Source organism: Pseudoalteromonas luteoviolacea, from assembly GCF_021654285.1.
Taxonomy (GTDB): domain Bacteria; phylum Pseudomonadota; class Gammaproteobacteria; order Enterobacterales; family Alteromonadaceae; genus Pseudoalteromonas; species Pseudoalteromonas luteoviolacea_J.
Genome location: NZ_JAKFZS010000022.1, coordinates 1 through 107,563, shown reverse-complemented (window position 1 = coordinate 107,563; position 107,563 = coordinate 1). Strand labels below are relative to the sequence as shown.

Sequence of the window (107,563 nt, the reverse complement as noted above, 5' to 3'; positions counted from 1 at the left end):
CACATCCATGTGCGTCAAACCCGTTGCAGAAATGCGACGGGTTTTTTCGTGCTAAATCGTCTCGAAAGTTGTAGAGGTCATGCACATTGATAAAGAGACGAATTAGCGCAAGGTGAAGGGAGCATCCTTCACAGGTTTTGCCCTTTACTCCTTTTAAATACATACAGTCCCTCATCAGAGGTCAAAACGGCTCATTTCACCTTGCGCAAAAGAAGCGAACTCGCTCCGCTCGCTGTCGTTGCATTTTGCACGATATTCACCTTGCGCAAAAAGAGCGCTCTCACTTCGTTCGTTGTCGCTAACCTTTTGCACTTTACTTGCAGAAAAATAATTTAAGCGGTTTGTCATTATATTGTTGCATTACACCATTGAGCCTTCACGTTTTAATATGGTGTTTTTATCAGAGGTGGAAGGGAGATAAGAAAAGGTGGCCTGTTATACAGCCACCAAAACGCCTTGGATGTGAAAATACGCGGGAGCTGTTACAAACTACGTCCACACCAAACAATGCGCCCAGCTATGCCGTGATGCTCTGCATTTTGGGAGTTGATTTGCCAGCTTGGATAATCAGGGTTATCACTGATCACTTCGATATGATCTGATTTTTGTTGAAGCCTCTTGGCCATCAAGCCATCTTGGGTTTGAATGATATAGACACCAGTCTTACTTGGTTGTTGTTGGCTTAAATCAACCAGTACCATATCGCCATGCTCTAAGGTCGGTCGCATACTATCACCACGTACAGAAACAAAAGCCAAGCGGTCGCTATGAACTCCTAGCTGTGATTGTAACCAACGTTTATTCAGCGCAAATTGCTCTGTGATGTCTTCTTGGCCATTAATGGCACCAAAGCCCGCACTGGCTTCTACGTCCAATTTAGGTACCACGAGTAGATCATCTTGATTATGTTGAGTAGGCGCATCAGTAGCTTGTTCACCGGTAAGTAACCAATTTAAATCCACGGAGAATAAACTGTATAAGTGTTCAAGGTATGCCATTGATGGGCGACCCAGCCCTTGGCAAATACGATAAATATGTGAGGGAGATTTACCAGTTAATTCGGCAAACTGACGTTTATTACCGCCAGAAAATTGCTCAACTAGGGTCACAAAACGGCGAGAAAATGCGGTACTCATGAACTTACTCTCAGTAGCAAAATAGTCAAAGAGTGAAGAGTACGCGTGCCACTTGTCGGTGTACAGTAAAATAATACGGGTAGCTAATATTTCAGCTTGTGATATGAAAAACCAAAAAAGTATATTAGTGCAGAAAAGGCGATATATAGTCGCCTTTTTCTCTTATTCGTAATTATTCAAACTTATCTTGGCAAGGCTGAGAACCAGGGCAAGTCCAAGTGCCTAAATAACCACCCGCAATGTGTGGAGTTTGCTTTGCATCGATAGGACGCTGGATCGAAAGAGATTTGACAGATTTTTTTGATAGCTTTAAACGCATGATGAAATTCCTGTTTTTATTTTTGGTGCTCAATTTAGCTTTCAAAGTATTTTTACATATTATTCTGCTAAATGGAGGGGATTGTTATGTGCTTCAATGCACAAATAGTAACCTACATTACCTTTCTAATAATGTAAATAATTTTTAACCATGTCGTAACTATTTGGATGTTCTTTCAATTCTCATTGGCAATCGAGCTGAGTTGAGTACAATTACATTTTGTTTCTTATCTTATCGATGTCGCTATGCAATTTGATTTTTCCCCCATTCAGCAAGTTTTTTCACAACTAACAGAACTCCCCAATGAGGCTGTACGCCTTTTTCACGGCAGAGGCCGCTGCTATCCATCGTTAGAACAGCTCTCTATTGATTTCTTGTCAGGTCAAATTATGTGCACTGTATTTAAGGAGCAGGGTGATGCTTGGATGGAAGGTCTTCGTGACTGCTTAAACACTTTGATCCATAGTGATGTTGCTCAAAAGCAACTTACATGTGTCTTCATCCAGCATAGGTACCGTGTAGATAACGCTGTAGAGATATTATTTGGTCGCCTTGATGAGCAAGTGGTAGTCACAGAAAACGGCTTAAAGTTTGAGTTATCACTTGGTAAAAAACAAAATACGGGATTGTTTTTTGATATGCGTAATGGCCGCGATTGGGTGAAGAAGCAAAGCGAAAACAAAAAAGTGCTTAATTTATTTGCCTACACTTGTGGCTTTTCAGTGGCTGCAGTGGCTGGCGGGGCCAAGCAGGTGGTTAACTTGGATATGGCAAAAGCGGCGCTGAATCAAGGCAGGCGTAATCATCAACTCAATGATCATGCATTAGACAATGTTTCTTTCTTAGGACATGACTTATTTAAATCTTGGGGTAAATTGCGCAAGTTTGGTCCGTATGATCTGGTGATCATTGACCCTCCGACATTTCAAAAGGGCAGTTTTGCACTGACGAAAGATTATCAGCGCATATTACGTAAACTTCCCGAGTTACTTTACCCTGGTGCAACAGTGCTTGCTTGTGTGAATGATCCTACAGTGCAAAGCCAGTTCTTAATTGATGAAATGCACAGGGAAGCGCCTTCGATGACGTTTATAGAGCGTCTTGAGAATCCGGCGGTATTTGAAGACATTGACCCGCAAGGCGGATTAAAGTGTTTAGTTTTTAGTAATGAACACGCTGTTTTATAGTAGCGTATTGATTAATCGAGAAAGACCTATTTTAGCAGCTACACTTAAATGATGATTGTGTAATTAGTTAGGCGTCTGTGCGAATATATTGCTTGATAAGTCTTGTTGCGCTGATAGCCAGTTGGCATGTATCGGCGGCTCAGCGCTCAGTGGATAAAATCAATTCAGTATGTGAAACCAACGCTAAAGTGGGAGTGGTTGCTGGCTGGCCTCCATTGACTAGCGTCACCGAAGAAGGTGTGGCGCAAGGCCTAGATATAGATATTGCTAAATTAGTATTCGAACGTGCAGGTATGTGTGTTGAGTTCGTTCGTTTGCCATCAGCTGCTCGCAGCTTTGCACAGTTAACAAAGGGCGTTGTCGATGTTGTGTTGATGGTCAGTTATACCTTTAAGCGTAAACAGTGGGGCTACTTTACCCAGCCTTATCGCACAGAAAGAATGCGGCTATTTTCCCTAAAACCGCCAGAGTCAGTATATTCTTTAATGGCTCTGCTCAGTTCAGAGGCAACAATTGGTTTGAGCATTGGCTCTTATTATGGGGAAGAGATTAAGTCTCTTGCCAATCAAGAACGATTTGGCAATCAATTTATTGGTATTTCAACCATTCAACGGCGCATTGAGTTGCTGGCTAAGCAGCGTGTTGATTTTATTATTGAAGATGAAATCGTTGGTAACTATCTTAGCCAAAAATGGAGTGATAAACCGATCTATATTTGGGACTATTCAGTCCATGATAATGAAGTGCACTTTTTATTGCGTAAAGATAAGTTCTCATCTTCACAACGCGTTCGTATTGATCAAGCGATTGATGAATTACATCTGCAAATATCACAATTGGTATCCCGTTACCGCCAACTCGGGCAAGCTAAATAATGTTATCCATAGTGCCACGCTTTCTGTGTACTTACGTAAATTGCACCGCAGCTTCTGGAAAGGCAATACACTTCCCTGATCTATGCTTGTTATATTATTCTTAATTCCTTTCATACCGTTTCTACTTCATAGCTTAGACCCGTGAAACATTACAATCTTTCAAGTTGTGAGTTGCAATCGGGTGTGGGTGATTTTTGTACAGTTTGTTACTCTGAAAGCGGGCGGGTTTAATATTGGATAACAGCCAGCCAGAGCTCGCCATCAAACGCTGGCTAACAACATGGAAATAAAGGTATGAAAACACTCAATTTAGCAGTCATGGCCGCATTAGGCCTCATCTGTGTGCCAACGATGGCACTGGACTGCAGTCAATTAAGCAAGTGGCAGTCAACAAAAGTGTATACAGGCGGTATGGAGGTACAGCATTTAGCTGCCAAATATACCGCAAAGTGGTGGACACAAAATCAAGACCCTGCGATGTATTCTGAGCCACAAAACGTATGGCGCAAGGAAGGGATCTGCGACCCTATTGGTGCGCCATTGCCTATTGTGAAGCTTGATGCACCATTGGATCAAAGCCGCCATATAATTGCTTCTCCAGTTGTCATTAACGCGACAGCGAGTCACCCAATGAATGTGCCAATCAAACATGTGGACTTCAAAGTCGATGATGTGGTCATTGCGACGGACAACACAGCACCTTATGAAGCAACATGGACAGCGACAGGCTTGGGCGAGCATGTGATCCAAGCTGAAGTTGTTGATGATGAAAATGGGCGGGCAAGCTCAGGCAAGCGTATTATTACGGTTGTCGCGGACGATGTTATTGTGCCTCCCAGTGGTTTTAAGATTGTAGGTTACTTTCCTAGCTGGCAAGGCCAAGTTGCCGATATTCAATTTGATAAGCTGACGCATATTAATTACTCCTTCTTACTGCCCAATGCTGATGGCTCATTACAACCACTTGAAAATCTTGCGAAGATGAAACAGCTAGTGAGTGCCGCGCAATCATCTGGCGTAAAAGTAGGGATTGCGGTAGGCGGTTGGAACGGCGGGGATGACAGTGCGTTTGAGACTTTTGCCAGCAGTGCACAAGGCCGTGCTACATTTATTCGCAATCTAATGGCTTTTGTTGAATTGCATCAGTTAGATGGCGTTGATATGGATTGGGAATATCCAGACCCTGGTAGCTCAGCCAATAATTATGCGCTGTTGATGAAAGAACTCAGTGTTGAGCTCAAAGCAAAAGGGAAGTTTTTAACCGCTGCAGTCGTTGCTTTAGGCTACACTGGGGGTGGTGTTTTGGAGTCGGTATTCCAAGATGTTGATTTCTTGAACTTGATGGCTTACGACGCAAATAATGCGGATCATGCGAGCTTTCAGTATGCATTGGACTCGATAGCATATTGGCAAGGCCGCGGGTTAAGTAAAGAGAAAACCGTTTTGGGTGTGCCTTTTTATTCTCGCCCGACATGGCAAGCTTACCGTACGCTTGTAGCACAAGATGCTGCCAATGCTTGTCGTGATACTGATGGCACCTCATATTACAATGGCATTCCAACAATACGTGCAAAAACTCAGTTAGCGCTTGATAGCGCAGGTGGCATCATGAATTGGGAGCTATCCCATGATACAAATGGGCCTGATTCTTTATTGACCGCTAAGTGGGAGGTTGCACAGGGCATTGCGCCAAGTTATCAGTGCGATGGCAGTGGTGGTCCGGATAAGCCAGCACAATGCGCGGATATTCAGGTCGATCCTAATCAATACGTTGTACACCCTGATTTTCCGAATGGCGACCATGCAGCTGCTGGTCAGCGTATTCGTCACCAAAGCAGCGTGTATGAAGCGAACTGGTGGACGCGCTCAGTACCTGGAAGTGACGGCAGTTGGCAGTTTGTCTGTCAGTATTGATGGCAACCTGAGAAGGTAATACGAAAAAAGCCGTGCACCCAGACGCACGGCTTTGATTGTCATGATAAATTTTTGCTTATTTAGTGCAAGTCGGATCCTTGCCGATTAGTTTCCAAGCGCCATAAAGACCTGATTCACTTGGGATATCGCCACGAGTCCAATACCTTGCTTCATATTCTGAACCTCGGTATGTGACGCGATCTGGTCTGACATACACGGTATTTGCATCCCATGTACCATTGCACACGTTGGAACCATCTGTTGCCGGAGCAAAAACACGCGCAACATAGGTGGTTGTGCTGCCGTCCACTTTAAAAGTTAACGTGGTTTGTGCAAGGCCTGGTGTTGCTGCGCTAAATTCAACGCTTACCTTACAATTTTGGTTTTGGGTGAGTGTACTTGCAGAGCACGTATCTACTGTAGTTACCAAGTTGCTCGTGACACCTAATGCAGCAACATTAAGCTGGTTAAAGGTAAATGTCGGGCTACCAGTATTGGTGATGGTAAAGGTATGCCTTACCGTATCACCAACAACAAAATCAGCCAGTGTCGTTTGCTCTTGATAGCCAACCTGTACCGGAACCGTCCCATTTTTGATTGACTCTATCCATTGGTCGTATACTGCCACATCCGCATACACACCATAGTTTTCTGGACGAGCACATCCTACACCCCAGCTTACTATGCCTAGTTGAACTGTTTGACCACCAGATTGAATTACAATTGGTCCGCCGCTGTCGCCGTTACATGAGTCTTTTTGACCCTGTGGGTAGCCTGCGCAGAATTCAGTGGCGCCAACGTTACTGTAATGACCGCCAGTTTGACGACATATCGCGTCAGAAACCAATGGAACATCTACTTCATATAAATTGGTTGGACGTGTACCGCCTTCTTGCAAGCGACCAAGTCCGGCTACAGTAAGTAAATCACCTTCACGTGCGTAATAATCTATAGAAGATTGTGCAAGTGTGACACTCGCGCCCTGTGTTGGCACTCGAGTTAGCTTTAATACAGCAATATCGTTGTGTAGTGTTGAATTATTATAGTTAGGGTGCATATGCACTTGCTCAACTGCAATGCGATCACCGTCATTGCCGCCAAGGATAAAGCCGGCGACCTTAACATTTAGTTCGCTCGCCGTTCTGTTACGCACACAGTGCGCAGCCGTTAGTACATAACCGTCACCGATGTAACTACCACCACAAAAAGCCGTGGTACCATTTGATCTGAGTATTTGTGTGTAAAACGGCCACTCAGTGGTATCCGCTGGGATACCGCCAACAATGTTGGGCTGAATATCATCGAGTGCTAGTGCGGGTAAACTGGCCACAATACCTGTGGCCAGCAGTGTGTGTCGCATTACACCTTTGATGAAGTGTGTTGTTCCTTTCATGTTGTACCTATGTTGTTCACTTGTTAGACAAATTTAAGATACAACTAAATGTTGCGATATGTATAAAAAATGTGATTGAAATGATTTCAATGGGTAACGTGTTATTTTTTATAAGCGTATGTCTTTAAAGTGATAAATTTCTATCTTTGATGAAATGTTTATATTTAATGTAAATATTAGTTTACTTTTTAAACATGCCTTAATTTGCAAAGTGATGACCAGAGTGCAGAGTCAGTAAGTATGAACATGAAGGCAACTTGCCTGATGTTACCTTTTATCGCTTCTTCCAAGTATGTCCTTTTTAGATAAGTTATAGTCATAAAAGACTTTTTGCAATGCGATATGCTTTTTCCTAGGAGGTGCCTTATGTCACACGTTGTGGGCTTTTTTATTTACGATGAATTTCAAACTGTTGATTTAGCGGGTCCACTAGATGCTTTTTCGACCGTGAATGATCTACTATCAAAAGAAGTATATAAGTTGGTCACGCTCGCGAATGACATTAGGCCAATTCGTGCTGAAAGTGGTTTGAAGACGTTAGCCGATGACACGATCACAAATTGTCAGACGCTTGATGTGTTGGTGATCATTGGCGGACGAGGATGCCAAAGTGTCATCAATGATCACGCCGTGATGGCACAGTTACGTAGACTGGCACAAAGCGCCAAGCGCATTGTGAGCATCTGTACAGGCGCATTTATTGTTGCAGCGCTTTGGCCCCAGCGTGCACTCACGTTGGCAACCCATTGGGATTTTTCGCAGCGGCTTGAGGCGCAATTTCCATGTGTGCAAGTGGTGTCCGATAAACTCTTTGTTCAAAGTGATGAAGTGTATTCTTCGGGCGGGCTTACAGCGGGTATTGATCTGGCTTTGAGCCTAATTGCAAAGGATCATGGCGCAGCGATGGCGCAACGCGTTGCACAATATATGGTGATGTATGTAAGGCGCAGCGGCGATCAACGACAGTATTCTAGTTTATTGAATGCGCAACAGACCTTGTCACAGCGCTTTCAAAGTGCCATCGAATTTGTACAAGACAATATCGATAAGCCGTTATCTGTTGAGATATTGGCTGAGCAAGTTGCGTTGAGCCCACGACATTTCCAGCGGGTTTTTACAGAGAAAATGGGGATATCCCCAATGCGCTTTGTACAAAGTCTAAGGTTGGAAAAAGCCAAGGGGTTATTGTGCACATCTGAGCTCTCGATAGCCCACATCAGCGTGTTGACAGGATTTGGCTCACCTCCGTTATTAACTCGAAAATTCACCCAAGCGTATGGCGTAACGCCGACCCAATATCGCGAAAATTTTACTGCAGAGGTTAACGAATGAAAAAAATAATCCTAGCATGGTTAATGTGTTTGTATTGTATAAAAGGGTCTGCCCACTCGACTGATGAAAATGCATTTCATGTCGGTGTCTTGTTATTTGAAGGTGCACAGGCCATTGATTTTGTGGGGCCCATAGAGGTGTTCGGTCAAGCAGGGTTTAGACTGACGACAGTAAGTAAGACGGGTAATGAAATCACCACAGCAATGGGGTTAAAGGTGACACCCGCGCAAAGTTTTGCAAACAACACAATGTTTGACGCGGTGCTTATTCCTGGCGGTAATATCAATGGTGCTTTGATCAATGATGAACAAGTACAAAATTGGATTAAGGCACAAAGCCGCGAGGCAGATTATGTGATGTCTGTGTGCAATGGCGCGTTCATTTTGGCCAATACAGGATTGCTGAATGGTCTTTATGCGACGACCATTGAAAAAGCGTTCGACAGTTTTGCACAGCAGTACCCTTTGGTAAAGTTGGCAACAGATCAAAAACTCACTGATAACGGTAAATTGCTCACTACGGCGGGGTTATCTTCTGGTATTGATGGAGCACTATCCTTGGTAGCAAAAGTGAATGGCATGCGTTCTGCGCGTAGTGTGGCGGCAAAAATTGAGTATGATTGGACGCCAAATGGGGGTTACATTCGCGGAAAAATGGCGGACCGCATACTGCCTGAGTTTAATGACTTACCAGAAAGTATCACTTTGGCGTCTCGTACTTTCCATTATGGCGATGAGCAAAATTGGTATAAAGGTTACACATTTGATTTAAAAAATACTCAATCTTCAGCGTTGTTCTCATGGCTCAACCAGCAAATGACCAATGCAGGATGGCAAGCGGCCAGCACAGAAGATACTCGCGCTTGGTCAAAGCAAGTAGGTGAAGCACAGTGGCTACTGCATATGAGCGTAAAACATCAAACAGGGTCACTGTACACGGCACAATTGACGCTCAATCGCCAAATTTAGTTTATCGAAGGCGTCGCGCCTTGTTGCATAAAGCAGCTATCTAATATGGATTCGGTTAAATGATTCACCGCTAAAATGAGCTCGCCGTAACGGTGAGTGTGTTGCCAAATCTCAGCACGCAGTGCATTGATATCAGCACTGCGTGATTGGTTTTGGCAGTACGTTAACACTTGCAGGCCAAGTTGAATGCTTTTTTGGTGTTGTGCCAGCATAGGCTGCAGTGCTGCCAAAGTACTTGATTGCGCAAATGTGGTCTTGAGTTTGGGGATATCCGCTAACCAACTTTGATACGCATTTTGCAGTGTTAAATAACGCGTTGGCGTGTCGTTTGTTTGCAAGTGCAGGTGCCACTGACGCAAATACAGGCTCTCTGCGGGGAGAAAATCAACTAAGGCAGCTAAGGGGGCGAGCTGGTGGTAGAGGTTTTGCTGATATTTGACATGATGGCGGGTGTAATACTGAGCTTGCTCGACCAGTTGGCTAAAGCGTTTGAGTGCGTCAACATCGCCTTGAACACTCAGTGCTGCAAGTCCCTGCTGGTGTTGAGCTTGATGTTTGAGGCCAATACGTTGAACAGCAAACTGGTCCAGTGTTTTTAAGCGCTGATACATCTGTTGCTCATCTTGTAAGCTTTGGGGTGACCAGAGTCGTTCAGCGATTGCATAGAGTCTTGGCCAAATTCTGAGATCAAGATTATAGGGCATAACCAACTCAGTCCATATGGTTGCCTCACCACCGAGTATGCGCTTGGCCGCCTCTGCATTAGACATGGTTGCAAATTGTGTAGGGTTTAGCTTAGGCACGTCAGATAGTGTGCTGATATCATGCTCATAGGGAGTATTTCCTATCAATATTTGGCTTTGTTCAGGTTGGTTTTTGACAAAACTAAAGCGCACAGGGCCCATCCAAGTATCAATGTCAAAACGAGTGACATTGGCGAGTGTTTCCAGTTGCTCTATTGCAATTAATTGACGGCCGTTGATGGCCACATAGCCAATTTGGTTGTTATTGTTATTCGCCGCTAACGCAAAGTGACCAGTGACTGGCGAGCCCTTGAGCCGAGTGATGGTAAATTGCCATGCCTGCCATTGTGCATCGTGATCGATGGCATCTTGTGTGATGGGTTTTTGTGGCATCGGATCATTGCGGTAGTGATAGCTGGTGTACTGAGGTTGGTCGATGTAAAAACCCGCAGACAGGACGCCTTTATGTCCTGCATTGGTTAATTGGGTTAGGGAGTCAAACCCGCGCCAAGATTGGATAACCACGGCATTGTTAAGCGCTGGTTGAAAGATCTCATCCCAGCCCATCAGCACTTTGTTGTGGGCGCTCAGTAGTGATTGCACTTTGAGGTTGAAGTGGTTGTGTAATGCAACGGCTGAATTGAGTCCCTGTGCTTGCATATACGCCAAAACCGCTTCGCTTTCTAGCCAATGATCAGGTTCCACTTCATCACCCCCGATATGTACGTAGGGATCAGGAAAAATAGCAGCAAGTTCCTCGATGATATGTTTAATGAATACGTTCGTATTGGGGTTACTGGGATCGAGTAAGGGTTTAAAAACACCCCAACCGCGCTCCATAGTATAGGGACCTGGCTTGGCCATGAATTCTGGGTAAGCCACAGCCAATGCAGAGGCGTGTCCGGGTAAATCAATCTCAGGAATTACACGGACCCCACGGACGCTGGCATAGGCAACTATCTCAGCCATTTCAGCTTGGGTGTAGTACTGATCATCGGAGGCGAGTTGTTGTAGTTTTGGGTAATTAACACTGGCAAAACGCCAGCCTTGATCATCGGTGAGGTGCCAATGCAAAACGTTGAGTTTGGCAGATACCATGCCGTCAATCTGGCGCTTAATATCATCGAGCGGGATAAAATGTCGAGCACTGTCGATCATTAATCCTCGCCATGCAAATCGAGGCGTATCATCAATGATCATCGCGGGGATCTGACTTGGAAACTGATAGGCTAATTGCCTGAGTGTTTGCAACGCATAGTTGATCCCCCAATATTGAGAAGCATGGATCTTGATGCCTTTGGGGGTGACGGCTAATTGATAACTTTCGTTTTGATTTATACTCGGGTGCAGTGCTGAAGTGCCCGTGATTTCAAAAATGATATCAGCTCGGCCCATCTTTTGCGTGAAGCGTATGTTACTGAAGGTATCTCTGAGTTGTCGCTTCAGATATTGGTTGCGTTGTTTTGATAAGTTTGGCAGGTATACACGCAATGGCATGCTGGCGTTAAATGTTCCTTCTTCTAATGTGATACTGTGCGGGTAGGGCATCAGATGCAAATTAGACTTGGCTGCCCAAGCAGGTAAGTGAAAAAAGCCAATGATGAGCAGTACAAAACGCAGCATATCTATTCCTTGCTTGGTTATCAGAACACCAGCGTGGTGGTTTTTTATCCATTTAAGTTACCAAAATCTGACAGAAAAGCACACTGTACTTTGGTGACTAGGCCTTTGTGTATTGTTTGGGTGGCACACCCAGTACTTTTTTAAATGCGGTATTAAATGCGCTGCTAGACTCAAACCCTAACTGCTGAGCAATGGCTTGTTGAGATTGTCCAGCGTTCAGCATTTCTACTGCGCGCAGTGCCCTGAGTTTTTGCTTCCATTGGCTAAATCCCATATCAAAGCTTTTGTGAAATAAGCGATTTAATGTGCGACTTGATGCGCCGACAGTTTGCCCCCATTGCTCCAACGTGAGTGGACTGCCTGGATTGGCGTAGAGCTCAGATACAATTGGGTGTAAGCGTGAGTCTTGGGCTCTGGGAATAAAAAAGTCGCTGGTGGGGGCCTGCTCTAGGCGATCGATAAAGACTTCGACAAAGCGCAGGGTTTTATCATCTAAAGTGTAATCATCAGACCAAGTACAGATCTCCAAAATCATGGCTTTTAATAACGGGTCGACAACCAAAGATTTAGCCTGACTACCCAGTACGCATTGATACTTTTGATCTATGTACACACTGCGAAAATGTCCGCCATAACGACAATAGGTTTCGTGTGCGACATTTGGTGGGATCCACAGTGCTTGCTGGGGTGGGATCACAAAGCTGCCTTGCGGTGTGAAAATGGTCATGACGCCGTCACTGATATAAGTGAGCTGCCCCCAATTATGGCTATGCTCTTCAACATGTTCCCACTCCGGCATGGTCGTGGCACGGGGAAATACCGGTCTGCCTAGCTGTGTGCGTTTAAAGCGAGACTGTACTTTTAGCCATGGCTGATTTGTCTGTTTTGATAAATTCTCTGTCATATTTTTGGATTTTGGCCAGCATTAATTGAGCATATACTAGACAGGCGTTTCACTCAATGTGCTTAGGATAGTAAATGGAAAAACAAGTATTTGGGCGGTTTACCCCCTCACCAATGAGCTTTTTAGTGTTAGCTACCATTGTTATGGCAATGGCATTTTCTGGTTGGACTGCCATGTTAAATAACTTTGCGGTGGAGGCGGCAGACTTCACTGGCGCAAACATGGGAATGTTGCAATCTTTACGAGAAATTCCCGGCTTTCTTGCCTTTACCGCGGTGTTTATCTTGTTGGTGTTAAAAGAGCAAACCTTTGCTTTGGTAAGCCTGTGTGTGTTGTCTATTGGGGTGGCTATCACCGGATTATTTCCGACTATCTATGGCTTATATGCCACCACAGTGCTGATGTCGATTGGCTTTCATTATTTCGAAACACTCAATCAATCATTGAGCTTGCAATGGTTTAAAAAAGATGAAGCTGCTGAGAAGTTAGGCAAGCTTTTATCTATTAAATCAATGGCTGCGCTGGGAACATTTGCGGTGATCTGGGTTGGTTTTACTTGGTTGCAAAGTGACTATGTATGGATGTACTTACTCATTGGTGGGGCAGGCCTTGCCGTGACGATATTTATGGCGATGACGCATCGACAGTTTGTGGCAGCGTCACCACAGAATAAAAAGCTTATATTGCGCAAAGAATACAGCCTGTATTATTTGCTGGTATTTTTCTCCGGCGCACGTCGACAAATTTTTATGGTGTTTGCAGGCTTTTTGATGGTCGAGAAGTTTGGCTATGACGTCGCAGAAATTACCGCGTTATATATGCTTAACCACGTCATTAATATCTTTTTGGCGCCAAAAATAGGCAGTTGGATAGGGCGCATTGGCGAGCAAAAAGCACTGACGGTTGAGTACATAGGTTTGATCCTAGTCTTTGTCGGGTATGCGCTGGTGGAGTCGGCACAGTTAGCGGCAGCGTTATATGTGGTAGACCATATTTTCTTTGCGATGGCCATTGCATTAAAGACGTATTTTCAGAAGATTGCGCGACCTGAAGACATTGCCGCAACGGCTGGGGTGAGCTTTACCATCAACCATATTGCCGCTGTAGTGATCCCTGCTAGCTTTGGTGTGGTGTGGTTATACGATCAATCATTGGTGTTTTATTTCGGTGCTGCACTGGCTGCATGTTCTTTGTTATTGAGTCAGTTTATCACCCCGCACTTACGTAAATTAAATGCCGCTGAAGCAGCTTCAAACAGTGCATGATTCAGGGTGTACAATGAGTACTGGCATGAGATGAAAAAAGAGCAGGAAGTCCTGCTCTTTTTGCACTTTAAAGGGCTTTAAAGCGAATTGCAGTGCCGCCGCTGGTGGCCAGTTGCAGTGTTAAACTGTCTTTGACGGTGACGATTTGCTTTTTGATGTCCAGTGCGTATGGGTTATCTTGCCAATTGGCACCTTTACCATCTTGATAAATGTGCGCTTCGTACCGAGTATCTGCTGCTAAAAAGTCGAGCTTCACATCAACTTTTCGTGCATGTTCATCTGTGATAGCACCCAAATACCAATCTTTACCTGTGTACTTGCCGCGAGCACGTTCTTGACGAGCAAATACCACGTAGTCTCCCACTTCACCGGCCAATGCGATACTCTGTTCCCAGTCCGTTGGTACATCCTTGATAAATTGAAATGCATCCGGTTTTGCGAGGTAATTTTCTGGTAAATCAGCCGCCATTTGCACAGGGCTGTATAACACTACGTATTGGGCAAGTTGTTTTGCAAGTGTGGTTTGCGGGCGGTTTGTTTTATCACCTAGGCCGTTAAAGCCCATGTCAAAAATACCTGGTGTAAAGTCCATTGGGCCCGACAGCATGCGTGTGAATGCCAGCATGGGAATGTGCTCTGGTGGGTTAGGTGGCGTACCCCATGCATTAAATTCTTGGCCGCGCGCGCCTTCGCGGGTCATCCAGTTTGGATAAGTACGACGCAACCCTGTGTCCTTGATGGGCTCATGGGTGTTAATGCTGAGCTTGTATTTTGCAGCAAGCTTGATGTTGTCTAGGTATTCATTGACCATAAACTGACCATCATGCCATTCAAACCGAGCATGGCCGCGCTCGTCGATACGTTTGATATTACCACCATCAGCGACGTAACCTGTTTTGATTTGGCTGACATTATTTTTTGCGTATAACGTAAATGCTGCATCCATTTGGTTGCGGTAGTTACTGACGTTGCCAGAAGTTTCGTGGTGACCAATGAGTTTTGCGCCAACTTTATCGGCATGGGCCTTGATAGCCTTAAAGTCAAAATCAGGATACGGCTGCGTGAAGCTAAATACATCACCATTATAGAACCAATCTCCGTCCCATCCGGTGTTCCAACCTTCAACTAACACACCATCAAAGCCATGCTCTGCGGCAAAGCTTAAATATTCCTTGGTGCGCTCTGTGGTGGCGCCATGTTTGTCGCCGCTGCCCCAAGTGTGTTTGCCGATATGCATGCCCCACCAAATCCCTGTATATTTACCCGGCTCAACCCAAGACACGTCACCGAGTTTGTTAGGCTCATTTAGGTTTAAGATTAGGTGCGAGTTCAATAAATCTTTGGCTTGTTCACCAACTTGAATGGTGCGCCATGGGGAATTAAAGCGGCCGTTGGTTTTCACCGCGATGCCATCAGACCATGGTGTTAAATCGCTAATGAAAGTACCCGGTCTGCGCTGATTCAGTGTCATACCGGCATAATCTACCAGTGCGGCTTCATGAATACTTAAGTGTATGCCGTGTTTGTTTTTAAATGTGAATGGCGTGTGCACATGGGCAGCATCATGCAGTGGCGTGGTATTGTAAGTGTATTCATAGCGGTTCCAGCCTCGCGCAGGGATCCACCATGCGGTGCTGTCGCCACTATCCGTAATGCTGAACTCAGTCAGTTCGCGGGTAATATATCTGGCTTCATCTTGATTGACTTCGTAACGAAACCCAAGGCCGTCATCAAAGACACGAATACGTACTCGATATTGCACCGCTTTGCTGTCTTTATCTGCAAAAGTAACCAGTAGTTCATTGTGGTGATCGACAATGTTTCTCGCTTCACCCCAAGGTTGCTGCCAAGTTTCATGATGCGATGTACGCTCAGCACTGCTGATATACAAGTTATTTCGCATTGATGGCGCCCTGGCAAAGTCAAACCCCAAAGTAGAAGGGTTGATCACTGTTTGACCTTTAAAGGCAACTTGATATCTTGGTTGAGTGTGGTCATCACTGATAGTAAAGGTAAGCTGTTGGTCAGGGGATGAGATGTTAAAGTTGGCAGCATACACAGTAGGTGAGAGTGTGAATAAACTGACCGTCAGGCCAACTGCTGAGCAAAATGAACTTGAATAGCGCATGTTTTTTTCCATATGGCAACGAGTGACTGTTAGCTTACGGGCTTAGTTTCAAGCTCTAAATGGTTTGCATACGTATTCAAAATTAAAATGCGATGAATGCATAATTTACGTCGTCCGGTCTATACTCAAATGAAAAACAAAGCCGGATAAGGATTGTGCTAGATGCATTTGACGCAGCAGGTAAATAGAGTAAATAAAAAGCGAGCAAGGTGGCTATATGGGCTCATGCTGAGTACTTGCTTGGTATCATCGTGGGTGTTGGCAAAGCCTATCACCGTGCAGGTGAAAGACGCTAAGGGAGAAGCGGTTAAAGATGCGGTGGTGTGGTTTGAAAGCAAGCAACTACCGATGTCTACCAATAAACTTCAACAAGCCTACAAAATGGGTCAAAAAGAGCGCGCTTTTACTCCACATATTTTGGTGGTGCCCAAAGGGGCTGAGGTATCTTTTCCCAACTACGACTCGATTTTGCATCACGTTTACTCGTTTTCTCCCGCACAACCGTTTGAATTTAAGCTGTATCGTGACAGCCCGCAATCTCTCAACTTTGGTAATACCGGCGTTGTTGAGCTGGGCTGTAATATTCATGATTGGATGTTGGGCTATATTCTGGTGGTAGACTCCAGCTATTTTGCGCTCACCAATGGACAGGGAGAAGCCACTATCGAGCTTCCAGATACTCCAATTGATAGTTTAACTATGCAAGTCTGGCATGAAGGGTTTGCCAATTTAGATAAACCTGAGAGCAAGACAATAACAGTATTACCTACTTCTAATTCTTTGATCTATCAACTTGACCAGTCGTTGTTTAAGCCCAAAGAAGACTTCTCAGATGAGTTTGATGATTATGAATAAAGTCACTTTAGATATGCTAGCTGCACCGTCAATGTGTTTACTGCTAGCCGGACTTATGAGTGTCCCGATACACACTTATGCTGCGCAGCATAAAGGGCAAATTCAAGCCAGTTGGCAATCAAGTAGTGCCTATCCGTCTTGGTATGCGTGGGGGGCATCGGTTAACCGCTTTGGGCAAGGGGATGATGGCGTCAATATTAGCAGAGCCCTACTCCAGTCTCGCTTTGAGTTGGGTGATAGTTGGGCTGCGCACAGCAGTGTGCAGTATGTGCCCGATCCTGAGGCAAAAGTTGGGTTTACGGAATTATTTGCAGAATACAAACCTGTGGTAGAGGGGGCCTATCAACCGCAAGTGCGTGTAGGTGGGTTTTACCCGAAAATGTCATTGGAGAATCCGGACATTGGCTGGTCTTCGCCATACAATTATGGTTACTCTGCGATCAATGCATGGCTTGGCGAAGAGCTTAGAGTGATAGGTGTCGAGGCCAGTATCAAGCGTAGCGGCAAGCGGTTAGCAAAACCGAGTTTACACAATTGGCAATGGGTTGCGGGGCTTTATAAGGGTAACGATCCCCTGGGTGCTGTGTTGGCATGGCGCGGGTTTGCACCACATGATAGGCAATCTGTTTTTAATGAAGTGCTGGCACTGCGTCCAACAGCGGGCTTTATGACACCGCAATTGAGCAAGCAAGCATGGCAAATAGAGCCATTCACTGAGATTGATGGCCGTTTTGGATATTATGTTGGGGCACATTGGAGCTATCAAAACCGGCATGACTTGCGGGCATATTGGTATGACAATAATGGTGATCCAGAAGTGCTTAATTATAAAACGGGCCAATATGCTTGGGATACCAAATTTTGGAGCTTAGCGTATAAGTACAAGATCACTAAGCAAACCCATGTGATTGCTCAAGCAATGGCGGGGAATACGGCGATGGGGTTTTCTCGCGGCGTAGATAATGACTTTGACAGTCAATTTATACTGCTGACACATCGCTGGCAGGCATTTAGGATCAGTGGTCGTATTGAGCAATTTAGAGTCCAAGACATGGACCACTGGGCGTTCGACCCTAACGAAAGTGACGGCGGGGCTGTGACAACGACAGCTAAGTGGCGTTATTCAAAGAGCTGGCGCTTTGGGGTTGAGTTTCAATACTTAGAGACAAAAGTGGCCAATCGTGCCGATGATAATTTGCCTACTCGTCAGCTAGAACACTTATGGCGACTCAGCGGGGAGTATCGCTTTTAATTTGCGGCTGAGGGGACAGCCGCTTTTTGACTGGTTAGTTACATAGCCTATTGAGACCATTGAGGGCCGCAACGCGATAGGCCTCTGCCATAGTTGGATAATTGAAGGTTGTATTGACAAAATACTCGACGTTATTGCCTTCGCCTTTTTGCTCCATAATGGCTTGACCGATGTGCACAATTTCAGAAGCACGTTCGCCAAAGCAGTGGATCCCCAAAATCTCTTTGGTCTTGCTATGGAATAGTATTTTCAAACTACCTACTTCAGTGCTGGCGATTTGTGCTCGTGCAAGGTGTTTAAACTGTGCTCTGCCGACTTCATAAGGGATTTTCGCTGCAGTCAGTTCTTGCTCTGTTTTACCAACGGAACTCATTTCTGGGATAGTATAAATCCCAGTTGGAATATCGGTGATCAAGCGCTCATCACATTGACCGTTTGCAATGGCATTGGCGGCAATACGCCCTTGGTCAAACGCCGCACTCGCAAGGCTTGGGTAACCGATGACATCGCCGACAGCATAAATATTGTCTACTTGCGTTTGATAGTACTCGTTAACACGCAATTGTCCGCGACTATCCGCTTTGAGACCAACAGTGCCTAGGTTCAAACTATCAGTATTACCTGTTCGACCATTGGCCCATAAAATACAATCGGCTTTTACTTTTTTACCAGACTGGAGGTGCAAAATGACGCCTTTGTCACTGGTTTCTACTTTGGCAAACTCTTCGTTGTGGCGGATCACGATGCCACTGTTCCAAAAGTGATAACTTAGTGCGTCTGAGATTTCATCATCCATAAAAGAGAGCAATCTATCTCGTGTATTGATCAAGTCAACTTTCGCGCCAAGACCTTTAAAAATGGATGCGTATTCACAGCCGATCACCCCAGCACCGTACACGATGACGCGTTGAGGATTGTGCTCAAGGCCAAGAATGGTATCACTGTCGTAGACGCGTGGATGATCAAAGTCGATTTCAGGCGGACGGTAAGGTCTAGAACCTGTGGCAATGACAATGGTTTTCGCTGTGAGCACATCTTGAGAACCATCAAGGTGCGTTACGCGCACGGTATTGGCATCAACAAAGCTGGCTTCACCTTGGTAAAGATGAATGCGATTGCGATCATAAAAGCTTGAACGCAGTGAGGACTGCTTGCCAATCACATCACTGGCATGATTTAAAATATCTTGAAACGTCAAGCGTTTTGGGCGCTCAGTAAAGCGATATAAAGGATTGGCTTTGTATTCGATAAGGCGACTGACTGAGTGTCTGAGTGCTTTGGAAGGAATAGTCCCCCAGTGAACGCAGCCACCGCCCACAGATGTTTGCTTTTCTATGACTGCGACTTTGCGCTGGCTTTTTGATAAGTTCATTGCAGCGCCTTCACCACCTGGACCTGTGCCGATGATTATGGCGTCATATTGATAAGATTGTGAGGGTTGCTCGCTGGGTGTGTCTTTGGATTTAGTCACGGCCTCGCCTTACTTGCTAATTGGGGAGGCCGATAAGGGGGCGGGTTAGCTCGCTGCGCCTTTTAACAGCCTCGAGTTTAATGCCAACCATGCTTGTTTTTGTGAGTGCCACGCTTGCTCTAATTCAGAGTATTGTTTGTGTAGCGCGGATTGTTCACACTGTTCTAAAACGGCATGTTTTTTAGCTTCGAGTAATTGCCTTTGAATTGCACAAAAGTTCTGTAACTTTTTCAAAAGCAAATCATATTCTTGTTGTAACAATGTAAGCTTATCTTGTGCTAAAGGCAATTTTGCAAGGGTAACTTTCGTTTTATTCAACAAGGTTTCCGCTTTGGCTTTTTCAATACGCTCCACCGGTGTACGCTTTAACTTACTGGCAAGGCCAAAGAATGACAGAGCACGGATCATCCATTTCGTTGGGTCGTAATGATACCAGCGGATCCCATTACGGTAGTCACTTGCAAAAATATGGTGGAAGTTGTGATAGCCTTCACCATAAGTTAGTAACGCCAAGAAGCCATTGTCACGGGCTGTATTTTTCTCTGTGTAAGGGCGGCTGCCCCAAATATGTGCCAGTGAGTTGATGAAAAATGTAAAGTGTTGCGATAGCACTAAACGTAGTACACCGGCTAATAGCAACATGCCAAATACATCGCCCAGTGCCAGTCCAAGCAGTAATGGGATACCAATATTAGTCAGTAGTACGAGTTTTAAATAATGTTTGTGCTGCCACATTACGATTTTGTTACGTTGCAAGTCGCGCGCATTGTTGTAATCACCATAGCTTTCCCCTTGGTAATCACGCAGCATCCAGCCAATATGGCTGTACCAGAACCCACGGGTAGCGGCATAAGGGTCTTTGACAGGGTCATCTACTTGGCCATGGTGTACGCGGTGATCACTACTCCAATGAAGAATACTATTTTGCAAAGCAAAGGCTCCGCCCAGCGCAAAAAATACTTGGATCACAGGATGTGTTTCATAGGCCTTGTGTGCCCAAAGGCGGTGGTAACCTGCGGTAATAGACATGCCAGCGTAAAACATGCAGGCAATGAATGCTAGCCAATGGGTGAGGGTATAACCATATTCAAACCCGTACCAAGGCACCAAGGTCACGGCAGCTAAAAAAGACAGACTAAAGAAGATGACATTAGTCCAAATAATCGGCGGTTTTTTCATTTTTTAAAATCTCAGCGTACACTTGTACGCTAAAATAGTATTTCATTCTTGCGCCGTCAAGTATTAGACTGCGCAATTAGCAGATTGGGGTAAATAAATTAGGGGTCATTCATGTCAGGTGTGCGCGCACAACAAAAACAAAAAACTCGACAAGCACTGATAGAAGCAGCGTTTAATCAGCTCAGTGCTGAGCATAGTTTTTCTAATTTGAGTCTACGTGAAGTGGCCCGTGAAGCGGGGATTGCGCCAACTTCGTTTTATCGTCATTTCAAAGATATGAATGAGTTGGGCTTGACGCTGGTGGATGAAGCTGGCCTCACTTTAAGGCAATTAATGCGACAAGCAAGGCGGCGTATTGCCAGTGGTGGCAGTGTAATTGATACCTCTGTGCAAACTTTTATGGAATTTATTGAGACGTCAAGTAACCAATTTCGATTACTCTTAAGAGAACGTTCCGGTACTTCCCCTGCATTTCGTGCAGCTGTCGCCAGAGAAATAAAACATTTTATCTTAGAGTTAGCTCATTATCTTGAGTCAGAAACCAAAGTGGACCCTCATCATGCTTACATGCAGGCAGAAGCCATGGTGACCTTAGTATTTAGCTCTGGTGCGGAAGCACTTGATCAAGACCAGCAGCAGCGAGCAGAGTTGACTGCGCGTTTAATATGGCAACTTAGGTATATAGCAAAAGGTGCTGCGGGTTATCAAAAAAACAGTATCTAGTGCCATTCTTTAAAGCAACGGTATAATCGCAGTGTGCCCAATGGTTTTATGACAAATTAGTGGGCCGATGCTTTATTGCTAATTTGACCTCTAATTAGGTTCTTAAGTTACCAACCTATTTTGACAGATAGTTAAACTAATACACTTCATTCACGATTAATACCGATCCTATTCTTACAATCCTTATTGCTGCAATATTGAGTTTTTTAATTGTTTATAATGTCTAATCATTGTTTCTTCATAGGGTACGTATTTTTGTTGTATTTTTTACCCAATAATAGCCATTAAAGTATATTTATTGTTAATTTTATTTTTATTAATTTTTAATGTCTGTGTGTTTTTACTAATTTTTGATGCAATTACTCTATACAATTGTAAATAGCTGTAGTATAAAATATGATCAAAACAACTTGAATAATGTTACATAGTTAACATTCTGCTCACTACAATTAAAAGGATAGATTGTATGAAACGTGTAGGTGTTTTGCTTGGCTTATCGACTGTCTTGTTACCAGTATGTGGTGCATTGGCGTCAGTAGAGTCAACGTCACTCTATAATAAGCAGCATCTTTGGCATGAAATTGAACAAGCTGTATCAACTCAAGGTCAGGTCGAGCATATTGCGAGTCAGCAACAAAAAGAAACCACCATTGAATATCGCTCTGTCAAGACAGTGGGTACCAAGACAGTTTATGAACACTATCAAGCGTTTTATGCAGATTTGCCGATTTTAGATAGTAACTTGGTAATTGCACGCAATCTTGATGGGTCTATCCGCCAAACGATGGGTAAATTGATCCGTGGTGATGTATCCGGAACCATTTCCCTTTATCACAACATGACGCAAGTTGCTTTGCAGCAAGCTATTGGGCAACTAGATTTGATGCGAAAGGCGACGAAGTTAGAGATCCAAAAAGCTTTTAAGCTGCAAGATCAGCAGTTACTGCCTGTTATCAAGGTGGAAGCTCAGTTTAAAGATCGCAGTGAAACAGTGTTACTCAATGCACAAAATCTTGTCGTCATATCTCAGCAAGATAATACTTTATATGCGTTTAAACCCAGCTCTCTAGTCGACAATGGCTATCAAGCAGGCGGCGGTATTGGCGGTAGTTATAAGCTAGGCGCAATCTGTTATTCCCCTAGCCCAAATAGCATGCAAAATTGTACGGGTTATCAGTTCGATAGTTCCTCTCCGGTCGGGCAGGAATTGTTATTTTCAGATTTAGATCCCAACGCAATTTTTGCGGAGTTTAATGGTTACCCTTACATCATCAGAAAAGAGCAAAATAACTGTGTCTTAGATAATCCTTATGTGACGACTTATGACGCAAAAGTGTCAGAAGTCGAACCTGTTTCATATGCTTGTTTGCAAAATAATGAAAACTTTAATAAAGCAGACATCGATTCTACCTATAGCACTTATTACAGCTACAGTGCTGCAAACGAAGCGCATTTTAACGGCGGCTTAGTGATGCAGTATTTCCATAAAAATCTCAAACAGCTTTTTCCTGCGCAAACGAAAGATTGCGCAGCAGATGGGTATTGCATTAAACCATTATTACAAAAAGTAAATAAGCATACGATTTTGGGCTCAAATTACGCGTCTTGGGATGGCACTTACGCGAATTATGGCCCTGGAAACGGTGGCTATGAGTTTTATTCTCTGACAGGGCTGGGTATTGTTGCCCATGAAGCTGCTCATGCTATAACACAATGGAATGCTGATCTGGGTAATAATGACATTGACCGCGCAATCAATGAGGGGCTATCAGATATTAGTGCCATCGCTGCGCTTGATTATTTCCAACATACTTCAAGCGGCGCATATACTCAGTCTCAACCATTCGCAGATTTATTTTTTGAATTGCCAGGCCAGTATACAAATAACCGAAAGTGGTGGTATGGCTGGGATGTGATGGCAATAGATGCACCGGCACGTTATTTTGAATTGCCTTCATGGGATGGGCGCAGCATCGATCACTGGAAAGATTTTACTAGCACAAAAACCGGCCATGATAATGGCGGTGTGTTAAGAAAAGCTTTCTATGAGCTTGTTAAAACTCATGGCTGGACAATTCAACAAGCCTATCAGTTATTTTTGCGCGCGAATGTGAGCCAGTGCTTATTCTCAGGGATGTCGATGAATGAGTTCGGTTTTTGTCTTTTAGATCAAGCTGATCATGTGAGTGTTGGCAACAAGACTGCGGCAGTTATTGGTGCGAATATTTCCGATAGTTTGGCTGGGGTAGGTATTTCGACAGGGATTGGCTTGTCAACGCTAGATGCGGATACTTGGTTGAATTATAACACCGCCAACTATGATTTAAGTCGTTTAGACAGCAAATCAATTGACGTCATTGAGGTAAACTGGGGCGATGGTCAAGCAGAAGTCTGGCGCCGTAGCGATAATACTGCGATTGCGCCATTTTTGAAGCGTAAAAAAGTCCTATCAGAAGACCAGCTCATTCGCTTTTCACTGGATGTGACAACGTGGGATGGGATGTCACGCAGTGCGTTTAATCATTTTTATACTCGTCCTGCACAGACTTGTGCGCCGTATACGAATGCCAATATACAGCACAGTACTTCAATGTCATTTGGTGGGCACACTATCAATAATTTACCGGCAGGATATACCGCACAATTTGACGCACCACGTGCACTGGCAAAAGATCGCGAGTATACGATGAATTTCTCGAAGGATTTAAGCGGCAAGCTCATCTCAATATTTTTTGATTACAACAAAAATGGATTGATTGAAAGTGAAGAGGAAGTGATCCGTAATCAAAAAATTACTGGGAGCTCGACATCGTTTAAAATCAATCAAAAGGCCACTGCTGGCCTCGGTGTTATGCGCGTTGCAATCACAACCAGTGAGTACGACTATTATATTTGGGATGGATGTGGTGTCGTTGACAACGGGCAAGTACTGGATGTGATGCTAGATATAGATTCTAAAGCACTGCCGCTGGTTGCTGATTTTGATATCCAAATTTTGGATAATAATCGAGTTAAGTTCATCAACAAATCTCAAGGAAACTCGGATAAGCAAATTCAGTATTTGTGGAGTTTTGGATTTGATAACAAAACCAGTACATCAAAAGAGCCAGGTACAATTACATACCCAACAGAAGGTGGCACCTATACCTTATCTTTGGACGTTCGTTATGCTGATGGTAGTGAATCAGATACTCAGGTGCAGCAAATAACTTTATCTGAAGTAAACACATGCCCTGCAAAAATTAGTCATAGTGATAATGCTGGTGTGTTTTATATCGATGAAATTAAGTTATTTAGATACTCGACAGAGCTGGCTACTTTGGATGATGCCCAAGGTTATAACTCACAAGGATACAGTCAGTTCATAGCTGCCAACTTTGAAGCGAAGCGCAATTCGAATTTAAGTGTTGAAATAGCGACCAACTTGATCCCGCGCACAACCGCAGAACGATTATTAGATAACAGCGATCGCGGCGTACGTTTGACTGTTTGGCTTGATGAAAACAGAGATGGTAAGTTTGAAGAATCAGAAGCCAGCCTAGACTCTGATCCTAACTTTAATTACTGGCTAGATAACAGTCAGTGCCGTTCCATGTCTGGGCAAGAATACTGCCGTATTAAAGCGACTAAATCCCTGTCGCTACCCTATGTCTCTTGGCTGACAAGGTCAAGAAACTTCTACGTACGTGCGAAACTAGAAGAGTACCCCAAGCACGACTATAAGCTGGACTCATGTAACGTGTTCGATTATGGCGAAATACATGATTTCCGTATCAAAGTGAAATATTAATTAATAACCGCTCGCAGTCATGTAGGCAAAGGTTCCTTTGCCTACGAGCTACCTAGTATCACCAATCAAAAAGGAAACTTTATGAAACTTGTTAGCCTAGCAGTGATTGCTGCTTTGGGAGGCGCATCATTTGTTGTTGATGCAGCACCTGTATCAGTTGAAAACCATAACATTCAAACACTTGTTCAACCTGATGTATCTTTGGGTGTTTATGATCAGGCATCCCAGCGTTTGGCACAGCATGGTATTAATGCAAAAAACCGCCCGCACTTATTTAAGATACTGCAAGCTACGCAGCTGAAGAATGCGCAGCAAAATGAAATGGGCATTGCTGCCGTGTCTGGCTTAGCGAACCCTGTGAATACAGAGTGTACAACAGAAAAAGTGTGCTCTTTTTTCACTGACATGGGTTTTAGAACGGCTGTAGATTCAAATAATAACGACTATGTCATTATTTCAGCGATTAACAGTGAGACGGCACCAACGACTTATACGTTTTTAGATCTGTCATTAGTAAATGAACATGGTGAACCCATTACGATTCCGCGTTTTATTGAGTACTTTGACGATAAAGGCGAAACAAAAAAACGCATGGATATTACTTCTGTTGGCAGAGTGAACGATATAATCGCTAAGCTGATAGCAGCTGAAAAAATTTATGCAAATGCCTATGCAATTGTGACCTACATTAATGCTAGCGGTGTAGAAGTGGCGGAAACAAAGCAAATGTCTGCGGAGTACTCTAAAGACACACTGCTTGCCGATTTAGGTTATGTGAGAACTTCAGTCAGTGGCCAAGGTGATGAAATGTCTATTGGTGGTTATGGCTCTGATGCTGAAATGAATATCTTACCTGCAAGTGATTACAGCAAAATTGGGGCAAAGCTACTGGAAAAAGACGTAACAGCCCCGGTCGATCTTAAAGAAATCAATGAGACTGATCCGACGAAAAACCGCATTAAAGTGTGCTTAAACCGTCGTTATAATGACTGTGATATTGATGCTTACTACGATCCAGGTACGCCTAATGATCAAATCAAAGCGGTAGTACCTTTTACAGGGTTTAGAGATGTGATGGGTCGTGTTACCAAGATTTATCGTCCTGATTGGTCTACAAAAAATGTAACTTTTGATGGCAATGGTAATCCATCTTATACGATTGACCCTAAAGGCGAGAGACCGGTAGAGCTTTATCATGGCACAGAGATCTTTATTCAAACCAAAGAACTTGGTGGTGCGACAGCACTAGGTGGCGGTTATCAGGGCTCAAGTCATCTATTTTCTGATCATATCAACTTAAAGTACTTCACTAAGAAAATAGGTCCAAGAACGTTCGATATGACTCGTATTTCGTGGAATATTCCTAGATCTAAAGGTATTTTCGGCGATGCGCGACTTTATGGTCGTTATGAAGACGCACACTGGATCATGAATCTGTCAATTGAAACAGAAGAGACGCGCGGTAACAGCAAACTGAAAAGAAGATACTCGTATGTCGTTGGTAGTGCAGATATGCCAGATGATCAATCTTGGAAAGATATCGAGCATCCACCGCTACAAATGGTATTTAGTTGTCTAGCAAAAGGCTCGATGATCAAACTTGCCAATGGTAAAGAGCTGCCAATTGAGCAGTTGCGTGTTGGTGATACTGTGTTGGGTGCGAGTCAATATGCGCCAAACGTTCATTTACCTCTTGAAATCAAAGATGTTTCTATCGGCTCTGAAAGTCAGCCAATGATTAAGTTAATCACTGAATCTGGTAAAGAACTCTTGTTGACTGAATCTCACCCTGTTGTCACGCAATCAGGTGTATCTTCTTGGGCAAATAAAGTGCAAGTGGGCGACCGCATTCGCACGGCATCTGGACTTGAGTTGATCACGAATGTTGAAGAGCAGAAGTACAACGATCATGTTTATAACCTGAAGTTGGCAAGAACAGCTGATGATCCTAATCATAACCCTGGCGAAACTTTCTCTATGTTTGCAAATGGACTGCAAGTGGGTGATTTAGCAATGCAAACAGACAATGAGTTTGAAGAGGTTGTTGAAACAGAGCAAGAGATCCTTAAACGCATTCCTGAAGCATGGCATAAAGATTACCTAAATAGCCTCAATAAGTAGGATACAAACTAGCAGAGGTCGACTTCGGCCTCTTCACGGAGTGAAAACAAATGAAAAAACATAATTTCATTAGCCTTGCGCTGGTTTTATCTGCAGTTCCAGCCACGGCTCAAGTATCAGATTCCCCACAGACACTAAGTGAATTAAAAGCTTTATCAAATGAGACAAAGAGCATTGATTTAGTACCGCTTGGGACCGCCTATCAAAGCAAAGGGGATGTTTTATTAGGGCTTCAATCTGTGCAGGGCACAGCCGTTGAACACTTGGGTAATACCAATATCGATTTTCGAGTTGGTGTAGATTTGAGTTATGAGCAAGCACTGAAGCTGATTGATGGCAAAGTAGATGCTGGCTTTAAGTTTCCTGCTGTGCGTGTTGATGCTGGGGCAAACTATGCCAAAGATATCAGTGCGGATAGATACACAGGTACCTACAGCGTGTATTCATCAGTGAAGCCCAAGTCGCGTATTTTGATGCCAACAGGTGAAGATGGGTATCAACCAACACAGGCAGCAAAAGAATTGGCGCAAGCATATCCTGGCAATAAGGCTGCCAATTTAGGAGATGGCTTTGTTCAAGGGTTTGCTTACGGTTCAAATGTGGTTATCAATATGAAAATTGAATACCGCAATGAAGAAGATAAGCGAAAAATTGGTGGCTATCTGAGTGTTGATTGGATAGGTACAGTTAAAGTCGATGGTAAATTACAAAAGATTGATGAAGAAAAGCGTCAGTCGGTAAAAATTTCGATCAGTGGTTATCAAAGTGGCGGCGATCCTAACCGTCTGTTAAATATTATTCCCAATGGCATCATGCGCTGTACTTTGCTCAATCCAGAGCCTTGTTTTAATTTATTTGAAGCTGCAGTCAATTATTTGAAGACAGATTACATCAATCAGTTTGATACGTTGGATGATTACAACATCACTGAGAGCTATATCACTAAGTACCTAGATTCAGGAGCAGGCTTACAGCAATTGATCCCTGATGCAGGTTACACTCCAGTGAACTATTTGACTAAGTTAGTGATTAAAGAGCTGACTTCACGTTGGATAGAAGAGCGTTTGACTTATCGCCGAGCGAAAAATTTACAGCGTTATTATGCAGCACAATTTTCACCTGAGCAGTTAAATCAACTTCAGCAAATAGAAACTTCAAGTCGTGCAAATGCCAACTTGTTTGCTGATATGGTTGATTATTGTGAGCGCAATCCTGAAGGCAACTATTGCATCGATTACGAGTCTGGCAACCTTGCCTACTACCGTGATTACAGTGCGATCAGCGACGTATTAAAGTAAGGACACCATTATGAAAAAGCTAACTATGAGAACATATGTTTCTTCACTCGCGCTTGCTTCATCACTACTTTCTGGTGCTGCTTTTGCGCAGACACCGGCTGATGAGCTGATCCAAAATGCCAAATACAGCGAGCTGGGCGATATGCTCACTACCACACAGGCGCAAGGGCGCTATGCATGGCTGAAAAAATGCTATGACGGCTTGTTGGTCGAGATGTGGGAGCAGATGTTTGATACCAGAGACATTATTCCAAAAGAACAAAAGTTACAGCAGCTTAAAGAGCTATGGCTATCGCAAGCCAAAGTCGCAGCTGGACAAGCACAGTACGTGACTTTTGCGAATGAAGACTTTACCAACCCATATGAATGGACTGCAGGAACAAGTGAAAATCAAGCGTGTACTTTAATGCCGCCTGAGTATCAACCCGTTGCTCTAAAAACCGCTGTTTTGAAACACCAGTACTGTGAAAATACCAGCTTTGGTAGTGAATGGGAGTGGATTGAAGGCGTGACAGTGGAAGAGTTTGAGCATGCCTCAGGCTCACATAAACACACTATGGTGTCAGGTAAAGTAGTGACTTTCCCTGCGAACCGTGCGGTGAAAGTCAGTGTCACACCGGGCAGTATTATACCTGAGTATCCATCCTATGTGGCACTGCGCGTTTGGGTTGATTGGAACCATAATGGCGTGTTTGATGCCAATGAAATGATGCACTCATCTGCGTCAGATGGTGTTTTCCAGTTTGTATTTAATGTGCCAAAAGATGTCCCGGACGGGGTAACCATGATGCGTGTTGCACTTGATGCAGGTGGTGGTTCTGATAATGCATGTCGACGCATTCAGTATGGCGAAGTTGAAGACTATCTGATCACAGTTCGTTAAGGAAAGATGATATGAAACCTATTTATTTATCAGTTATTGCGATGGCATTAACTGGGCAAAGCGTCGCAGCACAGACATCCGCTTCAGATGTTTCAAGCTCAAACTTATCAGGCTCTGTGATCTCAGGACTAATTAACGATCATGTTGCGATTGGTACGGCGTATGACAGTCAAAAGAAGCGTTTTCTCAATGTGCAGCCGGTATCTGGGGTGGTTGATGAAACCTTTGGTAACACAGAACTTAAGTTTAAAACCGGTATAGATATGAGCTACGATGACATGCTCAATACGCTAAACGGCAGCGTGGATGTTGATGTCAATTTTCCTGTTGTGCGCGTATCTGCGGGTGCCTCTTTAGCAAAAGAAATGGCGTCTAGCACGTATTCCAGTTCGTATACTTTCAGTGCGGCAAGCACACCTAAAAAGCGTTTGTTCTTGCCTAAAAATCAAAATCAGGGCTTTGTGTTGTCACAAGTGGGTAATGACATTGCGAACAATCACCAGACCAAACTTCAGACCTTGGTGGGCGATGAGTTTGTCACTGGCGTTGAATACGGCGCCAATGTATTGGTGAATTTAAAAATCGATTACGGTAGTAACAAAGATAAGTCTGACATTGGCGGTTATTTAGATGTCGATTTATATGGTGGCGTATTTAATGTTGGCGGACAGCTGAGATATTTGAAGGATGAAACTAAATCTTCGGTAAAAATCACCGTGCGTGCAGTACAGCAAGGGGGGGATCCGAAACAATTGTTGAGCATTATTCCAAACAATATCATTACCTGTTCTTTGGATAATCCAAAGCCATGTTTTGATATGTTTTATGAAGCGGTTAAATATGCAAAAACTGGCTTCAATTCACAGTTGAACAGCTTGAGCGATTATAACGTTGTGCGTTATTACACCACGCGCTATGAGAACTCATCACTGGCACTGCGCGGCTTAGTCCCTGAGTACCAAATTGTGCGAAATGCGACTAAGTGGTTGACGACTGAGCTTGAGGATGACTTTAAGCAAGCGATTTTGGATGAGCAACGCGCTGACAAACTACTCAATAGTTATTATGCGTATTTACCGGAAACGCAGCGTATTGCCGTTGAGCGCATTAAGAATTTAGCTTACGACAATGCGTGGTTTTTCTTCAATGCAGCACAGTTTTGCCGCGATAACCCGTTTGGGTATGCGTGTGAAAACAAAGTGCAAGAAATGAAGAATGCCTGTGTACAGCGCGGTAAAGCTTGCCCTGCAAGTTATAACGTAACGGACTTACAGCTGCCAAGTACTGATCAGCAAGACTGGAAACAGTGTGAGTTAGCCAGACAAGAAGCTGTCAGGGCTGGTGTGGTCACTGAAGAAGAAAGTGCACGTTTTCGTAATTTACGTTGGGCACCTACCTTTATTGAAGCCACAGCACCTGCGCGCGGGATTTTAAACTGGCGTTTATGTGAAGGTGCACTTAGCACTTATGGCAATGCCTTTGCCCAATAATCTGAAGAAAGCCGTATAGCCTTTTGGCCTATACGGCTTGTTTCAAGGAGCGGATATGAAAATCTACTTGGCAGCCATTGCCACGTTGTTGTCTTGTGTTGCTCACGGCAAGGTGTATTACAGTGAAAAAGTAAAAACAACAGACTTGGGCAAGACCTTCAATCTCAATACGCACACAGTTGGGCAACCCTGTTTGCAGGGAGATGTTCAATACCATTCAAATTTATCGGGCAGTCTAAACTATTTTCAAAGGGTGGATGAAACTCTGATCCGGCGACGCACTTTTGGTGAAGTACACGGCGGGATCAATCTATTTATTATTGCGGGCAGTGTGTCCACTTCAATGACACATCGCAATGCAACAGACAGTTTATCTTTGACATCACAGTTACACCTGAAATTTGATGAAGGCTATAGCACACTTGAAGATCGTGGACTGATCAATGGCATTAATATTGGCGATTGCGGGCATAGTTTTGTTTATCAAGTGAATTATGGACGTGATTTGTTCGTCAATACGCGCCTTCACTTCAAGACGGTAGAAGACTACAAACGGTTTGTGATCAAGATAAAAATTAGGCTGTTGTTTTTTAAAAAGACCATTACCAAAGTGAAAGAAATTGAGAAGTACGCAGAAAGCGCGGTGTTTAGTGTTGATGTAAATTCGAATGGTCCACTACCAGAGAAGTTGCAAAAACAGCTCAATGAGCGCCCCACTTATTGTCGAGGCAGTAACATTAGCCCTTGTTTAGAGACCTTACACGAGTTGGTGTCGTACAGCTTTGACAATAATGGTTTGGTGAAAGACCTCGCTTCATTGGAAAAAGTACCGCGCAGTTTTGTTGTTAAAGGCTTTCAAGACTCTGGTCACTATGGTGCGCAGGATTGGATTATGGCGAACAATCAGGAAGCTGATGAAGCGACATGGCGAAAAGCGGATAGTCATTATGGTCAGGCTGTTCGTGAATTAGAGCGTGCCAAAGCATTTTTAACCGTGGCGACAGAGGGTGAGTTAGCTCAGGCGCAGCTGCGTTATGATCAGGCTTTAATCAAGCTTACTGATGCACAGGCACTCAAATCACGTTGTTTTGAAAAGCCTTGGTTGTCAGAGTGTGCAAGTTTATAAAATTGTCACTAGTTAACAGGCTTATCAGCATCTATTTCCTTGTTTCATATAGTAAACCCCTCAGATATAAGGGGCTTACTATTGTTCTTTGGTATAAGAGGTAGCAAAGCCCCTTTTGTTGTTAGGTGATTGGGTTAACTGCTAGGCGCTATATTGGTGAATTTAACGTTATTATTCTCTAGGATTGTGTATTCAAAATCAGTGGAGGTAGGTTCTACAGTGTGGCGCGTCAGCACTTTTAAATCGACAATTTGCCCATTTCTTAAATAGCCACATGTTTCAAAGTGCTCATACTGTTCACCGGCAACGACTCTTAATATCGTTTTGCCAGGGCGCACTTGATTGTCAATTGTAAATGTTATTTGACCGTTTGATACGGAAGCATCTCGAGTGAGTATTTCATCGGCACTGAAAGTACCATCATAGTTGCTGTCTAGCAGCACTGAGATAGCTTTTCCGTTTAGTTCCTCACCAACTACGAGGCTGTTGTGTGCATCGCGGTTTACTGTGGCTGCCTCTGCGGATACCGATTGATAGCTGTGGTTCGTCAGGTCAAAAGCTGTCTCATTTAAGCTCACGTTAGAAGACAACAAGATATTTGGTTGATGAATAATGGGGGCACAACTGCCGTAATTTTTACTGAAGTAATGCCTAGCAGCATAAAGTTGGGTATTGTCTTGCTTTGTTATTGTGAGCTCAAACACATTGAGCGCATCAGTCGCAATGGCTTTTTTGTGTGTTAGAAAAGGATGTATGGCTTGTGCACTATCATGTGACCAAGAGTCAGAATGACCATCTCCCCAGCTGATATCGATTTGTGCTATTTCACTGACAGGAATCGCTGTTAGATTGAATGCAATCTCGTCATATTGTGCTACCACGTCTAAATCAAAGGTGGATTTATTGGAATTCTGAGCGGTTAGGCCGACCGACACAAGCACGTTATCGACATCGCTTTGTGCTTGTTCTGCGGTGCGATTGACATTGAAATTTGATGCTTGGGAAATCAAGCAAAATGCGGCATCATCTAGGCTGGCATTGCTTGGAAGACATTCAACATTGGCTTTTATAAAGAGCTTAAAGGCTTCTTCAACAGTCCAGTTTTTTGATTTGACTAGTTCATAATATGCCTTTCTAAAGAGACCCGCGATATTATAGTGAGACTCTCCTGATTGACGCTCGGATAGGTGGTCTAAGCCTTTTCCGTCGGCAGAAGGCAGTGCAAAATATCTGCCTGCAATATCGGCGTTGAACACATCCCAGGCATACCACCACTTTCTGTCTTTTAATGCATTACCATTATCAGATGTTTGATCCAAAAACGCTTGAGATGCAGAGTAGCTGCCACTCATCCCAGATTGAAAGTAGTCAAGTACAGCAATACTGGCTATATCTGAAAATGCTTCATTAAATGCACCTGCTTCTCCATTGCCCTCAAGGCCGCTATTCCAATAGGTTATAGCATGGGCAGATTCATGGGCAATGAGGCTTAAGGTGGTATGGGAATAGGTGGTTGCCCCACCATTGCCTGTGCCATAATTCGTATAGGTGTCGTCCCAAAAAGCTTGTTGAGATCCCAATGAGTCGTTGCTAACACGCTGCATTAACTGCTTAATGCAATAGCCTGATTCACTGCAGTCATTAACCTGTGTGGGGTAGAGCTGTGCGAAAAGTTTATGGTAATACTGCATGACTAAGCCACCATAAAAGTGTGCGTCATTAATGCCTGAGTAGCTGAAGTGATGCCAATAAAAGTCGTCTATTTTAGTTTTATCAAAGTGCTCTGTACCAGTGCTGCAATCGAACGAGAAGGCTGCATTTTTATCGACAGGGTAGTCAATGGTTTTAACATATTGATTTTCATAGAAGCATTCGGTGCCTACTTTTTTCACAATGAAAGGGTAGCCGCCAAACTCCCTGAAGATCAGGGGGATGTTTTGTGTATTGTCGTGAAAAATGAGCTCGGTACTTGGCGTGGAGTCTTGATTAAATTGGTAGCTAAGGCAGTTTGTCATACTGGCAAGACTTGGTGAATAACACACTGCACCGACTTTCTCATTACCACCTATACCACCTGCAGCGACATACTCTGCATTTTCCGGCATCAGATTATCAACTGCGCTCTTCTTTTCGAGCAATTGCAAAGTAGCGGCATTAAAGTGTCGCTCTTCGATTTTATTGCTGTATTTTACTCGCACTAAAAGTGTGGGAATAAGGCTCCCTTTCCAAGCTTTATATACCTTTTTGAAAGTAAAGCTTTCGGGGTTCCCCGTAGCTTTTAATGTCCGCTCAATTCTTACGTAGAAATGTTCATCATCAAGCTGAAAAATTTTATCACTAATAAGTTGGCTTGAATTATTTAAAGAGATGAGCTGACCTAAACCTTGGGTAATTTTTTCGTGATTATTGATGAGAACAAATTTGGCACCGATAATTGGGTAGCCATTAAAGTAAGATTGATAATGTTCATATTTTATTTTCTCGCCTTTTACTTTAATGAGTCGGTGTTCTAAAGCATTGAGTGTGTTGAGTTCTGTTTGCGTGTTTGTATTTTGTATTGTTGAATAAGTTGATGTGAGTATTGCGTTCGAAGTAGACGAATTCCATAGATATGTCTGATTAATTAAAGGCTTGAATTCGACAGCTTGGACGCTTCCAGCTCCAATTAAAGATAAACCGACCATTCCCAAAGTGACAGGGAAACCACCAATGCGCATTTGTATCTCCTTTTACGAATTTAATAAAAAATGCTCTACAGTCATTCTGTAGAGTTTAAAAACATTAAAATCCGCTTCCTTACAGTATTTTTGATTGTATAATAATTGATCTGGCATCATGCTAAATTAAAATTTTTAGAAAGTAAATTAAAGCAATATGAATGATTTCAATTATGGTATTAAGTTGAGGTTATTTGTATGATTTATAGGGTTATTTTTTGTTATTAGGTGGGTGGCTATAAAGTGGGTAAAAATAAACTCACTATACCTAGTTCAATATTATTTTAATTATAAAAAATAATATTTATGACTTTGTTGTTTTAATGCCAGTGGCTTTGTATGTAAATATAGAGTGGCATGATGAAATATAATTAAATTTAGCAATTGGAATAAATTCATGGAATGGAAAATAAGGAAGATACTGGCTGTTGTATGTTGTTTAAGTGCTCAGCATGCTATAGCGGAAGATAGCCTAGGCTATTTTTGGGACTTTGGAGATGGAACAGTTTCACATCTTGCGGAGCCTGAGCATCAATATGACAGGGTCGGAATATACACAGTTAAAAGGGAAGTTTATCAAAATGGCACCTTGGTGATGAACAGTGAAAAGGTGGTTGATTTGGTCACCCCAAAGATTGAAGGTCTGGACATTGTCTTATCTCAATTAATCACTGTAGAAGAGCAAACTAAGCTTGTTGCAAAGCTCACTTCAAGTGAGCCGTTGGACTCCATTAGGTACCAATGGTATTTAAATGGACAGTCACTTGGTGATCCAAAAGACGACTCAGCCTTGGATTATATTTTCGATGACGTTGGCACGCATGAATTGACGTTAAATGTATTGTGGCAGCAGATACTTGTAAAGTCACTTTCTGTTGAGGTTGCGGTAACCTCCAGTGATGATGACGGCTCAGACGGTGGTGACAAAGACCCAGGCGATGGTGACAAAGACCCCGGCGGTGGTGACAAAGACCCAGACGATGGTGACGGCGATGGCGATACACCATCAGATAGTGATAACACCGATAACACTGCCAGTCACCGTGGTGAGCAAAGCAGCGGAGGAGGCAGCTTAGGTATTGTGAGCTTGCTCGGTTTATTATGCTTTGCCTTTCGAAGACGAAAATAAATTAGAAAAGCCGCCTTTTTGGCGGTTTTTTTATACACAATATTTAATCTACCCATAAGCGAAGTTTGTAGGCTCTCTTCATATTTATTTTCATTTCAATGCATTGTTTAACCTGTTTTTCAGGTTTTTTTGGTGGTTTTGTTTTTAAATTCTGATATTTATTCAGTGTTATTGAAAAATTTATGCTTGATCTGTGCTTTTTGGACGTGCTAAAACATAGTTAATACATCAACAGGTACGATTGCTCACAATGAAAAACATCATGTTACTGACAACTTTGCTTAACCTCTTACTGATTAATTTAGATAAGGGCGGGGCTTAGTTGCGTGTATGAGCAACCAGATAGCAAACCCCGCCAACGAGCGGGGTTTTTTATTTTGCGCGAGCGAGGAAATAGGAATGCAGGACAAGGTTTGGATTTTTGATACAACGTTAAGGGATGGCGAGCAAGCACTGAAAGCGAGCTTGACAGAAGAAGATAAGATTCAGTTAGCGCATACCATAAGTCGACTGAATGTCGATGTGATGGAAGTGGGCTTTCCAGTGTCGAGTCCTGCTGACTTCAGAGCTGTTCAGCGTATTGCGCATGAAGTAAAGGGGCCTGTTATCTGTGGCTTGGCTCGTGCAATGCCAAAAGATATTGAAGCCTGTGGATTGGCGTTACAAGGGGCTGAGCGACCTCGCATTCATACCTTTATCGCGACTAGTCCACTGCATTTAGAGCATAAATTACGTAAATCTCTAGACGACGTCATCGATATGGCGGAGCGCTCAATCAGGCAAGCTTTAAAATATACCGATGATGTTGAGTTTTCTTGTGAAGATGCTGGTCGTACGCCATATGCTGACTTATGTAAGGTGGTTGAGCGCGCTATCAAAGCGGGGGCGACGACTATCAATATACCTGACACAGTGGGCTACACCACGCCTGATGAGTTTTCAGCCATTATTCACCATCTGCGTAACAACGTGCCAAATATTGATAAAGCAAGATTGAGTGTGCATTGCCACAATGATCTTGGTTTAGCGGTTTCAAATTCGATTGCCGCCGTGCAAGCAGGCGCGAGACAGATTGAATGTACTATCAACGGCATTGGGGAGCGTGCAGGGAATTGTTCACTGGAAGAAGTGGCGATGATCATGAAAATGCGTGAAGACCATTTAAAAGTACATACAGATATTCGCAGTGAAGAAATTTATCGCGCGTCTCGTCAAGTAGCGACAATTTGCAATATGCCGGTACAGCCAAATAAGGCCATTGTGGGTGAAAACGCGTTTGCGCACAGTTCCGGTATTCACCAAGACGGCGTTTTAAAAGCGCAAAATACCTATGAAATTATGGCACCAGACATGGTCGGCGTGCCGAATAACCAACTAAACATGACCTCTCGTTCTGGCAGACACGTCATCGAACACCGCTTATCAGAGCTGGGTTATCAATCACATGACTACGATATGGACCAGCTTTATACCAGCTTTTTGGAGCTGGCGGATCAGAAAGGCACTGTGTATGACTACGACCTAGAGGCCATGATTTATTTTAATAAACTTGCCGAACAAGATGAGTTTTACCAGTTACAGTTTGTTAATGCATCTTCTAATTCTCAGTCCATTGCCAGTGCGACTGTGGGCATGAGCCTTGGCGGTGAACTCATTCAAGAAGCGGCGACAGGCAATGGCCCAGTCGAAGCTGCATTTTTAGCGATTGAGCGGATCACAGGTCAAGCTGTAGAGATGATTGAATATAACCTAGAGGCGACAGGTCAAGGAGCAAGCTCACTTGGCCAGGTGAACATCATTGCAAAATGTGATGGTCGCCAATATCACGGCGCAGGTCTTGCTGCAGATGTCGTTGAAGCATCAGCGCGAGCCATGATCCGTGTTTACAACTTAATCGATAGGGCGCGAAAAGTGTCTAACCTTAAACAACAAAGGAAAGCAGGATGAGTCAAAAAAGTTATCAAGTCGCAGTCTTGGCAGGCGATGGCATAGGCCCTGAGGTAATGGCTGCTGCCCAGCGTGTGCTTGAACGCGTGAGTGAAGAATTTGCGTTTCAATTAAATTTGGTTCATCAAGCCATTGGCGGCGCTGCAATCGATGAATTTGGTGAGGCATTACCAGCACATACATTGTCCGCATGTGAGCAAGCCGATGCAATCTTGTTTGGCTCTGTAGGGGGACCAAAATGGGCTGATTTACCACCGGAAAAACAGCCGGAGCGTGCATCTTTATTACCACTTAGAAAGCACTTTGGCCTATTTTGTAATCTTAGGCCTGCGCAGCTTTTACCGGCCCTGAGCGCGGCATCGCCACTGCGTGAAGACATCAGTGCACAAGGGTTTGACATTTTATGTGTGCGAGAGCTAACAGGTGGGATCTACTTTGGTGAAAAGGGCCGTCAAGGCAGTGGTGACAGTGAGTTTGCTTTCGATACACAAAAGTACAGCCGTAAAGAAATTGAGCGCATTGCACGTTTTGCTTTTGATGCCGCACGTTTACGTCGTAATCATGTTACATCGGTTGATAAATCAAATGTTTTAGCATCCAGTGTATTGTGGCGAGAGGTCGTGATTGAAGTCAGCCAAGATTATCCTGATGTCACGCTTGAGCATATCTATATCGATAATGCTGCGATGCAGTTGGTGAAGCAACCTAGCCAGTTTGATGTGCTTTTATGTGACAATTTGTTTGGCGATATATTGTCTGATGAATGCGCCATGATAACCGGCTCTATGGGGCTACTACCGTCGGCGAGTTTAAATCAGTCTGGGTTTGGTTTGTATGAACCTGCTGGTGGATCTGCCCCTGATATTGCAGGCAAAGGCATTGCAAATCCAATCGCACAAATCTTAAGTGCCGCTTTAATGTTGCGTTATTCACTGGGTGAAGATGAGGCAGCCAGACGCATTGAAAAAGCCGTCGCAGAAGCCGTTGCACAAGGGGTGGGCACACCAGATATTTATCCACAAGCTGGGTATACCACGCAAGATGTTGCGCAAGCGATAGTTGATCGCATTTAAGATTCGTTTTTAAAGGAAGGATGTAGCAAGTGGCACAGACTTTATACGATAAGATTTGGCAATCCCATGTGGTTGCGCAAATTAATGAACAGACAGATTTACTGTATATCGACAGGCATTTAGTGCATGAGGTGACGTCCCCGCAAGCATTTGCCGGTCTGAGAGAGAAAAACCGTCCAGTACGTTGTCCAGAAAAAACTTTTGCGACTATGGATCACAACGTATCAACCAAAAGCCGTTCGATTGATGCAGCCAGTGAAGTGAGCAAAAATCAACTTCAAGCGCTGGCAAATAATTGTGCTGAATTTGGTGTCGAGCTTTATGATTTGGAATCGATTAATCAGGGGATTGTTCATGTCATGGGGCCTGAACAAGGGATCACATTACCCGGCACAACCATAGTATGTGGTGATAGCCATACGTCGACCCATGGTGCTTTTGGGGCATTAGCACATGGTATCGGTACCTCAGAAGTAGAGCATGTTTTGGCAACGCAAACACTGCAGCAGAAAAAAGCGAAGTCACTCAAAATCCAGATCAATGGTGTACTGCGACCAACCGTCACCGCAAAAGACTTAATTATGGCCGTGATCGGTGAGCTCGGCACTGCTGGTGGCACTGGATATGTCGCAGAGTTTTGCGGCACTGCCATCGAAGCTTTGTCGATGGAGTCACGTATGACGCTTTGCAACATGAGCATAGAGATGGGCGCAAAGGCCGGTCTAATTGCCCCTGATGAGATAACTTATGCCTATTTGCAAGGGCGTCCTTTTGCACCAAAAGATGACGATTTCACTCACGCTGTTGCGTATTGGAAAACGCTGCATTCAGATGAGGGTGCGCAGTTTGATCGCGTGGTTGAAATGGATGCTGAAGACATTCAGCCTCAGGTGACGTGGGGCACGAGCCCCGAGCAAGTGATTGGCATTGATGAGTTGATACCAAATCCGGATGAAGAGCAAGATCTTATCAAAGCTGACTCCATGCGATCAGCACTGCGTTATATGGGGCTCGAAGCTGGGCAGAGGTTATCTGATGCTAAAGTTGACACGGTATTCATTGGCTCTTGTACCAATAGCCGCATTGAAGACTTACGCGCTGCCGCAAAAATAGTTGAAGGTAAGAAAGTCGCTCAAGGTGTAGAAGCGCTGATAGTACCGGGCTCTGGTTTAGTAAAACAACAGGCTGAGCAAGAAGGGCTGGCTGATATTTTCGTGGCTGCGGGCTTTGAATGGCGTGAACCGGGTTGCTCTATGTGCCTGGCCATGAATGACGATAGATTAGGTGCTGGCAAACGCTGTGCATCCACGTCGAATCGTAACTTTGAAGGCCGACAGGGTCGGGGTGGACGAACTCATTTGGTTAGTCCGGCAATGGCGGCTGCGGCGGCAATCGCAGGTCGATTTACAGATATCCGAGGAGCGCAAAGATGAGCAAGTATCATAGTGGGTTAATGGCGCCATTGGATAAAAACAACGTTGATACTGACCAAATTATCCCTAAGCAATTTTTAACGTCAACGAGTCGAGATGGTTTTGATAAAGCACTTTTTTACGATTGGAGATATTTAGACAGTGGCGAGCCTGATCCAGAGTTTGTGCTGAATTTTGAGCGCTATCAAGGTGCTACGGTCTTATTGACTCGGGACAACTTTGGCTGCGGTTCGTCTCGAGAGCATGCGCCTTGGGCACTTAAGCAATATGGCTTTAGTGTGATCTTGGCAGAAAGCTTTGCAGATATTTTCTTCAATAATTGTGGCAACAATCAGATGCTTTGCGTGGCATTGCCTGCTGAGGTGTTAGATGGTTTATTTGCGGTGTGTGAGGCGCATCCGCAAGTGCACATAGAGATTGATCTTGAAAACCAAGTGATCTGTAGCGAGCACTTTGCCGATATTCCTTTTGAGGTCCGTTCGGATATCAAGGCAAGGTTACTCAGTGGTTTAGATTTTATTGGAGAAACAGAGCAGCTTAATCACTATATTGATGCCTTTGAGCAAAAGCTGCAGACTGCAAGGCCGTGGCAATGATTCTCGACTTCTAAACCAACCATCGCATTTTTTTGCCATTATGCCAAAGGCGTTCTAGTCTTTGGCTTTTCATATTTAGGAACATTTCGATGAATAAGTTTACAGCTTCTTTATTAGCTGCTGCGACCGTAATCGCCAGTAGTGCTGCTATCGCTCGCCCTGCGCCACTTGTCTCTATTCCAACTCATGATGCTTTTTTTGATAAAATAAAAGCGCATTGTGGAAAAGCATATGAAGGCAAAGTGACATTAGATAATCAGGGCCCTAGCGCATTTAGCGAAGAGCGGCTGGTTATGCATGTTCGTCGTTGTAACGAACGTGAGTTGCAAGTTCCATTTCATGTTGGTAAAGATGCGTCGCGCACTTGGATCATTACAAAAACAGGCAGCGGTCTGAGTCTTAAACACGACCATCGCCATAAAGATGGTAGTGATGATAAATCGACTATGTATGGTGGCCACACTGTCGATGCCGGTTTTGACAATGTGCAATCATTCCCAGCTGATCAATATTCAAAAGAGCTGTTCATTAAGCATGCTATCCCACAATCAATGGGGAATACATGGCAGATGTTTATTTATGATGACAAGTTTACTTACCGCTTGATACGTCAAGGACGTGAGTTTAGAGTTGACTTCGATTTAACAAAGCCTGTTAAAGCGCCAAAAGCGCCATGGGGATATCAAGACTAATCTTGTTATCATTAACCAGCATCCCATACTTGGATGCTGGTCTTGATTAGGTTATTTTTCTTCCTTTATACACTTAACTTCGACGCGCAGATCGGGCTGATATGGGCGAGGGTAAGTTGGTAAACGGTCAAACTTTTGTACACCTCCATGCAATAATATTTGTGGTTTAGTACCACGACACAATGATTGGCTGTGACGCAATAAAAACACACTTTGTTGCAAAAAATGCGCGTAGGAATCCGATTTTATCTGTAAGTAATAATGGTCATCGTTATACTTAATTTGTTCGTAATGTACTTTGTGATCAAAATCATAGTACTTTTCGGTAGCACCGATTTTATTTGGCGTAAAGTTACAGGCACTGAGCAAGCTAAGTGATATAATTGTGAGCATTTTTACGGCGACATTATTCGTTAAAGTATTGCGAGGCTGCATATTTACAATCAAACCATTGAAAGAGCATTTATTTACTAATTGTATCAAAAGGGGCGACAATTGTTAGAACGTATAAGGCTATTTTTATCTAAATTGGACTCTCAGTCTGAGCATCCTGCGCCAGTCGATTTTGCGACTGCTTTAGGTGCCTTGATGGTTGAAGTGATGAGAGCAGATAATGACATTGCGCCAGATGAGTTAAAAATGATAACTAAATTGTTGCAGCAGCATTGTCAGTTATCAGCTGATAGCAGTGACTTAATTTGCTCTGAGGCGCAGAAATTGGTTGATGAAGCGATAGATTTACATCGATTTGTGAAAGTCGTTAATGATAACACCAGTGAAGAAGCGCGTATTGAAGTGATTGAGCTACTGTGGATGGTCGCATTTGCAGATGGTAAGTTAGACCCACAAGAGGACTATACTGTGCGTAAATTAGCTAGTTTGATGTATGTAGCGCATGGCGACTTTATCGCCGCCAAGCTCAATGTCAAGAATGCTTTGGGTTTACCTGATTAGTGAGCAACAGCACCTGCTTGCAGTTCATTTTGACAAGATTGAATCGCTTCTTTAATCATAAAATTCACTAACGTCGGTGAAATATGGTACATCTTGGCAATTTCTTTCTGCTTTAAGCGTCCGTCGCGGTAAAAACTGACCACGTTTTGATGGCGTTTAGATAGTTTGCCAATGGTGCTGTTTACCTTGTCTGACAGTTGCGCATCAATATACTTTTCTTCAAGATTTGAGCTCTCATCATCAAACTGTTCAGTTTGAATAGACTCTAAATCCACTAAAGACTCTCGAGTTTGTTTTCGGATCATATCAATGGCAATGTTTCTCGCAACTTGATAGCAATAGCTTTTGGTATTTTTGACCTGACAATCTTGGCATTTAGACATACCTGACAAGCGTAAAAATGTATCTTGTAGGGCATCCTCGGCCAGATATGGGCAGCGTAAGATGTTATTCAAATAAGCCAGTAATTTTGCCTCATTCTCAGCAATCACTTTAGACCACTTGTTGCACAGCTGCACTGTATTCACTCCTATTTGTCTTGAAAGTTGATCCGTAATAGATAATGCGAATTATTATCACTATTATGTTATTTTGATCTTCTATTAACAGTCAAGTGTTTTATGCGGCTTTGATAATTAAACGAAAATTAACTGTGAATTAAATTTGGTTCTTTTTGTTTAACTTTAATTGCTTATTTTGCAACAAATAATCTTGTTATTTTCTTTGGTTTTTTGCGGTTTGTATCGTCTTGAGTGCACGGGTTTAAATTTTCGAAGCGTTTAAGAACTTAAGGAAAGTTATGAAGTTAAAATCTACATTAGTACCAATTTTGGCGGCATGTGCCATAACTGGTATTCATTTCGGCGCAGAGGCGAGTACGTCGTCAATGAGTCTGAGCGAAGATGTCAAGATCACGCGTACCGAGCATGGTATTCCGCATATTCAGGCGAAATCTTTATTTGGCTTAGGCTATGGTAATGCGTATGCCCAAGCACAAGATCATGCTTGTATTTTGGCGGATGGTTATGTGCGTGTTAAAGGCGAGCGAGCCAAGTATTTGGGTCCACATAAAAACGGTCAAGATAATTTTTTTGTAAGCCTAGATTTAGGCTATAAAATTATTGACTTACGCGGTCGAGTTGAGCGTGAATATGCCAATCTTTCAGCAGATACACGAGCACTGGCAGAGGGTTTTGCAGCGGGTTATAACCAGTATCTACAAGATGTAAATCTGGGTAAAGCGACATTGGCGCCAGCATGTGATGGTAAAGCGTGGGTGAAGCCGATTGAAGGCGTAGATGTGGTTGCATCGGTATTAGCGTCTGCAGTTCAAAATAGCATTGGCCGTTTATTGGTACAAATTCTTCAAGCAAACCCGGGTACAGGCACAGAGTGGCTGCCAGTGATTGCGAAGCAAGAAAGGGAGGATTCACAGCCTTGGTTAATGGCAAACAACACAAATTATAAGCCAAAGCAACTTACACAGGGCTCAAATGGTTGGGCATTGGGTCATGAAGTGACTGACAATGGCCGCGGTTTATTACTTGCAAATCCGCACTTCCCGTTTAATGGTAACCTGAGATTTTGGGCTAACCATGCCAGTGTAGAAGGTGACTTTAGCACTATGGGTGCGTCAGTGGTGGGTGTACCGGGGATTGTGAATATCGGTTTTAACCAAAACATTGCTTGGACACATACCTACTCAGCTGCACGTCATGAAGTCATCTATCAGCTTGAGCTAAACCCTACAAACCCGCTGCAATATAAATTTGATGGCCAATGGCAAGATATTGAGAAGAAACAGGTTAATGTTGATGTGTTAACGCCTATGGGCGTGATCACCATGAAGAAAGACTACTTCACAACGCCAATTGGGTATGTGCTTGAAGATCAGAAAAACTTCAAGTGGGATGATAAAAATGCCTATGTTGTGCGCGATACCAACTTAAATAATTTGGAAGGTATTGACCACTGGTTGGCAATGAACCGCGCTAATAACCTAGATGAGTTCATCGATACTTTTAAAACGCTAGATGGTTTGGCGTTTAACAATACCCTTGTGGCAGATAATCAAGGTGAAGTGTTTTACATCGATGATTCTAACGTGCCGGATTTACCTGCGATGGGTGAAGAGCTGCTGCGTTCACATCCGGTGATTTCACAAGTGTATAAAAACACGCGTATGGCTGTTTTACCGGGTACTAGCAGTGCATTGGTCTACCAGCAAGAAGTCCCTTATGAACGTGCCCCCAAATTACGCCGTCAAGATTACGTACAAAATGCCAATAATTCATACTGGTTAACGAACCTAAATGAAAAACTGACTGGCTACTCGCCGTTGTATGGCCATACTGATTATAAGCAAACACGTCGTACGCGTTACAACTTAAACTTACTGCGTTTTGCCCGCGGTGCAGATGGTAAATTTGACCGTCATGAATTAGAAAGCATCGTCACAGGTACCAGTGCGTCGTTTGAACTTTACAAACCAACTGTGATGGCTGCATGTGCATTTTATGCAGGTCAAACACTTAAAGTGACTGATACTTTAAGTATGCCTGTCGATCCAGCATGTCGTGCATTTGCAAAATGGGATGGCAAATTTAATGCAAGCTCGGTGTCTGCGCCACTTGCAAAAGAGTTCTTTAGCTTATTGGAAGATGAAGACTTACTAGTGCAATTTAATCCAGCATTTCCTGCTGTGACACCAAGTATTGTCAAAGCTGACAAAGCTACCTTGGTTAAGTTATTGGCTGCAAGTAAGCACCTTGAAAATGCAGGCTTCGCCATTGATGCACCATTGGGTGAGTTGCAGTATTTGCAAAAGGGTGACCGCCGCATCCCTTGGCCAGGCGCGGAGCACAACAGTGGTGGCTTTAATATTTACTCAACAACCAATGCGATGGATCTGACCTCGTTTGCACCACAGTTAGCACCGCCGTTAAAAGAAGTGTTAAACGAAAATTGGACAGTGAGCACTGGCTTGAGTACAGATGGTTATCCAATCAACTATGGCTCTAGTTGGATGATGGTAGTCGGCTTCGATCAGCACGGTCCGCAAGCCCGTGGTCTGTTGACTTACTCACAAAGTAATAATCCGAATTCACCACACTTCTCTGATGCCAGTGAGCACTATGCTGCAGGCAAAGGATTGATTGATTTGCCGTACACAGATGCACAGATCAAGCAAAATAAAGTCAGTGAAATCACTCTTAGCGTGAAAAAAGACTAAAAATCCTAGACTGTCGCGCGTCACAGTGGCGACAGTCTAATTTTTGGAAAAATGTGATGAGCTTTGACAACGAAAATGGCACTTTTAAAGTAATCATTAACCACGAAGAACAATACTCTTTATGGCCGAGTTATAAGACGATACCCGGTGGCTGGCAAGACACAGGTGTTAGTGGCGATAAAGCAACTTGCCTTGAACATATCAAAACCCATTGGACTGATATGCGCCCGTTAAGCTTACGCCAAGCTATGGCGCAATAGGTCAGGCCAATAAGTGAAATTGAGTAAGATAATCAGTGAGTTAGGTAAGCCCACACACTGACATTACAGACTCAACTATCACGTCACATTGCGATCAGGCGGACTCCCGCCATAAAACACTCAATTACTTAAGCGCATTAATCATTCTCTCGACATAGTGTGAGCGGTAAAAGCACCAAACACGATGCGCATTGCTAGTTATATCTCATGGAGTAAATCATGAACGCCATTACCATCATGGATCATTTAGCGCAGCATGTTGCGCAGCAGCCAGACAAAACGGCGCTGGTATGTGTTGATAAAAAAGCACACACACCATGGAGCTATGGAGAGCTGTATGCACAGAGCTTAATGGTGGCCAGCCATTTAAAAAATCATGTTGTGGCAGGCGACAGAGCGCTGATCTTGATGGATACCGGTATTGAGTACGTGACCAGCTTTTTAGCTTGTCAGTATTTAGGTGTGACTGCCATTCCGAGCTTTCCACCAGAGTCGACCAAAGCCCAGCATATTGCGCGTACTGTGGGCATTGCAGAAGATTCAGAAGCGGCACTTGTGCTAACAACAGCACGCTATACTGCCACCGTCGAGGCATTGGTTGAGCAAGTCCATGGCAGTAAAATGCTGGTGATTGACGAGTTTTGTGAGCAAATTGAAGACGTTGAGCGCTACTGTGCTAAAAGTGATGACATTGCATTTTTACAATATACCTCAGGCTCAACGGCCAAACCCAAAGGGGTAATGGTCAGCCATGGCAACTTGATTGCCAATGAAAAAGCCATTGCCGAAGGCATTAAAAGCAGCCCAAATGATACTTCTGTAAGCTGGCTACCACTGTTCCATGATATGGGCTTGATTGGTGGGTTATTACAGCCGATTTACTCGGGCTTTAAATTGATCTTGTGCTCACCGCGTTATTTTATGGAGCGCCCAGCACGCTGGTTGCAGCTGATTTCCGAATATCGCGCAACCATCAGTGGCGGTCCTGATTTTTCTTATCGTCTGTGTATTGAGCGCATTAAAGATAAGCAAATTGCAGATATTGACTTGAGCAGTTTACGGGTGTTTTTCTCCGGCGCAGAACCCATTCGTCACGATACTTTACTGAATTTTGCCGACAAATATGCAGCGCAAGGTTTCGATAGTAACGCGCTTTACCCTTGCTATGGTCTTGCCGAAGGCACTTTATTTGTGACTGGCAGTATTCCTGCACAGGGCGCGGTTATCAAGGCATTTGATAATCAAGCCTTGGCATCGGGTAAAGCAGTGTATCAGCAAGTTGCCGATACCCGTGATACTGAAGAATATGGCCACCAAGTGGGGTGCGGCATATCAGCCAGTGAACACCAAGTGCGCATCACCTGCTCATCCAGTTTTGATGAAGTTGCAGAGGGCGGCATTGGTGAGGTCTGGGCGAGCGGTCCAAGCATTGCACTGGGGTATTGGCGCAATGATAAAGCCACACAAGAGACATTTGTTGAGCACGCTGGCAAACGCTGGCTGCGCACAGGGGATGTTGGTTACATACATGATGGTCAACTTTACATCTCTGGTCGCCAAAAAGATTTGATCATCATGAATGGTCACAATGTTTATCCACAAGATATTGAGCGCGCAATTGAAGGCGCCATCAGCTTTGTGCGTCAAGGCCGTGTCTCAGCATTTCCGGTACCAAGCGAAGAAAGCGGTGAAGGCATAGGTATTGCCATTGAAACTGCCAATGTGTATCGCAATGAGGTGCCAGCGCAACAAAGCGCAAAAATTATCAGAGATTTTATCATTGAGCAATTTGGTCATTGCCCTGAGTTGGTGGTGTTATTAAACCAAGGCGGATTGCCAAAAACTTCCAGCGGTAAATTACAGCGCAGCGCGTGCATGAAATTACTCAATGAGGAAAAGCTGGCGACCTACGGAGTATTTAACCTAACACAATTACAGCAGCTATCTATCAGCCATGGCGGTGAAGATCAGCAAGGCTGGGATACCCTCACACATACCTTGGCTGAGTTATGGCAAGAAGTGCTTCGCTACCCTGTGAACAGCAATGATGCCGATTTTTTTGCTTTAGGTGGCAGCTCAATTAAGGCCGCTTTGCTACTGGCAAAAGTACAAGAGACATGCGAGTGCCAAATTGATCCGACAGCGGTATTTGCTGCGCATAAATTTGCTGATTTTTGTCAGCTAGTACGAGAGAGTATCAATACCAAAGCACATCAAGTGGCGATCCCTGCACTGGCCCAAACCGCTTATCCACTGAGTGCACAGCAACAAAGACAATTGTTCTTATGGCAACTTGAGCCTACGAGTAGCGCATATCATATTGGCGCCAGCCTAACGCTGCATGGGGATGTCATCGACACGCACTTACAAACTGCGCTAAAACAGGTGTTAGAGCAGCAAGGCGCCTTGCGACATGCGTATGTGAAAGATCAAAACGGACAGTGGCTGCAGCGCTTAACCGAGCAGCAGCTGAACTGGCAGTCGCTTGATGTTACTGGGCAGTCTGACGCGGAGATTACAGCATGGATTGAGGCATTTTATCAGCAACCATTTGCGCTGGAAAAAGGCGAAAACTTCAGAGCTGCACTGTTAAAGCGCGCAGAAGGTCGCTTTGAGTTGGTACTAGTGATGCACCATATCGCCAGTGATGCGTGGAGTTTTGACCTTCTCCTTGCGGATATTAGCCGCACTTATCAGTCGCTTGCTGAGGGTAAGACGTTAACTCACGTACCGCAGACGATTAATTATGGTGATTTCGCCGCTTGGCAGCAGCAGTGGCTATCCAGCGCCGATGCGCAAAGTCAGCTAGTGTACTGGCAGCAACTGTTGCAAGACAGTGATGATGAAGAGTTACTGACGCCGCAGCATATCAGGCAACCTAACGGCCCTGCGCCGATGCAAAGTCAAACACTGCAACTGTCTTATCAAGAGGTTGAACAGCTTCAAGCGCTTGCTCATCGCCATGGCGCAAGTTTATTCATGTTATTACTCAGTAGCTTGCAAGTATTTTTCTACCGCTATGCTGGCAAACGCACGCCGCGCATTGGCGTGCCAGTGGCGAATCGCCGCTATTGCGAGTTGCATCCTTTGGTGGGTTTTTTCATCAATACTCTGGTGCAGCGCAATACACTCTCTGCCCAGCAAAGTTTTGTTGAGGTGTTAGCGGCAACCAAAGAGCAGGTGATTGCAGCACAACAAAATCAGGATTTACCGTTTGAAAAATTAGTTGAAGCACTCAACCCAGACCGAAGCCTAGGGCAAAACCCGCTATTTCAAGTGATGTTTAACCACCTTGAACAGGACGTACAGCAGTCGCTTGACTTGCCTGGCGTTGCGGTGGATAAAGTCGCGGCACTGCAATCGCAAGCTCAGTTTGATTTGAGCATAGACTCGCGTTTGTTAAATGATGGTGCCTTATTATTGGAGTTCCAATATAACGCAGCCCTATTTGATACTGAATATATGCAATCGGTGGTGCTTGCCTTCAAAACTGTATTGCGCAATGCGGTGGCAGAGCCGACGACAGCGATAGGCAATTTAGCAACCCATACGCAAAAAACACAGGCGATCGCGCAAGGCCTTGGCGCTGTGGTGACATTACCGGATATACCTTGGTTAGATGCCATCAGTGAGATTACGCAAAAAGCACCTGCGCGTACTGCGGTGATTTATAACGATCAGCACTACAGCTATGAGTGGCTTGAGCAGACTTCAAACCGCCTAGCTCATGGCTTAGTGGCAAAAGGTTTAAGCACAGAATCTGTCGTTGGTGTGATGCAAAGCAGAAAGCCACTGATGCTGGCCAGTACGTTGGCATGTCTTAAAGCGGGGGCCGCTTATTTGCCGCTCGATAAGCAATTCCCTGCGGATAAGTTGCAGCATATGCTCACTGACAGTGGCTGCCAAGCCATACTCAGTGATGACACCGAACTGGCGGTATCATTTGACGGTATGTTATTGTCGCCACAAACCCTTTTGGGTGAGCAGCATCTCAATACGGGTGTGCCAGCAGTAACACGCCATTGTCAGCAAACCGCATACCTCAATTATACTTCTGGCTCGACTGGTAAAGCCAAAGGCGTTGCCATTGAGTTAGGCGCATTGTCTCGTTACATCGAGTCGGCCAAGCAGTTTATCAACTTACAAGCGGATGATGTCGTGCTGCAATTTGCCACAGCGAACTTTGACGCGTTTGTTGAGCAGCTCTTCCCAACCTGGGCCGTGGGCGCTGCGGTATTACTGCGCGGCGATGCCTTGTGGGATGCTGATACCCTTTATCAGCAGGCACAAAAGCATGATGTTGCGGTAATGGATTTAAGCGCTGCGTATTGGCGCAGTATCAGCGCCAGTTGGGCACGCAAAGCACAGCAAGCCGCGCTTGGCTTACCTAAATTAAGACAAGTTCACTCAGGTGGCGAAGCCATGTCTGTGGCGGGTATTCAAGATTGGCAAAATACCGGCTTGTCGCAGGTACGATTACTTAACACCTATGGCCCGACTGAAATCGTCGTCGAAGCCGCAATCCACCCTTGCCAAGATTTTGCTACTCATGGCCAAGAGAGTCAGTCAGTACCGCTGGGTCATGCCTTGGCCGGACGTAAGCTGTATATCCTTGATGATAACTTGGAGATAGTCCCCAATGGTCAAGTGGGTCAGTTGTTTGTTGGCGGTGATATTTTAGCGCGTGGCTATTGGGCACAGCCTGAAATGACGGCGACACGTTTTATTGCGGATCCATTTAGCGATGATGGCGCGCGTATGTATGCCACTGGCGATATGGTCAGCTGGCAAGGTGATGCCTTGATGTACCACGGACGTAACGACCATCAGGTAAAAATTCGTGGTTTTCGTGTTGAGCTAGGTGAAATTGAGCAGCACTTGAGCCAATTACCTGATGTTGACATGGCCGTTGTGGTCACGGAGCAGCAAGCGCATGGGCTGGGTTTAATCGCTTACATTCAAAGTGGTCAATACAGCGATGCAGGATTCGCCGATAAGCTAAAAAGGGCGCTGGGTGAGCGCATGCCCGCATACATGGTGCCTAGCGATATTCTGGTGCTGGAAAAACTGCCGATAAATGCCAGCGGCAAGTTGGAGCGCAAACAGCTTCCTAAAATTGAGCGTGTGGTTAAAGCCGTAGAGCTTGCGCAAAATGATACTGAGCGCGCCATTGCCGAGATCTGGCAAAAACATCTCAAAACTCCAGATATCGATCGACACGCTAACTTCTTTGATGTTGGCGGGCACTCGCTATTACTGATGGCGGTGTATGAAGAGCTGAAACTTCAGTATCCAAATTTACAAATGACAGAGTTGTTTGCGCATCCAAGTATTGCCAGCTTGGCGACATTGCTTGGCGGTGCGCAGTCAAACACAGCCCCTGTTACCCCTAAAAAACCAAGTGGCGCGAAACAAAAACGCGGCATGGGCGCGATTGCCGCGCGTAAAAGAAAAGCAAGAGAATCTTAATCATGTCAGAGAGTAATTATAGCGAATTAGATATTGCCATCGTCGGTATGGCTGGCCGTTTTCCAGATGCCGATAATGTTGATCAACTTTGGCAAAATGTCAGAGATGGCCACTGCGCCGTCAAAACATTTGATGACAATAGCTTAAAGGCGGCGGGCGTCAGTGATGAAGACCTTGCCCATCCAGATTACATTAAATGCGGTATTCCTTTTGCGGGGATGGCGCAATTTGACGCGGCATTTTTTGGCTATACCCCCAAAGAAGCGGCGCAGCTTGACCCGCAGCAACGGGTGTTTTTGCAAACCTGTTGGCATGCCTTAGAACATGCTGGGATTACCACCGACACCAGTAATTTTACCGGTGTATTTGCCGGTTGCGGTGTGACTGCGTATTTATTGCAAAATCTATTGGGTGATTCACAGCAAGATATCACCAGTTTACTGGCGCTGACCAATGGTAACGATAAAGATTCACTGGCAACGCGCATCAGCTATGAGCTGGATTTAACGGGTCCGGCAGTGACCGTACAGACAGCATGCTCTACGTCTTTGGTGGCGGTGCACATGGCGTGTCGTTCACTGCAAAACTATGAGTGCGATTCGGCCCTTGCTGGTGGCGTGTGGTTAAATTTAAATAACGAGCAAGGTTATCATGCGCCAACTGGCGGCAGTTTATCACCTACTGGCCAACTGAGCGCATTTGGTGAGCAAGCGGATGGCATTTTGATTGGCAGCGGCAGCGCTGCTGTGGTGCTGAAGCGTGTGGAAGATGCCATTGACGCAGGCGACCACATACTGGCTGTGATCAAAGGGTCTGCAATCAACAATGATGGCAAAGAGAAGGTCGGTTACACCGCACCAAGTGTCACAGGACAAGCGAGTGCCATTGAAGCGGCACTGGAATTTGCCGATATCGAGCCAAGCTCAGTGGGTTATATTGAAACCCATGGCACGGGCACAACCTTAGGCGACCCGATTGAAATTGCCGCGCTAAGCCGCGCCTACGGGGAGTGTGATAAGCAGCAAATTGCCATCGGTTCGATTAAAGCCAATATTGGCCATCTTGACTCAGCAGCGGGTGTAACAGGCCTGATTAAGGCGGTGCAAGCACTGCGCCACAAAACGCTACCCCCCAGTTTGCACTGTGAGCCACTAAACAGCAAAATCGATTTTGCGAATAGCCCATTTTATGTCAACACCACATTGACCCCATGGGAAAGTAACTCAGTGCGCCGAGCGGCGGTGAGTTCACTGGGGATGGGTGGCACCAATGCCCATGTGATATTAGAAGAATACACAGCAAATGAGGCGCAGCACAGTCACACAGCGCCTTGGCACATTTTACCTGTGTCTGCGAACTCGCAGTCAGCACTGGAAGCCCAGCGCCAAGCGCTGGCTATCAAATTACAGCAAAATCCGGATAATTTAGCACTTATCGCAGCACAATCGCAGCATAACCGTACCGCTCAGGCTGTGCGTCATGCCCTAGTAGTCGACAGCGCAGAGCAGGCGCAGCAACTGCTAGTCCGTGATGTCGCGGGTGATAAAGCGGGCGCTGCGCAAGTGGCGCTGATGTTTTCAGGACAAGGGTCCCAGTATGTGACCATGGCTAAGCCTCTGCTTGAACATATGCCTGAATTTAAAGCCCAGTTTGATGATGTCATCGCTTTATTTGATAGCACCTTGCAAGATGAATTACGCCGCGTATTTACCCCCAACGATGATGAGCTTTTGGCGGCCAACCAGTTGCTAGGTCAAACGCGTGTGACTCAGCCTGCTTTATTTGTCGTCGCCTATGCCATGGCTAAATGCTATCAAGCCCACGGCATACACATCGAGGCCATGCTTGGTCACAGTATTGGCGAATATGTGGCTGCGTGTCTCAGTGACGTGATGAGCTTAGACACCGCTGTGAAATTGGTGACGGCCCGCGGCGAAGCGCTACAAAAAATGGCACCGGGTGCCATGTTATCTGTGATGAGCGATGCACCAAGTCTGCAGCCGTATTTAAATGCACAACTGGATATCGCAGCCTGTAATAGCCCGACCAATACTGTTGTGGCGGGGTCTAAAGAAGCCATTAAGGCGCTGCAAACTGAGCTCAAAGCCGCCGATATCAGCGTCACGCGCTTGCATGTGTCGCACGCTTTCCACAGCCATTTGACTGAGCCTGTGTTGGGTGAATTTGCTGAAGTATTAAATACTGTGCAATTGAATGCACCGCAAATACCATTTGTGTCCAACGTAACAGGGACTTGGATCACGCCAGAGCAAGCGACTTCAACACAGTATTGGCTAGACCATATTCGCCAAGCCGTGAATTTTGTTGATGGCGTGAAAACACTGGCAGCTAAGTGCAATGTGCTTATTGAGGCAGGCCCTGGCGATACGCTACAAAAGCTGGCCAAGCAATCGATTGAAGGTGACATTACAGTACTCAATTCCATTGCCCATGCGCGCAATTTAAAAGCGCCTATTCCACCTTGTGTGAAAACGCTGGCAAAACTGTGGCAATTGGGTGTGGCGATAGATTGGTCTGTGGTGTCATCGAATCCACATGGGTTAGAGATGGCATTTCCGGCATATCAGTTTGATAGCACCGAATATTGGGTTGATGCGACACACAGCACAACACCAGTGACGACACAAGCTGACAGTACAGGTCCTGAATTATTAGCGCCAGTTTGGCAGCAGCAATTGAATACAACTTCTGTGCTTAGCCAGTTCAACAGCGAAAAGGTACTCGTGATTGCGACAGATGCGCCAATATCGTCGCAGTTGACCACTGAACTCAGTACAAAAGGCGCGGAAGTGGTAGTGGCATGGCAGGGGGATGAATTTGTCTCGCTGGAACAAGGTCAATATCGTCTGGATTGCCAAGATGCCAATCAATTAACAGCACTGTATGAGCAGCACGGCTTTACGCGCATTGTGGATTGTCGTTTGCTTGATGAGTCAGGGTGTGGTTATCAGCAGTTATTACCGCTGGCCAAATGGCTATTGAGTCAAGGCACACTGCAGTGGACTGTGGTGGCCAGTGAATTATTCAGCGTGTTAGGTGATGAGCCAATATCGGCGGACAAAGCCACAGCGCTTGGGATAACGCGGGTGATTGGCATGGAGCAAACCGCCATTGATTGCCAGCTGCGAGAAATCACCACCGCACAGCGCGACAGCGCTCAGTCACACATTGCTGCGCAATTGGTTGCAGATATGGCCAATAAAGCAAAAGAAATTGCTTATCGAGGTCGTCAGCGCTTTGTATTAACAGAACAAGTCTTGCCGCAAATAGAGGTTGCGGCGAATACTGCGTCGTCGCCAGTGACCTTTATCACAGGGGGCCTTGGCGGTGTGGGCTTAGTGTTAGCTAAGTTATTGGCTGCACAAGGCCATGCCTTGATGTTGCAAACTCGTGCAGAATTCCCTGACAGCGAGCAGTGGCCTACGTTGCTCAACGATGAGCACACCGACAGCAAGCTGACTGATCAGATCCACGCATTGCAAGCACTTCAAGCTGCGGGTGCGCGTGTCGCTGTGGTCACCGCAGATGTGCTGGATATTGCGAGTCTGAATGTTGCGATCAGTCATGCGGAGCAATCATTGGGCCGTATTACTCAAGTGATCCACGCTGCGGGCTTACCGGGCGGAGGCATGCTGGCTCAAATGACTGCCGAGCAAGCGTCGCACAGCATGGCAGCGAAAACCCGCGGCACAGATAACCTATTAGCTGCGTTTAAATCACATCAGCTAGAGCGGATGATTTTATGCTCATCTTTGGCATCAGTTTTGGGGGCTTTGGGTCAGAGTGATTACTGTGCTGCCAACAGTTACCTTGATGCCGTCGCGATGCAGCCTCAGCCATTTTTAGTACAATCGGTTAATTGGGATGCATGGGCGAATATCGGCATGGCAGCGGGTCACAGTGTCGGTGAAGACTTTGGTATTGATGAGCTGGCGGCCAAAACCTTATTGGATGGTATTAGCCAATCGCAGGCGCCGCAAATTTATGCTGCAAGCCTGTCTTGGCAGGCTCGTGCAGATAAGGTGGCAGAGCTGACTGAAAAGTTAATGCAGGCAAAGTCTCCTGCGCCAAAAGGGCACAAACGTCCAGATCTTGATACTGAGTTTGAAGCCCCAGAAAGTGAGCTTGAACTGCAATTGGCAGCGATTTGGAGTGAGTTTTTAGGCTTTGACGAAATTGGCATTTTCGATAATTTGTTTGAGCTTGGCGGCGACTCGCTGATAGCCATTCAAATGTTGGCAAAGGTTAAGCAGCAGTTTGCCGTTGAGATAGAGCCAGCTACCTTCTTTGAAGATCCAAACTTAGACAATCTCACTTTCTTAATAGAAGAGCAGTTGCTAAGCGAATAGAGGCTGACTTGAAAGCACTGTGACTATTTTTTGGGAGGCCAAATTGGCCTCCCACTTTATTTTTTTCCTCTCCCAACGTCTAGCTGGCATTAAGGGCAAATTTACCGACACATCCAAGCAAAACGCGATGTAATCACCACAACCCAAACAACCTAATAAAGTAACAGCAATGCAGCAAAGATGCCTTGCTTGAGTTGCTGTGTATGGTGGTGAGTGTCATGTGGTAGCAAGCCAAAACCAATTGCAATGTGGTTGAGTACAGGCAAAGCAATACTTTGTTATTTATCTCGACTGACACACAGCAGTGCATAACAATCGATAGCCAGGTGGGATCAGCATGAGCGAGCAAAAGCGCAGAAGAAGACGCGAGCGCGGTGGCGCATTAACTGAAGAACAGCAATTAAAACTCAAAGCCAAATTGGCCGACAGTCAATCTAGAGCCAAGCAAAATCAGTTAGCGGTGCGCGAAGATAGAAGCGCTAAAGTGCCATTGACACCGGCTCAGCAACGACTTTGGACTGCGTGGCAGTTAGATCCAGCAGACAGTGTCTACAACTTAGCGGGCACCTTGTCTTTTCAAGGGCAGTTAAATAAAGCCTGGGTACAGGCAAGCTTTGCGCACTTAGTGGCAAAACACGGCATTTTAAATAGTCGTTTCAGTGAGGAAGCGGGCACCACGGTTCAGCAGCTGCAAGCAGAAAATGCCTTCACTTTCGTTGATGTGCCCAGCCAAGATGATACTGTGCAGCAGGCATTTGAGATTGCCGACCAGCCTTTTGATTTAACCGCAGAGCCTCTGCTACGTGTGGCACTGCTTGAATCTCAGGGGGAGTGCACTTTGCTGGTTGTGATGCACCACATTGTGACTGATGGCACGTCGATGCAGCAGCTATTTAATGAATTTATTCAAGCGTATGCGCTGTTGCAGAGTCAACAAAGTTTACCTGAACTGACGCCGCAAGCCGACTACTTAGATTATGCTTTATGGCTTGCACAGCAAGATCATACCGCGCTGCTAGACAAGCAATTAACAGACTGGCAAGCGGCGCTTGGCGACGATTTTGAGCCCCTGCGCCTACCTGCAAATAGCTTGGCAAGGCAAGGCGGCAACTACCCCATCACGACCCAATCGATGACGCTGCCCAGCAATTTATGGCAGCAAGTACAGGCACTGACCAAACAGCACCAAGTGACGCCGTATTTGGTACTGCTCAGTGCGTTTCAATATTTATTGCATCGCTATAGCGACCAACATGATGTCAAAGTGGGCGTGCCCATTGCCAACCGCCACCATGCGCAAACGCACGGTTTAATCGGCTTTTTCATTAATACCCAAGTGGTGCGCTTGGAAGTGGCACCACAAGACAGCTTTTCAGCGTTACTGGATAAAGCCAAGTCGTTTTCACAGTTCGCACAGGCCAACCAAGATTTACCTTTTGAGCACCTGCTCGATGCCATTAAACCGCCACGCAGCACCGGCAGTCACCCGCTGTTTCAGGTGATGTTTAATTATCTAAAGCGTGACAAAGGTGCGATGGACTCATTGCAAGGGGTAAGGCTCAAAGATACTCAAGCGCTGCGCTTTTCTATGCCTTTTGATTTGCAATTGGATGTGATTGAAGAAGTCAGCGGTGATACCTTACTGCACCTTTACTATGCCAACACCTTATACAGCGAAGCATTTGCCAAACATTGCTTGGATGAACTGGCTGCGCTGCTCAGTGCGGTCTCTTTGCACCCGGCCTCGCCACTACAATATTTAGATTGGTATCCAGCGCACAGACAGCAGAGCTTGGAGTCGTTTTCAAATGGCGAGTCAGCATTTGAATGGCAAGACTCTATTGCCGACATCATCAGTGCGCAAGCTCAAAAAACACCAGAGCAAAGTGCATTGATCTTTGCTGGTGAGCACATGAGTTATGCACAGTTTGAACTGCGCACCAATCAATTGGCGCACTGGTTGATTGCCCAAGGCATAGGCGCAGAAGATCAAATTGGCGTGTATTTTGACCGCAGTTTCGAAATGGTGATTGCGCTTATCGGGGTGATGAAAAGCGGCGCGGCCTACGTACCATTGGACCCCAACTTACCCGCTGATCGCGTTGAATATATTGCGCAAAATAGCACTTTTAAATTGGTGCTGGGAAATCGCGATAATCAGCAATTTAACGTACCGTATTTTACTTGGTCAGCGCTGGTAGAGCGCTTAGAGACGCACCGTGGTGACTATCCAAACGTCACTATTTTACCGCAGCAAGCGGCTTATGTGATTTATACCTCAGGCTCAACGGGTAAACCAAAAGGCGTGGTGAATCACCACCATGCTTTGTACAACCGGATCAGCTGGCAAGACCAAGCCTATCCAATTGGCAATCAAGATCGCGTGTTACAAAAAACGCCATATGGGTTTGATGTTTCTGTGTGGGAGTTCTTCTGGCCTTTGATGCGCGGCGCAACCTTGGTGGTGGCTGAGCCGGAAATTCACAAAGAGCCCCGTGAGCTTGCTGAGCTTATTCAAGCCCAGCAGGTGACTTTGTTGCACTTTGTGCCTTCGATGTTACAAGCCTTTATCAGTGAGCCACTGGCACAAAAATGTACCAGCATTAAGCATATTATTTGTAGCGGTGAAGCGCTGCCTGCGGCTTTGCAAGCCGATACGCTTAAGCTGTTGCCGCAACTGGAAATCCACAACTTGTATGGTCCTACGGAAGCGGCCATTGATGTCAGCTATTACGAATGTGATGGCCGCGCAGACAAAGCGGTGCCAATCGGTAAACCGATCGCCGGATGTGAGCTGTGGGTGTTGGATCAGCAATTGAACCTCAGTCCAATTGGCGCTGTGGGTGAGCTTTACATTGGTGGTGTTGGTCTTGCACGCGGTTATGCAAATCGTCCTGATCTCAGTGCGGAGCGCTTTGTTGCCAATCCATTTGCCCATGACGGTAGCCGTTTATATCGCAGTGGTGACTTGGTGCGTTGGAGTGAGCTGGGTGAACTTGAATATCTGGGTCGAACCGATCATCAGGTGAAGATCCGTGGTTTGCGTATTGAACTGGGTGAAATAGAGACGCAATTGTTCGCCCAAGATGGCGTAAAAGAAGCTGTTGTGGTGGCTGTCAGTGGCCCCAATGGCGGCGCGAGATTGGCAGCCTATGTCAGTGGGTCGTCTTTGGATGAAAGCTGTTTGCAGCAGGGTTTGAGTGATGCTTTGCCCGATTACATGGTGCCTAGCAGCATCATGGTACTGGATGCATTGCCGCTGAGCAGCAATGGTAAAGTGGACCGCAAAGCATTGCCTGAGCCTAAGTTGCAAACTCAGCGTGCCTATCAAGCACCGCAAGGGGAGCGAGAAACATTACTGTGCCAGACTTGGCAGCAGGTACTAGGGCAAAGTCCAATTGGTCGTGATGACAACTTTTTTGCCTTGGGGGGAGATTCGATCCTGAGCTTGCAAATTGTGTCAGCGATGCGCCAGCATGGTTTTGCACTGAGCGCCAAGCAAGTATTTGAAGCACCGACCATTGCCCAGTTAGCCAAAGCGCTGAGTGAGTTGAGCGACGCAGATAAAATCCCGCAAGTGGTGAGCGGCGATGCGCCATTACTGCCGATTCAGCATACGTTTTTTGCCAGACAGCCCAGCCAGATTGATCATTGGAACCAAGCTATTCGTTTAACGCCACCAGCGCCTATTGGCTTGGCACAGTTGAATGACAGTGTACAAATGCTGATCAAGCATCACGATAGCTTGCGTCTGCAATTTCAACAGCAAGGGTCATGGCAACAAGCGTATCGTGAGTACGATGAAGCGAATTACCGCGAAGTGGTTTGGTATCAGCAAACCACAGACAGCGAATTTGATACGTATTTGCTCAATGCCGCTGAGCAGGCACAAGCCAGTTTAAGCATTCAGCGCGCTGACTCGCTGCGGGTTTTATATGTCCACAGTGAAAGCCGACAAGCCTTGATCTTAATTGCCCATCACTTGGTGATTGATGGTGTCTCTTGGCGCATTTTAGTGGATGACTTATTGCAAGGCATTGAACTGGCTACCGCGGGCAAGGCAGCTGCACTTCCACCAAAAAGCCACAGCTATCAATATTGGGCGCAGCAGTTGCAAGCCTACCCAAGTGCTCACGCCAATGAGTTTGCCCTGTGGCAAAACCAGCAGTGTGATGCCCTTGAATTACCTAACTATGTGGCAGAGGGCGATGCGACCATCGCAAGCGCACAAACTTTGCAAATTAAGTTGAGCGAGTCGCATACTCAGGCCTTGTTATCACAGGCATCACGCCCATATCGTACACATATTGATGAACTGCTGTTGGCTGCTTTGAGTGTGGCATTGAAGCAGTGGACAGGCAGCAAAGACGCACAGGTATTCTTAGAAGGGCATGGCCGTGAACCGTGGCAGTCACAATTGGATTTAAGCCGCACAGTGGGTTGGTTCACGTCACTGTATCCGGTGAAGTTAAGTGATGGTGACGATTTGGCACAGACCATTATCAGCACCAAGGAGCGCTTGCGTGCGCTCCCTAATAAAGGTATCGGGTATGGCGCATTTAAATATTATGGCAGCGAAGCACAGCAGCAGGCGCTGCGCACAGAGCGTAAGCCGCAAATTGAATTTAATTATCTAGGTCAGCTAGATGCCAACAGCAATGCGCAGTTAGCCGATTGGCAGATGAATACAGACGGCGTCGGCAGCAGCATTGCTGCACAAAACCCGCTCAGCGCCGACATTGCAATTAATGGCGCTATCCAAAACAGCCAGTTACAGTTGGCCATCAGCTACAGTGGTGCACGGTTATTATCATCGGACATGGCTGAATTTGCGCAGTACTTTGAGCAGGCACTCAGTGAAGTCATTGACCATTGCCTTGAGGCTGAAGTGAGATTGACACCTGCGGATGTGCCATTGCTGAGCCTATCTCAAGATGAGCTAGATGCACTGCCGATTGCCCCGTCGTCGGTGTCGAGCATTTATCCGTTGTCTGCGATGCAGCAAGGCATGATGTTCCACTCCATGATTGAGCAAAGTGCTGCGTATCTGAATCAATTAAGGCTGGACATCAGCGGCTTGGATGTCACGCGTTTTAAGGCAGCATGGCAGCAAGTGGTGGCGCGACATGATGCCTTGCGCACAGGCTTTATCTCTGGGACTCAACAGCCTTTACAGTATGTCATCCACGACCATCAAATCGTATTTGATGAATTGGATTGGCAAGCTGAGCCTGAAAAATCAACCGATAAACTGGCCCGAACAATTTTAGATACAGGTTTTGCGGTGACCGAAGAGGTGGGCTTAATGTCGTTCACCTTGGTACAGCAATCGGCGCAACAGCATCACTTCATTTGGACTTACCATCACATGTTATTGGATGGCTGGAGCAGCACCGCGGTGCTGGCTGAAGTCATGATGGCGTATCAAGGGCAAGCATTGCCGCAGCCCGGTGGTCAGTATCAAGATTATTTGGCATATCTTGCCAAACAAGATGAAGCGGCGGGCGATGCGTATTGGCAAAGCCGACTTGCACAGTTAAACGACGCCTCTTATCTGACTGAACTGCAAAACCGCGATGCCTTGGACAGCCAGTTAGGGTATGCGCAGCACACATTGCAGCTTGATGAACCACAAGCGGCGCAGTTACAAGCCTTTGCACAGCAGCAAGAGATCACGGTTAATACCGTGCTGCAAGGTGCGTGGTCATTGCTACTGAGCCGCATGTTAAATAAATCGGCGGTGTGCTTTGGTGCAACAACCTCAGGTCGACCTGCTGATTTAGTCGGTAGTGACAGCACGGTCGGCTTGTTTATCAATACATTGCCGGTGATAAGTACCCTCGACAATGAGCAGATTGTGGGACAGTGGCTCAAAGCCTGCCAGCAAGGCAGTATGCAAAGCCGTGAATTTGAGCACACGCCTTTGTATCAAATTCAAAAATTGGCGGACGGACAGGTTAGCTTTGCTCAGCAAGGTCTGTTTGACAGCTTACTCATTTTTGAAAACTACCCAATTTCAGAGACATTAGGTGCCAATGAGTTGGACGGAGCAAAGTTCTCTTTGGTTGAGAATCGTGAAGAAACCAACTATCCACTGACGGTATTTGTCGAAACGGCGCAGGGGCTGACCATTAACTTTGCATACCAAGGTTGGCGTTTGAGCACTGAATTTGTGGCGCATCTCGCAAATAACTTGGCGCGTCTACTTGAGGCGCTGCAAACACAAGTTGAACAGCCTCTTGGGCACATTCAGTTGCTCGACGACGCTACGCAAGCACAAGTGAAGCAGCTCGGCATTGGTAAATCACAAACCCTGCCGAGCAGCGATGCATTGGCAATGTTTGAAGCACAGGCAAAGCAAACGCCTCAAGCTATTGCGGTGCAAAATGAGCAAGGTGAGCAGCTCAGCTATGACGCACTGAGTGGTCGCGCAAATCAATTGGCGCAGGCGCTGCTTGCAGCAGGACTGAGCACAGAAATGCCAGTGGCTGTCAGCATGACCCGCGGTATTGAAATGATTGTCGCAATACTGGCGGTGAGTAAAGCGGGTGGCGTGTATGTGCCGATCGCGGTAGAGCTACCTAAAGAGCGCCGCGATTATATTTGTCAGCACAGTGGTGCAAAGTTTGCACTTACCAACTCTAAAGTGTCCTTTACTGAAGATGTGACCTGTTTAAATGTCACAGATCTGCCATTGACATCATATGACGAGGGCAACCTTAATGTGCAGCGCCATCACCATCAATTGGTGTACACCCTTTATACTTCAGGCTCCACAGGTTTGCCAAAAGGCGTGGCGATCAGTCACGGCAACCTAGTTAACTTCTTACTAGGTATGCAGCAGCAATTGGGCTTGGAGAGTGCGCTTAATGCATTGGCATTAACCTCGTTGTCATTCGATATCTCTGGGCTAGAAATTTATCTACCGCTGATAAGTGGTGGTACGGTCACAGTGGCACAAAATGCCTCGACGCTGAGCGCTGCGTTACTGGCCGAGCAAGACTTAATACAAGCTACCCCAGCAGGTTGGCGCAGCTTGCTAGAGCTTGATTTATTAACGCAAGTGCAGGGCAAGCGGGCCCTGTGTGGCGGTGAAGCCCTGCCTGCGGAGTTGGTGGCGGATCTGGCACAAAGTGGCGTTCAACTTTGGAACATGTATGGCCCAACCGAAACCACCATTTGGTCAAGTTGCTACCAAGTGACACAGGCGCCAGTACATTTAGGCGATGCCACCTTAAATACTCAACTGTACGTGTTAGACAACCAATTAAACCTGTGTCCACAGCTGGTGGCTGGTGAGCTTTATATTGCTGGCCTTGGCCTTGCCCGTGGTTATTTATCTCGTCCTGACCTCAGCGCTGAGCGCTTTGTGGCAAACCCGTTTGCGGATGATGGTAGCCGTTTATATCGCACTGGCGATCTGGTGCGCTGGAACCAAGCTGGTCAGCTTGAATATTTAGGCCGTACGGATCATCAGGTGAAGATCCGTGGTTACCGTATTGAATTGGGTGACATTGAGGCGCAGCTGTATCGCTGTGGCGGAGTCAGTGAAGCGGTGGTCGTTGACGACAACAGCACGGGCACAACACAGCTGGTGGGCTATGTGTCTGGTAAAGCACTCGATAGCGAAATGATTAAAACCACCATCGCCCAGTGGCTACCTGATTATATGGTGCCTGCATTGGTGATGACGTTGGATGAAATGCCGCATAACAGCAATGGCAAAATCGATAGAAAAGCATTGCCAGCACCACAGTGGCAAGAAACACAGGCGTACGTTGCCCCGCAGACAGAGACTGAGTCACGCTTAGCCACTATTTGGCAATCAGTATTAGGCGCAGAGCAAGTGGGCCGAGAGGATAACTTCTTTGCCCTAGGTGGAGATTCTATTAAGGCACTGAGTGTGGCGAGCCAAGGTAAGCAATCAGGGCTTCATTTTGAACTCCCTCAGCTACTGAGTACGGGCAATCTTGGCCAATTAGCGGCGCTGATTGATGGCAATGAAGCCAGTGCCAAGCCGGTGCTACAGCGTCAGGCACAGAGGTACGCTGGACTGTCGTTTGCCGAGCTGCGCCAGTGGTTCTTGTGGAAGCTATCACCACAGAGCAGTGCGTATCACATTAAAGGCGGCTTGATGCTGCAAGGGACGCTCAATACAGAGGTACTGCAAAGTGCGTTGGACTTTGTCAGCAATCGACATGATGCACTGCGTACCGTGTATGTCGAAGATAAAGACGCGCAGGTATCGCAATATATCGCACCGATTGGCCAATGTGCCTATCACGAGTTTGATGCCTCCAATGGCGCGGACAGTACTGCATGGCGTGCCGACTTTGTGGCACAGCCATTTGTATTGACCCAAGGCAACCTGTTCAGAGTTGGTCTGATAAAACACAGTGATACTCAGCACGAACTGGTGGTTGTGATGCACCACATTATCTCCGACGCGTGGTCATTACAGATCATTATTGACGATTTTGCTAAGGCATATCGCGATGCGCTCTCGGATAAGGTGCTACCTATCGACACCGCAAGCGTGCGCTATAGTGATTATGCACAGTGGCAGCGGGCTTGGTTAAACGACGAGGTGAAAGCTGAGCAGCTCAGTTATTGGCATAGTGCCATTGGTGATGATTTATCTGCGCTGCGTCTGCCAAGCGATATAGCGACGCAGCAAAGTAGCTATCAAGCGATTACAGAGCAAATTCAGCTCGGTGATGCACTAAAAACAGCCTTGGCTGACTATGCTAGAGCCAACAACACCAGCTTGTTTAATGTCTTGATGACAGCACTGAAGGTGTTGCTCCATCGCTACAGCGGGCAATCAACTATTCGTGTGGGTATGCCGATTGCCAACCGTCATAACGCGGGCACTGAATCTCTGGTTGGCTTCTTTGTGAATACCCAAGTGATCACCACGCATCTTTCAGGGGAGGTGTTATTGAGTGATGCGCTTGAGCAGGTGAAAACACACTTATTGGGCGCACAAGCGCATCAAGATCTCCCATTTGAGCAACTATTAGATAGCCTTGATTTAGACCGTGACCTTGAACAGCCGTTGTTCCAAGTGATGATCAACCATCAACGCGTTGATGGGGAAGCGCTGCTTGCTCTGCCCCAATTAGATGTGAGCCCCGTATCTATTGCTGCCAGCGAAGCCCAGTTTGAATTGGTGCTGAACTGCTATGAAAACAGCGAAGGGCTCACCAATATTGAGTTTGAATTTGCCAAAGAGCGCTTCAGTCCAGCGCGCCGAGCTGAGCTTGCCCAAGCACTGAATGCGGTATTGACTGCGTTAGTTGATACGCAATCACAGTGCATTGCCGATCTTGTGCTGCTCCCAGAAGAACAGCAAGCGCAGTTGCATGCCTTGAGTCAGGGACAAACACATATTGCGGCGAATTTGGTGACGTCGCAATTAAGCGCGATGGCAAAACAATACCCGCACAATACTGCACTGAAATTTGCCGACACGGCATTGAGCTATCAGCAGATCGCAGCGCAAAGTGATCGTTTGGCACATTACCTGTGTGCACAATCTCACCCGGTGGTGGCAGTGCGTTTTGCTCGTGGCATTGACATGGTGGTTGCAGCCTTAGCTGTGTTGAAGTCCGGTGCGACATACGTGCCGATTGACCCAAGTTTGCCTCTTGAACGTCAGCAATACATTGCACAGCAAAGTGGTGCCGATTTATTGTTGAGTGATGATATAGCTAGTGAATTGAAGGGGGTGCCTATCCATACACTGGATGAGTCTAAGCTCAGTGTGTATCCGACAACGGCACTCAGCAACACTATTTTACCCCAGCAAATGGCTTATATGATTTTCACATCGGGCTCGACCGGGTTACCAAAAGGCGTGGCTGTTTCTCATCAGGCGCTGGCAGATCATTGCTATGCCATGCAGCAGTATTATCACTATCAAGAAGGCGATCACGCTTTGCTCTTTGCCTCAATGGGCTTTGATGCGGCGCTGGAACAGCTGTTAATGCCACTGCTAAGTGGCGCGCAATTGAGTGTGGTTGACCCGAAATCTATGGGCCCAGATACACTTGTTGAGTACGTGGAGGCTGAGCAAGTCACCGTGGTGGACTTACCGCCTGCGTATTTGCGTCATGTGCCAAAACTGGACTCAGTGCGCCTTTGTATTGTCGGCGGTGAAGGCTGGCACCAAGGTGACTTTAATTTAGCTCAGCAAAGCTTGCCACAAGCACAGTTTGTTAATGCCTATGGTCCAACCGAAGCCGTGGTCACACCCACGCTGTGGCTGGGTGATGCCAAGTCTTCTGTTGATGGTCGTTACGTCCCCATCGGTAAGCCGGTCGGCAATCGCAACGTCTATGTGTTAGATAGCGACTTGAACTTGTTGCCACAGGGTGCTGTGGGTGAGCTGTATATCGGCGGCAGCTGTTTAGCGGAAGGTTATGTGCAGCAAGCGGATTTAACCGCCGAGCGCTTTGTGGCGAACCCGTTTAGCGACAATGGCACGCGACTTTATCGCACCGGTGATTTAGTGCGCTGGAATGCGCAGGCACAGCTGGAATACTTAGGCCGTGTTGACGATCAGATTAAAATTCGTGGTCATCGTATTGAGCTGGGTGAAATTGAAGCGCAGCTCAGCGCGCTCGATGGCGTGGCACAGGCGGTTGTTTTGGTGCAAAGCCAGCAGGAGCAACCTGTGTTAGTGGCATTTGCAGTCAGTGACAAGCTGACTGGCAGTGCGCTGCAAGTTGCGCTGCGTGAGCACCTACCTGAGTACATGATCCCACAAGCCATTGAGATTGTGACGCAGTTACCGCTCAATCAAAATGGCAAGGTGGATCGTAAACGCTTACCGGTACTCACATTGGTATCAGAACAAGGTGCATGTGTGCCGCCACAAGCGGGCCTTGAGCAGCAGATAGCACAGATTTGGCAATCACTGTTACATGCCCCGCAAGTGAGTCGACACGATAACTTCTTCGCATTGGGCGGGGACTCTATCAGTGCTCTGCGTTTGGTGCCTAGAATTAACCAATTAGGTGATTACGGTATTGAAGTAAAAGACATTTTCAATGCGCCAGATTTGGCGGCTTTAGCCCAGCTGACTGCACAGTCGGAGCAGGGACCAGCGCGCTTAGCACTTGTACTTGTTGAGCGCACAGAGCTAATGCCAGTGTCTGCGGCGCAGCAAAGCTTGTGGCTGACGGACAAAATGAGTGATGCAGCGGATAAAGCTGCGTATAACATCGCTGGGGGCGTATCTCTCAGTGGTGAACTAGACATTCAGGCTCTTGAGCTGGCATTTAACCAGTTACTTGCTCGGCATGAGGTGCTGCGTACTCGCTTTGTGAATGTTGAGGGCGAGCCGCGCAGTGAAGTGCTTGAAAATGTGAACTTTACCATTGCTGTTGAGCAGGTTGAATGTGCGCAAACGGCGATGCAAATGCGCCGTGACTTTGAGCAGCAAGGTTTTGATTTAAGTACCGCACCATTGATGCGCGCCAAAGTGCTGCAACTGGGTGCAGATAGCTATCAATTATTGGTCAGTATGCATCACATCGTCAGTGATGGGTGGTCAATTGCCAACTTGGTGCAAGAGCTTGGCGTGTTTTATGCTGAGCAGCTTGGCGACGGTAGTCTAGTCGAAGCGATGGCGCCGCTAGAGGTGCAATATGCAGATTATGCGCACTGGCAAAATGCCCGTTTAGCCTCCGAAGAGGGGGCTCAAAACCATACATTCTGGCAGCAGCAGCTTGAGGCGGCGCCTCAGATCACCACGTTACCGCTGCATTTCCCGCGTCCTGACAAACCGAGCAGCCAAGGCGAGCAGGTAAGGTTTGATATTCAAGCTGATACAGCGGCGCAATTGCAAGCATTGAGCGAGGCGCATCAGGTTTCCTTATTTGCCTTGTTAAAAGCCAGTTATATGGCATTTTTGAGCCAGCAAACGGGGCAGCAAGACTTAGTAGTAGGCACACCTATGGCAGGTCGAGAAACGCTTTCGCTGGAGCCATTAATTGGCTATTTCATTAAGGTGATGCCACTGCGCGTAAAAGTCAGCGCAGATGAGAGTCTTATCAGTTTGGCAAAGCAGGTTCAGCAGCAATTTTTAGCGGTGCAAGATCACCAGCTGCTGACGCTTGAGCGGATCATGCAATTGGTGGATACACCGCGTCAAGCGGGCACCTCGCCAATCTTCCAGCAGTTGTTTGTGATGCAAAATACACCACAGCCACGCTGGCCGGTTGACGGCATGGAGATCACCGAGCTGCCAAGTGGTGAAGTGAGCAGTAAGTTTGACTCAGGCATCTTCATTGAGCCGAGTGAAACTGGGTTCAGTGGTAATTTGGTATTTAAAACAGATCTCTACCTGAAAGATAAAATGGCGACCTTGGTCACTCAGTGGTTGAGTCTGTTGGATACTTTGGCTGTCCATCCTGAACAAGCTTTACCTAAGCCTAAACGCAGTAGTGGCGCTAAAAAACGCAAGTCTGCCAAGTTTGGTAAATTGAAAAAGTAAGCTGATTTTTTAACGTCACCCTAAAGCCAAGGTCGCCATGTGATCTTGGCTTTTTCATTTTCTGGCCAGCGCTTTGGCGGGTAAAGCCAGATTCTTGCGTGTTTTCCTTAAAAAAAATCCGACCTTGCTCGTCATTAAAAGACATCCCTAGCGTGTGGGTAAACAATGCCCAATGCAAGGTGCTGTGAAACGCACTGTTTATGCCAACGTGAATGGCTGAAAACACCTAGGGTAAGCACATTATTGGTTAATTCATAATGGGCTGTTTGGATGCAACCCTGTGTGCCAAATGGCTCCAACTTTACTGCAAGAGACATTTGGCATGATGCAAAAGCATATTGATGCATATCCGCAGGGCCTTGGCCTGAGTGTTCAACAAAAACAACACCTATCAACACATGAAAACAGTACACCTGCAGTGCACAGTGTATTGGTGCCGATCGCGTCAGATTTAAGCGTGTCAGTGATAAACCAGCGAGCGACAGAGATTGCTCAGCAACAGCTGATTTTGCAGTTTGCATTTGTGCACATCGAGGGGCAAGACGAGATCCATCAGATGCCTGCCGAACCTGCTACATCCGTTTGTGAAACACTAGACAGTGCTGCGGACTTAACGGCGGTGGAACGCGCCAAGCTTATTCCCGTGACTTTAAATGCAGCGCAGGGACACACTATTCAATTAAGTCACTTTGAGGCTCAGCAACAAGCTTATTTATTGGTCCATGCCAATGCGCTGGCCTTAGATATTGCCAGTGTTTATGAATATATTGATGGATTAGTGCATGGCACAGAGTGTGATGATGAGGTGATCCAATACCCGGACTTTTTAGCCTGGGTGACAGAGACAAATTCTGCGCCAGAAGCGGCTCAAGGGGCGGCTTACTGGCAGCAAGTGGGCAGCAAATTACAGCAGCTTGATAAGCACTTTCAATTACCTTATCGCAAAGCGCCTGAGGTCAACGATAGGCAAGCACAGCAAAGTCAGACGTACACTTTGGACTCATCGTTATTGCAGCGCATTGATAACTTGGCCGAGCAACTTGAATTGGACGCTGATGTCATATTGCAGGCAACATGGTGGTTATTGCTCGCTAGGATCAGTCAAAATAAGGGCTTTGTCGCCGGTTGTGGTTACGATGCCAGACAGATCAGCGAAGAGCTTGAAGGTGCACTGGGTGTGTATCAATTGCATTTGCCGCTGGCCATTGAAGTAAACCCCACACACACGCTCAGTGCTTGGTTGACTCACTTCGACTTCCAAAATGAGCAGCATGTTGAATGGGCTGAGTCCTTTGCTGGCCTCGCCGAATATGGCATAAACACTGCGCCGAGTTGCCTGATGCAGGTATGGCATGGAGAGGTGCAGGGTCAGCTGCTGCGCCTAGATGATGGCAGTGAGCTGCATTTAATGTGTGTGCTGCAAGAAGATGAGGCGATACTCACACTGCGTCATGATAGTCGAGCCTACAGTGCGGATGCTGTGCAGGCCCTGCTCGCGCAATATCAACACTTGTTGATGCAATTAGATAACCAGCTTCACACGCCAATTAGTGCACTGTCCATTGCCACTGAGCAAGAGCAACAGCGCCATTTGGGACTCAATCGTCCAGCCACTGATGTGCCTTTGTTATTTGATAAAATCACGCAGTTTGCGCAGCAAAATAGTGTATTGGCACTGACCGATGGGCAGCAAAGCCTTGATTACGCAGCACTAGATAACCGTTTGTTGCGCATCGCTCAGGTACTGAAAAGTAATGGCGTAGTCAGTAATGACATCGTCACTGTGGCTTTGCCACGCAGTTTTGAGCAAGTTTTGGTGATTTTAGCCATTCAACGTTTGGGCGCGGCTTATTGCCCTGTTGATCCGGTGTGGCCCGAAGCACGCCAAGCACAGATCATCTCTGCGGCGGGCGCCTCGTGCCATATTAGTGAGCAAGGCAGTGACCATGCTTTAGGTTTAGCGGCATTACTCAGTGAGGCTGAGCAACTGACGACCGTGGACAGCATTGCTTTACCTAATGCTCAGCAAGCAGCTTATGTGTTGTTTACTTCAGGCTCGACGGGCACCCCCAAAGGCGTGGTGATTGAGCATGGCCAATTGGCCCATTATTGCTTTGGTTCCAGTGAGGCACTTAACTTGGGGGCTGAGCGTTATGGCTTGACCTCCACCGTGGCGGCGGACATTGGTAACACCTGTTTGTTTAACGCTTTTTATAATGGGGGCAGCCTTATCGTCGCGCCTGAGCAAGCGGTGAGAGAAGGACAGGCCTTTGCGCAATTTGTCACAGCGCATCAGGTTGAGGTGGTGAAAATTGTGCCTTCACATCTGCAAGCGTTATTGGAAGCTGAACCCAAAGCACTGCCGCAAAAGTTAATTTTAGGTGGAGAGGCGAGTGCGCCGACTTTACTACAAAAAATTCATCAACTGAGTCCAAGCACGCAAGTTTTTAATCACTATGGTCCAACCGAGGCGACCGTCGGTGTGTTGTCTCACCAATATCATGACTTAACCAGTTTTGCTGGCACTGTTGCCAAGTTGAGTAAGGCGTTTGCAGGTACCTCGATTTACATTCTGAATGAGCAAGGCGCGCTTTGTGCCATGGGTGAGCAAGGTGAGTTACATATTGCGGGCACACAGTTGGCCCGTGGTTATCTTGGTAAAGGGGAACACGAAGGCTTTATCACTGACAGTCAGTGGGCACCGCGCCTTTATCCTACAGGTGACGTTGCCAGATATATGCCTGATGGCAGCATCAGCTTATCTGGCCGTAAGGATGATCAGGTGCAAATTCGCGGCTTCCGTGTTGAGCCCAATGATGTTGCCGCTGCTGTCAGTCGCTGTCTTACTTCGGTAGGCTGTTATGTCACCGCCCATAAAGTGGCTGGTCAAACCGCGTTAGTGGCTTATCTGACAGGATTCAACTATCAAGGCGAGGCAGCTTTGGGCTTACTGACTGGTGATGTGAACCAATATCTTCAAACCAGTTTGCGTGAACAGCTGCCTGAAGCCATGGTACCACAGTTTTTTGTGGCGCTTGAACAGTTGCCACTGCTGGCGAATGGCAAGGTTGATCGCAGCCAGCTGCCAGACGTTGCAAAATTACAAACCCACCACTACGTTGCGCCCAACTCGCAATTAGAAACATGGTTAGCGGATGCGCTGGCAAACATTCTTGAGGTTGACAAAGTCAGTTGTGATGCAAGTTTCTTTGACCTTGGTGGTCATTCACTGGCGGCCATTAAACTGGTGACGCGCATCAAGCAGCAGCTGCTGATGGATGTTGAACCGACCTTGGTGTTTGATAATGCCACCATAGTGAAATTTGCAGCGGCGTTAAGCGCACAACATAGCAATCCGCAAAAATTAGAAAAAATCGCCATGACGCAATTAAAGCTGGCAACGTTATCGCCCGAGCAGCGCAAAGCGCTGCAGCAAAAACTCGGCTTGGGCAGCTAGTACACGTAATCCATTCAACTTTGTATATGGGAGTCGATGACTCCCTTTTCCTTTTTTCGAGATACACATGAACAACGACGATATTCTTGATGTGCTTGCAGATGAACTGGACCTTGAATTACTTGGTGAGCTGCTTGCTGAGCAACCAGAGGCTGATAACCAGATCCCAAAACACCCAGACACGTTTGGCAACCTGTCTTTTCAACAGCAAAGGCTGTGGTTACAACAGCAACTAACCCCAGAGTCGATTTCATACAATGTCCCCCGTGCCTTTTATATTGAGACGGCTTTGGACATCGACAAACTACAAGCAGCGCTGAACGCTTTGGTAAATGCCCATCAGGCGCTGGCAACACGCTTTAGCAATGACAGTACTCCAAGGCAGTACTTGGTTGAAGAGGCACAGGTGCCCTTGTCGATATTGACGTTAGATACATCGTTGCAAGCGTGGACTGCGGTTGATGTGTTGAGTTCGAATGTCGTAACTAATTGGTTTGCACAGCCGTTTGATTTAAGTTGTGCGCCGTTAATGCGCGCCGCTTGGATGGCGTACGGAAAAGGCGGGATTTTACTGTTAGATAACCATCATATTGCCAGTGATGGATGGTCCTTGAATTTAATTTTACGAGATTTAGTGCGGGCCTATTTTGGTGAACCTCTCTCACCAACTGGGTTGCGATATTTAGATTACGCCCAGTGGCAGCGCGATGCTCTTGAGTCTGAAATGGGACAGCAAGCGTGTTCATATTGGCAAGACTATGTGAACTTTGAGCCGCAACATCTTGCACTCCCCAAAGCTGAACAAGCGGGCGATGAGCGCTATGCCGTGGTAGCAAAAGCGCCGTTATCTGCCGAGCAAACCCGTGCACTAAGACAGCTTTCTCAGCAATATAACCTGACGGTTTCGTCGTTAACTATGGCGCTGTATCAGATAGTGCTGTCGCGCTTTAGCGACGCACAGCAATTTTTATTGGGTGTGCCAACGGCTGCCAGAAATCATCCGGATATTAGCGAAATTGTTGGCTTTTTTGTCAATACGCAGCTGTATAAGAATGAGGCATTGCCCGAGCGTACCTTGGTGGAGGTTGCCCGCGCGGTACAGCAGCATACCCTGACTGTGATTGAGCATCAGCTGATCCCATATGAATGGCTGGCTAGGGAGCTTGGCTGGCAGCAAATGGGTGAGCAAAGTCATTTCCAAGCCATGTACAACTTTTCAGAGTACAAACCCAGTAGTGATGGCCCAATGCCGCTGCCACTGACGCCCATTGTGGTCGACAAGTTTGAAGCCAAGTTTCCGCTCTCATTAGAAGTGATTGAGCAAGCAGATAGCTTATTGATCCAATTTGAGGGCGATCCAAAATACTATGACATGCCTGTGTTGGAACGTTTGTTGGCATCCTTTAGCGCATTTGCCTCCAAGCTGACCAGCTTGCCAGATACGGCACTTGGGAATGTGGTCGCAGAAGCGATGCCAGTAAAAGCTGAACCCGTTGCGCCAGCCGCGGATTACTTGTCTTTATTGGCGCAGAACTTTGCCACACATCAGAACCACATTGCCGTATCTGATCTGCAAGGCACTTCATTGACATATGCCGAGCTTGATACACGCAGTGCGCAATTGGCTAATTACCTATTAGCTGAGGGCTTGCAAAGCGAGCAAAAAGTCGCGCTGATGTATGAACGTGATGTGGATATGCTGGTGGCTATGTTGGCAGTATTGCGTGCTGGTGGCGCTTATGTGCCTGTAGACCCCAAGTTACCGCAATCACGCATTGACTACATTCTCTCGCACAGTGGTGCGCAGTTGGTGCTGCACAACCTCGCTACATCAGTGGCAACAGAGGTTGAACAGTTCAATACAGCGACTTTATCTTTGCAAGGTTATGATGATACGGCCCCGACTATCACAATTCATCCTGCGCAATTGGCGTATGTGATTTATACCTCGGGCTCGACCGGTAAGCCAAAAGGGGTGGCCATTAGCCATCAAAACCTCAGTAACTTTTTAGCGGCTATGCAGGAAAAGTTTGCTTTGCAGCGTGAAGATACGGTGTTGGCATTGACGTCCTTGTCGTTTGATATTTCAGGCCTTGAGTTACATTTGCCGCTATATGTGGGGGCGAAGGTATGCATTGCTCAGCAGCAAAATCAGCTCAGTACCGCCATCTTGGCGGAGGTCTCTGTGATCCAGGCAACGCCGGCGGGATGGCGTGCCTTACTGGCGCAAAACTTAATTGAAAAACCCGTACTGGGCCTGTGTGGGGGGGAGGCACTCCCCGCAGAGCTGGCAGTCGAGCTACTCGATAAGCAAGTGACCCTTTGGAACATGTATGGACCGACAGAAACCACCATTTGGTCTTCTTGCCAGCAGGTTGTGACACCCCAAATTCACCTTGGTGAAACTGTGCGCGCTAATCAATTTTATGTTTTGGACAACGCTTTAAACCCAGTGCCAGGTGGTGTTGCTGGTGAGTTATATATTGCGGGTGATGGCCTCGCTCGTGGCTATTTAAATCGCCCTGAACTCAGTGCCGAGCGTTTCATTGCTAACCCGTTTTGCCACGCGGGTAGCCGTTTATATCGCACCGGAGACTTAGTGAAATACAACCACGCAGGCCAGTTAGAATACTTGGGGCGCACCGATCATCAGGTGAAAATCCGTGGTTTTAGAATTGAGCTAGGTGAAATTGAAGCGCACTTTTATCAACAGCCAGCTGTGACTGAAGCTGTGGTAATCGCGGAAGAGTTACCAACCGGCACGCGTTTGGTGGCCTATGTGGCAGGGCATGGACTTGAAAGCAGTACACTACAAGCACAACTAGCAGCGCAATTGCCACATTACATGGTGCCAAGTGTGATCATGGTATTGGATAAGTTGCCACTGAATAACTCAGGCAAAATCGATAGACATGCTTTGCCAAAAGCACAAGATGGCCAAAGTGAAGGCTATGTTGAGCCTGTGAATGAGCAAGAGCAGCAATTGGTCGAGATTTGGCAAACCGTCCTTAAGACCTCACCGATTGGCCGTGAAGATGACTTCTTTACCTTGGGCGGCGACTCCATTAGCGCCCTGCAATTGGCAAGTCGCATCAGTGAGACACTCGAGTGCAACTGCACAGTAAAAGATGTGTTTGATGCGCCCAATGTCGCCGCTTTAGCCACGTTATTAAATAAAGCAGATAAGGCTCAGCTGCCTCAACTGGTCAAAGTTGAAGCTCAGCCGAGTTATGAATTGGCACCGGCGCAGCTGAGCTTGTGGTTATCGGATCAACTGGTCAAAGCGCAAGATAAGCACGCGTTTAATATTTCAGGTGCGGTCACACTCCGTGGCGCGCTGGATGTTGACCTGCTACAGCAAGCGTTTGACTTAGTGATTGCGCGCCATGCCTCGTTGCGCATGCGCTTTGTTGAGCACTTGGGTGAAGCCAGTATGCAAGTCAGTGAGCAGCTTGATTTTAAACTGGTGGTGGAGGTACTGACGGATTTAAATGAAGGCGAGCGCACAGCGCAAAGCCAGCAATTGCAGCGCGACTTTGAAAATCAGCCATTTGATTTGACAAAAGCGCCGCTGCTGCGCGCCATGCTCATTCAGCTTGGAGAAAGCGAGTATCAATTGTCGGTCAATACGCATCATATTATTTCCGATGGCTGGTCGATGAGCGTATTGATTGGTGATTTGGCTACGGCATATCAGGCACTTGCGAGTCAGCAGCCACCAAGCTGGTCGCCATTACAGTTTGACTATGTGGATTATGCCAACTGGCAGCAAACGCTACTCAGTGATGAGTCCGGGGACGCGCTGAGAGCTTATTGGCGCGACCATTTAGCTGCAGCACCAGCAAACAGTGCATTGCCAAATCACTACCCGCGCCCTGCGCAACTGAGTAATGAAGGGGGGTTAGTGGTTGGCGCATTTGACGCAGATCAAACCAAGCGCTTAAAAGCCTTTGCCCGTGAGCAGCAAATATCACTCAATGCCTTGCTTTTATCTGGTTATTTCTTGTTCTTACATGCCATCAACGATAAGCCAGATGTGGTGGTTGGCAGTGACTTTGCCGGACGTGATAACCCAGCGCTGGAAGCCTTGATTGGCTTTTTTGTACGGGTATTACCACAGCGAAGTCAGCTTGATGAAGATTCTTTAATTATTGATTTTATTAAACAAACGCAAGATTTATCACTGCAAGTGATGGCCCATCAAGCGCTGGGTTTGGAGTCATTGACTGAATTAGTGGACGCCCCAAGGGTGAACAATATTCAACCATTAGTACAGCAGTTATTTGTCATGCAAAACACTCCACAGCAGCAGTGGATGATGGATGACATTCGTCTTGAACCTGCCGATAGCCTCAGTGCGATTAGCAGTAAATTTGACAGTGCGCTTTTCGTCATTGAGGCGGATGAGTTGCAATGCCAGTGGGTGTTTAGAAAACAACTTTATAACCCAGAGAGCATGCAGCAATGGTTGGGGCGTTGGCAGCAATGCGTATTGCAACTCATGGAGATGAGCGAACAGCCTGTTCGCAATGTAATTTCGCCAATGATTCAGGAATTTAAAACTATGCAAAAAGCCGCCCGCGGAAATTCATTTTCAGGATTAAAGAAAGGTCTAAAAAAACGTGCTAAGGCACCAGCTGCGCCGATAAAAACGTATTTTTTACCAGATACTGAGCAATTTCCTATTCTCGTAGAGCCGACGTCCCCTGATCTTGACCCAATTAACTGGGCAAGCAATAACCGAGATGTGATTGACGGTTATTTAAAGCAGTACGGCGGGATTATTTTCAGAAACTTTGCGCTGCAATCGCCGCAAGAGTTTGAGTCATTTGCCGATGCGATCCAGCCGGGGTTATACGGCCAGTATGGCGACTTGCCGAAAAAAGAAGGCGGCAAAAAAACCTATAAGTCGACGCCTTACCCTGAGCGCCAAATGATTTTGTATCACAATGAGAGTTCTCACTTAGATAAGTGGCCGCGCAAGCAATGGTTCTTCTGTGAGTTGCCGTCTGTGGTTGGCGGCGCGACGCCGATTGTAGATTGTCGCCGTATGCTCAAAGAATTACCGCAAGAGCTGGTAGAAAAAATTAAAGCCAAAGAGCTGCTTTACGTGCGTAACTTTATTCCAAATCTGGATGTTGCTTGGCAGGACTTTTACAAAACTGACGATAAAGCAGAAGTAGAAGCACGTTTGACTGCCAGTAATACCGAGTTCCGTTGGCTAGACAATGGCGGCTTGCAAACGCGCACTAAAACCCATGGCGTGATCAAGCACCATCTAACAGGTGAAGCGTCTTTCTTTAACCAGGTACAGCTGCATCACGAGTCTTGTTTAGAAGAGAGCGTGCGCAAAGACTTAATAGAAATGGTTGGTCATGAGTATTTACCACGCAATGTGTTTTTTGGTGATGGGACGCCGATCAGCTATGAAGAAATGGCCCAGATCGGGGAAGCGTATGAGCGCTGTGCGGTAAGATTTGCTTGGCAAAAAGGCGACGTGGTAATGCTTGATAACATGTTAGCAGCCCATGCCCGTGACCCTTACGAAGAACCAAGAAAAATCGTTGTTGCGATGGGCGATATGGTATCTCAACAACAATTGGCTGACGCCAACACAGCGCAAGCAGAGCAGGAGTGCCTAGCATGATCACAGAGTATATCGAAGAGTATCAACAAGGTGTTGTACTGACAGCAAACCAGCAACGCTTTATGACTGAAGGTGAAAATACGTCAGCACTGGTACAGTTATTGGTGCCTTGCTCAACCAGTTTGCAAGAGATCCAGCGCTATGCGGATGAGCTGGTGCAATCGCATTTAAGTTTGGCTTCAAATTATCAGCAAGTTGAGGGTTTTAAAGGCCTTCGTGCTGTGCCAAGTCTTGATGCCAAAATACAAGTGGATAACATTGAGTGGACACAGGTTGGTGTGCCAAGTTTGGCACAGCTGGCGGTGATTTCTCCCGTTGAGATCGCACCTCATACAGGCTGCAATCTTCATCTAACTCGCATCAATACGCCAGAGCAAAGCTATTTGGCGCTGCGCGGTTTTGCTGGTGCGTTGGACTTATCATCACTGGAACTCATCGCTGCTATCATAGCTGGCCAACCGGATGATGAAGAAGCGCTGCAGTTTCCTGATTTTGTTGCCTGGCAGCAAGAGATGTTACATGACGAAGATGGTCTAGCAGGCCAAGTGTACTGGCAAAACTATTTAACAGGGGATATCCCAGCACCATTGCAGTTGCCATACAATATGGGCACGGTCAGTGAAGGTGAGCGCAGCTACACGCAAGTTCAAAATGAGATTGATGCTGCGCTGTGGCAAGGTGTTGCACAGTTTGCACAGACATTGGAAACTTCAGCACAGAATATTGCGCAATATGCATGGTGGTGGTTGATGGCACGTTTGGCAACGACGCCGCGCTTTTTGACCGCATTGCATTATGATCCTCGCCTTGAAGACGAAGCGTTTGAAGGCGCACTGGGCCGATATGCGAAAAGCTTGCCGCTTATCGTTGAATATCAGCCAGAGCAGAGCTTGCACAGCTGGTTAGGTGTGCTAAACGAGCAGTGTGAAAATCATCGTCAGGTAGCGCAGAGTATTTCTTTGGCGCAGCTCAATACTGCACTCAATACGACAGATGCCGTACTGCCGCTGCACAGCGCGCAGCCTGATTGGCAGGTGAGTCAGCATCACGCACTGAACTTAGCGGTATCTCAGCAGGGCACGTTGACATTAAATTACTGCCAAAATAGTTTTTCTGCAGCTGCTGTGAGTAGTTTGCTAGCGCAATTGACCCAGGTATTGCACGTTATTCATTCTGCCGAGGTGCATACTGAATCTTCTGAGATCAGCCTATTAAGTGATGGTCATAAATCACAGCTTTTGGCCATCAATGGTGTGCAATTGGCAACGCCTGCTGAAACAGTGATCGCACGTGTCGCGGGCTTTGCCAGCACAGATGCTGACTCCGTAGCACTCACTGATGCAGACAGCACACTCACTTATGGCCAGTTATGGCAACAAGTTGAGCGCACAGCGAAAGGGTTAAAGGCCAGACAGCCTGACTCAACGCAGCCAACATTGCTCTTGTTGCCAAGAAGCACTGATTTAATTGTGGCGATGTTTGCCAGTATGCGGGCAGGATTTGGCTTTGTGCCATTAGACCCAAGCTGGCCGCAGGCACGTATCGACAAGGTCGTTGCCCAGTTTGATAATGCCACCCTGATAGCGGAGTCAGCGCAAACAGGCGTGACAGTGCAGGCATTGCAAGCAGACCGTGATGTTGTGTTGCCAACACTTGCGTCACTTGAAACCAGCTTGGCGTACAGTATTTTTACGTCTGGCTCGACGGGCACACCAAAGGGCGTGCGTATCGGCCAGCAACAGCTGAGTGCCTATTGCGCGGCATCCTGTGAAGCACTTGGTTTGTCAGAGCAAAATAACTTTGCACTGACAGCGACCGTGGCAGCAGATCTGGGGTATACCTGTTTATTTAATGCGTTATATCTTGGCAAGCGGTTGTGTATTGCCAGTGAAAAGCAAAGTATGGACAGCACGGAGTTTGGGACGTTTTTATCTGAGTATCAGATTGATTGCATTAAAATCGTGCCTTCTCACCTACAAGCGCTGTGCGACTTAAAAGCACTGCCTTATTTCCCGCAAAAAATTGTACTTGGCGGTGAAGCCTGTCCAAACACCTTCTTGCGCTCACTGCAGCAATGGGCACCGCACAGCGAAATTTACAATCACTATGGGCCAAGTGAAGCGACCATAGGGGTGATGTGTCATCGCTATGTGGCCGGCGACGGTGGTGTGGCTAAGCTCAGCCAGGTGTTTGCAGGCACGCATACGTATGTGCTTAACCAAGCTGGGCAGCTGTGCAGTTATGGTGAAGTGGGCGAGCTATTTATCGCGGGTGCGCAGTTGAGCGACGGGTATTTGGGTCAGCCAGAACATCCCGCTTTTACCGAGCACAGTGAATTGGCTCAACGCGTTTATGCCACGGGCGATCTCGCCCGCTACATGCCAGACAACTCAGTGATGATCTTAGGGCGTAAAGATGACCAAGTGAAAGTACGTGGCTTTAGGATTGAGCTAGGTGAAGTGGCTGCCTGTATTGAGCAGCTAGAGGGCATTGATCACGCGCTAGTGGTGGCAGACAAAGTAGAGGGAGAAGTGCGTTTAAATGCCTATTTGATTGCCAATCAGTATGAAGATGGGGCACTAGACAGCGACGCGACGCACGCACTTAAAAGTGCATTGTCACACAGTTTACCTGAGGCGATGATCCCTTCTGCCTTTATGGTGGTGGCACAGTGGCCGAGGTTAGGTAATGGTAAGGTTGATCGCAAAGCGCTGCCTTCATTTGCGAGCCAGACACTGGCCTATGAAGCGCCGCAAGGGGAGTTAGAAGAAAAACTCGCTGTGGTGTTTGCAGAAGTATTGGAGCTAGATAAAGTCAGCCGTAGCGCGTCATTTTTCCAATTAGGTGGCCACTCCATTGCGGCCATTAAGTTGGTTAAGCGCTGGGCCGATAGAGAAGCGTCAGATCTGCACTTTGATTTAGGTGTGTTATTCCAAGCACCGAGCGTTGCTAAATTGGCCGATGTGCTCAGCACAGAGGCAACTGAGCAGATCGCACCATTGAATAGCCATAAAGCAGGAAATCGTCAGGTTATCTGTTTCCACGATGGCTTAGGGTTATCCCTGAGTTATCGTACATTGGCAGAGCATTTGAATGATCAGGTCAACTTATTTGCCTTTGAGCCAAATAGTGCCGATCTTGCTGTGGATGATTTTGATGCGTTGGCGCAAAGCTACGCGGACAAACTCATCGCGCAATTTACTGGGCAACATATTGAGCTGTTAGGTTGGTCTATGGGCGGCTTATTGGCAGCAAAAGTGGCCACCTTGTTGGAGGCAGCAGGACAGCATGTCACACAATTGTACTTGGCAGATTCTTGGATCCCAATCGCGCAAACACGCAATGTCTCTCAGTTAGATGCAATCAGCGAATTTTTAACGCTGGTGGTGGATAATGGCGGCGAGGTGTGGACGCAACGCATAGACGGTTACTTTGCGCCTCTACTTGCTGAAAACGAGCTGGACAGCGGCACGTTAAGCGCACATTTACAGGCATTTTGGCAATCTGCTGTTGACGCGTTACCGCTGCCTTATAATGCGATCACCGCACAGCAATTGGCGGATACTTTTACCAAGAGTGAGCGCTTGAAAGCACTGCGCGCGCTAAAATGCACCTTACCAAGCTTGCCTGAAAGATTGCCAACGCATGTCTTGTGGTCAAAAGAGCGTTTGGCCAGTGACATTGATGTGTACAGTGCAAAATTGACGAGCAATGGCGCGTCAATGGTGGTTGAACAGCTAGACGTTGGACACCAAGAAGTGGTGCGTCATCCGCGGTTATTGAATGCGGTTGCGACTCAAATGAGCTAACGCTAGCCACCTACAAACAGGCTGATTGATAGGAGCGTTTGGGTAACAAACGCCCCTTTTCATGTTTTTTGTCTTATTTTTCTAAATTTTTAGCACTGCTTCTCGTCCTGCCAAATGGTGTGGTTTTGGCTGTCAAAAACTGACTTTAAATGGACAGCCTGAAATAAACAGGAGGGAGTTTATGGATAAAAAAACGCTAACCCGGCTAACCAAACAGCATTCCGTTTTAGGGGCAATCAGCGCCTGTATTCTCACTATTGTTTTTATCTGTGGTAGTTTACTTTTTTTCCGAGGGCAATTGCTAAACTGGCAGTTTGCATGGCATCAAGATCAACATGTTGAGCGTGATATGTCATGGCAAAGCGCAGTCACTGATCTGATGACACAAATCCCTGATTTTGCACAGCAGCGCATTACTTTAACAACCGACCCTCAGCACCTTCACTTGTTTCAAATTTACGTTGGTCATGATGACCGTCTGCTTTATAACAACCAAACGCAACAACTGTTTGGTCAAGACAGCGCACAACAGCAAGCTGCGGCAGACTTTTTGTATTTTTGGCATATCAATTTTATGACGCATATCGGCACAGATATCATAGCGTTAGCCTGTATTTTCTTGATTATGGTCACTATCAGCGGCATTTGGATCCGCTGGCGAGATTTGGTGAAAAAATTCCATCAATATCGCGCTAAGGGCAAATCTCGTGATGTGTTTAAAGACAGTCATGTGTTGTTGGGCTTGGGTGTGTTGTTGTTTATGTTGATGTATGGCTGGAGCAGCGCTTATTTTAATGTTGGCTATGAGATAAATGCGCCGATATACCATAAATATGCCGAGAAAAGCGGCGAAAGTTATTGGGATGAATTGGGCTTTCCTCGTAAACCGGACAACTATGACATGGACGCTAAGCTTAGCGCAGCGCGCCTTAATCAAGTGATCACTGATTATCAACAGGCATATCCAGATATGCGGATTGCGCGATTTGATATCTACCCAGGGCCTTGGATACGTTTGCGCGTGAGTGGCGAGTCTGATCGCAGTTTTGAGTTTGTCACCGCCTTTTATGATGTGCACGGTAACTTGCTGTATGAGCCACAGCGAACGCCTGTGAATGATGTTTATAACATCATGATCCAGCTACATGAAGGGCATTTACTCGGTAAGTCTTCCCACTTGTTGTATTTCATCCTGTCTTTGATGGCGATTGCCGCCATGTTAATTGGAAATTTGTATTGGTTGGCGATTAGAGAGCCTAAGCGTGCTGGACAAGTCTTATTTCGCTTGCAGCGCGCATGCTTAGAAGCGGGCACCTGCGGCGCATTATTTGCAATTGCATTGCTGTTGGTTTGCACTCGATTATTTAGCCAAGGCGAGCCATTAACTGCGCTGACAAATCAGTTGATTGTGATTGTCAGCTTGCTCGGCTGTGGTTTATTGACGTGTTACTTTAAGCTGGCAAAAGAGTCTGCCCATATGGTACTGCAGATAGCGGGTGTGTTGTTTTTAATTCTGCCTTGTATCGATGTGATACGCCTGCTGTTAGGGCATGAGATTTATAGCTTTGTTAGTAAAGATTTACTCACCGCAAATATTGCCTTTATTGCCTTATCTGGTTTGAGCTTTGGCTTAGCAACGATTGTGGTGCGAGTCACAGACAAAGTGAAAAAACGCACAATAGACTTGGAGCCTGCTAATGATCGCCTTGCTTAGTTTTTTGTTAATTGGGTTTGTGTTATTTGCCTGCTCTAAGTATTGGCCTTATCGCAAACTTGCCAGAGTAGTAAAGGTTTCTGAGTCTATGACACCATCGCACATGTTGGCAGTCAGCGTATTGGTACTGAGTGTTTTTTATTACTTTCAACTCGGATTTATCGCGGCATTATTTTTGGTGTTGTTTGCGCTGGGCATTGGTTTACCAATGGTAGTGATGATGGGCTATCATCGTGGAACAACGCCAATACTGATATTACTTATCTTAGCGGCTGTAGGTGGAGTACTGTGATGCGGGTATTAAACGTTGCGGTTCTATTGGGGTTATGTGTTGGTTGGCTGCTGGTACGAGGCAGTATTTGGCTAAGTTTAGATTTGTTTGGCTGGGATTTTCATACCGTGATCACCGTCACGGAATTGCTGAGCATTATTGTGATTGCAGGTGTCGCTTTTCATTTTTCGATGCAAGCAAATTACAGGGCTATCTGTTTGCTTGCGGCCAAGTACTTAACGCCTATGGTTGGGCTGTTTATTTTGTTATTTGGCATAAACTTAATTCACTAAATTCTGATAAATATCAGCAATATAAATATAATCATAAATATTTTTTAACTGTAAATAGTTGATATTTATGCACTTATTGTTTAAACCTTATTTTTGTCAGAATAAATGACACAAACTCGCTAAATTTTTTTTGTATGGCTTCGTCTGCCCATGAGTAAATCAGCATTTTTATCTCGACTAGGATAAGGGAGTCAAACGGCGTATGAAGCAATATTCTATGATTGCAAAAGCGGTGTGTATTGGGCTACTAGCAAGTAGTTCTTCAGTAGTATTAGCAGACGATGCTAAATTAGATATGGAACGAATTGAGGTGGTTGGCAAACACCACCGCGATGTAGGGGCAACTGGACTGCCACTTGCAATCGGCGATACGCCGCAGTCAATCTCTGTGATTGACCGTGAGTTCATGGACTTCCATGATATTAACTCAATCGGTGATGCCCTCACTCACAGCGCTGGTGTGTACTCTGAAACGTCACTAGACAGCCGTGAGCGTTTTGTCTTCGCACGTGGTTTTGAAATGAACCGTTTCTTAATCGATGGTATGGGTACCGCAGCACGTGCTAACCAAGCAACGATGTTAGACACGAGTGTCTTTGAGACGGTGGAAGTTATCCGTGGCTCAACAGGTATGCTACAAGAAATTGGTCAGCCCTCAGGTACTGTGAACTTAGTGCAAAAGCGTGCATACAATGGCACCGGTGGATATGTTACGGCAGAGTATGGCTCGTGGAACAAGATGCGCGCCGAAGCAGATTTCAATACCACATTGACTGATAGCGGTTCAGTGCGTGCGCGTGCGGTTGTTGCATTAGAAGATATGGATTCTTTTGTTGAACGCTACAATGCCGACCGTAAGACATTTTATACAACGCTAAGTGCTGATATCACAGATGCATTACAGGTGTCTGTTTTTGCGAGTTATCAAGATGACGGCCAGACTGCTAAGTCCGATGGTTTGCCACTACAATTTGCTAATGGTGACCCGATTGAGATTGGTATTGAAGCCAACATTTATCCTGATTGGGGTACTCAAGACTCGACGCAAGATAGTTTGATGGGTGAGCTGCGCTATCAGATCAATAGTGACTGGTCTGTCGTGGCTAAGCTATATCAATCAACAACTGAAGAAAATAAAGTTTATACTGCTTTAGATTGGCATCCAGCACCAAACGGTGACTATGCCGTATTTACTGATGTCAAAGATGCTGATTATGAATCTGACCGTGCAGAGCTTGGCATCAATGGCCAGTTTGATTTATTTGGTCAAACGCACACATTGAATGTAACTGTCGCGGATACAAACTTTGAAGAGTTGAACTATCAATATAATCCGCTTTCACGAGTTGCTGGTAATTTAGCGGCTGAGCACAGAAATGAGTCGCCAGAGCCCAAGCCTGCAAAGCCGGATTACAACTATGATAACCCAATACTACGTACTTCTGATATCGGTTCGCAAAGCGCACGTGCGGCGTTGAATTTACAGGTATTAGATAATGTTAACGTATTGCTGGGTGCGAATCGTAAAGAGGTTACATCATATAGTAATATCGTAGGTACTATCACCGATAAAGAGTTTTCTGATACCAGCCTTTACTATGGTGGTGTGTACAAGGTAAATGAGCAAGTAACTGTTTATGCGAGTTATACAGACATTTTTGACCAACCTTTACATTACGACAAAGCAGGTAAGTTATTAGATCCAGTCAGAGGTGAAAACCAAGAAGTTGGCTTTAGATTTGCTAACAGTGAAAACACCCTAAGTGTAGATGTTGCCTATTTCGACATTACTCAAGAAAACTTCCCGGTTGTAGCGGGTAAAGATGCAAATCAAAACGTTTACTACGTTGGTCAAAGCGGCATCAAGTCAGAAGGTTACGAAGTTGAAGTATCTGGTTACTTCACTGATCAATGGTTTGCGTCACTGTCGTTCTCTGATACGGATGTGAGCAATCCAAATGAAAATGAAGGTCGTGTTTCGCGTGTTGTACCAGAGAAAATGGCAAGCTTCAGCACCTTTTATGAATTTGATTCGCTAAGAGTTGGTGGCTATGTTAACTATGCCGGTGAGCGCGAAGGCTTTACAGGTTTTGGCCCAATTTACGATTACGTACCAGTTGATTCAAACGTCTTAGCAGGCTTCTCAGCATATTATGAGTTCAATGAATCATTGAGTGCAAAATTCAATATTCATAACCTATTTGACAAAGAGTACGATGCGAAAATTGCCTTTATTTCGGTTCGCCCGGGCGACCCTCGCAACTTCTCTGCGCAAGTAACTTATACATTCTAATACGCGATACGAAGTGCCTATGGGCACTTTGCAGTGTATATTCGCAGCACAAAGCCTCACTCATGTGGGGCTTTTTTGTGGGTAATGGTTACAGAGTGCGATGGTAATGAGCGTGCAGTGTGAACCTAAGTTAGAGCTACGTGATGAGAAAGGCTGAGAAAAAAGCCACCCGCTAAGGATAGGTGGCTTTGGTGTGTGTGGTCAAAAAGTGGCGCCACCATCAATGGTGAGTATTTGCATTGTGGTGTGCGAAGATAACTTGGAGGCGATGAACACCGCGCTATTGGCAATTTCTTCAGGGGTCGCGATTTTTTGCAGTGGAATACCGAGCTTATATTGCTCAGCAAAGCCCTCTATTACGCGTTGTGCGCCCTGATCATCTTGCCACATGCCTGTTTGCATGGGAGTCAATGTTGAGCCAGGTGCGATGACATTGCAGCGTACGCCGCAGTTTGCCAGCTCAATGCCCGCGGTAAGCGTCAGTTGCGTGGCGGCTGCTTTTGATGCGCAGTAAGCTCCCATGTGTTGTCTGGGCGTATTCGCAGCGTTGGAGCCAATGGTCACAATACTGCCTTGATGCGTGTGTTTAAAATGCTGAGTGCATTGCTGAATAAACACAAACAGGCTGGTTGCATTGACGTTCTGACAGTGTTGCCACTGGGTGAGGCTGAGCTCATCAAGTCCGCCCATTTCAAGCACACCAGCAACATACACAAGGTTATAGGGAGCTAACCCATGTTGGATGAGTTCATCCAAAGTTTGAGTAAGCTGCTCAGGCTTAGACAGGTCACAGTGAACTTGCTTATACAGCATGCTGGTATCGCTAAATTGGCGGTCAAAGCCAATGACTTTGGCACCTAGTGCGGCAAACTGCTTGGCGACAGCCAAACCAATACCTTGTCCAACGCCCGTGACCCAAACAATCTGCTGGTTGTACTCTGAAGTGAGTGCATGTTGAAAATCCATCTATGAGACCTCTAAGTTACACTGACTAAGTTGTTCGCATAGGGATTTAAGTGACAGTTTTGGTTGAGTCGCCCACAGGTGTGCAGCATTAAATATGCGAGCTTGAATGCTTTTGACTGCGTCGCTGTCGTAACGCGCAACATTACTGTCAAAATCTACCGTTGCAGGCGTATCGCCCAGTAAATGGATCTGCAACATGATATCGTCCGTGGTCCCTGCACTTAGTATGTGGCTGCACGTTTCTATGCCAGAATATTTAGGGGCGCTGGCAAATGGCAATAAATTAATCGTGGGGCCAATAATATTTAAAGATTTACCCTGCTTTTGTCGATCTCGCTTGAGCGATTCAACACGGTAGCTCTGTACTTTTTTTAATGCTTTAATTTGCTGGTTGATGTGCTGTGCCACAGTCGTTAAATTATCTTCACCATTAAGCGCCAATGGCAGAGGCAAGACGTTGCTTTGCACACATGGACTGCTTAGCTCGCTAATAGCTTGGCGGTTCATCATCACTAATCCCAGCGTAACGTGATTTTGCTGATGCTGCTCAACCAAGGTCGCCGCGATGGCTGCAAGCAGTATTTCACTACTGGTTGTGTTGGTCACCTGTGCCGCAGATTGGATGGTATGCCAGACAGATTGTGAGAACGTGCTTGTCAGACGATGATTCGGCTCAGAGACATCCGTTTTTTCTGTGCTATAAGAGTAGACATTGTCTGCGTTGTCCAGCCATTGATTGAGGGTCTCTCGCGCCTGCTGTTGCTGCGTTTTATACGCTTCACTTTGCTGTAATTCGAGCAGTGTTTGTTGCCCAGTGAAGCGCAGGTTTGGCAGTGGTTTGCCTTTACTCAGTGCATTGTAGCAACGGTTTAGTGACTGTGAGAATAACCCAAAGCCATAGCCATCTAACAGCAGATGATGTGCCACGATCAGCAAGTAATCTTGCTGTGGACCGCGCAGCAAAAATAACTTCATCAATGCTTCTTGGCTAAGGTCAAACGGCTCAGCCAGATGCGGCTTGGCAAACTGCTGAGCAAAAGAGAGCACATCCTCTGGATCTTGTGCAATATCTTGGCAGAGGATCGTGGGTATTGTGTTGTCATGGTGAAGCTGAGGCGTATAACTGGCATCGCTGACAAAGCGACAAGCAAGCATATCGCTTGCTTGCCAAACATGTTGCAATGCGTGTTGTAGCCAACTTGCCGAGATCTTCCCTTTAAACTCTAAGCACTCGGCAACATTAAAAAGCTCCCCCCGGCCACTGATGGTATGCAGCAACCACATGGCATGCTGCGAGTCAGTAAGTGGAAGAGGATACGTCATTAGTCTTCCTTGCGTTCTTCAAGTAGTTCAACCCAAGCGGCTAGAGTTGGGATCTGTGCCAGCTCAATAAAGTTGGTCTCAATACCTTGCTGTTGCCACAACGAGATGAGATTCATCACCTGTACGGAATCTAAGCCATAGTCGATCAGACTTTCATGTTCGTCAAACTCATCTTCTTCGCAGTCAATCAGCGTTAAAATATGGGCTTTCAATCCCTCTAGCGAAGTCAGATCTTGAGTCTGAGTACCTAAGATTTCTGACATGGATACCACTTTACCGCAGCGCTTGGCGACAAAGTTCAGCGCCATCATGTGCTCTTCTTTAGTGAAGTCCGCGATGGCATCGGCCACCAAGAATGGCTCAATATCGCGCATAAAGGCATCTACAGCGGTCGTCATAACGCCAATGTGGCCGTAGATCCCGACAATGAGTAACTGATCGCGTTGCTTGTCACGTAATTGCTGTTCAAAATCACATTTTTGGAATGCACTGTAACGCCACTTGGTGAGCACCACATCTTTGTCGGTGGGTGCTAGGGCATCAACGATAGGTTGCTGTGCTGGGTCTTGTAAGCCCGCGCCCCACATGTCAGATAATAAACCGCGTTCATGTTTGCCTTGCTTGATTGGCTGAGCGGTATAGTACACAGGAATATCATGCTCGTAGCAGTGTGCTTTAAGTGCTTGAATATTCTGGATCATGGTGTCGATCAATGGATTGTCATCGCCATAAAAGCCAACAAAATAGTGTTGTACATCATGGATCAATAAAGCTGCGCGATTGGGATCTATGTCCCAATCCACTCGATTTTCAGGTAATTCTGCATCGCGTGGTAACGGGTAGTGATTTAACTTTGGAATGCTCATGGTTTTCTCTGTTATTCGAATGTGGCGCGCAAGGCTTTTTTATCGACTTTGCCTACGGCGGTTAACGGTAGTTGGGTTACGAACTTAAATTTATCGGGTACTTTGTAATCGGCAATGCCGAGTTGGCGCAGATATTTGCGCAGAATAAGCGTCGTCAATTTGATGTCTTGATCTGCTACCACAAAAGCGCAGCTCTTTTCACCTAGCGTGTCATCTGGCATGGATACAATGGCCACTTGCTGAATATTTTGATGGCCAAGTAAGTGATTTTCGACTTCTTCCGCTGCGATTTTTTCGCCGCCTCGGTTGATTTGATCTTTATCTCTCCCTTCGACAATTAAATGACCTGAGGGCAGCTGTTTGACAATATCGCCTGAGCTGTAGAAGCCATCATTGTCAAAGGCAGAGGCATTATGCGTGGGTGACTTGTAATACCCTCTAAATGTGTAAGGGCCCCGTGTCATGAGACGCCCAGACTCACCTGGAGGGACGCTGTTGCCATGCTCGTCGACAATTTTTATTTCATCATGCTCACTGATCGGACGCCCTTGTGTGGTTAAGATCAGTTCGGGATCGTCATCATAACGGGTGTAATTTACGAGCCCTTCAGCCATACCAAATACTTGCTGCAGCTGACAGCCTAAAATGGGGGTGACTTGCTCCGCTACACTGCGGCTGAGTTTGGCGCCGCCAACTTGGATCACTTTTAAACTACTCAGGTCATGTTGGCTGGCTGATGCGTGCTGTAACCATAATTGCAGGGCAGGTGGCACGAGCGCAGTGTGCGTGATGGCATAGTGCTCAATTAGGCTAAAGCACAAAGCTGGGCTTGGATCGCTGGCTAATATCACCGTGCCGCCAGCAATAAACACACCTAACGCCCCCGGTGAGCTCAGTGGAAAGTTATGTGGTGCAGGTAGGGCGCACAAATAGCGTGTCTCTGCATCTAGCTTGCAGATCTCTTTACTGGCAACCACAGAATATAGATAGTCATTGTGGGTGCGCGGGATCAGTTTGGGTGTGCCTGTGCTGCCACCAGATAGCTGGAAAAATGCAACGTCTTCAGGGTTGAGCTCAGGGGCTTCGAAAGCATGCTTATGCAAATAACCCTGCTTAAGTTCACTGTTGCCTTTACTGTGATCTGTGATGATCTTATTTAAACAAGCAAAGCGATTAAATAATTCATGCGTGAACTGCTCATCACCAAATAAAGCATGTGCAGAGGAGACGATCATGGCTTTGGGCTGCAAGATCTCACAGTAACTTTGTAACTCTGTGCGCTGATGGTTGAACAGAGCGCATACTGGGGCAACGGCCAGTTTGATCAAAGCAAAGTACGTGATGTAGAACTCTATGCAGTTCGGCAGTTGCACGACAGCAGTATCACCTTTTTGCAAACCCTGCTGCGCGAGGTAGCCAGCAAGATTATCACTGTAAGCATTTAACTCGCTGTAACTAAGCTGACGCTGGCCATCCGCCACGGCAATGCCTTGGCTATTATTCTCAAGCTGATCAGATAAAATACTGGTCAGCGGTTTATCTTGCCAATAACCTTTGGCTCGGTACTGTTGAGCCAGCTCAGCTGGCCACGGAGTATATTCAATACGCATAATATTACTTGTTAAACTGAGTATAAGCTTGCTGAACAGACAATGCGTTCAGCATGGTTTTGAGTTTCGCTTCTGTCTCTAGCCATTCAGAGCTAGGATCAGAGGCGGCGACAATGCCAGCACCTGCGAATAATTTGGCAACATGTGCTTTGAGCTCTCCACATCGGATCACCACCACCCACTCACCATTACCGTGCTGATCGCACCAACCTATGATCCCAGAAAAGAGGTCTCGACCATGACCTTCAAGATCTAAGATATGCTGATAAGCAGGTTTAGTGGGCTTGCCACACAGCGCGGGAGTTGGGTGCAATTGATTGGCAAGATCTAAAATATGGGTGTTGGGATCTTTTAAATGGCCTGTGATCACCGTCGATAAATGCCACATGGTGGCGGTGTGCAGCAATGAGGGCTCTGCTGGGATCGATAAGTTGTCGCACACAGGCTCCAATAATTGACGCATGTCATCAATCACGACGGCGTGCTCGTATCTGTCTTTTTTAGAATTAAATAACGCTGAGCGACGCTGTGCTTCGACTTTGCTGCACGGATCTCTTGGGATAGATCCCGCTAACGGGTTACTGGTTACCGTTTCATCTTGTTTTCTCAGCAGTAGTTCAGGGCTGACGCCCATCAGCACAGAGTCATGTTCCGTTGGAAATGCAAAGTGATAACCTGACTGGCTTTGTGTCAGTAATTGATTTAACACATGTTTGCCATTGATAGGGTGTTCGAAGCCGAGCTCAACCTGTTTGCTGAGTACGATTTTTTCAAGTAGGCCTTTGTCAAACAGGTGCTTTGCTTCTGATACGGTTTGCTCAAAGTGTGCCCTGTCTTGCAGGTACCGGATCTCGGTAAGCTTATTTTCTGGGTGATTACTATCAGCAGTTTGGGTATTTAACCACTGACTGAATACGCTTTTATCCCATTTGGCAATTTGCTTGGGAATGATGAACTGTGCTGTTTGATATTTGCAAAAAGGTAGCACGCCAAAGGCAATCACGTTCTCGCTGTCGTCTTGGTGTGCTTGTAATTGTGCTTTTAGCTCATTGACTAAATAGTCTGTGTTGGCGATGGGGAGATTAAAACGATGTTTAATGCCATGGCCAAGCAAACAGCTTTCACCGGAAACAAATAGACAATCTTGATCTAGGTGGAACTCACCCAAAGACTGAGCCTGCGCTAAGTTAGATATTTCGCCTGCATGCATAATTAAACCTTTTTGCGTTGTCATTAAACTGCTGACGATAAAGCGGTCAGCCGTGAATGTGTGTTAAAGACGTGTCAATCACAAAAAGATTTAGTGCTCTGATGCATCGGGACCTGTGCCTGTCATTTTGGCAAGGTGTATTGAAAATAAATTTTCTATAAAAAGTGATTTATTATCATTGGGATAAGATTGAGGTGTTGGCTAAATCAGCGCGCTGTTTTTTGCAGATGATAGGAGGAAATATAAATCTACTCTTTGCTGTGAATTTTTGCGCTGGCTTCTCGTCCTGTATCTAGTCCTAATCTTGAATTAACAAAAGAGAAGTAACGTGCTTGCTAATCTAATTCGCGCCACTTGGTGGCGATTTATGGCAACAGCCATTACCAGTACTTTGTTTGGCTTAGCCAGTGTTGCCTTAGTTGCGCTGATCAATGAAATCATCAATAGCTCGCCTGATGCGCGCACTGAGCAGTTTACCTACTTTGCTATTTTGGCTGTGGTTGGCGTCGCCTTGCAGCTGTGCTCTAAAATATTTGCAGAGCAACTGACTGAGCAAAGTCAGGCGACTGTACGTAGTCAAGTGGCTGAGCATGTGGTGAATGCCGAATTTAATGATGTTGAGGCACAAGGCGCTGGTAAGATTAAATCCTGCTTAACCGAGCATAGCTTACGTGTGTCAGAGTTTTTCCAACGCCTACCAGGTATTTTGACCAACGCCATGATAGTACTTGGTAGCTTTGCGTATATGGCTTGGTTAGATTGGCGGGTGTTTATTTTTGCAGTACTTACTCTGATCGTGGGTTCAATTGGCTATAGCTTAGCTAACGCGACCGCATTTAAAAAAGTCACCGAAGCTGCAAAAATTCAAGACTCTTTATACGATCAATTTGATTCAATTTACGATGGTGCAAAAGAACTCAAACTACATAAATCCAAGCGTCGTATTTTTGTTGAGCAGGTGATTGGTGACACCATTGCATTGTTGCGTAAACGCCGAGTTCAGGGGGCGACCATCTATCATTATGCGGCCTCTTGGGGCGGCTTTAGTATTTTTGCATTTATTGGTGGCACCTTGTATTTCCTAGCGGGTCAAAGCACGGATGAAACCAAGGTGATGTCGGGATTTGCACTGTTGTTTTTATACATGCTTACGCCTCTTGAAGTGATGTTAGCAGCGATCCCAAAAGCGGCCGCAGCTAAGGCCTCTGCTAATACGATCACTGAAATGAGGGCAAAGTTACGTTTAATCGCTCAGCAATCGTCATCGTCGCTCACTGAATTTAAACAGATAGAACTAAAAGCGCTGAGTCATGGCTATTACCATGAGCAGAGTGACGAAGTATTCGCACTGACACCCATTAACTTAACGTTAAATCGCGGTGAGATCATTTACCTTGTTGGTGGTAATGGCAGTGGTAAGACAACGTTTGCTAAGCTTCTGTGTGGATTATACCCCGCAAAAGAAGGTGACTTGTATGTGGATGGTAATCACGTCAATGCTGCGCAGTTAGATGGCTATCGCCAATTATTTAGTGCTGTATTTAGCGACTTTCACCTCTTTGATAGGCTATTGGACTGTCAGGATAAGGTGCTGCAAGAGAAAGGCAATAAGCTGATTGAAAAGCTGAATTTACATCATAAAGTGGCGATTAAAGACGGTGCATTTACCACCCAAAAGTTATCTCAAGGACAGCGTAAACGTCTTGCTCTGGTGGTGACTTATCTGGAAGACAGACCATTTTATATCTTTGATGAATGGGCTGCTGATCAAGACCCCGTGTTTAAGGATGTTTTTTATAAAGAGTTACTGCCTGAACTGAGTGCAAAGGGGAAGACTGTCTTTGTGATCACTCATGACGATAAATATTTCCACTTGGCAGATAGGCTACTGCGAATGGAAAATGGGTGTTTGACAGAAGCAAAAAGTGGCCTGGCAAATCAATTGGCGATGTAAAAAGGCTTATAGAGTAAATAAAAACGATGCAATTGCATCGTTTTTATTTTTTGAGTCACTTAGCCGAGATGCACACACTCGGTGAGCACCATTTCATCGCTAGTTTGGTAATACACAGTTATTTCAGTGCCTGCAGGTAAAGTTGGATGCAAACTGGTCGTCAATGCAAAGCGTAATTGTTTTGCATCGTGGCCAATGAGCTTGGCAGCATCAAAACCAAAGAACGTCTGCACTACGTTATATAGTGCCTTATAAATACTTTCTTTTGCAGAAAATACCAAAGTCAGTGGTTTTTGATGATCTTGACCCAGCGCAGTAAAAGCTATTGCTTCATCATCCCGTAAAATTTGGCCACGCAGCTCACTTTCTTGTTTATCAGACATCATATGCTCTATGTCGATGCCAAGACCTAACACGTCCACTTTGTCAGTGGCAATGGCCATCGCAATCCCTTTGCTGTGAGTGATTGAACCATTAATCCCTTCAGGCCAAATAGGCGCGCGACTTTCGGCGCTTTCTACCACATAGTGAGGGCGTCCAAGTTGCTGTATTGCGCTGGTGGCACACACACGCCCTGCAAGGTACTCAGCTTTTCGCTTTGCCACAGCACGACCTAATTTACTTGGCAGAGGCTGATTAAAATGCGCAAAGTCAGCGTCTTGATATCGCTCTGGGCTGAATGCTAGGCAGTGATACGTAAAAGGTAATTGAGGTTGAAATGGTGACACGGGCATAATGTGCATATAAGACTCCTTGGCTGAACCGCTTTAGTGTCTCTGATCACCATTGTGGATGCAAGTTAGGTAACTGATGAATCAAACTCAGTTTTTGCTAGTCTTCATTTTCATAGACAATACAACGAGGGTACTGCAGCACAATAAATTGCGTGGTTTTTGGATAGTAAAGCACGCACTGCTGATCGCGAAGTTGTAGTTCAAACGCGCTAATGGGGAGCGCAGATAATTCGGTATAGCTCATACCAGCCGCGTTCTTCACGGCAGATTGCCCATATGTTAACAATAGCTGTGGCGTGCGAGTAAAAACATCAATAGCGAGGGTCGGTGTACTCCCTCCTTTTAGTTTTACAATGGCATCACTAAGCTCCTGCATTACAGAGGGAGTCACCTCTGTAAGCAGCGCTGGCTGTATGTGACTAGTATCATGGCTGTTGCTGCAGGCACTGATAAACAGTGCCGTTACAGTGCTTACGAGCAGTTTTGCGTTCATCACTTATCCATTTTTATGTCTGTATATACAGCACCGTGTTTAAGCGGTTGGAAAGGTAAAGTAAATGGTGCTGCGTCATTCATAGTGTTTGGCACAGTCACTGATTGCGAATAAGATGTGCGACCTTGACGTTCAGGTTCTGGACAGTTGCCTGTTGCGATATGATGTAATGCTCCAGCAAAAAGTCTTTCACTATTGTCGCCCAGCTCTTTACTAAAATCGTCATCGAGGCGACAACCTGGTACTCGAGCATCTAAGCCGATTTCACCAACTATGCTGGTTTGTGGCGTCACTATAAACCCATCCTCATAATCACCAAACCCCTTTGCGTTGGCGGATTTATTTTGAATAGTATAGTAAACTGTGCCGCAGTTTTGCTCAGGGACAAACCCAAATGGCTTACCTCTCGTATCGTCGCCAATTAAGATAACTTCAACATCGATACCACGCAGTGCGTTAATGACACTTTCACTGGCAGACGCAGTGTCACCAGTTGCGAGTATGTAAACACGCTCCATCTGCGGCGATGGAAGTTGGTCGTTATTAAGTCTAAGCGTTGTCCAGTTAACAGACTGTTCGATAAACCCAAGCGGTTCATTTTTGCTACTTTGCTTAATATTATGTGTTTTTATTGAGAAGTTACGGCCATTGGTTTGGCTACCTGCAATCATATAACTAAGTTGCGATGCTTGAATGACAATACCACCACCGTTATAGCGCATATCTAAAATGAGTTCATCAATGTTATTTTGACTAAATTGACGGAAAGCATCGATTAAGCCGCTTTGTGCGCTTGCAGTGAATTGATTGAATTGTACATAACCTACTTGCTTACCTGCGTGCTCAAGTATGTGGGTATTTTTGACCGGCTTTAACTCAAGGTCTTGTGCTGTCATTGTTACCACTTTTTCTTGTCCATTGCGGTCGAGCAAGGTCAGTGTAACGACCTGATTTTGTCTTGGCGTAAAGGCGGTGAGAATTTGGTTATATTGCTCGTTGTCTCTGCCGTTAAAAGTAGCAAAGTCTAGATCTCCAACTTTTAAGAGCCTGTCACCACGCTGTACGCCGGCATTGGCAGCCGGGGTATTGTCATTGACATAAGCCACATAGGCCATGCGAGATTGCGGGATAGTCCAGGCTAATCCAAAGCTAGCAGAAACACCGTCTTGTGATTCTTTTTTATAGTCCTCATAGCTTTCACTGAAATGAAATTGATCTTTATCTTTACCACTGGCCGTTTTTTGGAATGTTTTTAACTGAGCAAAATAAGCGGCAACGGTTGTGAAATCACTTGGGTCATTATCAATGATCTCATCATACCAAAGATAGGTTTCATAGCTAAATGAACGCAGCCACATTTTTTCATGCATCATGGTGCCTGCAACATCAGGATACGGCGTATTCTCAAAGGGATCTGTACCTGTGCGAGGTGCTTCACAGCGATGTGCAAACTGCGAAGATGGTGAAAATTGACCAGCTTGCCAAGTAGGTGAAGTAGTATCAGGCACTGCTGGAGTGGGAGTCACAGGGGGGGTCACAGTATTCGTATTACTTGTATTAGTACCACCAGAGCCGCCGCAACCAGTGAATAAGGTTGATGTGAGTGCCATGCCAAGTGCAAGGTATAATTTGTTATTACTCGTTCTCATATCTGTTCCTAGCTATTTACTGCATTACCCTAAATGATAAGACCTGTATTTATGGATGATGCTTTCAATTGTACGTCCTATATCAATATTAGAGTCAAACTATCAATTGCAGCTATGGATTACAATCTTATTAGTAGATGTTTCCAATTTAAATACATGTACATGAATATTTTAATGTAAGTGATTGCTTTAATGTGCCATTTTGGCCCATGCCTCAAATAATTTCTGTTGTTTATCGCTGATCCTCAAGCCATAGGTTTGCTGCATATAAAAATAGGCGTGTGCAATTTGCTTGCGGGCTGCTGGAGGGGGCTCAATAACACGTTGTTTAAAATTAACCTTCACTGCGCAATCGCCATGTCTAAAGGGCGTATCTGGCAACATACCAAAACGATAGTTACTGCGGTCCCCATTTATTTCTCCAATTGCGGGGGCTAGATTATTGGGGTCGGCCTCCATACGACGAAATAGAGCGTTGACTTTGCGGCAGTTGGCGCGACCTCCCTCCTGCCAACATTGCAGTTGATGACCGAACTCCCATGCTGGCACTATGTGCTCCCATTCAATTCGGGTTGCACGGCTGTTGGGCTTACCATTGCGTGTAATTGGTTTTCTTGGCTGATAACCGCACTCTTGTGTTATTGGGATGAGCTTTTTTCCCTGTCGAGTGATCCCACATCCGCAATATAACGTCTTGGCTGTATCACTGAGCTGCGAAGAGAGATGTTTTTTTGTCTGATAGAAGCTGGTGAAAGTATCTGCCGCCGCTGGATGTGAGTAAAACAGTAAAAACAGCAAGCAACTTATTGGTATAAAGGGCATGTCTCTCACCTTAGGTGAACGTCGAAACTGCCCTTAGATTATCCTATTTTTCTGCTTAATTGTAGTTAGTTAGGTTGACGGCGTCTGCGTCGCCAAGGGGGGGATTGCAATAACAAGATAAACCCTGAAATACAAAACAGTACGCTGGTAGCAGAGAAAGAAATGAGCAGTGGGTTATTAAAGTCATCTCTTTCGTCATAGTCCATGATGTGCAGCATCCAAAAGAAATCAAAAATGCGCCATATTGTACTGCGCACAGTGATCACTTGACCGCTATCACCGTTAAGGTAAATAGTGGTACTGACGCTGTCAGCAAAAACAACTTGCCAAATATTTTTTCGATATTGCACTTCTCTTGGCCCTTCTACCAAAAATGTCGCGTGTGCAATTTGGGCCTCGCCTAGATAATGCGCTTTGGCCTGTTGTTCAATTGCAGTTTGGCTGGGTGCTTGAAACAATGCACCTGTTTTACCATCAAAATAAGCGCTTGTATGACCATTTAATTTGATGATTGGGGTATCTAAAAAGTGTGTGTATTCAATGCTCTTAAGCCCTCCAACTTGTTGTTTTAGGCTGTCTAAGCTTGCGCTGTAATGCAATGCATTGAAAGGGTTGTCTAGTTGTCTATTGGCGAGGTGCTTGCCATGTACCATTTCTAACGGAATGGCACTCATTACAAGTCCACCAAGTAGCCAAGCAAATATTTGCAGAGCCAGTAAATAACCAAGGTATTTGTGTATTTTTCTGGCGGGTTTTAATGCGGTTTTGATCATTGCTCTGTTTTTTAGTCAAAATTGCTGATAGCTTATTGAAATTGGCGTAAAATCCACAGTGACAAATTGTCGCACCCTAAAGTATGACTTATTGTGTACATTGCAAATGTCTATGCTAGCGTGCAGACAGAGTATAAACATAGGGCCTAAGGTCCACTCAAAGCAAGGTAACGCATTCGCAATGTCAGAAATCCAATTTTTAAATGTCGACTTAGAATTAGAATCCAAACATGACATCTCCGCTTTGGTTGCAGATTTGAAGCGCAATGCGGTTGTATTGCACTATGACAAAGATGAGTATCGTGAACTTGCGCGTATTGAAGCCAGTGTTGAAGTGAGTAGCCCAAATAAAGCGATAAATCATTTGTGTGAACTCATTGAGTCATGTTCAAAAGCGGCGCTCAAACAGTGGCTTAGTTGTAAAAAGCGTACATTTGATATTGGATTTGTATCCGGTGAAGCACCAAAATGTTATTCACAAGCCATTGATGTAGATACTTTATTACGGATCTCTGCGATTGGCGCTGGGATTGAAATTACGCTTTATCCTATCGAAAAATAACCTCGCTTTGCTACTGGGCCTCGCAATTCGAGGCCTTTTTCTTATCGTTTGTGACGTCAGTTGTCTACTTATAATCATACTGTTATATATTTTAAATTAAATAAAATCATATTCTTACGTGAATCATATTTAATATTGATGACTTGATCGCGAGTGAATTTTAATGAGACTAATCTCGATGCGGTTAATTATCAACCATAATGAATTATTGCTAAAAAATTTATTATTTCAGGTTTAATAAAATTTAATCTTTATCTATTAAATTCAGGTATATAGTAAAAAATTAAAATTTTACATGTTAATTCATTATTAATTTCTTGATAAATTAAGTGTGCTGTTTTAATGTGGCTATGCGAGTAAACACACTTTAATCGCTGCTTTTGAGTAAACACACTTTAATCGCTGCTTTTGAGCAAACACACGGATTATTTCAAGGAAATGTTATGCATAGGTTACTAAAATTAGCCTCAGTGACTATCGCTATGGCTTTAATGAGTGGAAAAACGCTAGCGCAAGCGATTGATATACAGTCAAGTTTAGAATCTTCGTTGCATTCGGTTGATAAGTTTAATGCTGCTAGTTTTCAGGTCGCCGACATTAAGCGCGTTGTTGCTAAAGCCGTTGCCCGAGATATTATCAGTCACGAGCAGGCTTGGTTAGGACAGCTGAATAGTTTCAATAAACTTAATCTCTCAAAAATGATGCTCTCCAATGAAGTGTCTGCACTTGGGTCAAAGGCCAGTGGCTTAACACGTCAATTGAAAGGCTTACCAAGTAGCGGTTATCAGGTTTATCAAGTTCGTTTAGCCGATCAAGCCATGCTTGAAGCTTGGCAACAAGGTCAGTCACCTCTAGTTGCATTTGCACCTCGCGGTGAAGATACGCAGTGGCTACATATCGAGGCTTTTGACAAATATGGCCAGCTCCATTTACTCGATGCGACACAATTACCACAGCAGCCAATATTGGTGGTTGAGCTTGATAAGCAAATCGTTCACAAGGCGGGGATTGCGGTAATGCGAGAGGTGTTTGCTCAGCACCAAACCCGCCAAGTTGATGATGTTGTGGCACATAGCTCATTACAAGTTGAAACAGCTATTTCTACTTCAGTGATCAACCGGATTCGACTCAATGATGACAAAGAGCCGTGGGTATCTGGTGCGGCAGAAGTCTATGCGATAGTTAATGGCGTCAGCCCAAGCAGAGATGAACCTGTGCTTGATGTTGTTGATTTGCCGTATCTAGATCATGATGGACAAGACTATACGCCGAACCAAATTTTAATTCATTGGGCGCGTTATCGATGGCAAGCGGCTGATGTATTGCTGATGGAACACGACGATAATACCAACTACCAAGAATTGGCAGTGGCTTTTTTAGATGTGGTCACTCAAGCGATGAAATTGATCCCCAACCCCAAAGTGCAGGGCTATGCCATTATTCCTCAGTTAACCAATGAACTGATCAAAGCGATGCCGAGTCATTGGTTTAGCAATGATGATGATTATGTTGATGTGTTTTACACCCTATTTGAAAACCGCAGGTACTCCAATTTAATGGGGGCCAGCAACAATGCCAAAATGACTTTATCTCCCTTAACGATAGAGCCTAGGTAAGTACGCTTTTAAATCGCAGCGGTGGTGGAAGATCGATTCGATTTACAAGTTAGGAACACGGTTACCTTACCTACTTTAACACTCACGTAGACTCTGCGCTGAGTATGTTATGCGGCCTAATGGAATGGGCCGCTTTTTTCTTTTTTATGTTTACCAAATTAGGTCGACAAATTCAGGGTGATCCACATAAGGGTTGCGATTGCCTTGATATTCATAAGCGGCTTGATTACGCGCGCGCTCTATATCATCGACGGGATCTTGCTGATGCCAACGTTTAAGCATATTAATCACCCAAGTTTCATAGACAAGTCCTGACGTACCATTGAGCACATCACTGCCGTAACTTGATTTGTTGTGCCAGTTAGTAATGACATTCTCATAGCGCGTCGCCATATAGAAATAAATTCGCGCAAAGTCACCTTTGAAAGTATCAATGGGCTCAAATACCGTACCGCTATAGCCTATGCCAGATGCGCTCCCGACTTTACTGCCATTAGAAGAGGTGTAGCTGGCATTACCCACTTCACCAAATGGAAAGCTATTACGCTTTGCATTCACAAAGCCATCTGATGCAACAATATGGTGTACGTCTGAGTTCATTGGTTCCACTTTGCCACCAAACCAACTCTTAGGGAAAGAGTGCTCACGGTTATAACAGTCTCCTTCACCACGATAACTACCACACTGATCGCCCACCGCAACAAAATTAATGGCGTCAGAACTTGTTGGCTGCTCAGAATAACGATCAAGTATAGAGTTATCTTTTTCAAAATAGCGGTCGCGTTCATGTTGGTCGATGAAGGACCATAAAGCACCATAGCCTTGGTTGGTGTGGTTTTTAATGATGGCGTGTAGTTCTGATTTGAGGGCAAGGCCAGTTAAGCCTGCGGCGGTCGCGTAATAGCCAGTGGGGTCTTGGCCGTTGCCGCCGTCATTACCTAGGGTAAATTGCTTTTGTTCTTGATTGGTAAATTGCCCACCAGATATCAGGATTTGACCATTATGGAAAAACTCGTAACGGCCATTGCCTTGTGAGCAGCAAATACCATCACCGTAGCTATCTAAAATCGTGAAGGTATAGGTATCATCGGTTAAACACAGGGTCTCTGTGATGGTTTGATTATTACTGTAACCACTGCCGTTTTTTATGACTTGTCCAGCTTTGTTTGCCAGTTGCCAGCTGGTTTCGCTCGCGTAGTTATCTGTTTTGAGTGTAAAGCTTACCGTATTGTGTTGGCAGTTTGCTGGTGGGGGAGGTGGTGGCGGTGTCGTTGCAGTGCCTGTGCTGTAGTTGTCGACATATACGACTTCGCTACCGTCAAACCCACTGACATCGTAAAACCGCAAGCCAACTTCAATGTTTTTTGAAGTACTTGCCTTGTATTGATAGTTTATTTGTTGCCATTGAGCTGTAAGTTGTGGGTTTGAATATCCTCGATAACCATCAACATATAGACGGGCCTTCACTCCCCCTTCGGTGTGATAAACCCAGGTGCTGAAGTCATACGTTTGCCCTGCAACAACGGCAATGCTTTGGCGGAAATCTGTATTGCCTTGTGTTGCAGTATTAACGGTAATAGCGGCCGCTGTTTGTCCAGCTTGAACAGGCGTTGTGACTGGGGAGGTTGTGATCCCAGAATCAATGGTAGACCAATTACTCGGCCTATCGTATTGCCATTGTTCAAAGCTACCATTATTGATTTTCGCTTGGCTTCCTGCACTAAATATTGTAGCTAAAACAGCTAGTTGATAGTGTTTTTGTATTATCCTATTTATTTTCATTTTGTTCTCTTATTGTGTTGGGCTGATAAAACACGGAAGAAGAACTGCACCCCCGTTATTAAAATGTTAATAAAAAACAGATCAAAAAATAAACACTTCTTTTAATCTGTTTTCGTTGGTGTTTTTTTCTTTTCATAACTAAAAGGAATAACAAAGCAGATACTGTTCTTTTTGTTGAGGGATAGGAACAGTATCCTGCATGCTATTAAATGACCTGCACACTAAAGTGCCAGAGCAAGTAAATCGAAATGGGTTACGGGGAATAAACAATGTTGTTAAGTCAACTGAGTGCTGCGGCAAGTCCGCTTTCACAAGAACAACTGCAAAAGTTACAGGGGTTAGTGGCTGAACTAAACCCTATTCAACAAGCTTGGGTGAGTGGTTACTTGGCTGCAAATGCCAATACTGCGGCGCTTGGTGGCGTGCTTGGTCAAGCTGCGGCACCTGCGCAAGATGCTGCGCCATTAACTATCTTATATGGTTCACAAACAGGCAATGCAAAAGGTGTTGCTGCTCAGCTAGAGGCACAGGCTAAATCACGTGGCCTAGATGCTAAGTTAGTGAACATGGCGGATTATAAGCCTGGCAACTTAAAGAAAGAAAAATTCATCGCTATTGCTGTGTCAACGTACGGTGAAGGTGAGCCGCCAGAAGATGCTGAAAATCTACATGAGTTTTTAGTCGGCAAAAAAGCGCCTAAATTAGATGGCGTTAAAATTGCGGTGTTAGGTTTGGGAGATTCAAGTTACGAATTCTTCTGTCAAACGGCCATTGATTTTGAAGAGCGCCTACAAAAGCTAGGTGCTGAAAGTGTCGTTGCGCGTGCTGATTTAGACGTTGACTATGAAGAGCAAGCTGAGGCGTGGATTGCATCAGCACTGGATGCATTTGAGCCAGACCTCAAAGCGCAGCAAGCTGCTGGTGGCGCAACGAATGTTGTGAGTGCCCCGTTTGGTGCACCGCAAGCTGCACATAGCCAGTATACAAAGCAAAACCCATTTACCGCTGAAATTTCATCGGCTGTGAAAATCACCGGTCGTGATTCAACCAAAGATGTGCGTCATATCGAAATTGATCTTGACGGTTCTGACATTAGCTATCTGCCAGGCGATGCATTAGGTGTGTATTTCTTAAATGATGAAGCACTGGTTGATGAGGTACTTAGCACATTAAATATCGACCCACAGAGCGAGGTAAAACTCGGTGATGACACCTTCAGTGTGCGCGATGCACTGATTGAAAAACTTGAACTGACTCAGTCATATCCTGGGTTTGTTGAAAAGTATGCGACGGCCACTGGGAATGAGGAATTGGCTAAGCTAGTCACAGACAAAGCAGCGCTGCGTGAATATTTAGAAGCGCGCCAGATCTTTGATGTTATCAAACAAAACCCAAGCGAGATTGCTGCGCAAACACTGGTTGAGTGTTGTCGCAAACAACAAGCGCGCTTGTACTCTATCGCGTCGAGCCAAGCTGAAGTGGAAGAAGAAGTTCACCTAACGGTTGGCTTAGTCGAATTTGAAGCATTTGGCGAGCAACATTTTGGTGGTTGTTCTGGTTTCTTAGCGCATCGCGTTGAAGAGGGCACGAAAGTTAAGGTTTTCAGTGAGCACAATGATAACTTCCGTTTGCCAAGTGATGATAACACACCTGTGATCATGGTTGGTCCAGGTACAGGTATCGCGCCATTTAGAGCATTTTTACAAGAGCGTGATGCGCGAGAAGCTGAAGGAGACAATTGGTTGTTCTTCGGTAACCCGCACTTTACACAAGATTTCTTATACCAAGTAGAAATTCAAGGGTATGTGAAGTCAGGATTGCTAAGTCGAGTTGATTTAGCATTTAGCCGGGATCAGGCAGAAAAAATTTACGTTCAAGACCGCTTACGTGAAAAGGGCGAAGAAGTTTTTGCTTGGTTAGAAAAAGGAGCACATTTCTATGTGTGTGGCGATGCTACACGTATGGCCAAAGATGTGCATCAGGCGCTGTTAGACATCGTGAAAACCTATGGTGGCAAAGATGATGAACAGGCCGAGCAGTATTTGAAAGAGTTGCGTAGTGCTAACCGTTACCAAAAAGACGTCTACTAATAGACGTCATCACGCACTTTTACCGTCACTGTATAGAATTTAGGAAAAACCATGAGCAATCAAGATTTTAAGCCCAATAGTAAGCACGATCCTGAAGCGAAATTTGCTGACAACGAACGTTTAAAAACAGAAAGTCAGCACTTACGCGGTACCATTGAAACCGATTTAGGCGACCAACTAACTGGTGGCTTTACTAAAGATAACTTTCAGCTGATCCGTTTCCACGGTATGTATCAGCAGGATGACCGTGATATTCGTGCTGAGCGTACCAAGCAGAAGCTAGAGCCGCTGCACAACGTGATGTTACGTGCACGTATGCCTGGCGGTATCATTAAGCCTGAACAGTGGCTTGCCATTGATAAGTTTGCAGAAGAGAAAACGTCTTACGGCAGTATTCGTCTGACAACACGTCAAACATTCCAGTTTCATGGAGTGTTAAAGCCGCATATCAAAGAAATGCACTTAACCTTGCATGATGTGGGTGTCGACTCAATTGCAACTGCAGGTGACGTAAACCGAAATGTATTGTGTACAACGAACCCAGTAGAGTCAGAGCTTCACCAAGAAGCGTATGAGTGGGCAGCGAAGATCTCTGAGCACTTACTGCCAAAAACACGTGCTTATTTAGAGATTTGGTTAAATGGCGAGCGCAAAGATTCAACAGAGCTAGAGCCAATTTTAGGGTCTACTTACTTGCCTCGTAAGTTTAAAACCACGGTCACTATCCCACCGAATAACGAAGTGGATGTGCACGCGAATGACTTGAACTTTGTTGCGATTGCTGAAGAAGGTAAGTTAGTTGGCTTCAACGTACTTGTCGGTGGTGGTCTTGCAATGACGCACGGTGATGTGAACACCTACCCGCGTCGTGCTGATGACTTTGGCTTTATCCCTCTTGAGCATACGCTTGCAGTGGCAGAGCATGTTGTTGGTGTGCAGCGTGACTGGGGTAACCGTGTAAACCGTAAAAACGCAAAAACCAAATATACATTAGATGCATTTGGTATTGATGCGTTTAAAGAGGAAGTGGAGAAGCGCGCGGGCGTTCAGTTTGCTGAGAGTCGTCCATATGAATTTACTCACCGTGGCGATCGCTTCGGTTGGGTTGAAGGCATCGATGGCAAACACCATCTGACGTTATTCTTACAAAGTGGTCGTATTCTAGATTACCCAGGCCAGCCTCTGAAAACAGGTTGTCGCAAAATTGCAGAGATCCACAAAGGTGATTTCCGCATGACTGCAAACCAAAACTTAATCATCGCGGGTGTGGCTGAAGAAGACAAAGCTGAAATTGAAAAAATTGCCCGTGAGCACGGCTTAATTGATGACACGCACACCGAACAGCGTAAGAGCTCAATGGCGTGTGTGGCACTGCCTACTTGTCCACTGGCGATGGCAGAAGCGGAACGTTACTTACCTGAGCTGGTAGAAAAAACAGAAGCGCTATTAGCAAAACACAGCATTCCAAATGATGACATCATCATGCGTGTGGTGGGTTGTCCAAATGGCTGTGGTCGAGCGATGTTGGCGGAAGTGGGCTTTGTTGGTAAAGGTCCAGGTAAATACAATGTTTATCTTGGCGGTAACCGTGAAGGTACGCGTGTTCCTAAGCTGTATCTAGAAAACGTCAGTGAAGATGTTTACCTTCCTGCGCTAGATGAGCTGATAGGTCAGTGGGCTGCTGAGCGTCAAGATCAAGAGTGCTTTGGTGATTTTGTGATCCGCAAAGGTATTGTTGCGGAAGTTAAAGTTTCAAAAACAGATTTCCACGCTTAATAATAAGGGCCCGATAGGGCCCCATAATAGGACAAGCTATGAGCGAATTTAAGCAAATATTAACCCTAGATAAAGCAACACAGCAGTCATTGCTTGCTGATGCGAATGGCATGCTGGCACAAAAAAGTGTCGAAGAGCGTGTTGCTTGGGCGCTTGAGAATCTGCCTGACACCCATATGCTGTCGTCAAGTTTTGGTATTCAAGCGGCGGTGATGCTGCACCTCGTATCACAGCAAAAAAATGATATTCCTGTGGTCTTAACTGACACCGGTTACCTATTCCCAGAAACCTATCAGTTTGTGGATGAATTGACTGAAAGGCTGAAGCTAAACCTCAAAGTTTATCGCAGCGAATATAGTCCAGCTTGGCAAGAAGCTAAATTCGGTAAGCTGTGGGAGCAAGGTGAAGAAGGCATTAAACATTACAATACCTTGAATAAGGTTGAGCCAATGACACGTGCACTGCAAGAGTTGCAAGTCGGTACTTGGTTTAGTGGCCTGCGTCGTCAGCAATCTTCAACGCGCTCTGATAAGCAGATCCTAGAAATTAGTCGAGGTAGTGTAAAAGTTTACCCTATCATTGACTGGCACAACCGAGATGTTTATCAGTACTTAACTAGGCATGACTTACCTTATCACCCGCTTTGGGAGCAAGGGTATGTGTCTATGGGTGATGTGCATACGACACGTAAACTAGAGCCAGGCATGACTGAAGAAGAAACCCGCTTTTTTGGTCTTAACCGTGAATGTGGATTACACATTGATGGTGATGGCATCTAAATGCTTTATGAGCCGCAGCACAGGCTGCGGCTTTTTTATTGGCTTTTCAAAACCACGCAATTCTACCTGTCATTTCCAACTCATTTTCTATTGATAATTTTTTGCCCAATTGTCAAACTGTGCGCAATACCAAGCTATACTTTACAAGTGTGGCCTCAAGTGAAAAAGGAGTGCCGAAATGAAATCCGCAAGTTATATGTTAATTATGATGATGTTAGTTGGACTGGCGTCATTATTTATCATTAAGCGTCCTGACGGTAAGCCCTATCTCAGTATCGATATGATTTTTGGCAAAGCACAGCAAGAAGCAAATGCGTTGTTTGATAAGTCAAAGCGAGAGCTTAATGATGCAGTCAATAGTGCGAAAGGGATGATGGACGGTGAAGCGCCCAAAGCGTCACAGGCGACCATTTATAAATGGCAAGATGCCAAGGGAAACTGGCACTATTCAGATAGAGCAAACCCCCGAGTTAATAGCCAAGTCCATACTTTGGATCCGACAAAAATAACCATTATGGCGGCCGAGAATACCGATATCTTGAAGGAAAAAGCACAGAATACAGACGGTTTAGAGGGTAAAAATGGTATTAATAGCATGAACTCCAGTGAGGTGAAAAAGCTGGTGCAAGATGCGCAAAATGTACAAAAGCTTATGGATCAGCGGGCTAAGCAGCTTGATGATACATAAAATCAAAATGATGATAAAAAAGGCGACATAGATGTCG

At 45.7% G+C, this 107,563-nt stretch carries 64 protein-coding genes; 41 read left to right on the top strand and 23 right to left on the bottom strand.

The window, feature by feature from the left end; genetic code table 11:
* Positions 1-174 precede the first annotated feature (174 nt).
* From L1077_RS19300 to L1077_RS19290, 3 genes are all read right to left on the bottom strand, one after another.
* Positions 175-348, bottom strand: coding sequence for a hypothetical protein (locus L1077_RS19300; protein ID WP_237138554.1), 174 nt, complete (start codon positions 346-348; stop codon positions 175-177).
* 134 nt (positions 349-482) lie between these two features.
* The gene (locus tag L1077_RS19295; protein ID WP_237138553.1) at positions 483-1,136 is read right to left on the bottom strand and encodes an XRE family transcriptional regulator; all 654 of its coding nucleotides are present in this window, start codon (positions 1,134-1,136) and stop codon (positions 483-485) included.
* A 172-nt stretch (positions 1,137-1,308) separates the two neighbouring features.
* Positions 1,309-1,455, bottom strand: coding sequence for a hypothetical protein (locus L1077_RS19290; protein WP_155731996.1), 147 nt, complete (start codon positions 1,453-1,455; stop codon positions 1,309-1,311).
* 245 nt (positions 1,456-1,700) lie between these two features.
* Between L1077_RS19290 and L1077_RS19285 the strand changes: the two genes are divergently transcribed.
* The 3 genes from L1077_RS19285 to L1077_RS19275 all read left to right on the top strand — a co-directional run bounded on the left by L1077_RS19285 (position 1,701) and on the right by L1077_RS19275 (position 5,431).
* The gene (locus L1077_RS19285; RefSeq protein WP_237138552.1) at positions 1,701-2,642 is read left to right on the top strand and encodes a class I SAM-dependent methyltransferase; all 942 of its coding nucleotides are present in this window, start codon (positions 1,701-1,703) and stop codon (positions 2,640-2,642) included.
* A 77-nt stretch (positions 2,643-2,719) separates the two neighbouring features.
* On the top strand, positions 2,720-3,517 hold the full coding sequence (locus L1077_RS19280) for a substrate-binding periplasmic protein (RefSeq protein ID WP_081216425.1): 798 nt from the start codon (positions 2,720-2,722) through the stop codon (positions 3,515-3,517).
* Positions 3,518-3,811: 294 nt separating this feature from the next.
* A complete protein-coding gene (locus tag L1077_RS19275) occupies positions 3,812-5,431 on the top strand; it encodes a glycosyl hydrolase family 18 protein (protein ID WP_237138551.1) in 1,620 nt (539 codons plus the stop codon).
* 76 nt (positions 5,432-5,507) lie between these two features.
* On the opposite strand, the gene L1077_RS19270 is transcribed toward L1077_RS19275, so the two are convergent.
* Positions 5,508-6,824 (bottom strand): trypsin-like serine protease, encoded by a 1,317-nt coding sequence (locus L1077_RS19270; RefSeq protein WP_237138550.1) that lies wholly within the window; start codon positions 6,822-6,824, stop codon positions 5,508-5,510.
* Between the two features lie 366 nt (positions 6,825-7,190).
* On the opposite strand from L1077_RS19270, the gene L1077_RS19265 reads away from it, so the two are divergent.
* Positions 7,191-8,156, top strand: a complete 966-nt coding sequence (locus tag L1077_RS19265; protein WP_237138549.1) for a GlxA family transcriptional regulator — start codon at positions 7,191-7,193, stop codon at positions 8,154-8,156.
* Positions 8,153-9,124: a DJ-1/PfpI family protein gene (locus tag L1077_RS19260; protein WP_237138548.1), complete on the top strand. Its 972-nt coding sequence runs from the start codon at positions 8,153-8,155 to the stop codon at positions 9,122-9,124. Before L1077_RS19265 ends, L1077_RS19260 begins: the two co-directional genes overlap by 4 nt.
* Here L1077_RS19260 and L1077_RS19255 read toward each other — a convergent pair.
* A complete protein-coding gene (locus L1077_RS19255) occupies positions 9,121-11,490 on the bottom strand; it encodes a family 20 glycosylhydrolase (RefSeq protein ID WP_237138547.1) in 2,370 nt (789 codons plus the stop codon). The genes L1077_RS19260 and L1077_RS19255 overlap by 4 nt on opposite strands.
* A 97-nt stretch (positions 11,491-11,587) precedes the next feature.
* On the bottom strand, positions 11,588-12,394 hold the full coding sequence (locus L1077_RS19250) for an AraC family transcriptional regulator (protein WP_237138546.1): 807 nt from the start codon (positions 12,392-12,394) through the stop codon (positions 11,588-11,590).
* Between the two features lie 74 nt (positions 12,395-12,468).
* Here L1077_RS19250 and L1077_RS19245 point away from each other — a divergent pair, with 74 nt between their 5' ends.
* Complete coding sequence (locus tag L1077_RS19245) at positions 12,469-13,659, top strand: MFS transporter (protein WP_237138545.1); 1,191 nt, start codon at positions 12,469-12,471, stop codon at positions 13,657-13,659.
* Positions 13,660-13,726: 67 nt separating this feature from the next.
* Here L1077_RS19245 and L1077_RS19240 read toward each other — a convergent pair whose 3' ends face one another.
* On the bottom strand, positions 13,727-15,787 hold the full coding sequence (locus L1077_RS19240) for a glycoside hydrolase family 97 protein (RefSeq protein ID WP_237138544.1): 2,061 nt from the start codon (positions 15,785-15,787) through the stop codon (positions 13,727-13,729).
* Positions 15,788-15,949: 162 nt separating this feature from the next.
* Between L1077_RS19240 and L1077_RS19235 the strand changes: the two genes are divergently transcribed.
* A complete protein-coding gene (locus L1077_RS19235) occupies positions 15,950-16,642 on the top strand; it encodes a methylamine utilization protein (protein ID WP_237138543.1) in 693 nt (230 codons plus the stop codon).
* Entirely contained in the window at positions 16,635-17,894 is a 1,260-nt protein-coding gene (locus L1077_RS19230; RefSeq protein ID WP_237138542.1) for a hypothetical protein, read from the top strand. Before L1077_RS19235 ends, L1077_RS19230 begins: the two co-directional genes overlap by 8 nt.
* A gap of 34 nt (positions 17,895-17,928) precedes the next feature.
* Here L1077_RS19230 and sthA read toward each other — a convergent pair whose 3' ends face one another.
* Positions 17,929-19,365 (bottom strand): Si-specific NAD(P)(+) transhydrogenase, encoded by a 1,437-nt coding sequence (gene sthA, locus L1077_RS19225; RefSeq protein ID WP_343222243.1) that lies wholly within the window; start codon positions 19,363-19,365, stop codon positions 17,929-17,931.
* Positions 19,366-19,410: 45 nt separating this feature from the next.
* Positions 19,411-20,544: an acyl-CoA desaturase gene (locus L1077_RS19220; RefSeq protein WP_063361617.1), complete on the bottom strand. Its 1,134-nt coding sequence runs from the start codon at positions 20,542-20,544 to the stop codon at positions 19,411-19,413.
* Between the two features lie 111 nt (positions 20,545-20,655).
* Here L1077_RS19220 and fabR point away from each other — a divergent pair, with 111 nt between their 5' ends.
* From fabR to L1077_RS19185, 7 genes are all read left to right on the top strand, one after another.
* Entirely contained in the window at positions 20,656-21,267 is a 612-nt protein-coding gene (gene fabR / locus L1077_RS19215) for an HTH-type transcriptional repressor FabR (RefSeq protein ID WP_237138541.1), read from the top strand.
* A 466-nt stretch (positions 21,268-21,733) separates the two neighbouring features.
* A complete protein-coding gene (locus L1077_RS19210; RefSeq protein WP_237138540.1) occupies positions 21,734-25,057 on the top strand; it encodes a M4 family metallopeptidase in 3,324 nt (1,107 codons plus the stop codon).
* Positions 25,058-25,138: 81 nt separating this feature from the next.
* Positions 25,139-27,178: a Hint domain-containing protein gene (locus tag L1077_RS19205; RefSeq protein WP_237138539.1), complete on the top strand. Its 2,040-nt coding sequence runs from the start codon at positions 25,139-25,141 to the stop codon at positions 27,176-27,178.
* 50 nt (positions 27,179-27,228) lie between these two features.
* The gene (locus tag L1077_RS19200) at positions 27,229-28,476 is read left to right on the top strand and encodes a hypothetical protein (RefSeq protein WP_211036782.1); all 1,248 of its coding nucleotides are present in this window, start codon (positions 27,229-27,231) and stop codon (positions 28,474-28,476) included.
* A gap of 10 nt (positions 28,477-28,486) precedes the next feature.
* On the top strand, positions 28,487-29,359 hold the full coding sequence (locus L1077_RS19195) for a GEVED domain-containing protein (protein WP_237138538.1): 873 nt from the start codon (positions 28,487-28,489) through the stop codon (positions 29,357-29,359).
* A gap of 11 nt (positions 29,360-29,370) precedes the next feature.
* A complete protein-coding gene (locus L1077_RS19190) occupies positions 29,371-30,849 on the top strand; it encodes an internalin (RefSeq protein WP_237138537.1) in 1,479 nt (492 codons plus the stop codon).
* Between the two features lie 55 nt (positions 30,850-30,904).
* The gene (locus L1077_RS19185; RefSeq protein WP_237138536.1) at positions 30,905-31,975 is read left to right on the top strand and encodes a hypothetical protein; all 1,071 of its coding nucleotides are present in this window, start codon (positions 30,905-30,907) and stop codon (positions 31,973-31,975) included.
* Between the two features lie 134 nt (positions 31,976-32,109).
* On the opposite strand, the gene L1077_RS19180 is transcribed toward L1077_RS19185, so the two are convergent.
* Positions 32,110-34,692: a M4 family metallopeptidase gene (locus L1077_RS19180; RefSeq protein WP_237138535.1), complete on the bottom strand. Its 2,583-nt coding sequence runs from the start codon at positions 34,690-34,692 to the stop codon at positions 32,110-32,112.
* Between the two features lie 397 nt (positions 34,693-35,089).
* On the opposite strand from L1077_RS19180, the gene L1077_RS19175 reads away from it, so the two are divergent.
* The 6 genes from L1077_RS19175 (at position 35,090) to L1077_RS19150 (ending at position 41,562) form a co-directional block, all read left to right on the top strand.
* Complete coding sequence (locus L1077_RS19175) at positions 35,090-35,821, top strand: PKD domain-containing protein (RefSeq protein ID WP_237138534.1); 732 nt, start codon at positions 35,090-35,092, stop codon at positions 35,819-35,821.
* 399 nt (positions 35,822-36,220) lie between these two features.
* Positions 36,221-37,768, top strand: coding sequence for a 2-isopropylmalate synthase (leuA, locus tag L1077_RS19170; protein ID WP_237138533.1), 1,548 nt, complete (start codon positions 36,221-36,223; stop codon positions 37,766-37,768).
* On the top strand, positions 37,765-38,841 hold the full coding sequence (gene leuB / locus L1077_RS19165; protein WP_063361607.1) for a 3-isopropylmalate dehydrogenase: 1,077 nt from the start codon (positions 37,765-37,767) through the stop codon (positions 38,839-38,841). The genes leuA and leuB overlap by 4 nt, the downstream gene beginning before the upstream one ends.
* A gap of 29 nt (positions 38,842-38,870) precedes the next feature.
* Positions 38,871-40,274 (top strand): 3-isopropylmalate dehydratase large subunit, encoded by a 1,404-nt coding sequence (gene leuC / locus L1077_RS19160; RefSeq protein WP_237138532.1) that lies wholly within the window; start codon positions 38,871-38,873, stop codon positions 40,272-40,274.
* Positions 40,271-40,870, top strand: a complete 600-nt coding sequence (gene leuD, locus L1077_RS19155; RefSeq protein WP_237138531.1) for a 3-isopropylmalate dehydratase small subunit — start codon at positions 40,271-40,273, stop codon at positions 40,868-40,870. The genes leuC and leuD overlap by 4 nt, the downstream gene beginning before the upstream one ends.
* Before the next feature lie 89 nt (positions 40,871-40,959).
* Positions 40,960-41,562 carry a hypothetical protein gene (locus L1077_RS19150; protein WP_237138530.1) on the top strand — a complete coding sequence of 201 codons (603 nt, stop codon included), beginning with the start codon at positions 40,960-40,962 and terminating at the stop codon, positions 41,560-41,562.
* 51 nt (positions 41,563-41,613) lie between these two features.
* Here the strand turns inward: L1077_RS19150 and L1077_RS19145 are convergent, their stop codons facing one another.
* Positions 41,614-41,997, bottom strand: coding sequence for a hypothetical protein (locus L1077_RS19145; protein WP_237138529.1), 384 nt, complete (start codon positions 41,995-41,997; stop codon positions 41,614-41,616).
* A 60-nt stretch (positions 41,998-42,057) separates the two neighbouring features.
* Here L1077_RS19145 and L1077_RS19140 point away from each other — a divergent pair, with 60 nt between their 5' ends.
* A complete protein-coding gene (locus tag L1077_RS19140) occupies positions 42,058-42,516 on the top strand; it encodes a TerB family tellurite resistance protein (RefSeq protein WP_237138528.1) in 459 nt (152 codons plus the stop codon).
* Here L1077_RS19140 and L1077_RS19135 read toward each other — a convergent pair.
* Entirely contained in the window at positions 42,513-43,034 is a 522-nt protein-coding gene (locus L1077_RS19135; protein WP_237138527.1) for a sigma-70 family RNA polymerase sigma factor, read from the bottom strand. The genes L1077_RS19140 and L1077_RS19135 overlap by 4 nt on opposite strands.
* 281 nt (positions 43,035-43,315) lie before the next feature.
* Here L1077_RS19135 and L1077_RS19130 point away from each other — a divergent pair, with 281 nt between their 5' ends.
* From L1077_RS19130 to L1077_RS19075, 12 genes are all read left to right on the top strand, one after another.
* A complete protein-coding gene (locus tag L1077_RS19130; RefSeq protein WP_237138526.1) occupies positions 43,316-45,748 on the top strand; it encodes a penicillin acylase family protein in 2,433 nt (810 codons plus the stop codon).
* A 56-nt stretch (positions 45,749-45,804) separates the two neighbouring features.
* Positions 45,805-46,008, top strand: a complete 204-nt coding sequence (locus L1077_RS19125; RefSeq protein WP_039611504.1) for an MbtH family protein — start codon at positions 45,805-45,807, stop codon at positions 46,006-46,008.
* Between the two features lie 219 nt (positions 46,009-46,227).
* The gene (locus L1077_RS19120) at positions 46,228-51,477 is read left to right on the top strand and encodes a non-ribosomal peptide synthetase (RefSeq protein ID WP_237138525.1); all 5,250 of its coding nucleotides are present in this window, start codon (positions 46,228-46,230) and stop codon (positions 51,475-51,477) included.
* Positions 51,478-51,479: 2 nt separating this feature from the next.
* Complete coding sequence (locus tag L1077_RS19115; RefSeq protein WP_237138524.1) at positions 51,480-55,847, top strand: type I polyketide synthase; 4,368 nt, start codon at positions 51,480-51,482, stop codon at positions 55,845-55,847.
* A gap of 337 nt (positions 55,848-56,184) precedes the next feature.
* The gene (locus L1077_RS19110) at positions 56,185-68,349 is read left to right on the top strand and encodes an amino acid adenylation domain-containing protein (protein WP_237138523.1); all 12,165 of its coding nucleotides are present in this window, start codon (positions 56,185-56,187) and stop codon (positions 68,347-68,349) included.
* Between the two features lie 289 nt (positions 68,350-68,638).
* On the top strand, positions 68,639-71,806 hold the full coding sequence (locus L1077_RS19105; RefSeq protein WP_237138522.1) for an amino acid adenylation domain-containing protein: 3,168 nt from the start codon (positions 68,639-68,641) through the stop codon (positions 71,804-71,806).
* A gap of 67 nt (positions 71,807-71,873) precedes the next feature.
* Complete coding sequence (locus L1077_RS19100; protein ID WP_237138521.1) at positions 71,874-77,453, top strand: non-ribosomal peptide synthetase; 5,580 nt, start codon at positions 71,874-71,876, stop codon at positions 77,451-77,453.
* A complete protein-coding gene (locus L1077_RS19095) occupies positions 77,450-81,262 on the top strand; it encodes a non-ribosomal peptide synthetase (RefSeq protein ID WP_237138520.1) in 3,813 nt (1,270 codons plus the stop codon). The genes L1077_RS19100 and L1077_RS19095 overlap by 4 nt, the downstream gene beginning before the upstream one ends.
* A gap of 181 nt (positions 81,263-81,443) precedes the next feature.
* The gene (locus L1077_RS19090) at positions 81,444-82,976 is read left to right on the top strand and encodes a PepSY-associated TM helix domain-containing protein (protein WP_237138519.1); all 1,533 of its coding nucleotides are present in this window, start codon (positions 81,444-81,446) and stop codon (positions 82,974-82,976) included.
* Entirely contained in the window at positions 82,960-83,268 is a 309-nt protein-coding gene (locus L1077_RS19085) for a hypothetical protein (RefSeq protein WP_237138518.1), read from the top strand. The genes L1077_RS19090 and L1077_RS19085 overlap by 17 nt, the downstream gene beginning before the upstream one ends.
* The gene (locus L1077_RS19080; protein ID WP_237138517.1) at positions 83,268-83,540 is read left to right on the top strand and encodes a hypothetical protein; all 273 of its coding nucleotides are present in this window, start codon (positions 83,268-83,270) and stop codon (positions 83,538-83,540) included. The genes L1077_RS19085 and L1077_RS19080 overlap by 1 nt, the downstream gene beginning before the upstream one ends.
* A 202-nt stretch (positions 83,541-83,742) precedes the next feature.
* Complete coding sequence (locus tag L1077_RS19075; RefSeq protein WP_237138516.1) at positions 83,743-85,833, top strand: TonB-dependent siderophore receptor; 2,091 nt, start codon at positions 83,743-83,745, stop codon at positions 85,831-85,833.
* A gap of 201 nt (positions 85,834-86,034) precedes the next feature.
* Here L1077_RS19075 and dhbA read toward each other — a convergent pair whose 3' ends face one another.
* Genes dhbA through L1077_RS19050 form a run of 5 tightly spaced genes read right to left on the bottom strand, consistent with a single transcriptional unit; the run spans position 86,035 to position 91,832 of the window.
* Complete coding sequence (gene dhbA, locus L1077_RS19070; RefSeq protein ID WP_237138515.1) at positions 86,035-86,799, bottom strand: 2,3-dihydro-2,3-dihydroxybenzoate dehydrogenase; 765 nt, start codon at positions 86,797-86,799, stop codon at positions 86,035-86,037.
* The gene (locus tag L1077_RS19065) at positions 86,800-88,122 is read right to left on the bottom strand and encodes a condensation domain-containing protein (RefSeq protein ID WP_237138514.1); all 1,323 of its coding nucleotides are present in this window, start codon (positions 88,120-88,122) and stop codon (positions 86,800-86,802) included.
* Positions 88,122-88,988, bottom strand: a complete 867-nt coding sequence (locus L1077_RS19060) for an isochorismatase family protein (protein ID WP_063361586.1) — start codon at positions 88,986-88,988, stop codon at positions 88,122-88,124. Before L1077_RS19060 ends, L1077_RS19065 begins: the two co-directional genes overlap by 1 nt.
* 11 nt (positions 88,989-88,999) lie before the next feature.
* Complete coding sequence (locus L1077_RS19055) at positions 89,000-90,598, bottom strand: (2,3-dihydroxybenzoyl)adenylate synthase (protein WP_237138513.1); 1,599 nt, start codon at positions 90,596-90,598, stop codon at positions 89,000-89,002.
* A 4-nt stretch (positions 90,599-90,602) separates the two neighbouring features.
* Entirely contained in the window at positions 90,603-91,832 is a 1,230-nt protein-coding gene (locus L1077_RS19050; RefSeq protein WP_237138512.1) for an isochorismate synthase, read from the bottom strand.
* A gap of 304 nt (positions 91,833-92,136) precedes the next feature.
* Between L1077_RS19050 and L1077_RS19045 the strand changes: the two genes are divergently transcribed.
* Positions 92,137-93,762: a cyclic peptide export ABC transporter gene (locus L1077_RS19045; RefSeq protein WP_237138511.1), complete on the top strand. Its 1,626-nt coding sequence runs from the start codon at positions 92,137-92,139 to the stop codon at positions 93,760-93,762.
* Between the two features lie 59 nt (positions 93,763-93,821).
* Here the strand turns inward: L1077_RS19045 and L1077_RS19040 are convergent, their stop codons facing one another.
* From L1077_RS19040 to L1077_RS19020, 5 genes are all read right to left on the bottom strand, one after another.
* The gene (locus tag L1077_RS19040) at positions 93,822-94,505 is read right to left on the bottom strand and encodes a 4'-phosphopantetheinyl transferase family protein (protein ID WP_237138510.1); all 684 of its coding nucleotides are present in this window, start codon (positions 94,503-94,505) and stop codon (positions 93,822-93,824) included.
* Positions 94,506-94,593: 88 nt separating this feature from the next.
* Complete coding sequence (locus tag L1077_RS19035; RefSeq protein ID WP_237138509.1) at positions 94,594-94,989, bottom strand: hypothetical protein; 396 nt, start codon at positions 94,987-94,989, stop codon at positions 94,594-94,596.
* Positions 94,989-96,638: a S41 family peptidase gene (locus tag L1077_RS19030; RefSeq protein WP_237138508.1), complete on the bottom strand. Its 1,650-nt coding sequence runs from the start codon at positions 96,636-96,638 to the stop codon at positions 94,989-94,991. Before L1077_RS19030 ends, L1077_RS19035 begins: the two co-directional genes overlap by 1 nt.
* A 189-nt stretch (positions 96,639-96,827) precedes the next feature.
* A complete protein-coding gene (locus tag L1077_RS19025) occupies positions 96,828-97,460 on the bottom strand; it encodes an endonuclease (protein WP_237138507.1) in 633 nt (210 codons plus the stop codon).
* A 65-nt stretch (positions 97,461-97,525) separates the two neighbouring features.
* Complete coding sequence (locus L1077_RS19020) at positions 97,526-98,233, bottom strand: hypothetical protein (protein ID WP_237138506.1); 708 nt, start codon at positions 98,231-98,233, stop codon at positions 97,526-97,528.
* A gap of 181 nt (positions 98,234-98,414) precedes the next feature.
* Here L1077_RS19020 and L1077_RS19015 point away from each other — a divergent pair, with 181 nt between their 5' ends.
* Both L1077_RS19015 and L1077_RS19010 read left to right on the top strand, forming a co-directional pair.
* Positions 98,415-98,795: a hypothetical protein gene (locus L1077_RS19015; protein WP_063361578.1), complete on the top strand. Its 381-nt coding sequence runs from the start codon at positions 98,415-98,417 to the stop codon at positions 98,793-98,795.
* Between the two features lie 443 nt (positions 98,796-99,238).
* Complete coding sequence (locus L1077_RS19010; RefSeq protein ID WP_237138505.1) at positions 99,239-100,411, top strand: DUF3103 family protein; 1,173 nt, start codon at positions 99,239-99,241, stop codon at positions 100,409-100,411.
* Positions 100,412-100,561: 150 nt separating this feature from the next.
* Here L1077_RS19010 and L1077_RS19005 read toward each other — a convergent pair whose 3' ends face one another.
* The gene (locus L1077_RS19005) at positions 100,562-102,193 is read right to left on the bottom strand and encodes an HNH endonuclease signature motif containing protein (protein ID WP_237138504.1); all 1,632 of its coding nucleotides are present in this window, start codon (positions 102,191-102,193) and stop codon (positions 100,562-100,564) included.
* A gap of 269 nt (positions 102,194-102,462) precedes the next feature.
* Here L1077_RS19005 and L1077_RS19000 point away from each other — a divergent pair, with 269 nt between their 5' ends.
* The 4 genes from L1077_RS19000 (at position 102,463) to L1077_RS18985 (ending at position 107,526) form a co-directional block, all read left to right on the top strand.
* Positions 102,463-104,283, top strand: coding sequence for an assimilatory sulfite reductase (NADPH) flavoprotein subunit (locus L1077_RS19000; protein ID WP_237138503.1), 1,821 nt, complete (start codon positions 102,463-102,465; stop codon positions 104,281-104,283).
* 51 nt (positions 104,284-104,334) lie between these two features.
* Entirely contained in the window at positions 104,335-106,059 is a 1,725-nt protein-coding gene (gene cysI / locus L1077_RS18995; protein ID WP_237138502.1) for an assimilatory sulfite reductase (NADPH) hemoprotein subunit, read from the top strand.
* A 38-nt stretch (positions 106,060-106,097) separates the two neighbouring features.
* Positions 106,098-106,838, top strand: coding sequence for a phosphoadenylyl-sulfate reductase (locus L1077_RS18990; protein WP_237138501.1), 741 nt, complete (start codon positions 106,098-106,100; stop codon positions 106,836-106,838).
* 178 nt (positions 106,839-107,016) lie between these two features.
* Entirely contained in the window at positions 107,017-107,526 is a 510-nt protein-coding gene (locus L1077_RS18985) for a DUF4124 domain-containing protein (RefSeq protein WP_237138500.1), read from the top strand.
* The last annotated feature ends 37 nt before the right edge of the window (positions 107,527-107,563 follow it).

Bases quoted from the DNA above. Each gene is read 5' to 3' on its own strand.
- L1077_RS19300 (WP_237138554.1), bottom strand. From the start codon at position 348: ATGACAAACCGCTTAAATTATTTTTCTGCAAGTAAAGTGCAAAAGGTT.
- L1077_RS19295 (WP_237138553.1), bottom strand. From the start codon at position 1,136: ATGAGTACCGCATTTTCTCGCCGTTTTGTGACCCTAGTTGAGCAATTT.
- L1077_RS19290 (WP_155731996.1), bottom strand. From the start codon at position 1,455: ATGCGTTTAAAGCTATCAAAAAAATCTGTCAAATCTCTTTCGATCCAG.
- L1077_RS19285 (WP_237138552.1), top strand. From the start codon at position 1,701: ATGCAATTTGATTTTTCCCCCATTCAGCAAGTTTTTTCACAACTAACA.
- L1077_RS19275 (WP_237138551.1), top strand. From the start codon at position 3,812: ATGAAAACACTCAATTTAGCAGTCATGGCCGCATTAGGCCTCATCTGT.
- L1077_RS19270 (WP_237138550.1), bottom strand. From the start codon at position 6,824: ATGAAAGGAACAACACACTTCATCAAAGGTGTAATGCGACACACACTG.
- L1077_RS19265 (WP_237138549.1), top strand. From the start codon at position 7,191: ATGTCACACGTTGTGGGCTTTTTTATTTACGATGAATTTCAAACTGTT.
- L1077_RS19260 (WP_237138548.1), top strand. From the start codon at position 8,153: ATGAAAAAAATAATCCTAGCATGGTTAATGTGTTTGTATTGTATAAAA.
- L1077_RS19255 (WP_237138547.1), bottom strand. From the start codon at position 11,490: ATGCTGCGTTTTGTACTGCTCATCATTGGCTTTTTTCACTTACCTGCT.
- L1077_RS19250 (WP_237138546.1), bottom strand. From the start codon at position 12,394: ATGACAGAGAATTTATCAAAACAGACAAATCAGCCATGGCTAAAAGTA.
- L1077_RS19245 (WP_237138545.1), top strand. From the start codon at position 12,469: ATGGAAAAACAAGTATTTGGGCGGTTTACCCCCTCACCAATGAGCTTT.
- L1077_RS19240 (WP_237138544.1), bottom strand. From the start codon at position 15,787: ATGCGCTATTCAAGTTCATTTTGCTCAGCAGTTGGCCTGACGGTCAGT.
- L1077_RS19235 (WP_237138543.1), top strand. From the start codon at position 15,950: ATGCATTTGACGCAGCAGGTAAATAGAGTAAATAAAAAGCGAGCAAGG.
- L1077_RS19230 (WP_237138542.1), top strand. From the start codon at position 16,635: ATGAATAAAGTCACTTTAGATATGCTAGCTGCACCGTCAATGTGTTTA.
- L1077_RS19220 (WP_063361617.1), bottom strand. From the start codon at position 20,544: ATGAAAAAACCGCCGATTATTTGGACTAATGTCATCTTCTTTAGTCTG.
- fabR (WP_237138541.1), top strand. From the start codon at position 20,656: ATGTCAGGTGTGCGCGCACAACAAAAACAAAAAACTCGACAAGCACTG.
- L1077_RS19210 (WP_237138540.1), top strand. From the start codon at position 21,734: ATGAAACGTGTAGGTGTTTTGCTTGGCTTATCGACTGTCTTGTTACCA.
- L1077_RS19205 (WP_237138539.1), top strand. From the start codon at position 25,139: ATGAAACTTGTTAGCCTAGCAGTGATTGCTGCTTTGGGAGGCGCATCA.
- L1077_RS19200 (WP_211036782.1), top strand. From the start codon at position 27,229: ATGAAAAAACATAATTTCATTAGCCTTGCGCTGGTTTTATCTGCAGTT.
- L1077_RS19195 (WP_237138538.1), top strand. From the start codon at position 28,487: ATGAAAAAGCTAACTATGAGAACATATGTTTCTTCACTCGCGCTTGCT.
- L1077_RS19190 (WP_237138537.1), top strand. From the start codon at position 29,371: ATGAAACCTATTTATTTATCAGTTATTGCGATGGCATTAACTGGGCAA.
- L1077_RS19185 (WP_237138536.1), top strand. From the start codon at position 30,905: ATGAAAATCTACTTGGCAGCCATTGCCACGTTGTTGTCTTGTGTTGCT.
- L1077_RS19180 (WP_237138535.1), bottom strand. From the start codon at position 34,692: ATGCGCATTGGTGGTTTCCCTGTCACTTTGGGAATGGTCGGTTTATCT.
- L1077_RS19175 (WP_237138534.1), top strand. From the start codon at position 35,090: ATGGAATGGAAAATAAGGAAGATACTGGCTGTTGTATGTTGTTTAAGT.
- leuA (WP_237138533.1), top strand. From the start codon at position 36,221: ATGCAGGACAAGGTTTGGATTTTTGATACAACGTTAAGGGATGGCGAG.
- leuB (WP_063361607.1), top strand. From the start codon at position 37,765: ATGAGTCAAAAAAGTTATCAAGTCGCAGTCTTGGCAGGCGATGGCATA.
- leuD (WP_237138531.1), top strand. From the start codon at position 40,271: ATGAGCAAGTATCATAGTGGGTTAATGGCGCCATTGGATAAAAACAAC.
- L1077_RS19150 (WP_237138530.1), top strand. From the start codon at position 40,960: ATGAATAAGTTTACAGCTTCTTTATTAGCTGCTGCGACCGTAATCGCC.
- L1077_RS19145 (WP_237138529.1), bottom strand. From the start codon at position 41,997: ATGCAGCCTCGCAATACTTTAACGAATAATGTCGCCGTAAAAATGCTC.
- L1077_RS19130 (WP_237138526.1), top strand. From the start codon at position 43,316: ATGAAGTTAAAATCTACATTAGTACCAATTTTGGCGGCATGTGCCATA.
- L1077_RS19125 (WP_039611504.1), top strand. From the start codon at position 45,805: ATGAGCTTTGACAACGAAAATGGCACTTTTAAAGTAATCATTAACCAC.
- L1077_RS19120 (WP_237138525.1), top strand. From the start codon at position 46,228: ATGAACGCCATTACCATCATGGATCATTTAGCGCAGCATGTTGCGCAG.
- L1077_RS19115 (WP_237138524.1), top strand. From the start codon at position 51,480: ATGTCAGAGAGTAATTATAGCGAATTAGATATTGCCATCGTCGGTATG.
- L1077_RS19110 (WP_237138523.1), top strand. From the start codon at position 56,185: ATGAGCGAGCAAAAGCGCAGAAGAAGACGCGAGCGCGGTGGCGCATTA.
- L1077_RS19105 (WP_237138522.1), top strand. From the start codon at position 68,639: ATGGCTCCAACTTTACTGCAAGAGACATTTGGCATGATGCAAAAGCAT.
- L1077_RS19100 (WP_237138521.1), top strand. From the start codon at position 71,874: ATGAACAACGACGATATTCTTGATGTGCTTGCAGATGAACTGGACCTT.
- L1077_RS19095 (WP_237138520.1), top strand. From the start codon at position 77,450: ATGATCACAGAGTATATCGAAGAGTATCAACAAGGTGTTGTACTGACA.
- L1077_RS19090 (WP_237138519.1), top strand. From the start codon at position 81,444: ATGGATAAAAAAACGCTAACCCGGCTAACCAAACAGCATTCCGTTTTA.
- L1077_RS19085 (WP_237138518.1), top strand. From the start codon at position 82,960: ATGATCGCCTTGCTTAGTTTTTTGTTAATTGGGTTTGTGTTATTTGCC.
- L1077_RS19080 (WP_237138517.1), top strand. From the start codon at position 83,268: ATGCGGGTATTAAACGTTGCGGTTCTATTGGGGTTATGTGTTGGTTGG.
- L1077_RS19075 (WP_237138516.1), top strand. From the start codon at position 83,743: ATGAAGCAATATTCTATGATTGCAAAAGCGGTGTGTATTGGGCTACTA.
- dhbA (WP_237138515.1), bottom strand. From the start codon at position 86,799: ATGGATTTTCAACATGCACTCACTTCAGAGTACAACCAGCAGATTGTT.
- L1077_RS19065 (WP_237138514.1), bottom strand. From the start codon at position 88,122: ATGACGTATCCTCTTCCACTTACTGACTCGCAGCATGCCATGTGGTTG.
- L1077_RS19060 (WP_063361586.1), bottom strand. From the start codon at position 88,988: ATGAGCATTCCAAAGTTAAATCACTACCCGTTACCACGCGATGCAGAA.
- L1077_RS19055 (WP_237138513.1), bottom strand. From the start codon at position 90,598: ATGCGTATTGAATATACTCCGTGGCCAGCTGAGCTGGCTCAACAGTAC.
- L1077_RS19050 (WP_237138512.1), bottom strand. From the start codon at position 91,832: ATGACAACGCAAAAAGGTTTAATTATGCATGCAGGCGAAATATCTAAC.
- L1077_RS19040 (WP_237138510.1), bottom strand. From the start codon at position 94,505: ATGCACATTATGCCCGTGTCACCATTTCAACCTCAATTACCTTTTACG.
- L1077_RS19035 (WP_237138509.1), bottom strand. From the start codon at position 94,989: ATGAACGCAAAACTGCTCGTAAGCACTGTAACGGCACTGTTTATCAGT.
- L1077_RS19030 (WP_237138508.1), bottom strand. From the start codon at position 96,638: ATGAGAACGAGTAATAACAAATTATACCTTGCACTTGGCATGGCACTC.
- L1077_RS19025 (WP_237138507.1), bottom strand. From the start codon at position 97,460: ATGCCCTTTATACCAATAAGTTGCTTGCTGTTTTTACTGTTTTACTCA.
- L1077_RS19020 (WP_237138506.1), bottom strand. From the start codon at position 98,233: ATGATCAAAACCGCATTAAAACCCGCCAGAAAAATACACAAATACCTT.
- L1077_RS19015 (WP_063361578.1), top strand. From the start codon at position 98,415: ATGTCAGAAATCCAATTTTTAAATGTCGACTTAGAATTAGAATCCAAA.
- L1077_RS19010 (WP_237138505.1), top strand. From the start codon at position 99,239: ATGCATAGGTTACTAAAATTAGCCTCAGTGACTATCGCTATGGCTTTA.
- L1077_RS19005 (WP_237138504.1), bottom strand. From the start codon at position 102,193: ATGAAAATAAATAGGATAATACAAAAACACTATCAACTAGCTGTTTTA.
- L1077_RS19000 (WP_237138503.1), top strand. From the start codon at position 102,463: ATGTTGTTAAGTCAACTGAGTGCTGCGGCAAGTCCGCTTTCACAAGAA.
- cysI (WP_237138502.1), top strand. From the start codon at position 104,335: ATGAGCAATCAAGATTTTAAGCCCAATAGTAAGCACGATCCTGAAGCG.
- L1077_RS18990 (WP_237138501.1), top strand. From the start codon at position 106,098: ATGAGCGAATTTAAGCAAATATTAACCCTAGATAAAGCAACACAGCAG.
- L1077_RS18985 (WP_237138500.1), top strand. From the start codon at position 107,017: ATGAAATCCGCAAGTTATATGTTAATTATGATGATGTTAGTTGGACTG.